Below are 115,343 nucleotides of genomic sequence, written 5' to 3' on the forward strand. Positions count from 1 at the left end.
AGCAACGGGAGTTGCTGGATTGACGGGTACAACTGGAGTCACTGGAGTTACAGGTGCCACTGGAGTAACTGGTGTAAGAGGAGCAACGGGGGCGACTGGATTCACAGGAGTCACTGGTGCAACAGGCGTAACAGGTATTGCGGGAGCGAGTGCTATTATCCCATATTCTTCTGGTATCCCTACAGTTTTAACATCTATTGTGGGTGGACTCGTGGGTACAACTAGTTTAGTTGGATTCGGAAGCTCGATAGCAGGGGTTTCATTACTAGGTATAACAATTGATCTTACCGGAGCTGCGGGTACGTTACTGAACTTTGCATTCTCTGTCCCACGTGCGGGAACGATTACTTCTATAGCTGCTTACTTTAGTACAACGGCTTCACTATCTTTAATAGGTAGTAATGTAAGAATTCATGCACAGTTGTATAGTTCTACGACACCAAATAATATCTTTTCTCCGATTCCTGGTGCTATTGTGAACTTAACACCTAATTACAATGGAACTGTTGCAATTGGATCTATCTCCCGTGGTATTGCAACGGGATTAGCAATACCTATAACGCCTGAGACCCGTCTATTACTAGTATTCTCAACGACAGCTACCGGATTGTCTTTAATTCATACTGTTGCAGGATATGCAAGTGCGGGTATATCTATAAATTAATTAGCTAATGAATCAAGATGTAGTTAAAAGAGACGTAAGGCCATTAGTGAGTGTAAGACTCTGCTGGCTTTACGTGCTCATTAAACAAATGCTTACATACCGAAGAGGAATACCACTTTCTCAGTAAAAAATTGTGTTTTTCTTCATTAGACTTTTAGAATCGACAATTATTTTTCGGTTTTGTTGCAACGTATACCCATCTTCCGAATATGTTTATAACAACAATGGATTTGGCCATTGTCATCGACATTCTATTTCAAAGTAATACGTAAGAATGTCATTTTCAGTGAAATGACATAGCGTAGCATCATCTGATTGATCACCCCCAGGAGGGATGCCAATATGTTTAACAACAAAGAAGCGTTTAAACAACTCTTTCAGGAGAATTTAATGAATACGTTGGGAAAGTCAAAAAGGGAAGCTCACAAGGCCGATGTTTATAAAGTTCTAAGTAGTATGTTCCGTGATTATGCTCGTAAGCATTGGTTAGAGACGAATCAACAACATCAAGCCAAACAGGAGAAGCAAGTATACTATTTCTCAATGGAATTTCTCATAGGTCGACTTCTTGGTAATAATCTGCTTAATTTAGGCGTGCTTGACCTTGTTAGGGAGGGTCTCAAGGAATTGGGGTGGAATCTCGAAGATATTGAGGAAGAAGAATCAGACGCAGGTCTAGGAAATGGAGGGTTAGGTAGGTTAGCGGCTTGCTTCTTAGATTCTCTAGCCACTCTTCAATACGCGGGACACGGATGTGGTATTCGATATAAATATGGGTTATTTGAACAGAAAATTGTGGATGGCAATCAGGTGGAACTTCCGGATTATTGGCTTAAAGAGGGAAATGAGTGGGAAATACGACGGCCAGATAAAAAAATAGAGGTACGATTCAAAGGGAATGTTGAAATTAGTAATGAAAATGGCGAGTTGGTATTTGAAACCCATAACTATGAGGCTATTACTGCTATTCCTTATGATATGCCGATCTTTGGTTATGGAGGGAAGCAAGTTAATACGTTAAGGATTTGGAGTGATTGTTCGACTGATTCTATAACTGAGTTTCTGTATCCAGATGATTCGCACTACGAGGGAAAGTTACTCCGACTGAAGCAACAGTATTTCCTGTGTTCATCAGGTGTGCAAAGTATATTACGTACATTCGAGAAGCTTGGATTGTCCATTGACCATCTGCCTGATCGAGTTGCTATCCATATTAATGATACACACCCTACACTTGTCATCCCAGAATTAATGAGATTATTAATGGATGTGAAAGGTTTGGGGTGGGCTGAGGCATGGGATTTAACAACAAGAACAGTTTCATATACGAATCATACGACATTAAGTGAGGCGCTTGAAAAATGGCCTGTATCTATGGTAAAGGAACTACTCCCGCGTATTTACATGATTATAGAAGAGATCAACACACGATTCTGTGGCATGTTAATGAAGCATTATAAAGAGCAACCGGAGATCGTAGCACAGATGTCGATTATTGATGGTGAGCAATTGAAAATGGCCAATCTGGCTATTGTGGGAAGTTATAGTGTAAACGGTGTTGCAGCACTTCATACGGATATTCTAAAGAAACGTGAAATGAAGTTGTTCTATCATCTATTTCCGAACCGATTCAACAATAAGACGAACGGCATCACACATCGTCGGTGGTTGATGTATGCGAATCCAGCGCTTTCAAATCTGATTAGTGAGTCGATCGGAACAAGGTGGAAGGATTCACCGGAAGAAATGATTGGATTATTGAAATACAGTGAGAATCAGAGCTTCCAAGATCGAACTCGCATAATTAAACAACAGAACAAATTGGAACTTGCAGCTATTATTCAACAGAAACAAGGCGTTATTGTGGATCCTTATTCGATTTTCGATGTTCAAGTGAAGAGACTACATGGCTATAAACGCCAGCTAATGAATATATTGCACGTCATGTATTTATATAATCAATTCAAACATAATCCAACATTGGATAGAGTTCCGCGTACGTTCATCTTTGGTGCTAAGGCTGCCCCTAGTTACTGGTTAGCTAAAAGAATTATTAAATTAATCAATGTAGTAGCACATCAAGTGAATGGAGATAGGCAAGTGAATCAGAAATTGAAAGTGATCTTCTTAGAGAACTATTCGGTATCCCTAGCAGAGAAGATTATACCAGCCGCAGATGTGAGTGAACAGATTTCAACCGCTAGCAAAGAAGCTTCAGGTACAGGAAATATGAAATTTATGATGAATGGTGCTCTTACGATTGGTACAATGGATGGAGCTAATGTGGAGATGCATGAAATGGTTGGAGACACTAACATGTTTATTTTTGGTTTACAGTCTGATCAAGTACTTGAATTTTATCAAAATGGTGGCTACAATGTTCAGAATGTCTACCATAGTGACGTACGCATTCGTGAAGTGATGGATCAACTCATCTCCCCGGGATACTTTAGTCTAAATGGATATGAATTTGAAGATATATTTCATTCGATTATGAATAGTAATGATGAGTACTTTGTACTCAAGGATTTTGCAAGTTATATTGAAGCGCATCAACAGGTGGAACGTTCCTATCGCAGTCCGAAAAAGTGGCAACGCAAATCAATCATCAATATAGCCCATTCGGGTCAATTCTCAAGTGATTGTACGATTCGTAAATATGCTTCAGAAATTTGGGGATTATAATCCCTAAAGCATCATTCTTGCGTTAAATGAAGGAAGTATACGCCAGTTGAAGCAATAGGCGTATACTTCCTTTTCCTTGACAATAAAGTCGTCTGATTCTAAACTTGATAAACTTACCAACCATATCGAAAAGGAGAGCCAATTATGGAAACATCCAAGAGTAATGTCAAGTTAGTTGTAGCAGGGTTGTTATTAGCAATATTTATGTCAGCAATCGATAATACGATCGTAGCAACAGCGATGGGAACGATTGTATCGGAACTTGGTGGATTTGATAAGTTTGTATGGGTCACATCTGCTTATATGATTACAACCATGGCAGGAATGCCGATCTTTGGTAAATTATCTGATATGTATGGTCGGAAAAGATTTTTTATATTTGGAATTATCTTTTTTCTTCTGGGTTCAGTACTATGTGGTTTTGCACAAACGATTGAACAACTAAGCATATACCGTGCTATTCAGGGTATTGGAGGCGGTGCCTTAATGCCAATAGCCTTTACAATTATATTTGATATCTTTCCTCCTGAGAATCGTGGAAAAATGACTGGGCTACTTGGAGCGGTATTCGGGACTGCGAGTGTAATGGGACCTTTGCTTGGAGCTTATATTACCGATTATGTCGGATGGCAATGGATATTCTATATTAATGTTCCTATTGGGATCGTCTCGTATCTACTTATTGTTCGGTCTTATCATGAAACCAAGAATCGCGCGAAACAGAAGATTGACTGGTGGGGAGCGTCTACACTTGTTATTGCGGTAATAAGCTTAATGTTTGCTCTTGAACTTGGTGGAAAGAATTATGCATGGAATTCAATGATGATCGTATCATTATTTACAGTATTTACAGTATTCTTCATCGTGTTCTTCTTCGTAGAACTAAGAGCGGAAGAGCCGATATTACCATTTTGGTTATTTAAAGGAAGATTATTTGCTACATCGCAAATACTAGCCTTTTTATATGGAGGAACATTTATAATATTGACCGTATACATCCCTATTTTTGTACAAGCTGTGTATGGTGGAAGTGCAACCAATGCTGGATTAGTTCTAACTCCGATGATGTTAGGATCGGTTGCAGGTAGCTCAATAGGCGGTGTTCTATCTACAAAGACACCTTATCGTAATCTCATGTTAATCTCTGTGTTCTCTTTTATTGCGGGAATGTTCTTGCTTAGTACGTTATCGCCTGAGACAGCAAGATCGTCTTTAACCCTTTATATGATCTTGGTAGGATTTGGAGTAGGTTTCTCTTTCTCTCTACTACCTATATCAACCATTCATAATCTGGAACCTCGTTATCGGGGAACGGCCAACTCGACGAATCAATTTCTTCGATCACTTGGTATGACGTTAGGAATTACTATATTCGGTACCATCCAAGGTAATCTCTTTACAAGTAAGCTTGCTGAACAATTCAAAGGAATGGGAGACACCACAGCCAACTTATCGAATCTACCAGATCCAAGGGAAATATTTAATTCAGAAGTTAGAACAACGATTCCTCCAGAAGTGCTGGACAGAATCATCAACGCGATGTCTTCATCCATATCTCAAATATTCTTGTATGCTTTGCTTCCAATCAGTATAGCTGTAGTTACTGTATTCTTCATGGGTAAAGCACGAATTACGTTAGATAAACCTGCTGTAGAAGAGGAATGAATAGTGCGTAATTAGGATGAAATGAGAATGGGGGGATAACGTGATATATATTGCTCTCGTATTGGGTATCATACTTCTTATTGTATCTGGTGTAATAGCAAAGAAGAATTCACAGATTATTGCTACGAAGAATGAGCACCATGGACCAAGTCCATCCGCTGTGCAATATATCATTCATTTCGCAGAGCATGAGGAAGTCATGGAATTGTCGACCCTTATTGCGTTATTTCACACATCATCTATGGAGAAAGAAAAGACATCACATGCTTATCTCTGCCGTGTTGTTGATGAGCGTGGTGAGCTGACCCTAACTGAGGCTGAGCAGGTAATGCTTCATAATATACGTCATGCTAAGCAAAAAGAAACGTTATTATCAGGCTTAGCTAGGATGGATCTAACATTAAATGAAGATGAGAAGTTAGCATTAATCCGCTTAGAAAGAGAGTGTGCGAAGGATGGATATGAAGAGAATTGCAGCTGAACATGCTGTTCAATATATTATGGATGGCATGAAGGTTGGATTGGGCACCGGATCAACAGCATATTGGGCCATTCAGAAATTAGGACAAAGAGTACAAGAAGGACTATCCATACAGACCGTAGCCACCTCGTTAGCATCAGAGAAGCTTGCAATAGAACTTGGAATTCCAATTATTCCTTTTAGTGAACTGGATGGTCTGGATATAACGATTGATGGAGCCGATGAGATTAACACGGATCTTCACTTGATTAAAGGTGGTGGAGGTGCGCTTCTTAGGGAAAAGATTGTGGCATTTCATAGCGAAAGAGTAATTATTATTGCTGATGAGAGTAAATGGGTTCAAACCTTAGGTCAATTTCCTTTGCCGATTGAGGTTATTCCATTTGCCGTTGATTGGACTTTAAGAGCATTAGAGCGACTGGGTTGTCGTGTTCATTTACGGAAGATACATGAAGATTTATTTGTAACAGATAACGGGAATTATATCGCAGATTGTAACTTTGAATCTATTCCATCGCCTCATAACCTACAGAATGAAATTCTAGGGATTCCTGGTGTTGTGGATCATGGTTTATTCATTGGACAAGCTGACCTTGCTATTATAGGACATAAGGATGGTAGTGTAGAGGTATTTGAGCGCAAATAAGATTAGATGGCCGTGTGTTATGGTATATTACGACAACTATTCAGTTGTTACATAACCTTGGTTTAAGTGTGGAATATTACCTCTACTTGGTTTATGACCTTGAATATTGTATAGAGGTGGCATACTGTCAATGAAACGTTCTGTTAATCTTGTAATCGCATGCATGATCATGGTCTTTTGTTTCACACAATCTAGTGTACATGCTTCTGCAGATGGACGCGCTTACCATTTTGGATTTAAAAAGAGTAAAGATGGACAACTTCCATCCATTAACGAAGAAGGATTCAAACCTATTGTACAAAAACATGAAGCGATCTTTCTCGGAGACACACATCAACAAGAGATCTATTTAACATTTGATAACGGATATGAGAACGGTTATACGGCACAAATCTTAGATGTTCTGAAAGAAAAGAAAGTACCAGCGATCTTTTTTGTGACAGGACATTACGTGAAGAGTGAACCAGCATTAGTTCAGAGGATGGTTAATGAAGGTCATCTCGTAGGGAATCATTCATGGAGTCATCCCGATGTGACACGAATTTCCGCAACCCAATTAACAGATGAGCTAATTAAAGTGAAGGAAGCTGTAGCCAATATATCGACTCAAAAGGAAATGAAGTATCTCCGAACACCCCGTGGTATTTTTAATGAAGCGATGTTGTCTCAAAGTCGAAAGGAAGGCTATACGAATGTATTTTGGTCTGTAGCTTATAAAGATTGGGATACTCAGATGCAAAAAGGATCAGAGCATGCTTATAATCAAGTGATGAAGCAACTTCACCCAGGTGCAGTGATATTGCTCCATGCAGTCTCAAAGGATAATGCAGGCGCCATGGGACGGATTATTGATGATACTAGAAAGAAAGGCTATACTTTTAAAAGTCTTAATCAACTAGTGAAGAAGTCATACTAATATTGACAAGCTACCTTCAATACATTACCTTTGCAATAAGATAATGTGTTTGAAGGTAGTTGTTGTGACAAGGGAAGTGAATATAATAATGAATGGTCAACTAAGATCTACAATTACGGCAGGACTTGAAGTGGATATTGTATTGAAGCAAGATCAACCAACAGGCAAGTTAACTCGTGGAACCGTTAAGGATATATTAACTAATTCTCCAAAGCATCCGCACGGTATTAAAGTTAGGTTAACCAGTGGACAGGTTGGACGTGTACAGCATATTATTCAGAAATGAAGTCTGAATGTACACCAGATAAATGATGAGAACTATGTATTCATGAACAGGAGATATGCAATATGTTACTAAATGTGAAATCATATATTCATAAGCAAGAAGTGGCAGAATTATTATCGTATGCTGTTTTCCCAGATGATAAATCTTTGAAGTCTGCCATCGAGAAGTATGAAGAGAACGAGTCTATGCAGATTTATGGATTTGAAGACGAACAATTATTAGTAGGCTTAATAGGTTACGAAATGGATGACGAGCAAACACTTACAGTCCATCATCTGGCTGTGTTGCCTGAGAATCGACTAAAGGGATATGGTAGAGGTATATTCTTTGAGTTAATTAAAGATCGAAATCCATCTCGAATTATAGTTGAGACTGATGGAGAAGCAGTTGAATTTTATCGTAACATTGGGTTTATGATCTATAGCCAAGATGGGACATATCCAGCAGCAGAACGTTTCAGATGTGTCTACGAGGTTGAGGATGAGGACGTAGAATAACGAAATGATATACATTGAGTGAACCTGACGAAGCGACGTTCGTCAGGTTTTTGGTATGCGGCGCCACCTGATAACGAAAACGATCCCTTCAATGATTAGCCCAAGCACGAAGCCACCAACCATCATCATGATAAATGTCAGGAATCCGGCAAGATCCTCCCACCCAGACATATCTTTATTGGTGTAGAGATACATAAGAATAACCCCGATAAGGATGCCAATGGTTGTAATCGAAGATACATAATAGGCACCAAACCAACCGAAAGCGCTGATAATACCTGAGATACTTAATGCAAATAATCCGTAACGCATTAGAATGATCAGATCCAGGGGTTGATTTAGAAAGAAGAATCGATGCAGGCTAAGAATGAGCCATAGAATGAGTGCATATATAAACATCACAAGAAACCAGTGTTTACTTTTTAATGTAGATATCCTGTTCATTTCATAGTCCCCCCATTCCTTCTTCAATTCATTTTCTTTAAAATACTTTTAACCACCCACTTGCGCTCTTGTCTTTTCTTATATTTAGGTAAAGTACGATAAACTTCAATGGACTCTTTGAAAGATGCCAGTGCTTCTTGCTTGAGACCCATTTCCTTATACATCGCACCAAGTAGATAACTGGCTTCACATGAAGAAGAATGAACATCTTGGAACTGTCTCACGTATTTCTCAACTTTCTCGTGACTGGAGCTCTGATAAATAGATGCTAATCTAAGATAAGGCTGGCCATATTTCACTCGTGGATTGATTGTAAGTGCCTTAAGGATATGTGCTTCCCCCTCTTGAATGTGACCAAGTCTGAGATGAACTGTACCTAGATCATCCCAGTATTCTGCGGAATGGTCGAATTGAGATTGAATGGTAGAAAGTATATCCAATGCCTCTTGGTATTTCTTGCGTTCCATAAGTAGACAAGCTAACTCATGTTTGGAAGAAACATCGTTACGATTCATACTAATTTGTGAGCGGAGTTTGGAGATCCTTTTCATTCGTTTGAAAGGTTTCGTTAAGCTAGGAAATATGCCGACATACCGTCTATCCAACAAATAGACAACTACAAGAAGAATCAATATTGCAATGAACGGATTCCCAACTAACCTCCATAACAGCATAAAGCCAATAAATTTACCCATGTTAGCCTCCTTAATCCTGATGAAATCAATACCAACATCATGACGAAGGCAGATTTCTTATCATATCATTATAACGTTTGGTAATTGTATGGTCTATTATATTATAGAATAGCTTCTTGTATCCGAAAAATACACTGAGGTGATTATACTGGATACCTCAAAGTATGGTGAGAAATTCAAATTGCAAGGAGAGGCTCCGAATAGGAGTCTTTTTCTTTTTTGTACGAAATGGGCGGCAATCTGACTATAAATAGGGGAATGACTAGACCAATATATCCCCATCCGACATATCCTACAATATGTTAAAGGGAAGGGAGGAATTGGAATGAGCGAGGTTGGTTATGGAGTAGGCCCGAATCCTTTCACATCAACAGGTGCTATATTAGTACTTTTCATCTTGTTAGTTATCATTACACGTGCATTTATTCTGTAAGATAACTAATTTGACTTAGCGTATGATCTTGTTAAATGGATGTAAAATCTTAACTAGAGAGGAGGAAACGAAAATGGGTGGATGTGTTGGAGGCGTGGGCGCAGGTCCGAATCCTTGTACTTCTTCAGGAGCGATATTAGTACTCTTTATCTTATTGGTTATTATCACAATGGGTCTAGGTATGTGCTAATTATGAATAAATAAAAGTGACTTGGGAGCGTAATGCTTCCAAGTCACTTTGTTATTATCACAAAAATTGGACGCCCTTTGCAGAGCGTCCTCATGGGAGAGGAGAAACCGGACGAAGAGCTTATGGGGAAACGTAAGTAATCTCCGCGGTTGTCTACGACATACTTGTAATGTCGATAAACTAATCATTCCCTGGGTGGGATTATTTATACATATGGAATACATAATCAACGTGGTTAGGATGCCGTGTTTTTCAAAACGTCTAAGAATGTGGTACGATATCGACATAAAAATGTGTTGTTCAGCATTGATCCTAAGAAGCAGAGTAGGTGAAAAGATTCGATGAGAGTTGTATCAGGAAGTGCAAAAGGCAGAACCTTAAAAAGTGTCCCTGGCACAGGCACACGACCGACGACTGATAAAGTGAAAGAAGCAATATTTAGTATGATTGGTCCTTATTTTGAAGGTGGGATCGTATTGGATTTATTTGCGGGGACGGGCGCTTTAGGTATTGAGGCTTTAAGCCGGGGAATGAATCATGGTATCTTTATTGACTTGGAGCCTAAGAGTATAGAAACGATACGAATGAATCTGAAGACAACTCGATTAGAGGATCAGGCAGAAGTCTTTCGTAATGATGCGTTGCGGGCACTGAAGGTGTTAGAGAAACGGGACATACGTATAGATATTGTATTTCTTGATCCACCCTACATAATGAAGAATGCGGATGAGATACTGCTTCAAATGCATGATAGGTCACTACTTCAAGAAGGTGCAACAATTGTGATTGAACATGATTCTAAATATGTGTATGCTGATGAGTTGCTCCGATTTAGATGCATTCGTAAAGCGATATATGGTGAAGTGGCGATTACAATTTATGAATATTGCGCAGATGAAATGGTAACTAAGATAGATATGGTTGAGGAGGAACATCATGGAACAACAGATTAGAACACCACGTATTGGCGTATATCCGGGCAGTTTCGATCCCGTTACAATGGGGCATATGGATATCATTCAACGGGCCTCTAAACAGTTCGATCATCTCATCGTAGCTGTGTTAAACAATCTTAGTAAGAATGCCTTGTTTACAGTCGAGGAGCGTAAAGATTTGTTAAGCACGATGACAAAAGATATTCCGAATGTAGAAGTGGATAGTTTTCGCGATTTATTAGCTAATTATATGAGAAATAAAAATGCGCATGTGATCGTACGTGGTGTACGAACAATCACTGACTTTGAGTATGAATTACAAATGGCTTCAACGAATCATAAGTTAAATCCAGATGTTGAAACTGTTTTTATGATGACTAATCCTAAATATTCTTATTTAAGCTCTAGCCTTGTGAAGGAAGTTGCGCATTTCGATGGAGACTTAAGTGAATGGGTATCCCCGGAAGTTGGTCAAGCTTTACATCGCAAAATCAAGGAGAACGCCGTGAAGTAGTCTTTACGATACACCAAGAAAGTAGAACTAAAGCGATTAATATGAATCCTTGCCATCCAATAATCAGAAGAGTATGAGACCAGGATCTAGTGATTGGGGAAAGCGTCGTTTCGTAATATGGCCAATACATGAAAGCGGGTTGATCCTTGAAACCTACAAGCTGCATGGGCTTCCATATCACCATGGTTATGACAAATGCAAATACACCATGTAATAATCGCATCTTTAGAAAAGGTAACCATCGCACGCCAAATTTACGAAGTGGTGAGATGGATTGAAGTATGGCACAAAGACCACTCCAACCCATCATTGCAGAGATTAAGGCCCATTGTAGATTGGGTGTGATCGTGGTCGAAGAGCTTAGTGCCTTTGCTCCCAAGTGTAATTCGAATACACCATCTAAATAAGAATGTGGGACTTGGGGTAGAATATATGAGCTTACAAGATGAATCATAACAGCCATGATGATAATGTATCCACCAATAACCATAAGCAGCGAAACGGAATGACTGACAGATTCTCCAAGTAGCTTGCCTAAACTTCGCCCATCTTGCAGATGAGCATTGTTGGTAGCGGACCATACTCTTTTGAGTAAAGGGCTTCTCTGGTTAATGTGTTCTGGTGAGATCCTGTGTGTATCTTCTGCACGTTGGCTAATGAATGAAGTAGTCAGAAATGCTAAAAATCCAGCGATCCAATGAATGCCCAACAACCAGTAACCTGATGTAGGTTGACCTAATAATCCAATTCCAATGACTATGATGATGGTCATTGGATTACAGAAGTGAGATAACCATGTCATTCGTTCTGCCTCATATGGCGTGATATCCCCTTGTTGCACTAACTGTAGTGTGGACTGTGCCCCCCCAGGATAACCAACCGTCATACCCATTGTAAGTGCCCATCCACTTACACCAGGTAGACCGAATACTTTTCTCATGACAGGTTCTATGAATACACCAATCCCATGAATCCATCCATAAGCTGTTAGGATTTGTGATAAGACAAGAATAGGGAGTAGAGAAGGAAATACGATATTCCACCATAAAGACAATCCTTGCAAAGAGGATTGAAATGTCTGATCAGGAGAACGAACAATACCTATAACAAGTAAAAAAGATATTATACCCAATAACGCAGTAGTCATAAGTCCTAGGAATGGATGTCTACTCGAACTAAACATGAAATCACCTCATTAAGTAAACAAAGCTTGTATGCAATGCAATGAAACAAGCTATGTACTACTTAATTTATGCTATTGACGCAGACATAAGACCGACTTATGTGATAGAAGATTGAGGAGGACGAAATGAATATACCGAATAAATCACGAGGCAAACAAGGGATTAAGTACCTCTTGATAGTCTTTCTGCTATGTTACATTGTCGTATATATGCCAACGCCCTATATCATTTATCAGCCAGGAAGTGCAGAGAATGTTCAACCTATGATTACGGTGAAAGAAGCGGACATTGCAGGGAAAGGGACATTTATGATGACCACTGTATCTGCAAGCTATGCGAATATCGCACTTCTTGCCATGTCTTCTTTTAACCCCAATGCAGAAGTAGATAAGAAAGAAAAGCGGCTTGGTGATAAGAGTAAAAAAGAATACGCAACAGAACAATTATTTTATATGAGTAATTCACAATCATCTTCAGTTGAAGCAGCCTATAAACAAGCAAAGATAGCTTATGACATACGTTCACAATATCTTTTTGTCATATCGACATCAAAAGAAACAGGGAGCAGTCAATATTTCCGTGCAGGAGACAAAATACTGGAAGTAGAAAATAAAGAAATTATGGACAATGTCGAGTTAGCCTCTTTTTTAAAAGGGAAGAAGGTAGGCGATGTTGTTAAGGTGAAGCTTGAGAGAGAAACGCAAGTGGTGGAGGAGAACGTTTCTTTGGTGTCTATCCAAGATCGTCAGACTAATGATACTCGCGTAGGGTTTGGTATTATGATTGGTACGATGCAGAAAGTGACGGCGAAAGATCCAGCGAAGCAAGTTGAATTTGAGAATACAAAAGTTGGTGGACCATCGGCAGGCTTGATGTTCAGTATGGAGATATATAATCAACTAACGCCAGGGGATTTGACGAGAGGGTATCGCGTGGCAGGAACGGGAACCATTACGGTCGATGGAACGGTAGGTCCCATTGGAGGGGTTAAGCATAAAATTGTAGCTGCTGATCGTGAGAAAGCACAATTATTCTTCGTCCCAAAAGCAAATTATGAAGAAGCCAAAGCCAAAGCAGATGAGATTGGAACAACAATGAAGTTGATCTCTGTGTCTACTTTGGAAGAAGCTTTGAGGGATATGGGTCAGTTCCACACTGCCTCATGATGGGCGGCTCGTAATAGTCTGGATAGATATCATGTGTCTGTGGTTGACTATAACCATTAGCATAAGCGGCTGCGGCTTGTAAATCTCGTTCCATATGATGATGCGTAACAACAGAAGGTTTCACTACAATAGGTAATGTAGAAGTTTTTTTCATTTGTTTCAGCAGTTGTTGACCAGACTTGTTGAACCCAAGGACTCGTAAATAACCAGGGCCTTTTACAAGTTCAGCTGAGCACATTTCCTCTTTTGTATGATGAAGAAGAATATGTGTCAGCATACGTTGTAACTTCGTATGGGTGTAACGTTTTGTTTTAAGACTATGAAGTAAATCTTCTACGGTAAACTGGGTGAGGTTGGGAAGAAGCTTCTTGATGCGGTACTCTAGCCCTTCTGTAACTTCGCTTAGAGAAGATAGCTGTGATAATGTCTGTGTCATTAAGAGATGCATCAGAGGCTGTCTGAATGACTCCCAGTGAACAGGCCCTCTGCCTGCTGCGAATTCGCGTTGCATAATTTCTTGTGTGTAGACTGGAATATATGATGTAGTAGCGTCCATATGATCTTGCAGTACTAGCTTTCTGATGGCAGTAGCGCTAGCTATGGGTGAACTCGTTATTGAAGCATCATGATAGGCCGCGCCTTCTCTTGGAATTGTTAATGGAATAATGTTACTTCCCAGTCGTTCCAGAGCAATTAGATAATGTAGACCTAATGTATTATTTGGTTGTTGTAATAAATAGTTAACTTCCTCTTGTTCCGTATTGTTGGTATATGAGAACTCAGCTGCTGCACTGTAAGCTTTGGGATAACTCATACCTTGATCTAAGCATTGGACAAGCTTCTTCTTCATTTCATTATTCTCTGAAGCTAGTTGCTTGGCTAGAGGAGCCAACTGATGGAGAGAACCCTCTTCTGTACCAAAGCAGATGTAATCGACGATGCCAGTAGCCTCTAGAAGAGAGACAGCCCCGTATGCAAACCATTCAGCAGGCTGAACAGCATAGGACACAGGCAGCTCGATTACAAGGTCTACACCCATGGCTAGAGCCATTTCTGCTCGGGCGTGTTTACTGATTAGCGCGGGTTCGCCACGTTGTAAAAAAGGACCACTTATGACAGCTATACAATGTTTAGCACCCGAAAGTTCCTTCGCTCTGCTATAATGATGTATATGACCGTTATGTAGTGGATTATATTCAACAATGATACCTACGACTGTATTCAATTTTGAGTTCAACCTCCTAGAATGATCCTTTTAATCTTATTCAACAAAAGTGTTGTAATCTTTTCTTTAGAATATAACATAATTGTGATCGGTAAAAGAAATAATAATGGGATGTAATGTGATTCATGTTGACAAACCTACACATATCTCGGTATAATAATTTTTGTTTGTTTGGAGTGATTAAGGTGCAATTTGAATTTCGCAGAATTGTTAAGTTAGAAGGTCCTATGCGACTTCAAGAACAAGTGAATGTAGATCGTGTCGTTAAGGATCGCAAAGATATTATTACGGCTAAATCGGTTTCTGTCGATTTAGAAGCATCATATATCGGCGATGACACAGTAGAAGTTCAAGGTCAGCTTATGGGAGAAGTTGAGATGGTGTGTTCACGCTGTTTGACGGAAGTTCCAGAGCAATTGAACATCCCGTTTCACGAACGCTTCAAGTTAGTGAGACAGTCTGAGAAGGTTCAGGATGAAGATGATGATATCATTTACGTGGAGAATGATATGGTGGATCTAATCCCATTTGTGGAAGAAGCTTTTCTGCTGTATTTACCACAGATTCCGTTATGCAAGACATCCTGCAAAGGGTTATGTCAGAAATGCGGAACAGACTTGAATGTAAGCACATGCAACTGCGACACGAGAGTAGTCGACCCACGGCTTGCTGCGCTGAAAGATTTATTTGAATGATGATGTAACATTCATTCCGTTCATGGCGGGTTGATTGAAATAAGGAGGTGGGAACATGGCAGTACCTCAAAGAAGAACGTCCAAGACACGTCGTGACAAACGTCGTACGCACTTTAAACTGACAGTGCCAGGTATGGTGAAATGTGAACAATGCGGAGAATTGAAGCTTGCTCATCACGTATGTAAAGTGTGTGGAACGTATAAGTCAAGAGAGATTATCTCTCAATAATGTTGGGATGAGTAGTACTTCACCTATGGTGAGGTACTATTTTTTTTGACTACTTTCTTTTTGAAGCAGCATGACTTATACTACATATTAGTACCTGGTTCTAAAGAGTGAGAATACGATTTAGTACATAATAACCAAGTGGACTTCCTCTTGAATGATAATGCATTGATTCTTAAATTCTTATAAATATGAGTTATGAGTAATGTAAGGGGTGGTACCGTCATCGAACGTTTACCTAAGAAGATACGTCACCAGAATTTAACGGAGATTATCGAATCCAATCCATTTGTTACAGATAGCGAACTGACTAGACAGCTTAAGGTCAGTATTCAGACCATCCGTTTAGATCGAATGGAGTTAGGCATTCCGGAGCTTCGTGAACGAATGAAACAGATGGCAGAGCATTCACATGATCAAGTTCGCTCCCTGCCATTAAATGAAGTGGTGGGCGATATCGTTGATCTTCAATTGGACAAAAGTGGTATTTCTATATTTGAAATTCAAGATGAGCATGTATTCTCTCGAACACATATCGCACGAGGACATTATATATTTGGACAAGCGAACTCGTTAGCGGTTGCTGTCATCAATGATGAGATAGCATTGACGGCCTCATCAGATATTCGATTCTTACGTTCTGTCCACCTTGGAGAGAAATGCATAGCTAAAGCATACGTGAGATTAATGCCTGGACATAAAGGCAAAGCCAAAGTAGAAGTATTTACTTATGTAGGTGAAGAGATGGTCTTCCAAGGCAATTTCCTTATTTATAGATCGACTGGAGAAGAGATTGACGAGGGAGGAATACAACATGAGGATCGTCATTGATGCTATGGGTGGAGATCACGCACCACAATCTAACATTGACGGGGCATTAGCGGCAGCATTGGAATGGAAAGATGTAGAGATCATACTTGTGGGCGATCAGACCCAACTCGAACAATTATTAGGTGACCAATCTATTCCAACGAACTTAACGATTCAGCACGCAAGTGAAGTCATTACTTCTGAGGATGAACCTGTTAAGGCTGTGCGCCGTAAAAAGGATGCTTCTATGGTTGTAGCGGGTCGGATGTTGAGAGAAGGAAATGCGGATGCTATGATTTCTGCGGGTAATACAGGAGCACTTATGACGACTGGTTTACTTGTGGTAGGTCGTATGGAGGGGATTGAACGCCCAGCCTTGGCCCCAATGATCCCAACCTTAGATGACGTCGGCGTGCTTGCCCTCGATATTGGAGCTAACATGGATTCCAAACCTCAACATTTGGCACAATTCGGATTGATGGGTAGCTTATATCGTCAAAAAGTTCAGGGGATAGCCAATCCGCGAGTGGGACTGCTAAATGTTGGAATAGAAGCTGGTAAAGGAAATGAACTAACCAAAGAAGCATTTTCGCTACTTGAGGGGATGCCGATTAATTTCATTGGAAATGTAGAAGCGCGAGATGTCATGGCGAGTAACTGTGATGTGCTTGTGTGCGATGGCTTCTCTGGAAACATACTGCTGAAGTCCATTGAAGGAACGGCTGGTGCTATGTTTACATTATTGAAAGAACAGTTCAGCCAATCCTTGAAGAGTAAGATTGGTGCTGCTATATTAATGCCTCAGTTAAAAGGAATAAAGAAGAAATTGGATTATTCCGAAACAGGAGGCGCACCATTACTTGGCCTACGAAGTCTAGTAATGAAGAGTCACGGTTCTTCGAATGGCACCGCGATTATGAATGCAGTCAGACAAGCAAGAATTGCACTAAAAAACGATTTGGTATCGAGTATAGCTAAGGAAATCAGCGGGAAATGAGTGATAAGATGGATAATTTAAGACCAGTTGGCATTATTGGTACAGGCATGTATGTTCCAGAGAAGATTCTGACAAATAGTGATTTGGAAAAAATGGTAGAAACGAATGACGAGTGGATTGTTAGCCGTACAGGAATTAAAGAACGGCATATTGCTGCCCCAGATCAAGCGACATCTGACCTCGCCTATGAAGCGGCAATCAAAGCGTTAGAGTCAGCAGGTATGGCGGCAGACGAATTAGATTTAATCATCGTAGCTACGGTAACACCTGATACGATGTTCCCATCTACGGCTTGTATTCTTCAAGATAAATTAGGTGCGAAGAAAGCAGCTGCATTTGATCTTTCTGCGGCATGCTCGGGATTCGTCTACAGCTTGGCCACAGCAACGAATTTTATAAAGACAGGTATGTATAATAATGCCCTAATTATTGGTGCAGACACACTATCTAGAATTACGGATTATACAGACCGAAACACATGCGTATTGTTTGGAGATGGAGCAGGTGCAGTTATCATTGGTGAAGTGCCACACGGACGTGGATTCCAATCCTTTGATCTAGGTGCTGAAGGTGCAGGAGGTCATTTGCTTACGGTTGCTGCGGGTGGATCAAGACAGCCTGCTTCATGCGATACCGTGTCGGATAAGAAGCATTATATTCAAATGAGTGGTGCCGAAGTGTTTAAGTTTGCGGTACGCGTCATGGGTACTGCTACGGAGGAAGTGCTTCTCAAGGCTGGAAAGACAAAGGCAGATATCGATTTGTTCGTACCGCATCAAGCGAATATACGTATTATTCAGTCTGCCATGAATCGTTTAGACCTACCACCAGAGAAATGCGTAATTAACGTTGATAAATATGCGAATACTTCAGCAGCTTCCATCCCTCTAGCACTTGTAGAAGCAGCGGAGCAAGGAAGAATGAAAGAAGGCGACACCATTTTAATGGTTGGATTTGGTGGAGGATTGACTTGGGGTGCTTCAGTCCTTGTTTGGTAAATGAATTGAATAGGAGTTGTAACATGGGGAAAGTAGCATTTGTTTTTCCAGGTCAAGGGGCACAAACTGTTGGTATGGGCCAAGATGTGTATGATTCTTTACCGAAGTGTCGAGAAGTATTTGATACGACTAATGAAGTATTAGGTATGGATATGACTTCTTTAATATTTAATGGTCCAGATGAAGAGTTGAAGCGAACATTTAATACACAACCAGCATTATTAACAACAAGTATTGCCTACTTGAGAGCTTTAGAAGACAAAGGGATACAAGTTGATTTTGTTGCTGGACATAGTCTGGGTGAATATAGTGCGCTGGTTGCTTCGGGGGTGTTATCTCTCGAAGATGCTGTGGCGATTGTGAGGGCTCGTGGTCAATTCATGGAACAGGCTGTGCCTGATGGGCTAGGAGCGATGGCAGCCGTGTTAGGTGCTGAACGTGAAGCGTTGACTACATTATGTCTTGAAGTTACTGAAGGTGGGCATGTCGTTGAGTTAGCCAATATGAATTGTCCAGGACAAATTGTCATTTCGGGGTCTCGCTTAGGTGTAAGTGAAGTGAGTGATCGTGTAAAGGAAGCTGGGGGTAAAAGAGCCATACCTCTTGAGGTTAGTGGACCGTTTCATTCTTCCATGATGAGAGAAGCAGCCCTTAAGCTTGAACAAACCTTGAATACTGTAACATTTCATGAGCCACAAATACCATTAGTAGCTAATGTAACGGCACAATTGGTTACAGAAGGTAGTGCTATTCGTCAGCTGTTAGTGGAGCAAGTGTACTCCCCTGTACTCTGGGAAGATAGCGTGGCGTATCTGATTGCACAAGGCGTGGATACATTCATTGAGATTGGACCAAGTTCTGTATTAACGGGGCTGATTAAGAAGATCGATAAGACGGTGAAGCTAATGAATATAAATAGCCTTGCCAGCCTGGATCATCTTTGAGATTTACAACATGTATACTTGAGGAAAGGAGGAAATGAAGTTGTCTAAACCTTTAAGTGGACAGATCGCACTTGTTACAGGAGCTTCACGTGGTATAGGGCGTAGCATAGCTCTAACGTTGGCTGGATTAGGTGCTAATATTGTTGTTAATTATTCAGGCAATGAGACGGTAGCTGAAGAAGTTGTGGCGGAGATTAAAGCCATTGGAGTAGATGCAATTGCGCTCAAAGCAAATGTTGGAAATAAGGAACAAGCTGAACTCTTAATTAAAGAAACCATCACTACTTGGGGTCGTATCGATATACTGGTGAATAATGCTGGTATTACTAGAGACAATCTCATTATGCGAATGAAAGAGGAAGAATTCGATGCTGTGATTGAAACGAACCTCAAAGGTGTGTTTAACTGTTTACAGGCGGTAACTCGTCCTATGATGAAACAACGTTATGGACGAATTATTAATATTTCATCTGTTGTAGGTGTTCTAGGTAATGCGGGGCAAGCCAATTATGTTGCAGCAAAGGCTGGTGTCATCGGTCTTACCAAATCTGCTGCTCGTGAACTTGCTTCACGTGGCATTACGGTCAACTGTGTAGCCCCTGGTTTTATCGACACGGATATGACGAAGGAGTTACCAGAAGAATTACGGAATAAGCTTATTGCAGATGTTCCGCTAACCCGTCTCGGACAGCCTGAAGAAGTTGCCAAAGTAGTTGCATTCTTGGCTTCGGATAGTGCTTCATATATGACTGGACAGACGCTACATGTGGATGGCGGAATGGTAATGTAGCATTTTGAAAAAAATTCTCGTATAATACCAAAGAGGAGGAGGTGAACCGGATGTCCGATGTATTGGAACGCGTAAAACGCATCGTCGTCGATCGCTTAGGTGCTGACGAAGCCGAGGTTACATTAGAATCATCTTTCAAAGATGATCTTGGTGCTGATTCTCTAGACGTTGTTGAATTGGTAATGGAATTAGAAGATGAATTTGATATTGAAATTTCTGATGAAGATGCAGAAAAAATTACAAGTGTGGGAGAAGTAGTTAACTACATACAATCTCATACCTAAATGACACAATGGTAAGTCCCGATCCTGCAAGTAGACGGGACTTACCATATTTATTAATATCAACCTGACAGATAATGATCCACGCTTATAAATAATGAAAATGATAGCATATGCATTCTATATAGAGGTGAGAGCGCTTGAATCAAAGAGTAGTAATAACGGGTATGGGTGTCGTAACTTCCTTAGGAAATGAATTAGATACTTTGTGGGATAATTTGATCGCAGGGAATTCTGGTGTTTCTCAGATTGAGTCCTTTGATGTGAGTGAGTACAATACGCGAATAGCTGCTTCTGTGAAAGAGTTTGATCCTGAGGAGTACGTTGATCGCAAAGAAGTACGCAAGATGGATCGTTTTGTTCAATTTGCCGCAGTAGCTGGTATGAAGGCACTACAGCATAGCGGTCTGGATATTGAGAAAGATTCAAATCCTGAGCGTGTCGGTGTAATCATCGGTTCGGGTATCGGTGGACTAGGTACTTGGGAAGATCAACATAATATCTTGTTACAAAAAGGTCCTAAACGCATAAGTCCGTTCTTCATCCCAATGATGATTGCTAACATGGCTTCAGGACACTTATCTATTTTGTTGGGTGCAAAAGGTCCGAACTCAGCTTCTGTATCAGCATGTGCATCAGGTGCTCACGCCATTGGAGATGCATTCAGATGGATACAAAGTGGTGAAGCGGATGTTATGATCTGTGGCGGGGCAGAAGCAACTATACGTCCTACGGGCGTAGCCGGATTCTGTGCTATGCGTGCGATGAGTACTCGCAATGAAGAACCTGAGAAGGCAAGCCGTCCATTTGATAAGGACCGTGATGGCTTCGTCATGGGAGAAGGTGCTGGTGTTCTTATATTAGAATCATTAGAGCATGCACAGAAACGCGGTGCTAACATCGTAGCTGAAGTTATTGGTTATGGTCTAAGTGCAGACGCGCATCATATGACAGACCCTGATCCGGATGGCCCTGCTCGTTGTATGAAGATGGCGATTAGAACAGCAGGCATCGAACCAGAAGACATCGATTATATTAATGCACATGGAACATCAACAGGTGTAGGTGACAAATCAGAGACCAAAGCGATCAAGCTAGCGTTAGGTGATCATGCTTATAAGGTAGCTGTCAGTTCAACCAAGTCTATGACAGGACATCTTCTAGGTGCAGCGGGTGGTGTTGAAGCCATTATATGTGCTCTATCGTTGCAACATCAGACACTGGCACCAACCATTAATTTGGATGAAGCAGATCCAGAGTGTGATTTGGATTATGTTCCTAATGTTGCTAGACAAGCTGATCTAAATATCGTGATGTCCAACTCATTCGGATTTGGTGGACATAATGCATCCGTTATTTTGAAAAAATTCGATTAATGAAGGAGACGTTGTGATGAGTGGAGATCTGAAGCATATACAAAAACAACTTCAAATCCAATTTCACAATCAGCTTCTATTGAAGCAAGCCTTCACCCACGCTTCTTATGTCAATGAGCATCGTTTCAGTCAGCATCACGATAATGAACGTCTTGAATTTTTAGGTGATGCTGTACTTGAACTTACGGTCTCAGAATATTTATACAATCTGTTTCCTACACGTCCAGAAGGTGAACTAACCAAACTTCGTGCAGCTATTGTCTGCGAACCTTCTTTGGTGAAGTTCGCAGAATCTTTAGATTTTGGGCAGTATGTGTTACTTGGCAAAGGTGAAGAGCTAACAGGAGGACGCAGTCGTCCTGCTTTGCTTGCTGATGTGTTTGAAGCATTCATTGGTGCCCTATATTTGGATCAAGGGCTTGAGGCAGCACGTTCATTTCTAGATCGATTTGTATTTCCGCAAGTATCCGATAATGGAAAACTCCAAATCAGCGATTATAAAACGGAATTACAAGAGTTGACGCAACATCATAATATGGAGTTGTTAGAATATCGAATTGTGGAAGAGCGTGGCCCAGCACATGAACGTGAATTTGTTTCTGAAGTTTATATGGGCAGTCAATGTATCGGCAAAGGTAACGGTCGATCTAAGAAAGAAGCCGAGCAGCAAGCAGCATCGGTTGCATTAAGTCAGTTGAAACAGAGTATATGATAATGAATGTTAGAATCGTTCAATCATAATTCAAGAGCAAAAAGCAGTCTTGGACAAGCGACTTCATTATTAGTCATAGACTGCTTTTTGCTCTTTATTTATGTCTAATGAGAAATGTTGAAAGTGATGATCAATAAAGCATATTGGTACAACAGACAAATATGATATTATTAGCGCTAGAGGTGATTTGGGGACTATGTTCTTGAAACGGATTGAATTAGCTGGGTTTAAATCATTTGCAGACAAAACAGAGTTGGAATTCGTCAGAGGAATAACAGCTGTGGTAGGACCGAACGGAAGCGGTAAAAGTAATATCTCTGACGGTATACGTTGGGTTCTAGGAGAGCAAAGTGCCAAATCACTTCGTGGTGGCAAAATGGAAGATATCATATTTGCTGGAAGTGATACACGTAAAGCTGTGAATTTCAGTGAAGTTTCACTAACTTTGGACAATGAAGATCATATACTACCCCTGGATTATAATGAGGTGACAGTAACGCGTCGAGTTCATCGAAGCGGTGATAGTGAGTATCTGATTAATAAACAACCTTGTCGTCTTAAAGACATTACTGAACTATTCATGGATACGGGTATAGGAAAAGAAGCCTACTCAATCATTGGACAAGGCCGTATTGAGGAGATTCTCAGTACACGTTCAGAAGATCGACGAGGAATATTTGAAGAGGCTTCCGGTATTGTGAAGTATAAATCACGCAAAAAAGAAGCTATGCGTAAGCTTGATGATACAGAGACGAATCTGCTTCGCATTCATGACTTGGTCAGTGAGCTTGAAGTTCAGATTGTTCCGTTGAAGGAACAGTCTGATAAAGCTGTGTACTTCAAAGAACTTCGTGAACATTTAAAGAGTAAAGAGATTTCAATGTATGTCTATCAAATTGAACAAATTCATAGTCAATGGACGGATGCAACAGCGAAGCTCTCGGTGTTACAAGAACAGCAACTTAGACTGTCTACCATTGTATCCGCACATGATGCGAAGCTAGAGAGTGATCGTTCTACATTGCGCAAGCTCGAGCAAGAAGTAGAGTCGTTGCAGAATGAATTATTGCAATATAGTGAAGCTTATGAGAAAAGTGAAGGTTACGGCGAAGTGCTCCGGGAACGCAAAAGAAACCTTGAAAGTCATCGAGAGCAACTCGTAGAAACACTATCGACAGGCGATGAACGAGCGGAAGAGAAGAAGTTAGAATTGTCAACTACCAATAGCAAGCTAATGGCATTGCAAGAAGAACTTAAATCTTTACGTCAACTCCTTGGGGCTGAAGAAGCGAAGCTAATAGGTGTGACGGGTGGCATAAGCCAACAACAGGAAGAAACGTTGAAGAGTTCATTGCTTGAATTGATGAATGAAATGGCACAGGCACGTAATGAAATTCGTTACACAGATCAACAACAAGAGACCTTATCCCGTCGTATGAATCGTGTAGAGGAAGAGACGGAAAAGCTAGAAATGCAGAAAGAAGAGTTGTTGCAACGTAAAATAGAATTAGATCGTTTACTAGAAAAATTCACAAATGAACTTAAAGAACTCCGTGGGGGATATATTACGCAGAGTGAACGATATCAATCCACTCAGAAACAATTAGAAGAAAGCCAAGGAACGTTACGTAAATGGGAACAGAAGAGAGAAGCACAAATATCAAGGCGAGATACGATGAAGGAAATGCAAGATGACTTTGATGGATTTATGTTGGGGGTTAAAGAGGTTCTAAAGGCTTCACGCAAATCTGTACTTCAAGGTGTACATGGAGCCGTTGCTGAACTCATTGCCGTACCGGAAAAGCTAGAACAGGCCATGGAGACGGCTATGGGCGCTTCACTTCAACATATTGTCATGGAGAATGAATCTTTATCAAGACAAGCAATAACATTTCTGAAGCAACGTCAGTTAGGTCGAGCAACATTCTTACCACTCGATGTTATGAAGGCGAGAAATATATCAGTAACGGATCGTGCAATAATTGAAAGTGTTGGAGGGTTCGTCGGCATTGGGTCTGAATTAGTTCAGTTTGATGCCATGTTTGCACCAGTGATAGGTAGTCTCTTGGGCAATGTTGTCATTGCAGAAACGCTTGAATACGCCAACAAAATTGCTGCTAAGTGTCAATATAGATACAGAGTAGTTACCCTTGATGGTGATATCGTTAATGCAGGTGGTTCAATGACTGGTGGAAGTCAACATAAAAAGAACAATCATTTGCTGAGCCGCAAGCGTCAATTGGATGCTCTAGATCAAGAGATCGTAGATACGGAGAAACAGCTTGTTAAGCTTCAAGAAGTAATTCACCAGTTGAAGAATCAATTGAATCAGATTCAGACTAAACTAGATGAACTTCGTCAAGCTGGGGATGAGAAACGAATAGAAGAACAGCAAACTGCGGGGGATATGAAGCAACTCGAACATGAGCTAAGGCATGTCATGGAGCAAGTTGAAGTCTCTGGACATGAGCAAAGTGGATTTACGGAAGAAACGAAAGGTTTTGTTCATAACCGAGAACAAGCAATCCAAAAGTTAGCTGAGCTAGAACAACAAGAGTTGTCTGTTCATCAGGCTTTGGGAGCAGCTGAGTTCGCTCGTAAAGCGAATGAATCAGCTAAGGATGTGTTGCAGAACCAATTAACACAGCTCAAAGTGAAAGAAGGAAAGCTTGATCAAGAGTGTTTCTCGCTGGAAGAACATCTTCGACGTATCCAGACAGACTTCAATTCACGAGATAGAGATCTGAATCAGACGAAAAAGATGTTAGCTTCGATTGAAACAGACTTAGCGACAAACGTGAATGAATCCATAGGACAGATTGAGAGTCTGAATCAGTATAAATTGAAGAAAGATGCATCTTCCGAACAACTTGACTATCGAAGAGCTGCTAGGATGAAGCTCTCCCAAAAGTTAGAGTTAGAAGAGAACGAAACAAAAGAGCAACGCGTGGAACTACGTAAGATAGATGAACAACTTCGGCAGACGGAAATCGGAGTGAATCGGTTGGATGTGGAACTGGACAATATCTTAAAGAAACTGAGTGAGGATTACGAGCTTAGTTATGAATTAGCTAAAGAACGATATCCGATTCCTGAAGATGTGCCTTTCGTTCAGAATGAAGTGAAAGAATTGAAACGCAAGATATTATCACTTGGTGAAGTGAATCTCGGGGCGATTGAAGAATATCAAAGAGTAAATGAACGCTATCAATTCTTAAATGAACAGAAAGAAGACTTAATTGGTGCAAAGACGATATTGTACGAAGTGATCCGTGAAATGGATGATGAAATGTCCAAGCGCTTCAAAACGACCTTTGATGCCATTCGAACGGAGTTCCGAACCGTATTCGTCAAGCTCTTTGGTGGCGGTAGAGCAGATCTTGTTCTTATTGATCCAGAACATATGCTGGATACCGGTATTGATATCGTTGCACAACCACCTGGAAAGAAGCTGCAGAACTTACAACTTCTCTCTGGCGGGGAGCGTGCCCTTACCGCCATGGCACTTTTATTTGCTATACTTCAAGTGAAGCCGGTTCCTTTCTGTGTATTGGATGAAGTAGAAGCAGCTTTAGATGAAGCTAACGTTGTTCGATTCGCACAGTACTTACGTGAATTCTCTGAACAAACGCAGTTCATTGTGGTTACGCATCGTAAAGGTACGATGGAAGAAGCAGACGTGTTATACGGAGTTACCATGGAAGAGGGCGGCGTCTCCAAGTTAGTGTCAGTTAAGTTGGAGGACGAAGAAGCGGTCATGGTATAATGATAAAAGATGACTAGATAAATAGATGGAGGAATCATATGAGCTTCTTTAAAAAATTAAAAGATAGTATTTCAAGCAAAACAGATGTTGTAACCAAGCAATTTAAGGACGGTCTGGAAAAGACAAGGAAAGGGTTTGCCGAAAAGGTATCAGACCTTATGATACGTCGCAAGAAAATAGATGAGGAATTCTATGAAGAACTTGAAGAAATTCTTATTGGTGCGGATGTTGGTGTAAATACGGTAATGATGTTAATCGACGAATTGCGTGTGGAAGTGAAGAAACAAAAGATTGAGAATGCTTTAGAATTACAACCGATCTTATCTCAAAAGCTAATGGAACTGCTTCGTGGCGATGATGATAATGTACTTCATATGAACAAGGATGGCATTACGGTTATTCTTTTCGTAGGTGTAAATGGTGTCGGCAAGACGACAACCATTGGTAAATTAGCACATCGATTCAAACAAGAAGGTAAAAAGGTTCTTTTAGCAGCTGGAGATACCTTCCGTGCTGGAGCTATTGAGCAACTTGAGGTGTGGGGTGAACGAGCAGGTGTCGAAGTGATCAAACAACAGTCAGGTTCAGACCCAGCAGCCGTCATGTTCGATGCTATACAAGCAGCCAAACAACGACAAGTCGATGTATTAATCTGTGATACTGCGGGACGTTTACAGAGCAAATCGAACTTAATGGAAGAGTTGAATAAAATTTATCGGGTCATTCAACGTGAAGTGCCCAGCGCACCGCATGAAGTATTGATGGTGTTAGACGCGACCACAGGACAGAACGCTTTAAGTCAGGCCAAGCTCTTCGGTGAGAAGAGTGGAGTGACAGGTCTTGTGTTAACCAAGCTAGATGGCACAGCTAAAGGGGGAATCGTTGTTGCGATTCGTCAAGAAATGAATATACCAGTCAAATTAGTAGGATTGGGTGAGAAAATGGAAGATTTACAACCATTTGATTCTCAACAATTCGTTCATGCGTTGTTCGCTGGGTTAATACAAGATGAAGAAGAAAGTGATGAATTATCATCTCAAGGGGAGTAATGATCAATGGCGAATACACATACGTATAGTCGGCGTGAGGAATTAGTAAATGCGATTACACATGGTATTGGAGCAGTCTTAAGTATTGCGGCACTCGTCTTACTTATAGTGTACGCAAGCTTGGAAGGGACAGCATGGCATGTTGTTAGTTTTACCATTTATGGCGTGACCATGCTGGTATTATACTTGAACTCAACATTGGTACACAGTTTCAAAGAAGGAAAAGTAAAAGATTTATTCGAATTTTTTGATCATTCTTCTATTTATCTGTATATCGCGGGTTCCTATACACCATTTATGCTCGTTGCCATTCGAGGCCCTCTAGGATGGACTTTGTTCGGTATTGTCTGGGGGTTTGCTGTTCTGGGATGTCTTTTCAAAGTGTTCTTTGTGAAAAAATTCCTTTTCATGTCCACCGTTTTCTATATATTAATGGGCTGGCTTATTGTCATTGCGTGGACACCGTTAACAGAAGCTGTCCCTATGGGAGGCATGATTCTTCTTGCACTAGGTGGAGCAATGTATACGTTGGGAACCATATTCTATGTGTGGAGAGGATTTCCATATCATCATGCCGTTTGGCATTTGTTCGTATTAGCAGGAAGTATTCTACATTTCTTCTCCGTATTCTTATACTTATTACCAAGTTAATCGCTGTTGAATTTCAGAATCGAATAAGAATGATTTTCCAATGAAGATGACAAGGACTTTCGCTTGACATCTTCATTTGATTTAGGTATTATTAAATTCGTTGAGTGTAAAGTGTTTTTCCTTGACGAAGGGGGTGTCCTCAATGACTCAGGAAGATAAGCTTGAGAAGACCAACCGAATTAATCAACTATTTGATTTCTATGAACATTTATTAACAGATAAGCAACAAATGTTTTTGAAATATTATTTTCATGATGATTTTTCCCTTGGGGAAATTGCAGCGGAGTTCAATATTAGTCGCCAAGCGATCTATGAACATATTAAACGGGCCGAGCAAGTGCTGAATATTTACGAAGAGAAGCTGAGTCTACTGAAGAAGTATGAACAGCGTAGGGATGAATTAGAGAGATTACGCCAGTTGATGGAGACATCGAATGCTTCTACTGCAGATAAAGAAAAAATGATGCTTATGCTAGAACAATTGAAAAGCTATGAATAAAAGGCAAGGAGGTGGCGGCGAATGGCGTTTGAGGGATTAACAGGCAGGCTACAGAACGTGTTTAGTAAGCTACGTGGTAAAGGTAAAGTATCCGAAGAAGATGTAGGCGAAGCGATGCGGGAAGTGCGTCTTGCTCTATTGGAAGCGGACGTTAATTTCAAAGTAGTCAAAGAATTCGTTGCCAAAGTAAAAGAGAAGTCCATTGGTAAAGAAGTCATGGACAGCTTTACTCCAGGCATGGTTATTATTGATATTGTGAATAAGGAATTATCCGAACTGATGGGTGGAAGTCAAGCTAAGCTTGCGAAGGCTAATAAACCACCTACAGTTATTATGATGGTAGGACTCCAGGGTGCAGGTAAAACAACCACTTCTGCTAAATTAGCTAAATTGCTTCAAAAGCAGAACAGTCGTCCATTGCTTGTTGCAGGTGATATCTATCGTCCAGCGGCAATTAAGCAGTTGGAAGTGCTAGGAGAACAGATCAAAGTTCCTGTCTTTACGCTTGGTGATCAAGTGAGCCCTGTGGAAATTGCTAAGGCAGCTTTGCAACATGCAAAAGATAATGGGAATGACTATCTGATTATGGATACGGCAGGACGCTTGCATATTGATGAGACGCTCATGGAAGAATTGAGTCAGATCCATGCAGAAATTACACCTGATGAAGTATTGCTAGTCGTTGATTCAATGACAGGTCAAGATGCTGTTAACGTCGCTAGTAACTTCAATGATCAATTGGGATTAACAGGCGTTGTTCTAACGAAACTAGACGGTGATACGCGAGGTGGAGCAGCACTTTCTGTTAAAGCTGTAACAGGCTGTCCCATTAAATTCGTCGCTTTAGGTGAGAAGATTGATGCATTAGAGCCATTCCATCCAGAACGTATGGCATCTCGAATTCTTGGCATGGGCGATATGCTGTCTCTTATCGAGAAAGCACAATTAAACATCGATTCAGATAAGGCCAAAGAAATGGAACGTAAGATGCGTAATGCAGAATTTACGTTTGATGATTTCTTGGAACAGATGGATCAAGTCAAGAAAATGGGCCCTCTCGATCAAATCATGGATATGATTCCTGGGATGGGGAAGATGAAGCAAGCTAAAGACATCAAAGTGGATGATAAGCAAATGGGTCGCATTGAAGCCATCGTGTTCTCCATGACGAAGGAAGAGAAACAACGACCTGAGATTATTGATCACAAACGACGTAAGCGGATTGCATTGGGTAGTGGTACGAATATTGCTGAAGTGAACCGTCTTATTAAGCAATTCGATGAGATGCGGCGCATGATGAAGCAATTCTCGGATATGATGGGGCCTAAAGGACCTAAAGGAAAAGCCATGAAGCAATTAAAAGGTTTAGCAGGAAAAGGCGGCATGAAGTTTCCTTTTCGTTAAAATAAGTTGTTGATTCTATTGAAGGAGGTGAATTTTGTGTCAGTACGTATACGTCTTAAACGCATTGGTGCCCATAAGGCTCCTTTCTACCGTATCGTGGTTTCGGACTCTCGTTCCCCACGTGATGGTCGTTTTATCGAAGAAATTGGTTACTACAACCCGATCGTTGAACCGGCAGTAGTTAAGATTGATGAAGATAAAGCTTTGGCATGGCTTCAAAACGGTGCACAAGCATCCGATACAGTTCGTAACTTGCTTAGTAAAGCAGGAGTAATGAAGAAGTTCCATGATCTTAAGTTACAGAAATAATGACTGATGATAAGGAGTATCTATGGAAGAATTAGTTGGTGTTATTGCTAAGGCTTTGGTGGATCATCCTGAAGATGTGACCGTGAAAACGGTAGAGAAGGATCATCTTGTTGTCTATGAATTGTCTGTTCATCCTAGTGATGTAGGAAAAGTCATTGGCAAACAGGGTAGGATAGCTAAAGCGTTACGCACGGTTGTCACATCTGCAGCAGTCAAAATGGACAAACGTGTAACCGTGGATATTATATCTTAAAGATATACAAAAGGGGGTTAGGATGAATGTCCTAATCCCCTTTTGTACATGCTGAGAACATAAGTTGACATATATTTGTTTTATTTTGTGAAAAGAGCATATTTGTGTAGGAGGAGAACATGTCAGAACAATTATTGACTGTTGGTAAATTGGTGAACACGCATGGCATTAAAGGAGAAATTAAAGTTCTAGCGATTACTGATTTCCCTGAACAACGTTTCGCACCTGGGAAGCGTTTATTCTTGATTCCAGCTGATGGCACACCATCATTTTGGATTACGATTGTATCTTCGCGATTTCATAAGAATACGTATATTGTCAAATTAGAAGGATATACGAATATCAATGAAGTGGAGAAATACAAAGGAAGTATGCTTAAAGTATCGCAGGATGACCTTGTAGATTTACCGGACAATGAGTATTACTATCACGACATTATAGGATGTAGCGTATTTACAGATGAGAATGAAGATAAGCCACTGGGCGTTATCATTGAAATTATGAAACCGGGTGCTAATGATGTGTGGGTAGTGAAACCTGCAACGGGTGCAGATATTCTAATTCCAGTCATTGATGATGTTGTCTTGGACGTGGATGTGAATAGTAAGAAGGTTAAGATTCATCTCATGGAAGGATTGTTATAAATGATGAAGGTAGATGTTCTTACTCTATTTCCAGAGATGTTCACAGGTGTATTTGAGAGTAGTATTTTGGGAAAGGCGAACGACAAAGGGATTGTGTCATTAAATGCAATTAACTTTAGAGACTTCGCCTTGAATAAACATCATACAGTCGATGATACGCCTTATGGTGGTGGAGGGGGCATGGTACTTAAGCCTGAGCCTATATTTGCTGCGGTAGAACATGTACTGACATCTGTTTCAAATCCCCCACGTGTCATCTTGATGTGCCCACAAGGAGAAACATTTACACAAAGAAAAGCAGAAGAGTTATCCAAAGAAGAGCACCTTATTTTCATATGTGGGCATTATGAAGGGTATGATGAACGTATCCGTGAGCATCTCGTCACCGATGAATTGTCTGTGGGGGATTATGTGCTGACAGGTGGAGAAATACCTGCCATGACTGTGATTGATGCTGTCGTGAGATTGCTACCAGGTGTACTAGGAAATGAAATGTCTGCCGTTACTGATTCATTCAGTACAGGACTATTAGAATATCCTCATTACACTCGTCCAGCGGAGTTCCGTGGTTGGAAGGTACCAGATATGTTATTAAGTGGTCATCATGCTAACATTGAGGTGTGGCGAAGACAGCAAGCGTTGAAGCGTACCTTTACACGTCGACCTGAGCTTCTCGATAAGCTTACACTCACGGTTCAAGATAAGAAATATATAGAACAGTTAAGAAATAATATCAATTAAATGATGAGTTTGATCAGAGGAGGAACAGGATGAGTTATCCAAATTACTTTGAAGAACGCAAAGAACAACAGCTTACAGAATTAAAAGAATGGTTAGCTATTCCAAGTATATCCGCTTTATCTGAACACAAATCAGATGTATTGCGCGCAGCAGATTGGCTCGCTAATTCATTAACAGAAGCAGGTCTAGACAATGTGAAGATTCATAAGACGAATGGTCACCCCATTGTATATGCTGATTATTTGCATGCACCTGGTAAACCAACAGTGCTTGTATACGGCCACTATGATGTACAACCGGTTGATCCCCTTCATTTATGGGAGACACCGCCGTTTGAACCGACTATTCGAGATGGTAAGATTTATGCACGCGGAGCAACGGATGATAAAGGTCAAGTTTTCCTACATATTAAGGCTGTTGAGGCGATGTTGAAACTAGATAAGGAACTTCCAGTGAATATTAAGTTCTGTATCGAGGGGGAGGAAGAAGTATCTAGTCCTAACTTACCCTCATTTCTAGAGCAACATCGTGAGGAATTGTCAGCGGATGTTGTACTGATCTCTGATACTTCTCTTCTTGAAAAAGGAAAACCGGCGATTTGCGTAGGGCTACGTGGGTTATGTTCGTTAGATGTTCATGTCACGACAGCGAACACAGACTTACACTCAGGGTCCTATGGCGGTGGTGTGCCTAACGCACTACATGCGATGATCGAGCTATTGTCAACATTGCATGACAATCAAGGTCGAGTGGACGTGGATGGATTCTATGCCGATGTGCCTGAATTGACAGACGCGATGCGAGCTGAATTTGTCAAACAAAATATTGATGAGTTGAAGTTGCAAAACGCTCTTGAACTTGAGGCGCTGTATGGTGAAGAAGGATTCTCATTCGTTGAAAGAACTGGAGCTCGTCCAACCTTAGAATTAAATGGTGTATATGGCGGATTCCAAGGAGAAGGTTCGAAAACTGTAATCCCAAAAGAGGCACATGCTAAAATTACATGTCGACTCGTTGGATACCAGAATCCGCAAGATATTCTGGACAAAATTGAACTGCATATTCTTACCCATGTTCCACGAGGTGCTAAGGTCATTGTGACACAAGGCGAAAAAGGAAATCCATTTACGATTGATCCTGCAACACCGATGTTGCAGAAGGCCGCTGATGCATTTAAGAGTGTGTACGGTGTAGCTCCCGTATTCACCAAAGATGGAGGGTCCATTCCAATAGTTGAGACTTTCGGCAGATTATTATCTGTTCCGGTTGTGTTAATGGGGTTTGGTCTTCCAGATGAGAATCTTCATGCCCCGAACGAGCATTTCAATCTGGATAACTTCGATAAGGGACTATTAACGATTGTAGAATTTCTACAAAAAGTATAGTGATATAAATGTAAAAATTGTTGCACGATAATCAGAAACTATGTTATAATAAGTCCTGTTGTGTATGACTACGGTGGTCCTCTGTCCATAATGAAGGAGAAGAAGACTTCTCCAGAAGAAGCAAGAACACCTGTATGGAAGGAGGGAATTCTAATATGAATATCCTACAAGCGATTACTCAAGATCAAATTCGCACAGATTTGCCAAACTTTCGCCCTGGAGACACTTTGAAAGTACATGTAAAAGTTATCGAGGGATCACGTGAGCGTGTCCAATTGTTCGAAGGTGTTGTAATTCAGCGTCGTGGTGGTGGAATCGGAGAAACTTTTACAGTACGTAAAATTTCTTACGGTGTTGGTGTGGAAAGAACATTCCCACTTAACTCGCCTAAGCTCGAGAAGATTGAAGTGGCTCGTCGTGGTAAAGTTCGTCGTGCTAAATTGTTCTATCTTCGTGAACTACGCGGTAAAGCTGCAAGAATTAAAGAAAAGCGCCGTTAATTTACGGACAATGTTAAGGGGCTTGTTTGCAAGTCCCTTTTCTTTTAAATTAAATAGGGTATACGAATGTCGAATACCTACAATTATAATGATAAAAAGTATGAACTACGTCAAACTATCGCATTTCAGTTTCTACTTGTCAGGCTCATAAGCTCCGCTAAGGAGCTTATGTTTTTTTTGAAATACAATGAATGTTCATCAACCCCATTGTATATATATTTCATCCAATTAAATGCAAGAGAGGGCTGGCGAGTAATGCAACAGGACTTGGATATAGAAGGCAATACAGATGAATTCAAAGAACAAGATCGTAAACCATCGAAACAAGGGAATAATGAAGTGATGGAGTGGCTGAAGGCTATTGTTATTGCAGTGGTTCTGGTTTTTCTTATTCGTTGGCTTCTTTTCAAACCATTTATTGTTGATGGACCCTCTATGAAACCTAGTTTTCACACGGGTGAGCGTTTAATCGTTAATGAGATCCTTTATGACATTCGGGACCCCAAGCATGGGGAAGTTGTTGTGTTTCACGTTCCTTCTGAAGGGCGGGACTTTATTAAACGAGTGATTGGTGTTGCTGGTGACACGGTAAAAGTTGAAGGCGATACGGTGTATGTGAATGGGGAACCTATTGAAGAGCCCTACATAAAAGCTGAAGTTGATCTCAGACATGAGCAAAATTTAACTTATAATAATAAAGATTTCCCTAATGATTATTTTCCTGATGGCACAGTACCTGAGGGACATATTTTCGTCATGGGTGATAACCGTTCAGATAGTACAGATAGCCGAATGATAGGATATGTCCCACTTGGTGACATTGTTGGCCGAGCAGATGTGATCTTTTGGCCAATGAAAGATATAGAATGGATTAACCATTAAACCCATAAAACGTATGGAAAAACCGTTATGGTAAAGAAGATGAGGTGATGACCGTGACGATTCAGTGGTTCCCAGGTCATATGACCAGAGCGCGCCGCCAAATTCAAGAAAACTTAAAGTTAATCGATGCGGTAATTGAGTTGGTAGATGCACGTCTTCCACTCTCTAGCCGTAATCCGATGATTGATGAAATTCTTCAAGGTAAACCAAGACTCATTGTTTTGAACAAAGCAGATTTAGCAGATGGAGAAGTAACAAGAGAATGGTTGGATTTCTTCAAAAAACAAGGACATGTGGCATTTCCTTTGGATGCATCGACAGGAACTGGCATAAAGGAAATTCCGACACAGCTTAAATTATTGCTCAAAGCAAAAATTGATAAGCAGATTTCAAAAGGAATCAATCCAAGAGCAATTCGCGCCCTTATTGTGGGTATTCCCAACGTGGGTAAATCTACATTAATCAATCGACTTGCTGGACGGAGTGTTGCCTTGACGGGTGATCGTCCTGGCGTAACCAAAGGACAACAATGGATTAAAGTAGGCAAAGAAATGGAACTACTGGATACACCGGGAATTCTATGGCCTAAATTCGAAGACATGAATGTAGGATATCGATTGGCTGTGACTGGAGCAATTAAAGAAGAAACGCTCAATGTAGAGGACGTCGCATTTTTTGGCTTGAAATATATTGCTAAATATTATTGGGCACCTCTTAAAGATCGTTTTGAGCTTGAGAGCGATCAACCGACCGATTACGATGATCCGGATCAGATTGTTGCGATTATGGAGGAAGTTGGTCGTAAACGTGGCTGTATTGTCAGTGGCGGAAAAGTCGATTTAGAGAAATCTTGCCGGATCATATTACGTGAACTTCGTGCTGGTAAATTAGGTCGGATATCGATGGAAGCACCTTATTAATATGACACGTTAAGCCACCGATATTTCGGTGGTTTTTTGAATAGATGGAGGAATACGATGAATAAGTCGAATGAAACGGTCTTAGATCTGTTAAGATACGAGACCTATTACACAGAGCAATCTTATGAACATATTGCTGGGGTTGATGAAGTGGGACGTGGTTGCTTATTTGGAGATGTGATCGCAGCAGCAGTGATTCTTCCGCAAGGACTTCGTCTAGAGGGTGTTAATGATTCGAAGAAATTAAGTGCTAAGAAGCGCGACGTTCTATATGATCTCATCATGGAGAAAGCATTGGCGGTTGGTATGGGATATGTGGATTCCCAAACAATCGATCGTATAAATATTAAACAAGCATCCCGGCTTGCTATGAAGAAAGCACTCGAAGGATTATCCCTTATCCCTAATTTTGTGCTAGTAGATGCAGAAGAAATAGACACCGAGATTCCTCAACTTGCGATTGTCAAAGGGGATGCGAATAGTCTATCCATTGCTGCCGCATCTATCATTGCTAAGGTTACGCGGGATCGTCTATGTGAAGGAACTTGGGATGAGATGTACCCTGACTACGGGATAGCTATTCATAAGGGATATGCAACCAAATTACACAGAGCGCAAATTATAGACTTAGGTGCTACACCTATGCATCGTCGTAGCTTTCTTGGGAATATTGAAGCGCAGAGACGTACCTTACGATGAAAAGAAGTGCTCAACCGATAAGGGATATGTACCGATATAGATAGAAAGAGCGATTTGAAAACGGAGGAATCCATGTGAATATCGGATCATTAATTCGCGGTTTACTTGGTGAACAAAAGCCAGGGGAATTCAAACAACTAGATGTAAAAGAAGGACAGGTCGTACGTGGAGTTGTTCTAAGTGTCTCAGATAGCGGTAAGGAAGCTGAGATTCAAATTCAAGGTGTCAAAGTGCATGCTAAGCTTGAAACACCAGTGCAACAAGGACAAGCGACATTGTTACAGGTACAAGCACCGGATGAAGATGGTTTGATGGTTCTTAAGCCACTTGCTGAATCTCCCTATTCAAATATTTCTGCCAAGACAATGGCAGATGTATTAAAAACGGTTGGTCTGACGGATACGAATGCAAATCGTGAGATGCTCCAAACACTTCAAGCTAGTGGTGTTCCCTTAACGAAGGAGAATGTAGCCTTATTTAAGTCTATTCTGATGGAGAAGCCAGTAGGTGTATCCACAGAGAAGTGGCTTCAATCCGCTGCCATCGCATTTCAGCGGGGGCTACCGATGACAGGCGAGAGTGTCAGAGGGTTGCAACAAGCGGTATTCGGTCCACCCTTACATCAATTGTTATTGGGGTTGAGTGAACAGCTAACGTCGTTCACAACCAATGCTGGTGCTGGGGTTGCGTCACAGACGATGATTACTTCGCAAGCACAAGTAGCAACAGGCGCGCTCGCCATGCAAGCGAGTCCAGATGTAGCGAATGGCACAGGTATGCAAGCGACGCAAGGCAATCAAGCGCAGACGGGCAATCCGGCCGTCACGGTAGGAACGGCGTCATCTCAAGGTAATGCTACCGCATCGACAGCGACTGGTAATGGTGCGCCAGGAGCACCTACACAAGGTGGCGTTACACCTTCGGTCATCACGTCATCGCCCTTGCAACCGCTTATTGCGAAGTTGCAAGATATCCTGCAGCAGCTTCGCGGTACGCAGCTGCCTACAGCCCCTCCATCGGCGCCAAGCGCGATGGGGAGCGGACAACCCGTCACAGCTACGCTAAGTGACGGAATGACTGCCGGCGCGTCAATGCCGCCGGCAAGTGCGCAAGCTACATCCCGTGCGGATGTAGCCGGGGTATTGCCGCCGCTTACGCAGGCGGCAACGATGGGCGAAGCGCCCGCAGGGGCTTCGCTACGTCCTGCCCCTACCCAAGGCGAAGCCTCTTGGGTAGGGCAGATGTTGAAGTTGCTCGGTGCGGAGCACGAGCAACATGCTGTGCGCGGTGGCGCAACGCCACAAGCGGCGCAAGCGCAAGCTGGGAACGCCCAGCAAGCCAGTGCAACGGCACCCCCGACCCCGACATTGGCACAGCAGAATGTCGTTGCTAATCAGGGTGTGCCTGTAGCGGCTCAACAGTCTAATGCAGCAACGACAGTTGCGTCAGCTAATGTACCGGTTACAGCACAACAACAGGTGACACAAGAGACAAGTGTTCTTACAGGTACACAAGCGAATGGAACTAGTATTATACCAGAAGGTATAAGAAGTTCTGTCACACCTCAAATGAGTGTGGCTTCGAATTTGTTGAATCCAGAAGTGGGCGTGATGAGCCACGAATCTTTAAAAGGTACGCTTCTTCAAATGTTAGACATGAAGGACCTTCCTCCGGCATTGAAGGAAGCTGCACAGCAATTAGTTCAACATATGACCGGACAGCAGTTATTATTAAATACGGACCGTACTGCACCTTTTGCACAAGTGACAATGTTCATCCCATTGAACGGACAGGATGGAGAAGAGACCGCATCGGTTCATATCCAGTCTCGTCGGGGTAAAAAGGGCGAGTTGGATGCATCCAATTGCCGTCTATGGTTCGATCTGGACATGAAACATCTAGGGTCAACGCTTATAGATGTACAGGTAGTTGACAAGATTGTTAGCTTAAAAGTTCATAATGATCATGAATGGATGACGACACTCATCGAGGGTCGTCGCGATGAAATAGCTCAAGCCATACATGCGATAGGATATCAGTTATTCACTTTAAAAACAGAACCACTACCGCAACCAACAGTTGCAGCTGTATCTAGCAAACAAGGTAGTGTGACTTCAGAGTATGCACCTCCAATATACAAAGGGGTGGATATGTTTATATGAAAGAGCTGTCTAAAGAGGAACTTGAACTCTCTAAGAAGAAAGCTGTTGCCCTTAAATATTCTCCTGGTGAGAGTGAGGCTCCGATGGTCGTGGCGAAAGGCCGAGGACGACTTGCAGAGACAATTCTAGAGCGAGCGAAAGAACATGGTGTTCCCGTTCAAGAAGACGCTGCATTGGTTGAAGTACTATCTCAATTGGATCTGGATCAACAAATTCCAACCGAGTTGTATCAGCTTGTGGCGGAAGTGCTCTCCTATATTTATCGTACAGATGGCTTAGCTAGGGAAGGAAGATTCCCAAGATGAACTCAGAGCCTCTTAAGAAAGATACACGCAAGCAGAAGGGTGCAGCAGGTGAGGAACATGCTGCAATCTACCTAGAAGAGCAAGGGTATAAAATTGTGGATCGAAATTGGCGATGTCGAAGTGGTGAAATAGACATAGTGGCCCGCAAGGAGGATAGTTTAATTATTGTAGAGGTGCGAAGCCAAAGTGGACGCTCCAGATTTGGAATTCCAGCTGAATCAGTGAATACACGTAAGATAAATCAGGTACGTCAAACAACGGAAGTCTATTTGTTGTACAAAAAGATGAATATTGCATCGGTTAGGGTGAGATTTGACGTGATAGCGATCATTCTAAATGCTGACATGACATTATATAACCTGGAACATATTACGGACGCTTTTTAATGATTAGACCATCACAAGATTAATCTAAATGTAGGAGTGGTTTAGATGACAAACTTACCAAGGGTATTCTTATGGATATAAATAGGGGCTGTGTCGTACCTTTATCATAAGTCTTATAGGTGTGATAGGTTTTGCAATAATTGCTATTATGATAGGCAAACAAATGATTGTAAAGTTCGATAATGGCATAAGCACAGTTATTCAGGGATTCGAATCATCCGTGCTTACACTAATTATGGGGCTTTTTTCATTTATCGGAGCGTGGCTTCCGGTGGGCATTATCTCCCTTGCGACCATATTCGTTCTTTATAGCGTGTTGAAATTTCGTATGGAATTAGTGTTCTTTACTTTAGTTATGATGGGTTCATTGTGTTTGAATGTCTTGTTGAAGTTGGTATTTCAACGTGAACGCCCCAATTTACGTGTCATAGCTGAAGCTAGTGGGTATAGCTTTCCAAGTGGACATACCATGGCGGCATTTACTTTATATGGTCTAATATGCTTTTTACTCTGGAAACATACGACAAGTGCAAGAGGGCGAGTCATCTTGTTGCTATTTGTTTCTATGATGATCGCAGGTATTGGCATTAGTCGAATTTATTTGGGAGTCCATTACCCAAGCGATGTGCTAGGAGCACTTTTTGCAAGTGGCACTTGGTTAGCCATTTCCATTGGGATATATCAAAGGATTCTAGAGAAGCGTGCTCCCAAAGTTTGCTGAATCAAGTTAAGCGGTGGTTGTTGCTATGAATACGATAAATGACAAATAAAAGTCCAATGAACATCATTGTTATTGGACTTTTTTAATATTAACTTTTCAAAATACAATCGGTTTTAAAATCATGAAAATGAACAATATAATACCAAAGAATGAAGCGATATAAGATAGATTAGATGATTTTTTAAGTGATAAGATTTGTTCGTTATTCAGTTTTGTGTTCTGATCGTAAGCGGGATCAAAGACTAATACAGTCAGTTTGGCAGTAGCCGGTGCTAATAAAGCGATGGCGATAAACTGAATAATAAAGTAATCAATTAGTGAACCAAACTGCCAAAGTACCATGAAATCGCCATAAGTATCAGTAACAAGAATTAAAGTAATTCCGGATAGCAAGGCAATACTACCCCCTATTTTAGGGAAAAGATTGACGGCATTAATTACGCTCAAAGAAGCGCGAAGTTGAGAAAGGTTTTGATTTTTACGTAGTAAGTAGTGGCCGAAAAACGTCGGACCAACACCAATAATTGCAGAAAGCACATGTATAAGAACGAGTAAAGATAACCAAGACATGTAAGATATCCTCCTTTATAGAGATTTATATTTCCCAGAAATATGAAGGCATCTTCCGGAACATCATAGGAGAGGATATGTTAAATTGTATTGGAAGATGACAAATACCTGATTAGATCATCTTCTAGCACTGGTGCTTACTAAGTTCTATAGAATTGAATTCATAGATATATCATTTTACTTCCTCTGCATGATTCTGTTGCAGATCCAAATTCCGATATTGAATGGCTTCTGCGACATGCGAAGATTCGATGCTATCTTTGCCATCGAGATCTGCAATCGTCCTCGCTAATTTTAGAATCCTGTCATATGCTCGCATGCTGAGACCGAGAGCCTCCAACGTTTCTTGTAGCATCGTTGCCGTATCTGGCGAGAGCGCTACGAAGTTACGAAGATGTCTCCCCCCTAATTCACTATTGTAGGAGAAGGGTAAGTGGCTGTAGCGTCGTTGTTGGATACGATGTGCTAACATGACTCGTTCTCTCATTTCTTCCGAAGATAGACTAGAGGTCTCTTTGGTCCACTCTTTGGGCCGAGGAACATCGACTTGAAGGTCAATTCTATCTAATAACGGACCGGATATTTTGGTGCGATAGTGGGTGATACGTGTGCTACTGCAAGTACAACGATGCTCTGGATGATCGCTTCCGAGATAGCCGCACGGACAGGGATTCATGGAAGCGCATAACATGAAGTGTGCTGGAAAAGTATGTACTGCGCGAGCACGACTAATCGTTACTGCACGGTCTTCCAAAGGTTGGCGTAATACCTCTAATACATTACGAGAGAACTCAGGTAGTTCATCTAGAAATAAAATTCCGCGATGGGCAAGGCTAACTTCACCTGGTTTAGGGATAGTGCCGCCTCCAATAAGGCCACCTGCGGAAATAGTATGGTGTGGTGATCGGAAGGGGCGCTGTTTCAGCAAGCCTGTGGTTGGTTCTTTTAATTTACCAGCAGCACTGAATATTTTAGTCGTCTCTAGAGCTTCTTGTTCGGTTAAAGCAGGCAGAATGGTAGGTAAACGTTTGATAAGCATCGTTTTACCAGTACCAGGAGGACCAATAAGTATAATATTATGCATACCAGCCGCAGCAATGGTCAGTGCTCGCTTTACGTGTTGTTGTCCTAATACATCACTATAATCCTCATAACTAACAGCGCGAATAGAAGAAGCTGATAATATAGGTTTAGTGGGCAAAGATTTGTGGAGAAAGTCCAGTGAATGAAGAATGACCGGAGGATCGGATTCCTTTCTTGTACCCTTGGTTAGAATCCCATTAGGATACAACAATTCTCTAAGGTGTCCTAGACTAAAGACCTTCATATCTTTGATTAAATCTGCCTCGGCAGCATTCTCTTCGGGTAATAGAACCGCATTAAATCCCTCTTGTTTCGCTCGATCTACCATAGATAGAACACCGGACACCGGCCTCAAAGTCCCATCTAATGCAAGCTCACCGATCATCAGTAATCGGATTTCAGAAGGCAGAATAACTTGAGCGCTGGTTACTAGAATAGCTAGTGCAATAGCTAAATCGAATGCGGAACCTTCTTTGCGCAGGTCTGCGGGAGCTAAATTGATCGTAACCCGTTGCATTGGAAAGCGAAACCCACAATTTTTGATGGATGCACGAACGCGTTCCACCGCTTCTCGGATCGCCGAGTCTGGAAGCCCGATAATTGCAGTCTGAGGTAGCCCATTGGAGATATCCACTTCCACTTGAATGATGACACCATCAATTCCGAACAAACAGGCACTATGCGTTTTTCCATACATAAAAAAACCCCTCTTCTATTTAATAGATACAATGTAGAATGTATACCTATTTAGAAAAAAGGTGCTTCCTTTTTCTTGAACTTTTAATTATTTAAATCTTAATAGGAGTAGAAGATTTTGTCAAATTAAAGCCCCATAATGCTAATGTTTTCTAATCAATCACAAAAAGGGATGAAACCAATATCAAAAGAGTGTCTATTGAAATTGCTTTTATTAAGGAAAGCGTTTTAAAAACATGTTACAATGAGTTTGGTTTATAAATATTTCCAATAAAATATAGAAAGTAACTATTAAATAGGTACGTTTTTATATTTTATTAGAAATGGATGCGCTCTCTTTTATGAGATGTTTATCCATTATAATTGGAAATCACGACTTTTTTCAGCAATGTTGATAGGAGGATTTGTTAATGAATATCCATGAATATCAAGGAAAGCAAGTGTTGAAACAGTATGGTATCTCTGTTCCCAATGGGAAAGTGGCCTACTCCGTAGAAGAAGCTGTAGAAGCTGCAATTTCTTTAGGTAGCTCAGTAGTCGTCGTAAAGGCGCAGATTCATGCTGGAGGTCGTGGGAAAGCCGGCGGTGTTAAGGTTGCTAAGAACCTAGATGAAGTTCGTACATATGCGGAGGAGATCTTAGGTAAAGTATTAGTCACTCATCAGACTGGACCGTCTGGTAAAGAAGTGAAACGTCTTCTGATTGAAGAAGGCTGCGATATCCGTAAAGAATATTATGTGGGTGTTGTCGTCGATCGTGCTACGGGACGAGTGGTCATGATGGCATCAGAAGAAGGCGGCACAGAAATTGAAGAAGTCGCTGAGACCAACCCGGAGAAAATTTTTAAAGAAATTATTGATCCTGCTATAGGTTTACAAATGTTTCAAGCTCGCAAATTAGCATACGCTATTAACATTCCGAATGAGTTAGTAAATAAGGCTGCTAAATTTATGATGGGATTGTACAATGCCTTCATCGATAAAGATTGCTCCACAGCCGAGATCAATCCGTTAGTCATCACAGGTGATGGTGATGTTATTGCTCTAGATGCGAAGCTTAATTTCGATTCCAATGCATTATATCGTCATAAAGACATTCAAGAACTTCGTGATTTGGACGAAGAAGATTTGAAGGAGATTGAAGCATCTAAATACGATCTAAGCTATATTGCCTTGGATGGTAATATCGGTTGTATGGTAAATGGTGCTGGCCTTGCCATGGCGACGATGGATATTATTAAGTATTACGGTGGAGACCCTGCTAACTTCCTAGATGTAGGGGGCGGTGCGACAACGGAGAAAGTAACGGAAGCCTTCAAAATCATCATTTCTGATGAAAAAGTAAAAGGCATATTCATAAATATCTTTGGTGGAATTATGCGTTGCGACATCATTGCAAATGGTGTTGTAGAAGCAGCTAAACAACTGGAATTAACACGTCCTCTCGTTGTTCGTTTAGAAGGAACGAATGTTGATCTAGGAAAGAAAATTCTAGCTGAATCAGGTCTTAATATTGTAACAGCTGATTCGATGGCAGATGGTGCTCAAAAGATTGTCTCGCTCGTACAATAATCACTATTTAAATCGATAGGGGATGTGAAGTAACCGTGAGCATTTTAGTCGATAAACATACCAAAGTTATTACGCAAGGAATTACTGGTGCGACAGGATTGTTCCATGCGCAAGGCGCATTGGAATATGGTACACAAATGGTAGGTGGCGTGACGCCAGGCAAAGGTGGTACAAATGTAGATATTACATTGGAGAATGGAGAAACAATTCGTTTACCAGTCTACAATACCGTTGTTGAAGCGAAAAAGGCAACGGGTGCGACCGCAAGCGTGATTTATGTTCCACCAGCTTTCGCTGCAGACTCGATCCTTGAAGCGATTGATGCAGAGTTGGAACTGGTTATCTGTATTACAGAAGGTATTCCTGTATTAGATATGATCAAAGTCTCTCGCTATCTAGAAGGTAAAAAGACAGTGCTTATCGGACCTAACTGTCCGGGGGTCATTACACCGGGTGAATGTAAAATTGGGATTATGCCTGGTTATATACATCTACCTGGACACGTTGGTGTCGTATCTAGAAGTGGAACGTTAACCTATGAAGCTGTTCATCAATTGACAACACGTGATATCGGTCAATCATCAGCTGTAGGAATTGGCGGAGACCCTGTGAAGGGATCTGAATTCATTGATATTCTAACGCTGTTCAACAACGATCCAGATACGTATGCGGTTATCATGATAGGTGAAATCGGTGGAACGGCAGAAGAAGAAGCTGCAGAATGGATTCGTGAGAATATGACGAAACCTGTCGTTGGTTTCATCGGAGGTGTTACAGCTCCTCCAGGAAAAAGAATGGGACACGCAGGTGCAATTATCTCTGGTGGTAAGGGAACAGCAGAAGAAAAGATTGCTAAACTCGAAGAATGTGGAATTAGAGTCTCTCCTACACCGGCAGAGATGGGTTCTACACTTATAAGTGTATTGGAAGAACGCGGTATTCTGGATCAATGTAAATCACGTTAAGAGAATATACAATATCGAACCTTTACTAGGTAAGCAACCTTTTTATTCCTCTTCAGGAATGAGAAGGTTGCTTTTTTATGTTGAAATACGTCTATAGCCATCGCAGATTAATTATTCTTACTATTATAAGGAGGATTATATGAGAAACGAAGAAGAGCGTAACATGTTAATCGCTTTGCATGAACTGGGGGGCATTGGATGGAAGACGATAGATCGTGTGATGAAAATTAAAAGACTATCATATCAAATGATAGACTATAGTATACAAGATTGGGAGAAAGCTGGGTTGCCTACAGATAAGGCTAAAATGATTAATGTACAATTATCATACGAACGCATTGAGAAGCGCGATCATGATAGAAGTCTACGAGGAATTGAAGTCATCACGATTTTTGACGCGCAGTACCCACCGTTATTAAAGGAAGCTTATCAACCACCGTGGGTGTTATATTGTCTAGGTCAACATATCTTACTTCAAACACTAAGTGTGGCGATGGTAGGCACAAGAATTCCAACAGCATATGGACGTAGGGTGGGTGCTGTGCTCGCAGAAGAGCTCTGCAATGCAGGCATCACCGTTATTAGTGGTTTAGCCAAGGGCATAGACACGGTATGCCATGAAGCGTCACTGACATGTGGCGGAAAGACGATCGCAGTCATGGGGACAGGCATGGATATGATATATCCAGCAGAGAATAGATCGCTATTTGATCAGATTGTTAAAAAAGGATTGGTAGTGACAGAATATCCACTTGGTACACCATCGCATCCCGGATTATTTCCTCAGCGCAATCGGATCATTGCTGCATTAACTGTGGGAACGGTGGTAGTTGAAGCAGATATTCGAAGTGGATCATTAATTACAGCAGATGCCGCTATGAATGCTGGAAGGGATGTTTATGCTGTTCCGGGACCTGTAACGTCTCCTAAAAGTAAAGGCGCTCTTAATTTAATTAAGCAAGGTGCAAAGATGGTTACATGTGGACAGGATATAATTGAAGAATATGAATCTCAACTATTGAAACAGTCAAATGATGAGATGGAAATAAAGGGACTTCGAGAAATAAAAGTGTCGGGTTTTGCAAAAGATGATTTGACAACAGATGAGGTTGAACTATACCATATACTCGAGCAGGGTCCTTTCACAGTGGATGAATTGTTACTGCATAGTCATTGGGTTTTTGGACATTTGCATTCAGTTCTGTTATCTTTAATCATAAAAAAGCAGATTATTCAATTACCTGGTGCAATATATAAGATTATATAATGAAGCTAAATGAGAAGTAGAACGTGTAATTGTTGGAGAGGGGATGACCTAATGGCAGCTGATTCACTAGTTATCGTAGAGTCGCCAGCTAAGGCGAAAACGATAGGAAAATATTTAGGTAGTAAATATATCGTGAAGGCATCTATGGGACACGTGAGAGATTTACCCAAAAGCCAAATTGGTGTTGATGTTGAGGATAACTTCAATCCTAAATATATTACGATTAGAGGCAAAGGTTCTATATTAAAAGAATTAAAAGATGCTAGAAAAAAAGTTAAATATGTCTATCTAGCAGCTGACCCGGATCGTGAAGGGGAAGCTATAGCTTGGCATTTAGCCCAGGCACTTGATGTTGATCTTACGGGAGATTGTCGGGTTGTATTTAACGAGATTACCAAACAGGCTGTGAAAGATGCATTTAAAACACCACGTAAAATTAATATGGATTTAGTAAATGCACAACAAGCTCGTAGAATTCTTGATCGATTGGTTGGTTACAAAATCAGCCCCCTATTATGGAAGAAAGTCAAAAAGGGTCTATCAGCAGGTCGAGTACAATCCGTTGCAGTTAAGATTATTCTTGATCGTGAGAATGAGATTGATGCATTTACTCCAGAAGAATATTGGAGCATAACGGCACAACTAGCTAAAGGTGATACAATATTTGAAGCGAAATTCCATCGAATTCACGGTGAGAAGAAGGTATTATCATGTGAAGCGGACGTACAAGAAGTCATGAAGCAAATAAAAGGCGCCTCATACAAAGTTAGTGAAGTGAAAGAGAAAGAGCGTCAGCGGCATCCGTCAGCTCCTTTTACGACAAGTTCACTACAGCAAGAGGCTGCAAGAAAGCTTAATTTCCGAGCTGCAAAGACGATGTCTGTTGCGCAACAACTTTATGAAGGTGTTGAATTAGGGAAAGAAGGTACAGTCGGACTTATTACTTATATGCGTACAGACTCTACAAGAATTGCGGGTTCTGCAGCTGAAGAAATCAAAGAGTTAATCGGTAATAAATACGGAGCAGATTTCGTGCCAGAAACACCACGTCAATTCTCTAAAAAAGCTGCTAATGCGCAAGATGCACACGAAGCGGTTCGACCAACCTCTATTCTTAGAGAGCCAGAAAGTGTTAAGCCTTATTTAAGTCGTGACCAATTAAGACTGTATAAGTTGGTGTGGGAGCGGGCGATTGCAAGTCAGATGGCTTCAGCAATGCTAGATACACTGTCTATTGATATATCAGCAGGGGAAGCTACGTTCCGCGCAGTCGGTTCCAAGGTGAGATTCCCTGGGTTTATGAAGGTGTACGTGGAAGGCAATGACGATGGTACTACGGATGATGAGAAGTTTCTTCCGACTCTTGCAGTGGGTAACAAGCTGACTAAGAAAGAGGTTGAACCGAAGCAACATTTCACACAACCACCCCCACGTTATACGGAAGCACGTCTTGTGAAGACGCTGGAAGAGCTAGGTATAGGGCGTCCGAGTACATATGCCCCTACTTTGGAGACTATTCAAAAACGTGGTTACATCGCGATGGAAGAAAAGAAGTTTATGCCAACCGAGCTAGGTGAATTGGTGCTTGAGCAGATGGAACAGTTCTTCCCAGAAATTCTGGATGTAGAATTTACCGCACATATGGAAAATGATTTGGACCTTGTGGGTGAAGGCACAGAAGATTGGGTTAAAGTACTTGATCAATTCTACCAATCTTTTGAGAAAAGACTTATCGTAGCTGAAGAAGAAATGAAAGAAATTGAAATAGAAGATGAAGTGTCAGATGAGATATGCGAAAAGTGTGGTAAATTCCTCGTATATAAAATGGGTCGATTCGGTAAATTCTTGGCTTGCTCAGGATTTCCAGATTGTAGAACGACGAAACCAATCGTTAAGGATATCGGCATAAGCTGTCCTACATGTAAAGAAGGGCATGTCGTAGAAAGACGTAGTAAGAAAGGACGCATATTCTTCGGATGTGATAAATATCCAGAATGTGATTATGTGTCATGGGATCGACCTTCACTGAAGCCGTGCCCGAAATGTGATTCATTAATGATAGAGAAACGTAATAAACAAGGAAATAAACTTCAATGTACAGTGTGTGATCATGTGGAATTAGTTGAAGACAACGATGATGTTACAGATTGATAATTAGCAGGAGGTCGTGAAGTTGAAAGAACCACAAAGAGTAACGGTAATAGGTGCTGGACTAGCGGGAAGTGAAGCGGCTTGGCAAATAGCAAGTCGTGGTGTACCTGTTACGTTATATGAGATGCGCCCTGTTGTAAAAACGCCTGCACATCATACGAATCAGTTCGCAGAATTAGTGTGTAGTAATTCATTACGGTCAAATGGCTTAAGTAATGCGGTAGGTGTTCTAAAAGAAGAAATGAGAATGATGAATTCATTAGTGATCGGATCAGCAGATCGAAATGCTGTGCCTGCAGGCGGTGCGCTTGCAGTAGATCGTGATGGCTTCTCTGGTGAAATTACAAATACTCTTCATCAACATCCATTGATTGATGTCATTAATGAAGAAATTACACATATACCTGAAACGGAGATCACTGTCATTGCGACAGGTCCTCTTACTTCCCCAGCACTATCGAATGAGATTAGAAAGTTAATGGGAGAAGAGTATTTCTATTTCTATGATGCTGCTGCTCCAATTATAGAGAAAGACTCCATCGATATGAATAAAGTATATTTGGCCTCGCGTTATGATAAAGGAGAAGCTGCGTACTTAAACTGTCCTATGAATGAAGAAGAATTTAATGCGTTTTATGACGCATTAATTACTGCTGAAGTGGCTGAACTTAAAGAATTTGAGAAAGAGATATATTTCGATGGTTGTATGCCTATTGAAGTTATGATGAGCCGTGGTAGACAGACGGCGCTGTTTGGTCCAATGAAACCTGTAGGTTTGGTGAATCCACATACAGGAACTCTTCCATATGCGGTAGTTCAACTACGACAGGATAATGCTGCAGGTACATTATACAATTTGGTCGGATTCCAGACTCATCTTAAATGGGGCGAACAAAAGCGTGTGTTTAGCATGATTCCTGGCCTTGAAAATCTAGAGATTGTAAGATATGGCGTAATGCATCGTAATACATTTATTAATTCACCTAAGTTGCTTCAACCTACGTACCAGTTGAAGGATGATGCTAAGCTATTCTTTGCCGGTCAGATGACGGGTGTAGAAGGGTATGTTGAATCAGCTGCATCTGGACTTTTGGCAGGAATTAATGCAGCTAGAGTGGCCCTTGGTGAGGAATGTCTTATATTCCCTCCGACGAGCACACTAGGAAGCATGGCGCAGTATATTACGAATGCGGACACCAAACATTTTCAACCGATGAATGCTAATTTTGGGCTTCTACCTAGTCTAGAGAAGAAGATTCGTAACAAAAAGGAAAAGAACGAGGCTTTAGCTGAGCGAGCACTTGAAAGTATTCGTGTATTTAAGCAAGAGTCGGATGTAGATCAATAGGAGGTTATCGAATGGAACTATCCTTTCATGCGACAACGATTTGTGCAGTTCGACATGATGGTAAAGCGGCCATAGCTGGAGACGGCCAGGTCACCTTTGGCGAAAGTGTAATTATGAAGACAACAGCTAAAAAGGTTAGGCGCCTCTATCGTGGTCAAGTCATTGCAGGATTTGCTGGTTCTGTTGCTGATGCGATTACGCTATTCGAGAAATTCGAAGTAAAGCTTGAAGAACATCATGGTAATCTTCAAAGAGCAGCTGTTGAATTGGCAAAAGACTGGAGACAAGATCGTATTCTGCGTAAATTAGAGGCACTAATGATTGTCGTAGATAAAGAAGGCATGCTTCTTATTTCTGGCAACGGAGAAATCATTGAACCAGATGATGATGTGATTGCTATTGGTTCTGGTGGAAATTTTGCATTGGCAGCGGGTAGAGCGTTGAAGAAACATGCACCTCAACTTGAAGCTAAGGATATTGCAAGAGAAGCTTTGCAAATTGCATCTGAAATTTGTGTCTATACGAATGGGAATATTCTAGTGGAAGAATTGTAAACTAGATATGATATATAAATAAAAGGGTGGAGGAAACAATGATGATCAATGAATCTTTGACGCCCAGGCAAATTGTTAGTGAACTAGATAAGTATATTGTTGGACAAAAACAAGCTAAGAAATCTGTAGCTGTTGCACTACGCAATCGTTATAGACGTAATAAGCTGCCTGAACAAATACGAGATGAAATTGTTCCTAAGAATATTCTAATGATAGGTCCAACAGGAGTAGGTAAGACTGAAATTGCCAGACGACTTGCTAAGTTGGTAAATGCCCCCTTTGTAAAGATTGAAGCAACGAAGTTCACAGAAGTTGGATATGTTGGTCGTGATGTCGAATCCATGGTACGTGATTTAGTCGAAATCGCGATACGAATGGTCAAGTTAGAACGAACGGACAAGGTTCATGAGCAAGCAGTTGAGATGGCTAATGAGCGTATTATAGAGATTGTTGTTCCAACAACTAAGAGTAATAAGGGTCAGCGTAATCCTTTTGAAATGCTGTTTGGCGGAAATAACACCAATCAACAACCAGCGGCAGAAGAGAAAGAACCAGATCAAGACATTATAGAACGTAGAAGAAAAGTTAAATTCGATTTATTGTCTGGTAACCTAGAGAATGACTTGATTGAAGTGGATGTCGATGACACAAGTTCACCTATGATGGATCTATTTGCTGGTCAAGGTAACGAACAAATGGGAATGAATATGCAAGAAATGTTCGGTAGCATGCTCCCTAGAAAAACAAAGAAAAGAAAGCTTCGAATTAAAGAAGCTCGTGAAGTTCTGATTCAAGAGGAAGCAGCCAAGCTTATTGATATGGATGATGTGATTTCTGAATCTATACAGCGTGCAGAACAATCTGGCATCATCTTTATTGATGAAATTGATAAAGTGGCTAGTACGGGTAAAGGAAATGGACCAGATGTATCACGAGAAGGTGTTCAACGTGATATTCTTCCAATTGTTGAAGGTTCAACCATTATGACAAAGTATGGACCTGTAAAGACGGACTTTGTTCTGTTTATTGCTGCAGGTGCTTTTCATATGGCAAAGCCGTCAGATCTAATACCAGAACTACAAGGTCGTTTTCCTATACGTGTTGAATTAAACAGTTTAACACTGGAGGATTTTGTATGCATATTGACAGAGCCAGAGAATGCTTTGACGAAGCAATATGTACAGTTGTTAAAGACGGAAGATATCGAACTTCATTTCGAACCTGCGGCCATTCGTGTGATTGCTGAAATGGCTGCAACTGTGAATCAGAATACCGAGAATATCGGTGCTAGAAGGCTACATACGATTCTAGAAAAGCTGTTAGAGGATTTATCCTTTGAAGCTCCCGAATTAACGTTAGACAGCATGACAATTACTGCTGAGTATGTACGTGAAAAGTTATCTAATATAGCACAAGATCGTGATCTGAGTCAGTATATCTTATAAATGTAGAAGGGGGCTGTCCCATAAGTATATTTTCTACAAGCGAAGACCGGTTCTCTCCATTCTCAAAATAGTGTAAGTCAAAAAAGCAGCGATTCTCCCGTTATTGGAGGATCGCTGCTCTACGTTTTTGATCAATCGCAGCTTCCGAACGACTTTTTTTAGAGGTTTGTCTTTGGGTCTTTCTAATAGCTGAGCTTCAAGTTCCTGCGTTACTTGCTCGAGTATCTCATTGTTTATTTCGTTAGACTCGCCAAGTTCAGCGAGATCTTTACCTTGATGTTCGTGCTAATCTAGGTGTTCTCCGGCTTCGTTCGTGGCAAACAGAGTATGTACATTTTCTTGTAGTTTCATTTTATGATTGCTGACGGATTTAGCTCAAAAGAAAGTGTAGCGATTCGGATTGGCTTCGATCTTAGTGCCGTCCAAAAAGTAATGCTCGAGGGAAACGTATTTTTCTTCAGCTAGAAATTGAAGAACGGCAGTAAATACAGTTTTGAGAACATCCCGCATTCTTTCGGAACGGAAACGGTTGATGGTGCGAAAGTCTGGGCGTTGTCGCCCAGCCAACCAAATGAAGGGAATGTTCTCTCTAATCGACTTCGCAATTGGATGGGAGGAATAGATACGCTGAGTTAAAGATCGCATCGTCCAGCTGATTTACGGCTGCATTGACAAGTCGAAAGAGGTGATTCTCTGGAATGTCATCTTCTAAATTCATTGGCAGGCAAAGTTGGTCCATGGTATATTGAATGTATAAAGAAATCGCTCCTTTTGAAATGGTTGCTGGTACTTCCATTTTACCAAAAAGAGCGATTTTTTGTGTTGTTTTCGGTTGAAAAGTTGCAAAAGTCTGCTTAAAGTAGCGTAGAGGACGGAACGATTTCGTATAAGCGATAGCGGTCGCCTTGGTCTCCGAATTTCAACCGCTGAGCGGTTTTAATCCAAAAATTTGGAGATCACAGCGATTGGAGAAATGTTCCGTTCGCGGAGCGTCCTCTCAGACACCTTGTTTTCCTCTTACAAAAAACAAAAAGGGGTCCCTCCTAGCCATTTGCATGACTTATGGGACAGCCCCGTTTTATTTATGAAAATATTCAGAGTTTAGATAAATAAATTGTTCGATAATGATTTGATGTGGATACGTATAGAAATCAGTTTTTAAGTACATAGGCATTTAGAACTATTTATTATTACTCATTTTGAGAATGAAGTCTAATTCCCTCTTAATTTTATTGTGAAATATATCTAGTTAATGGTACTTATTTGTATAACTTCTAATTTAAACAGTGACAACAGCGCACATCTTTGACTATTATTCTAAAATAAAATATAAATTATAGAATAGTACCCCCATAAAAGAGAAAGATAGGGCTTTTATCTTATTGTAATAGTGTTAGATATTTAAGAAAATTAGCCTATACGACAAAAAGATCTAAAATAATACAAAGTGCTTAAAAAAAGCGACAATAGAATGAATTTTAAAGGAATCATGTCGAAATAAGAGGGTTTTTTACATTTGTGTAGAATAATATTATGTAAGTATATAGATTAAAATAAGAGTAGTAACCTAACGAAATGTACAAATCATATGATTTATATAAAGTATAACTTTTGAAAGAGGGGACAGGATTGAATCTGTTAAACGGTGTGACGTTCCAGAAGGTTCAGACAGCAATTGATGCTTCAAACACCAGACAGCAAGTGATTTCTAACAATATCGCTAATGCTGAGACACCTTATTTCAAACGATCTGAAGTGTCGTTTGAAAGCTTGTTGCAACAGAATATGAATGATGGCATGCCCAGATTAAAGGGGATTAGGACGGACATGCGCCATTTTGTGATTGGACCCGTATCAGGTGTTCCTTCACCAAAGGTTAGCCAAGATGAATCGACAGTCATGAACAATAATTTGAATAATGTCGATATTGAGCAAGAAATGTCTCTTTTGGCGGACAATCAACTTCGTTATAATTCTTACATAACACTGGTTAACCAACAAATCAAAATGATGCGTACAGCAGTGCAAGGGAGCTAGAGACAATGACCATAAGTAATAGTTTTGGAATAAGTGCATCTGCATTAACGGCCCAAAGACTTCGAATGGACATTATCTCTTCTAATATTGCCAATCAAGAAGCAACAAGAGCAAATGTTGTGAATGGTCAAGCAGTGCCTTATCGTCGAAAAATGGTAGTGTTTGCTCCAAATGAAACGAATTTTCCGAAAATGTTAGAAACACAAATGAACGGAAATTCTTCTAAAGGAATTGGTACTGGTGTTAGAGTGAAATCCATCGAGGAAGATCAAGCAGCCTTCAAACCTGTGTATAATCCAACACATGCTGATGCAAACGCAGAAGGATATGTTATGATGCCAAATGTTGATGTCGCTAAAGAAATGATCGATATGATAGCGGCTTCTCGTTCTTATGAAGCTAACATAACAGCGTTAAATGCTTCGAAATCCATGGTTATGAAAGCACTAGAGATCGGAAGATAACTCAAACATCTTAGCATGATCAAAAAGATTGGAGGGAAAACAATGATTACAAATACAATGTTTAATACCCAACAAGTTAAACCTCTTCAAATGATAAACAATAAAGTACAAGAGTCCACTACACCAATAGAATCTTTGAATAACTTCAGTGCGTTTTTAGAAAATGCCATACAAAGTGTTGCAGATCAAGAAACAAATGCTAATAGTATGGATGAAAAATTATTACTTGGACAAGTCAATGTAGATGAAGTCATGATTACAGCTGAACAAGCTTTATTAAGTCTGCAATTGACTGCACAGGTTCGTAACAAGGTGATTGAAGCGTATCAAGAAATTATGCGAATACAATTATAGAGAGTTATAGCTGAGCTTCGGGTGGGGTGACATTGTGAATGAGAAAATTAACGGGTATAAAGATAAAATTATCCAATTTTGGAATAATTTTAGTAAAAATCAAAAGATAATTTTTATTTCAACATTAGCATTAGTTATAGGATCGATCATTATTATTACGATGATGTTATCAAAAACGGAATATGAAGTAGCATTTAAAGATTTAAATGCATCAGATGCTGCGGGGATAATGACTCATTTAGAGGAAAGTAATATCGCTTATAAATTGAGTCCGGACGGAAAAAGTATTTCTGTACCAACTACACAGTCTGCACGTGCCAAAGTAGATGTTGGTTCCCAAGGAATTGTAGAGAATGGTTCTATTGGTTATAAAATCTTTGAACAAAGTTCTTCTACCATGGGGATGACGGATAGCGAATTTGACGTTAAATACAACAATGCATTGAATGGTGAAGTAGAACAATTATTGAAGAGAATGAGCGGAATTCAAGATGCAAAAGTGCTTATTAGCTTGCCAGAGTCAAGTGTCTTTGCAAGTACTGGTGATGAAGATAAAGCAACTGCTTCAGCAGTCCTACAGTTCAAGATGGGCTATCGGCCCAATCAAGAAGCAATTGATGGTTATTATAATTTAATGAAGACTGCCATTCCCAATCTTCCTGTTGAGAATATTACAATCTCAAATAATGAAGTTGAATTAGTATCAACAATCAAGGGTGGACAAGGTGTTGTAAACACAGCATTAGAAGCGAATTTTGCTCTTCAGAAGAGATTTGAGAATGAAGTGCGACAGAATGTGAAAAAATTCCTAACCCAATTTACAGGTGAAGGTAAGGTAGAAGTGCTCGTAGCATCTAAACTTAACTTCGACAAAATTGCTAGTAAAGAAAACATGGTTACACCTGTAAATGAAGAAGATATGAAAGGTATTGAAATAAGCGTTCAAAAGATATCTAAGAATTATTCTGGCAGCAATGAACAAGATAGTGGGGTGCCAGGAACCGGTCAAGAAGAAATTCCGGGATATCCAAGCAATAACGCTTCAGGCACTACAACGTCTGAAGAATTATCAGAGACAGTGAATTATGATGTTAATAGAATCACACGAGATATCATATCCAGTCCATATACTGTTAAAGACTTAACCATTAATGTAGCGGTTGAACCACCTACAGGAAAAAATAATTTAGATGATGTGACACAAGACGCGATTAAGAACGTTCTTGTCAATATTGTAAGAGCATCTGTAGCAGATTCTGGAATTATATATACAGACGCAGATCTAGATAAGAAAGTTTCGGTCTATTCGCAAAATTATAATGCCGTTGATGATGATGGCAAGGCAGGAATCAACCTTTCCGCTGGAATGTTATGGGGGATTGGTCTAGCAGTATTGGCACTATTGGCAGTAGGTGGGTACCTCATCTATCGCAGACGTAATCGGAATGAGGAATTTGAAGAAGATGTTCCATTACAAGTACCAACAGAGTTCCCTTCCATCAATATGGAAAGTATGACCAATGAAAGTCAAGTGCGTAAACAGCTCGAAACTCTGGCGAAAAAGAAACCAGACGAATTCGTCAACTTGCTGCGTACATGGCTGGCAGACGAATAGAGGTGGCTACATGTCAAAGTTAAATACGCAAGGGTTGAGTGGTCGTCAAAAAGCAGCGATTTTGCTTATTACCTTAGGACCAGAGGTTTCTGCACAAATATTCAAACATTTGCGCGATGAAGAAATTGAACAATTAACGCTTGAGATTGCTAACGTAAGAACCGTAGATAGTCTTGAAAAAGATACGATTATGTCGGAATTCCATCAGATATGTATTGCACAAGAATATATTTCCCAGGGTGGTATTAATTACGCTAAGGAAATATTAGAAAAGGCACTTGGATCTGCTAAAGCACTTGAGGTTATTGGCCGCTTAACAGCTACACTTCAAGTAAGACCTTTCGACTTCGCACGTAAGGCTGATCCAAGTCAAATATTGAACTTTATACAAAATGAAAATCCTCAAACTATAGCTTTGGTCTTATCATATTTACAATTCGAGCAAGCGGCAGCTATTCTTTCTTCACTACCTCAAGAGAAGCAAGCGGACGTAGCTAGAAGAATTGCTGTGATGGATAGCACATCTCCAGAAGTTCTTTATCAAGTGGAAAGAGTTCTAGAACAGAAGCTTTCCTCAACTGTTACACAAGACTTTACCAATGCAGGTGGTCTTGAATCTATCGTTCAAATACTGAATGGTGTTGATCGTGGTACTGAGCGTACGATACTCGATGCGCTAGAAATTCAAGATCCGGAATTAGCTGAAGATATTAAGAAACGTATGTTTGTGTTTGAAGATATCGTCAACATCGACAATAGATCGATTCAGCGAATCATTAGAGATATTGAGAATGCCGACTTACAGCTTGCACTCAAAGTTGCTAGTGAAGAAGTTAGAGATGTGGTATTCCGTAATATGTCTAAGCGTATGGCAGAATCTTTCAAAGAAGAGATGGAGTTTATGGGGCCTGTTAGGTTGCGAGACGTTGAGGAAGCCCAGACACGTATTGTTGGGACGATAAGAAGATTGGAAGAAGCCGGTGAGATTATTATTGCACGCGGTGGGGGAGATGACATCATTGTCTAATTTGATCAAGCATTCACAGTATATGCCAGTGGAAATGCTGAAGGAATTGGATTTGTCGAAACAATATAACAATGGTCTAAGCGAAGATATACAAGAAGAAACTCAAACTACGATCTCAGATCAAGTTCAAGAAGTGAAGTTGATCGATGAAGAGACAGAGATGCTAAGAGCAGAAATACTTCATGATGCGAAGGAATTTGCAGAGATGCAACTAAGAGAGTCATCTCTAGAAGCTGAACACTTGTTAGCAAACGCCAAAGAATCCATCGAACAGTGGTGGAACGAACGGCGTGAACAAGATGAAGATTTAATAGAAGCTGTTAAATCTGAAGCTTTTGACCAAGGGCATCAAGAAGGTAGATTGAAAGTGGAAGAAGAGCTTCAATCAAAAGTAGAAGAAATGATGGTTGAAGCACAGACTGTTCTCGAAGAAGCTTACCGCATCAAGAATCAGATTATTCAAGAAGCTGAGCCCTTTCTAGTAGAACTGAGCACTGCTATATCTGAGAAGGTTATCGAAAAACAGTTAACTATCGAGAGTGGATTCATGATTGATCTAATTCGAAAGAACCTAGCTAGAAAAAGAGAGCAAGGAATCATAACTTTATGTGTAGCCCCTGCTCATTATACTTTTGTACAAGCTGCTAGAGAAGAACTATCCCTAGTCATTGATTCACAAGCAGAACTTAAGATTTTGCCAGATGCTACTGTGCAAGATGGAGGGTGTGTCATTCGTTCATTATTGGGAAGTATTGATGCAAGGATCGACACTCAATTAGTTGAAATTAAGAAAGAGTTAATCCGTATTGCATTAGATCATGAAGAACGGAGAAATCAGGATGAATATGCTTGATAGTCAACGTTATTTAGATCACTTAAGTCAAATAGATCCTGTAAGAGTGAATGGTAAAGTAACACAAGTGATAGGACTGATGGTAGAGTCGGAAGGACCTGATGCAAATATCGGTGATGTCTGCTATATCTATCCAAGTCAAAGTGTTAAGCCTTTACAAGCTGAAGTAGTTGGGTTTCGAGATAATAGGGTGCTTCTAATGCCTCTTGGGGATCTTCAGTCCATCGGACCTGGTTGTGATGTGGTAGGTACAGGTAAGCCACTAAGTGTTCAAGTAGGATCAGAGTTATTAGGGAAAGTTTTGGATGGATTGGGTCAGCCATTAGATGGATCACTCATTCCAACAAGGATGGCGTTTTGTTCAACTTTTAGACCTCCTGCTAACCCATTAAATCGACCAAGAGTTCTTGAACCAATTAGTATTGGCGTCAGAGCGATTGATGGATTGTTGTCTATTGGTAAAGGACAGCGAGTAGGTATTTTTGCTGGATCAGGCGTAGGTAAAAGTACGTTGATGGGAATGATTGCTCGTAATACATCTGCTGATGTCAATGTGATTGCACTTATAGGTGAACGTGGCCGTGAAGTTCTGGATTTCATCGAGCGAGATTTGGGTCCTGAAGGTCTGAAACGCTCAGTGGTTATTGTAGCTACATCCGATCAACCTGCCTTAATTCGTATCAAGGGTGCTCTAATAGCTACAACAATTGCAGAGTATTTCCGAGATAGAGGAATGAATGTGATGCTCATGATGGATTCCGTTACCCGTTATGCCATGGCACAAAGAGAAGTAGGACTTGCGATAGGTGAACCCCCAGCGATGAGAGGTTACACACCATCAGTCTTCGCTAATCTTCCGAAACTATTGGAAAGGGCAGGTACGGGTCCTACAGGTTCAATTACGGCCTTTTATACTGTTCTTGTAGATGGAGATGACATGAATGAACCTATCGCCGATGCGGTTCGAGGTATTTTAGATGGACACATCGTTCTGAATAGAAATATCGCTAACAAAGGACATTTTCCAGCTATTGATATTCTTGCAAGCATCAGTAGAGTGATGAAGGACATCTCTTCAGATGATCATAACGATGCTGCTGAGAACTTGAAACGATTGCTTGCTATATATACCGAGTCAGAGGACTTGATCAATATTGGAGCGTATCAACGAGGATCCAACCAAAGCATCGATGAATCCATAGAATTCATTCAGAAGATTTGGGAATTCAGCAAGCAAAAAGTCGATGAAAAGGTAACGTTTCAGGAAGTGAAAGATCGCTTGATCACTGAATTTTCAAGGAGATGAATGGTTGAATTATGAGATTTGATTATGCATTTCAGAACATTGTGGATTTGAAAGGTAACCAGAAGACACAAGCTGAATGGATGTTATCTAATGCAATTGCAAAATTACGAGAAGAAGAGGATTCCTTGCGAGAACTAGAAAACCTTAGAATTAAAATGATGAATCAACTTCAACATGAATTTGCATATTCTGCTTCCGTTGTTAAAGTTCAAGCGATACATTCTTATGTTGAACACTTGGAACAAAACATGGTGAAAAAGCATGAAGATATTCGTAAGGCCGACGTGGTTGTACGTAACAGTCAAGGTCATTTAACAGAGAAGATGTTAGATGAAAAAGTGTGGATGAAATCACGCGAGAAAGCAAAAGGAAAATTTCAGCATGACATGCAACTTCGCGAACAAAACGAACTTGATGAAATAGCAACCGTAAGATTTGCTATGAATCATCGCTAGAAAATGAATCGTAAGCATGTACGAATGTCTTGTCCCTTAGGGAGGGAATTAACGTGGTTAGTAAATATAATGAATTTGAAGATGATAATGAGTCAACAGGGGGCATGGAACGATTCTTAGTGCTCATTATCCCCATTATTTTCACGATTGTTCTAGTGGGTGTTTTATTAATTCTATTCAATATGGATATGCGTAACGCCTTCTTAGGAGTTGCTAATAAAATTCCGATTGTACAGAAATGGGTGCCAGAACCGAACTTGAATCCAGAACAAACCAAGTTGCAACAAACGAAAGACGAAATGAAGAGCAACGAAGCTGAAGTGAAGAAATTAACCACACAGCTACAAGCTAAAGAGACGGAGTTAGTAGACGCTGTTGAGCTTAGGAATATACAAGAAATAGAATTGAAAAGTTTACAATCTCAGATTGACACCTTGAAGCAAGAAAAGGTTGAAGTAGTTACGGATGAGACGGTTGTAGATGAATATCAGAAACAGATTACTGACCTTGCCAAAATGTATTCTAATATGAGTCCAAGTAAAGCTGCACCCATATTACAGAATATGACCTTGGAAGAAACCGTTTTACTATTTAGTTCAATGAAGAATGAGAATAAAGTTGCCATACTTGAAAAGATGGATCCTAAAGTAGCTGCAGAAACCACAGCATTGATGAAGGATTTCAAACCAGCTCGTGATTTGCAGATTGCGGCATTACAATCTCGTCTTAAAAAGAATGATACGGCATCTGCTCCAACGCCGACGAACTTGAATAAGAACCAACTGAGTCAGACTTTTGCTAATATGACACCTAAAGCAGCTTCAGACCTTCTCTTTCAAATTTATAAGATTAGCCCAGAGAAGACATTGGAGATCCTTAGATCGGTTACGGATGCGACACGATCATCTATACTAGGTTACATGTCAACAAGTGATGCTAGTACAGCCGCTATTATACTTAATAAGTTAATGAGTAAATAAATAGATATAACTTGAAAGGAGGTGAAAAAATGACGCTAATATTTCAAAATATGTCTGCTAAAAGTGCTGGTTCTAGCAATGGAGTTGCAACTACTGGGAAGGTTTCCGGCGATGCTAACGTAAACTCAGGTGAAGGAATTCGATTTGTGGGTGAACAGACCTTCTCGCAACTCATGGGAAATGGAACAACAAGTCCCCATGTATCTATTCTTACCGATGTTTCTTCGTTGTTAAAGGGACTTCTTCAGAATACGCCTGTTCAAGGTGATACAACTTCGGATGAAGATGTTGTCGAAGGAATTCTAAATGGATTAACTGAGGAAATAAGTAAAATAGATGAGTTAATTGAGACAGATCCAAGCATCATGTTACTTCTAAGTAATTGGTTACAACAAGCGAATGCACTACTAAATACCAATACGGATGGGAATATGGAGATGGACCACAATGCTCAAATATCTAGTGTGTTGGCAGAACAACCTGAAACCATTAAATTCGCGGTGCTAGATGCGGTAAATCAATTAGTATCCATGATATCGAAGAACGAAATGATGAATACTACGATGGCTCAATCTATTCCATTGTTGGCTTCTATGCATCAGATATTGAATCAGATGGATCAAGAAGAATCACCGAACATTGCTGTTCCTGTAGAAAATATGGATAAAGAAACAGTGAAGGGTCTTGTTCTACTTAATAACAATAGTGCCAAGTCTACACAAGTTGATCAATCCGCGAGTGCCCAGAGAAATGGTAATGTCGTTCAATCAAATGCAACACAGGCATCAACAACATTGAAGTTAGATCAATTGATTCAATCATTACAAAACACAGTAGTTACAAACACCGAAGAGGAAAGTTCTGTCGTATCGGTGAAGAATACTTCATCCATAAATACTACGGAAATAACACCTGATCAAGGGATTTTAACAGCCGGTGAGCTATTGATGAGAGATGGGATTAAGAATCCTTTGAAAGCAGCACCAGTCCCTGTAGAAAAGTTCTCTGAAGAAGTAACCAAGCTTGTTGTAAGTAAATTAGATATCGTGAAGCTGAATGGTATGACAGAAGCTAAGATATCTTTATATCCAGAACATTTAGGTCAAGTGGATATTAAGATAACCGTTTCAAATGGTCAGTTAATTGCTAGCTTTATGACCGAGAATGCTGGGGCTAAAGGGTTACTTGAACAGCAAATGTCACAACTACGTACAGCACTTCAATCGCAAGGGTTGCATGTGGAAAGGCTGGAAGTTACACAGAATCAAAACCTTCAGTCACATATGTATAATGATGGTCGTCAACCAGGTACTGGTCAGCAACAATCGAATCGGAAATCCAAAGAAAGAGAAAGTCAATCGGATGATTCCATGGCCATTGCAGAAATGACAGAAGAATTAAATGATTGGTTATCAGAACAAGTTACTATTGAACAAGGAAATACATTTACAGCGAAAGCGTAAGAATAGGAGGTGAGCCTATGCCGGACATGATAGGGACGAACAATATTTGGCCGAATTATTCTGCAAGTAATGTTAAAGAAGCCAGTAAGAAAGACAGTACAATTATGGGGAAAGATCAATTCCTTAAAATCTTAATTACTCAGCTTCAGAATCAGGATCCCATGCAACCTTTACAAGATAAAGAATTTATTGCTCAAATGGCTCAGTTTACGTCCGTTGAACAGTTAATGAATATCTCTAGTCAGTTAACTACGTTGAATCAATCATTAGGAAGTGTATCTGGATTGATTGGTAAAGAAATTAGTTGGATTGATGAATCGGATAAGGGTAACTCTGATATTCTGAAAGGTATTGTAAGTTCAATTGTTGTTCGTGATGGTGTTCAGTATGCAACGGTTGGAAAAGTAGCAATTCCAGTTAATTTAATACTTGAAATTGGAAACCCGGAAAAGGTAGAACAACCAATTGAACCTGAACAGGACAAGAGTGAGACCGTTCCTGAACCGAATCCAGATAGCAGTGAGGATACCATATGAGTGATCGGTTGATGATTGGGCAGATATTTCCTACCCCTGTACATCCTACTTCTGCGAATGGAAATATACGTCATTCACAAGGGGCAGTAAATAGTACCTCATTTGATCAACTGTTGCAGCAAAATATGCTCAAATTCAGTAATCATGCTGTTAAACGATTAGAGCAAAGAGGTATTGATATCCCTAAAGAACAGCTAGAACGTATATCAGATGCAGTAGACCAAGCAGCTGCAAAAGGCAGTAAAGAATCACTTATATTATTGCAAGATATGGCTTTGATTGTGAATGTAAAGAACAGAGTAGTTGTAACGGCTATGGATGGAGTATCCATAAAGGATAATGTGTTTACGAATATTGATAGTGCTGTCATCATTTCTTGAACTGGCTGGCCCGAACCGGAAGCCAGTGGACTGCGGATTGAATGAAGGAGTCCATGTATATAATAAGGAGGAATAGTTGAATGTTAAGATCTATGTACTCAGGGGTTTCAGGTATGAAGGGGTTTCAAACGAAGTTAGACGTCATTGGTAACAACATCGCAAACGTGAATACGATAGGATTCAAATCTGGTCGTGTCATGTTTAAAGATATTATGAGCCAAACCATTTCAGGAGTAACGCCACCTACAGACGGTACTCAGGGTGGAGTGAACGCCAAACAAATAGGTCTAGGAGTATCCGTAGGTTCTATTGACACATTACATTTAGCAGGTAGTGCAATGACTACTAATAATCCTACAGATTTACGCCTTGATGGAGATGGATTCTTTTTAGTAAGTATGGGTGATGAGCAGGAAGTTCCTTTTCTAACACGTGCTGGTGACTTTCATATTGATGCAGCTCGCAATCTAGTTACTTCTGATGGACTTTTTGTTCTAGATTCAGGTGGTGGCATCATTAATATTGGTGAAGATGTTACTTCATTCTCAATTGCTCAAGATGGAACTATTATTCAGAAAATGGGTGACGGGACGACTGAACCAGGTGTTCAACTTGGTGTTGCGAGTGTTGTAAACCCAGAAGGTCTTGAGAAGATAGGTGGAAATTTATACAGAATAACATTAAATGCTACTCCAGATGGCGAATTTGAAATTGTTACTGCAAATAATGCAGAAGCAGGCACAGGAGCAATTATTTCCGGACAATTAGAAATGTCAAACGTCGATCTTACAAGTGAATTCACGGAGATGATTGTTGCACAACGTGGTTTCCAAGCGAACTCTCGTATTATTACTACTTCTGATGAAATTCTTCAAGAAGTTGTTAATTTGAAGCGCTAATGATCTAACGGGAGGAGAGGGGCTCTCTTCTCCCAAATTTTCATAGGAGGTTTAAAATGATCTCACTTACAAGAATCAATGGCTCTCAAATGTGGTTAAATGCGCTAATGATTGAAATGATTGAAGAAACACCTGATACTTACATCACATTAGTTACAGGAAAAAGAATGATTGTGCGTGAAAAGGCAGACGAAGTGATCTCACTTGTTAAACAATATAGCCATGAGATTGGTCTGAATAACGCAACTATTAAAGTAGTACATACGGAGGAATTACCATGAAAAAAATGTTGCCTTGGTTAATTACGATACTATTAGCTATAACATTGATTGTGTTAGCAGCATTTTTGTTATTCGACAAGTTATTTAGCGATGGTAATGATGCTGTTGGTAATGCTGTTAGTAATGTTGCAACAAAAGGTTTGTCTGCTGATCAAATGGTAGAAATGACTTCTGAAATAACAGGCATTAAGACAAACTTGGAAAATCTTGATTATATCGTATTGATGAATTTTGCGTTTCAATTGGATAGCAAGATTTCAAAAGAAGAGTTTGATAAAATTAAAGAAATCAAAATCAAGCCAATTATCCTTAAAACACTAGCGGATACGAATCCCGAAGAATTAAAAGGGGCAAATGGTAAGGATCAATTGAGCGCAAAATTGATCAATTTGATTAATAAGACCTTAACTAAAGGACAATTGACTCAAATAGAGGTCACAGAATTTTTATTAACAACGATATAATGAAATACAGGGAGTAAAATGTTAGGGGGTGAGATGATTGGTAGATGTATTATCACAAAATGAGATTGACGCCCTACTCGCTGCACTATCTTCTGGAGAAATGGATGCGGAAGAACTTAAGAAGGAAGAGTCTCAGAAAAAAATACGTTCATATGATTTCAAGAGAGCTGTACGATTCTCGAAAGATCATATTCGGAGCTTAACTCGTATACATGAGAATTTCGCAAGATATCTTACAACTTACTTTTCTGCCCAGTTAAGAACCTTTGTGCAAATAAGTGTTGTTCAGGTAGAACAACTTCCTTACGATGAATTTATTCGCTCTATACCCAAAATGACCATATTAAATATCTTTGAAGCAGAACCGCTCAAAGGTAGAATGGTAATGGAAGTACACCCGAATGTGGCGTACGCCATGTTAGATAGATTACTTGGTGGTATAGGGAATGCACCTTCCAAGATTAATTCACTCACAGAAATAGAAACAACGATTATGGAGCGCATATTTGGTAGAGCATTCGAGAGTTTACAAGAAGCTTGGAAGACAGTGTTAGATATTTCGCCTCGAATGGAAGCTATGGAGACGAACCCACAATTTATGCAAATTGTATCACCCAATGAAACAATTGCATTGATTTCTCTAAGCACCAAAATTGGAGATACGACGGGGATGATAAATATCTGTATCCCTCATGTCGTATTAGAACCGATCATGTCTAGATTGTCAGCACATCAATGGTTTGTATCTGAGAAGAAACAAAGTGAACCATTGCAAGTGAAAGCTTTGCAACAACATGTGAAGCATACTAAATTAGATATTGTCGCTGAACTTGGTGAATCTAAACTATCTGTATCTGAATTTTTGGGACTTGCTGTCGGAGACGTTATAAATCTAAATAAATCTGTGAATTTAGGACTTTCCATAAAAGTTGGTGATCTGCTCAAGTTTACAGGTACACCTGGAACGATAAAAGACCGAGTGGCAGTACAGATTGATGAAATTGTTAGTGAAGGAGTTGAAGAACATGACGAGTAAAGATTATTTAACCCAAGAGGAAATTGATGCGCTACTTCGGCAAGCAGATACTGATGAACCTTCAGTTGTAAGTTTAGGAACGACAGATGACTTTTTAACAGCTCTTGAGCAAGATGCATTGGGCGAGATTGGTAACATCACATTTGGTAGTGCGGCAACAGCTTTGTCTACATTATTAGGTAAAAAAGTCGATATTACGACGCCGACCGTTTCTATTATTACCCGATCTAGATTTGAAGAGGAATTTCCGAAACCTCATGTTGCTGTGCATGTAACATATGTGGACGGATTTGAAGGTATTAACTCGCTTGTAATTAAGAAGAGAGATGCACAAGTTATTGCAGATTTGATGCTGGGTGGCGAAGGTGAGCCACAAGATGAAGAATTGAATGAAATTCATATCAGTGCTGTTCAAGAAGCGATGAATCAGATGATGGGATCTTCTGCCACGTCAATGTCGACACTATTTAATCGCTTTGTTAATATTTCACCTCCAGGAATTGATATATTGAATATTCCAAATGGTGAAGGGGTTGATAATTTACCTCCTGATGAAACGTTGATTAAAATATCATTTCGATTAACGATTGGTGATCTGATAGATTCAACAATCATGCAATTGCTACCAGTTGATTTCGCTAAAGATATGGTAAGAATCCTTCTTAATGGTACAAATGAAACAGAAGAGGTTCAAAAAATAGAAGCTCCAGTTCCTGTCCAACAGGTAGCTGCGGCAACAATGCCTCCACAGCCACAACAAATGAATCACGGTCATCCACAGATGGGCGTAGGAGTTCCAGGAGGGCATGAACAACAACAAGGTATGCCATATCCAGGTAATGCAGGCGCTGTGCCTCCTGGGTACGATCCGAACCAACAGATGTATTATGCTCCACCACAACCGCAATATTATGGAGCACCTAACCGTAATATGAATGTCCAAGGTGTTCAGTTCGCTAATTTACAATCTGCACCTTATCAACAGGTCGATCACAATAATTTAGAATTATTGATGGACGTACCACTAAAGGTTACCGTAGAATTAGGTAGAACAAATAAACAAATAAAAGATATACTAGAATTGTCCCAAGGTTCTATCATTGAGCTTGATAAACTAGCAGGAGAGCCCGTCGATATTCTTGTTAATAATAAAATGGTAGCTAAAGGTGAAGTCGTCGTTATTGACGAGAACTTTGGTGTTAGAGTAATAGAGATTATCAGTCAATTAGATCGAATGCAGAAATTACAATAATGTGTGTTTAGGGAGGATTTTATTAAATGGCAAATCGTATTCTTATCGTGGATGATGCAGCTTTTATGAGAATGATGATTCGAGATATTTTAACAAAGAATGGTTTTGAAGTTGTAGGGGAAGCAGCGGATGGTGCACAAGCTATTGAGAAATTTAAAGAAGTGCAACCTGATTTGATTACAATGGACATTACAATGCCTGAGATGGATGGAATTGCAGCACTTAAAGAAATCAAGAAAATTGATCCTGCTGCTAAAGTTATTATGTGTTCTGCGATGGGTCAACAAGCTATGGTTATTGATGCCATTCAAGCTGGAGCAAAAGACTTTATCGTTAAACCATTCCAATCTGATCGTGTAGTTGAAGCGATTAATAAAACTTTAGGAATTTAGGTCAAGCTATGCCTAGTACCAATGTCCCTACAGGTCCTGCCGATACGGTAAACTACGGTTTGAATTTAGTATATGTTATCGTTATTCTAGCAGTTATTGTGACACTCATTATTCTACTGATCCGATTCCTTGGATCTAAGAATAAGTCCTGGTTCAGCAACCCCATGATCCGTATTCTAGGTGGAGTTGGGATTGGACCAAGTAAAACACTCCAAGTGATCGAAATTGGAAATAGTGTTTACTTAATCGGCGTAGGTGAAGATATTAGTCTGATTGACAAAATATCTGATCCTAATGAAGTAGCCACAATATTGGCAGCGTTGCAGGAAGAAGCAGATGGTAGAGGAAATCTACTGACACCTTATATAAGAAAGTTAGTGGGTAAATTTAGAAAAGATGAAAAGGTATCTGAAGAGATACTTGAAAATGACGTATCCTTTCATGAAGTATTCGACTCTAAGGTTCGTAGAATGTCTAATCGAAAAGAGAAAATGGAAGAGTTACTTCGTGAGGATAATAATACAGATCGGTTGAGGGATCTATGAGACAAAAAGTCATGTTACTTTGTTTGTTAATAGGGATGGTTAGTATCATATCCGTATCTACGGCATTTGCTGATCCTATTCCTAATCTTGATATCCAGATTGGTAATGCTGACGGGGCACCTAACACAAGCTCTTTGTCAGTATTGCTTCTCATTACTATTATTGGTATTGCTCCTGCAATAATGGTGTTAATGACTAGTTTTACCCGTATTGTAATTGTTCTTGGTTTTGTAAGAACATCACTGGGAACCCAACAGATGCCACCAAACCAAGTGCTTGTAGGTTTAGCACTATTCATGACATTGTTTGTCATGGCTCCTACATTCTCATCGATCAATGAAGTTGCACTTCAGCCTTATTTGAAAAGTGAGATCACACAGACTGAAGCACTACAGAAGGCGTCTGACCCAATGAAGAAGTTTATGTTTAAATATACACGTGAGAAAGACTTATTGTTGTTCATGGATTATTCCAAGATGGAAAAACCAGCTACATATAGTGATATACCTTTAACGGTATTGGTTCCTTCTTTTGCTATTAGTGAATTGAAGACAGCCTTTCAAATGGGATTTTTAGTTTTTATTCCTTTTCTGATAATAGATATCGTTGTAGCGAGTACATTGATGGCTATGGGTATGATGATGTTACCACCCGTCATGATTGCACTCCCTTTTAAGATTCTACTCTTTGTGTTAGTAGATGGTTGGTATTTAGTAGTGAAGTCACTACTCTTTAGTTTTAATTGATGTAAAATTACTAGATGCGTATAGTCTTTAAGGGAGGTCAGTCATGAGTACGAATTTTATAATTGGACTGGCTGGACAAGCGGTTTTTACCGCCTTAAAAGTGAGTGCACCCATGCTGTTGTTAGGACTGGGTGTTGGTCTGATTGTTAGTATATTTCAAGCCACCACTCAGATTCAAGAGCAGACCCTTGCTTTTGTTCCGAAAATCGTAGCCGTTTTGTTAGCACTATTGTTGTTCGGTCCCTGGATTTTAACAACCCTTGTGGACTTTACCTTTAATATATTAGACAATTTATACAAATATATCGGTTAGGCTGAATGTCAATGGAATTAATAACGCAGGGTTTCCCTATTTTTTTGCTTATCCTTTGTCGAATTACCTCTTTTTTTGTTGTTGCACCAGTGTTTTCTTCAAAGGGTGTTCCTAACACTTTTAAAATTGGATTGTCTTTTTTTATGAGTATATTGATTTACTTAACTTATGGTATAAATCAGACAATTGTTGAAGATATGACCTATGTATTGCTCATTGTCAGTGAAGTTATGGTCGGATTACTTCTTGGTTTTGTGGCATATTTAATGATTACGGTCATTCAAACAGCCGGTTCATTCATAGATATACAGATTGGTTTTGGTATTGCTAACGTGCTTGATCCCATGACAGGCACCTCGGTACCGATGCTTGGTAATTTCAAATATATGATTGCCATGCTTCTATTTCTGAGTATGAATGGTCATTTGCAATTGATTCAAGCTATAACCGAAAGTTACGAATGGATACCAATTACAAATGATTTATTTGTGGAAATTCATAGTGGTAGCATTTCAGAGTTTTTAATTAGAACATTTGCTCAATCATTTGTGTTAGCTTTTCAAATGGCAGCACCATTAGTTGTCGCTCTCTTTTTGACGGATGTGGGTCTTGGGTTCTTGGCAAGAACTGCACCTCAATTTAATATTTTTGTCATCGGTATTCCTATAAAAATATTTCTAGGGTTGGCCATGCTGTTGTTAATAGTCCCTAGTTTTTCATATGTTTTTGGAAATCTATTTGAGATTATGTTTGAATCCCTATACAACTTGATGGGTATTATTGGAGACAAACCAAATTGATAAGCTTGGGGGAAAGGAAATTGTCCTTTAGGTATCCCTTGGATTTGCAGTTATTTGCTGGTGAGAAGACAGAGAAGGCAACACCTAAAAAACGCCAAGATAGCCGAAAAAAAGGGCAAGTAGCCAAAAGTCAAGATGTTGCTGGTGCCGTAACCCTATTGTCTGCGTTTTTATGTCTAATGATGTTAAGTGGATATTTCAAGGATAATTTCGTGCATTTGTATAAAGATATATTTCTTAATAGGTTAAACACTGAGGTTACGATTAATAATGTCATGATGATATTTAGGCAATATGGTTTGCAGATATTAATACTGCTAGCCCCTTTGTTCATAACCGTATTCATCATGGCCCTTGTAGCTAATCTTATGCAGGTTGGTTTTTTATTGTCTGGTGATTCACTCAAAATGAAATTCAGTAATATTAATCCACTTAAAGGATTGAAAAACATATTCTCGATGAAGTCGGTTGTTGAATTTGCAAAGTCCATCCTGAAACTAACGATTATTGGATATCTAGTGTACAGCACTTTATGGAATAGTAGAGTTGAAATTGCTTCGCTCTCACAACGGAACATTGAGAACACTTTACTCTTTATGGCGGAATTAAGTATTAATCTAGGCATAAAGGTAGCAATTGCACTCTTTATTTTATCAGTTCTAGACTATATTTTCAAAAAATATGAACATGAGAAAAGTATAAAGATGTCTAAGCAAGATATTAAAGATGAATACAAGAACATAGAAGGAGATCCATTGATTAAAGGTAAAATTAGAGAACGTCAGCGCAGAATGGCCATGCAACGAATGATGCAGGAAATTCCAAAGGCAGATGTTGTGATAACGAACCCTACTCACTTTGCGATTGCATTGAAATATGATGCAAACAATATGGAGGCTCCTACGATCATTGCTAAAGGTCAGGACTATGTGGCTCTTAGAATCAAAGAAATTGCTAAGGAACATGCAATTATAACTATGGAAAATAAGCCTTTGGCTCGCGCGCTTTATCAAAGAGCGGAGATTGGAGATTCCATTCCAGCTGATTTGTTTCAGGCCGTGGCCGAAATACTGGCCTATGTATATAAATTAAAAGGTAATACTAAATAATTGTGGGATTGGAGGAATGAGACCGTTGAAAATTAGAGATATCGCTGTCCTATCAGGAGTGATCGGTATTGTCCTCATGATGATTCTTCCAATCCCGGCATGGCTACTAGATATTTTACTTGTCATTAACATCTCACTTGCACTGATGATCTTGTTGATCTCGATGAATACGAAAGAAGCGTTAGAATTCTCTATCTTCCCATCTATTCTACTGATTACAACATTATTCCGACTTGCATTAAACGTATCAACAACGAAGTTGATTCTTATGCACGGTGAGGCAGGTGAGGTAGTTGCGACATTCGGTAGTTGGATTGCAGGAGGACAGGTAGCTATTGGATTCATTGTCTTCTTAATCTTAGTGGTTGTTCAATTTATAGTTATCACTAAGGGATCTGAGCGTGTAGCAGAGGTTGGCGCTAGATTCACGCTAGATGCAATGCCCGGGAAGCAGATGAGCATTGATGCAGATCTGAATTCAGGATTAATCAATGAGAATCAAGCAAGAGAACGACGCAGTAAGGTAGAGCGTGAAGCAGATTTTTATGGTTCTATGGACGGAGCCAGTAAGTTTGTTAAAGGGGATGCAATTGCAAGTATTATCATATTAATCATCAACTTAGTTGGTGGATTTATTATTGGTATTTCGATTCATGGCATGTCCTTTGGTGAATCTATTTCTACATATTCTATACTTACTATAGGTGATGGCCTTGTAAGTCAGATTCCAGCACTACTTATTTCAACAGCTGCAGGTTTAATCGTAACAAGAGCTTCTTCAGATGGGAACTTGGCTGCAGACTTAACGAAACAATTGTTTGCATATCCTAAGTTGATATATATTGTCGCAGGAACCATTGCAATGCTTGGCTTCTTTACGCCAATTAATATCATTTCAACGTTACCCATAGCTCTTATATTAGCTTTAGCAGCTAGAAATATGGAGAAAAACGAAAGTAAAAAGTTATTATCTGATGAACAGATGGAAGAAGAACAACAGATTGAAGAAGTAAGAAGCCCAGAAAGTGTCATTAATCTTCTACAGGTAGATCCTATAGAATTTGAATTTGGATATGGACTCATTCCTTTAGCGGATACACAACAAGGTGGGGATTTACTGGATCGAATCATCATGATTCGACGGCAATGTGCACTTGAACTAGGACTTGTTGTCCCAGTTATCCGAATTCGCGACAATATTCAACTAAAACCGAATGAATACATCATAAAAATTAAAGGAAATACAGTTGGTGGCGGTGAATTATTACTAAATCACTATTTGGCTATGAGTCCAGGATATGATGATGAATCGATCTCTGGAATCGAGACCTTAGAACCTGCATTTGGGCTCCCAGCACTATGGATTGATGAAATTACGAAGGAACGTGCTGAACTAGCGGGTTATACCGTTGTGGATCCACCTTCTGTCGTAGCAACACATTTAACTGAATTAATTAAGAAACATGCGCATGAATTACTTGGTCGTCAAGAAACTCGTACATTAATAGACAATCTAAGGGAAAGTTACCCTGTACTTGTTGATGAACTTATTCCTTCCGTTCTGTCGGTGGGTGATATTCAAAAAGTGTTGGCTAAGTTACTGCGTGAAAAGATCTCTGTTCGTGATTTAGTGACTATTTTTGAAACATTAGCTGATTGTGGGACATACTCGAAAGATCCTGATGTTCTAACAGAGTATGTGAGGCAATCCTTGTCTCGACAAATCACACAACAATATTCACAAAAAGGTGAGACTCTCAAAGTAATCACCGTTGGACCTACGCTAGAGAAGAAGATTTCAGAAAGTGTACAACAATCAGAACAAGGTAGTTATCTAGCTCTGGATCCTGTATCTGCTCAAACAGTATATCAGAAGTTGAATGAGCAGATTAATCGATTGTTACAATCTGGACAACAACCTATTTTCTTAACATCGCCAACAATAAGAATGTATTTACGTCAGGTGATTGATCGAAGTATGCAAGACATACCGGTCCTTTCTTACAGTGAATTGGAACCAAATGTAGAAATACAAAGTGTTGGAGTGGTGAATCTATGAGAGTGAAACGCTACATTGTCGATCATATGCCAGAAGCCATGCAACGCATTCGTGTAGATTTAGGTAGTGATGCCGTCATTCTTAGCACGAAAGAATTAAAGGTTGGTGGATTTCTTGGGATGTTTCAAAAGAAAAAGATTGAAGTGATTGCTGCAGTAGAAAAGGACGCTCAAGCCCAGCCTACAAGTAAAGAAAGCTCGAATTCATTAATAAACAGACAAGATAGTCCAACATTGGCTAATAACAACGTAGATACGGCGGTTCACACAAGAGCACCGTCCTTAAGCATCCCGGTTAGAGCTGTTCCAGAGGCATATCAAAGAACAAATGATATTCTTAAAGCAACGATCAAGACTCCATCTGTTCCCGTGAAAGCAACTAGAACTTCAAATGGGGAACCCGTAGTATATGATGCAGTAAAGGTAAAGGATACACTTCCGATGATCTCATTAAAAGATGACGAGGAAGAGATTCTGTATCGCAAGTTGACTTCCGATGATCAACTTCTGAAAGAAATTAAAGAGATGAAATTATGGATGGCCAAGATATCAAAACAATCCATGGCCAAGCAACAATTACCCGAATCATTGGAGAAGCTACAAGACCATTTAATACAGCAAGAATTAGATCCTCAACTGATAGAAGAATGGATACATGATGCTTACCAATATTGGGATAACCATGGAAGAGAGTTAAGTGATGTTGAACTTAAGGATTTTATTCAAGACAAAGCAACATCGTTCCTAACGAATCGTTTGGGTGGTGGAATTGGTAAAGACACCAAAATTGTGTATATAGCTGGACCTACCGGTGTTGGAAAGACAACGACGATAGCCAAACTAGCTGCGGAACAATTGTTTAAACACCATCGCAAAGTGGGATTGATAACATCAGATACGTATCGAATTTCTGCGGTTGAGCAACTTAGAACCTATGCATCTATATTGAATATCCCGCTAGAGGTGGTTCAATCACCAGTTGATCTTAAACGTGCGATGGAGCGACTTGGTTATTGTGATCTTATACTCATGGACACTGCGGGCAGAAATTTTCGAAATGAATTATTAGTAGCCGAACTTCAGAGTTTATTCTCACTTGGAGCTAATAGCGAAACCTACCTTGTGCTAAGTCTAACCTCCAAAGCCCAAGATATGATTAAGATAACAGAACACTTCAGTGAATATGGATTGGATAAAGTGATCTTTACCAAGCTGGACGAAACAGGTAGCTATGGTTCCATTTTTAATTTGATCTACCATTTCCCGATCCACCTGTCCTATTTGACGAATGGACAGAATGTTCCAGATGATCTGATATTACCTAGTGAACAAAGGATAGTGAACCTATTGCTTGACGTACCTGGGGATAAGTTATGAAAGATCAAGCGGATGCCTTAAGAAATCTCATTTATAACCGAGAGAAAACACGAGATGATGAAAAGTTACTAAAAACGAATACACGAACGGCAAAAGTCATTACTGTTTCCAGTGGTAAAGGAGGGGTAGGAAAGTCAAACTTCACGTTGAATTTTGCACTTTCCTTACTATCTTTAGGTAAAAAAGTATTAATATTTGATGCAGATATAGGTATGGCAAATATCGATGTTTTAATGGGCACTTCTACGAAATACAATCTACATCATCTACTCAGTCGCGAAAAGAATATTCACGAGATTATTGCAGTAGGTCCACATAAATTGAAATATATCTCAGGTGGTTCTGGTATGGCTGATCTCGTATCGCTATCAGAACATGATATTCATTATTTCACGGCACAGATAGAAGAAGTGGCAAATGAAACGGACTATATTATTTTTGATACGGGTGCAGGGTTATCGACTGCTAATATTCAATTTATAACAGCTGCCGATGAATGTATTGTTGTCACCACACCTGAGCCCACTTCCATAACAGATGCTTATGCATTAATAAAAGTCGTTCATGGTATCAACGCAAATGTCTCCTATCAGATGGTCATTAATCGAGTAGACGATGAAGTGGAAGCTACATTTACAGCAAACAAAATTAAATTAGCAGCAAAAAAGTTTCTGGATATTGAAATTCCCATGTTAGGGTATATTCATGACGATTCACATGTTGTTCAAGCAGTGAAGAAACAAGTTCCTTATACCGTCGCATTTCCTAATAGCGCTGCCTCAAAAGATATTCAGCGTCTTACTAAATATTATACCCATACACCAAGCACAACCGGTGTAGATACATTGACAGGAATCAAGGGATTTATGCATAGGTGGCTTCAACGTACAAAATGATTCTCCTGTAAATAATGGAGGGAGGTATAACTATTATGCAATACAAGGTGCTTGTAGTGGATGATTCTCCTTTTATGAGAAAGATTATAACGGATTTAATCGAAAAAGATCTTTCATTTAAAGTGGTAGGAACGGCGAAGAACGGACTAGAAGCAATACAATTAGTCGAAGACTTAACACCAGACATTGTTACGATGGACGTAGAGATGCCTGAAATGAATGGATTAGAAGCATTAAGGATTATCATGAAAGATAATAATGTACCTATTATTATGGTATCGGGTATCAATGAAGAAGGTTTAAGAGAAACCATTCTAGCTTTAGAGTCTGGAGCATTTGACTTTATTCGAAAACCATCTGTGAATGCTTCAAATGATATTGTGCAGGTTGCAGAAGTATTGCTTGAGAAAATGAATGCGGCTATGCATGCCATCGCAAGAAGGGCTGTAAGACAAGCTGAGGAACTAGCTAGATTCGAGAAAAAGATAAAAATAAAATCAAATGAACAAATAAAAAAGATAGTTGTTTCACCTGAAAAGGACGAAGTTACTCATAAAAGCATATTATCTGAGAAGAAAGATATTCTACTAAAAACAGATAAGAAATATAAAGATTCGACACGAAATGCTATAATGAATGATAAGATTATAGAATCTAAATTGACACTTACATCTAAGCGTACTCATCAATCTCCCGCGAAACCAATTAGGCAATCAGAGGGGAGATCCCATAGTTTCGATCATTTGATCGCTATTGGTTGTTCAACGGGTGGTCCAAGGGCTTTGAAGAGTTTCTTGGAACGGATACCCGCTGATCTGCCAGCACCTATAGTTATTGTGCAACATATGCCACCAAAGTTCACCAAATCACTGGCACAAAGATTGAATACGTTTAGTGAACTTGAAGTCATGGAAGGTGAACATGGCATGGTGTTGAATAAAGGTTGTGCTTATATTGCACCTGGTGGTTATCAAATGAAGATTATGGATACAGGTGAAGGCCGTTACGAGATTGCTTTGACAGAAGAAGGAGCTCGAAATGGACATAGACCTTCTGTCGAAGTAATGTTTGACTCGTTGATTCCATTTGGATCATTACAACGTCATGTGGTTCTTCTGACAGGTATGGGAAGTGACGGTGCACAAGCAATGAAGCGTTTAACACAATCTGGAGTGATTGATACCTATGCTGAAAGTGAAGAAACGTGTGTTGTGTATGGTATGCCTCGATCTGCTGTTGAATTAAACTGCGTCAAACATATCTTGCCACTTCAAGAGATTCCATCGCAACTTATGCGAACACTGAAAACCAATGGATAGAATTTAAAAGGGAGGTGCATCACTATGGACATGAATCAATATCTATCGATGTTTATTGATGAGTCAAATGAACATTTACAATCGTTAAATGAAAAGATGCTTGAATTGGAGAGTAGTCCAAATGATTTAAGTATAGTCCAGGTTATTTTTAGATCAGCACATACACTTAAAGGCATGGCAGCAACGATGGGTTACGAGGATCTTGCATCACTGACACACCAAATGGAGAACGTTCTGGATTTGGTTCGTAATGAGAAACTTGCTATGAAAGATTTCATATTTGATACGCTATTTAAAAGTTTGGACGCTCTTGAATCGATGGTTGAAGATATCACAAACGGTGGCGAAGGGAAATCTGATGTAACCGATATAGTATCCGCATTACAAGCTATTGTTCGTGGAGAGGTACCTTCAAATCATGGGGATAGTAGTTCCGCCAATACACAAGAATCAACCCAAGTTATTAATCAGTCCATTCAATTGGATGAGTTTCAGTATTCTGTTCTACAACAATCTATAGCGGAAGGTCACCGTGTACTTTACATGGAAGTATTCATACGTGAAGATTGCCAACTTAAAGCTGTCAGAGCTTATATGGCTTTCAATTTGTTGGAGGGGTATGGAGAAGTTGTTAAATCACAACCATCTGTACAAGATATTGAACAAGAAAAATTCGAACGAAGCTTTTCACTTTATTACATAACACAAACAAGTCCCGAAGATATTGAACAAATGATAAAGAACTTGTCCGAAATTGATAAGACCGTTGTCGTTGAATTGGATATAGAGTCTTTAAAAGTCATTGGAGAAGGGAATCAGGCGACGAAGGAGATGGCAGCAACTACTGAAGTTGAAGCACTCTCTGTAATAAATGAAGTATCAACAAATACGCCGAAATTATCTAATGCACCTGTGGCCAATGCTAAAGATAATGTGAAGACGAGCCATGCTAATCCCTCACGTACGATACGTGTAGATATAGAGCGTCTTGATGTTCTTATGAATTTATTCAGTGAATTACTTATTGACCGTGTTCGTTTAGAGCAGCTGGCAAGTGAAGTGCGTAGCCATGATTTAACAGAAACGGTAGAACATATTTCTCGTGTGAGTTCTGATCTTCAGAATATTGTGTTAAAACTTAGAATGGTGCCTGTAGACACAGTGTTCAACCGTTTTCCAAGGATGGTTCGTGATCTAGCTAAATCGTTAAACAAGAAAATTGATCTTGTTATTACGGGTGCTGATACGGAACTTGATCGTACGGTAATTGATGAGATTGGTGATCCTCTTGTCCATTTAATTCGAAATGCAGTAGATCATGGTATTGAATCTGTAACTGACCGATTAGCTGCTGGCAAACCGGAAGTTGGAATAGTTAACTTACGTGCTTTTCATAGTGGTAACCATGTATTTATAGAGATTGAAGAAGACGGAAAAGGTATCTACCGTGAGAATGTTCTTAAATCGGCTATAAAGAAAGGTGTCGTAACCGAAGAACAGGGTTCTGCTATGTCAGATGAAGAAGTATATCAACTTCTCTTTGCAGCTGGATTTAGTACAGCCGAAGTGATCTCTGATGTATCCGGTCGCGGTGTTGGTCTAGATGTTGTGAAATCTAAGATTAATTCTTTGGGTGGAAATGTCATGATATATTCTACTCCCGGAAAAGGTACGAACTTCTCTGTCCAATTGCCATTAACGTTATCTATCATCTCTGCAATGTTGGTACAAATAGGTTCAGAGAAATATGCTATTCCACTTACGTCAATTGTAGAGACCGGCATTATTAAGAAAGCTCAGATTCGTACCGTACACGGCAGCAAAATGATTGAATTCCGTGGAAGTCATATTCCGTTAGTATCGCTTAGTCAATTATTTGATATCACCGATTTTGATGAGACAATGGAAGAAGAAACAGAGATCATCGTGATACGAAAAGGCGATCGTATGGCTGCATTAACCATTCAAGAGTTTATTGGGCAAAATGAAATTGTATTAAAGAGTCTTGGGAAATACTTGCCTCAAGTAAATGGCGTTTCAGGTGCGACTATTCTTGGCGATGGACAGGTTGCATTAATTATAGATCCAAATGCCTTTATCAAATAACGAAAGCTGTATGAATTTACTTGTTAAATGTTATAGGAATCTATTAGGAGGTTATGGTTATGGGAGAAGATATTAAAGTTATCGTATTTAAATTAGGAACTGAAGAGTATGGTATAGAAGTTGAGAAGGTTCAGACGATTGAACGAATGTTGCCGATTACACGTGTTCCCAAAACATTTTCTTTTGTAAAAGGTGTCATTAACTTGCGTGGTGTGATTATTCCAATAATTGATCTTCGTGGAAGATTCAATCTACCGCTTGCAGAATACACAGAAAACACGCGTATTATTATCGTTGCTGTGAATGACATGGAAGTAGGTTTTGTCGTAGACTCAGCAAATGATGTTATTGATTTAAATAAGGATCAAATTGAGAACCCACCAGAAGTGGTCGGTGGAATTAAAGCTAAATATCTTGAGGGAGTAGCCAAAATTAATGATGACCGTCTTTTGATCATGCTTAATCTTCCTGAAGTATTAAATAAAAGTGAAATCATTCAGTTGGAAAGTATAGAGGAATAAAGATGAATGCCTTTAAGGATTTTAAAGAATTCAAAATGGATATTCTGAAGGAGATTGGTAACATAGGTGCTGGGAATGCGGCTACTGCACTTTCATGTTTGCTAAATAAACCAATTGATATGGCTGTTCCTAAAGTGAAAGTTCTGGGGTTTGATGAGGTAGCGAATGTTGTGGGTGGAGCTGAGCAAATCGTTGTTGCAATCTACTTTAGGGTTGAAGGCGATGCTCCGGGTAATCTATTCTTTATTTTATCTGTTGACTCTGCGAAAGGTTTGTTAAGAAGCCTAGCAGGAATTGAAGTGGTTGATGATCAGATTTTTAATGAGATGGAAATGTCTGCTCTGAATGAGATTGGTAATATATTAACCGGTTCTTATCTATCATCCCTTGCTGATTTCACCAAATTATCAATGTATCCAACAGTGCCTTCGTTGGCTATTGATATGGCCGGTGCTATATTGAGTTATGGATTGTTACAGTATGGGGAAATGGGTGATGATGCACTCCTAATAGATACAAAGTTTGTGGAGAATAACAAGGAATTAGATGGTCAATTCTTCCTTATACCAGATCCTACGTCGTTTTCAAAAATATTCAAATCATTAGGAGTGCCTCACGAGAATGATTGATCAAAACATTGTCAAGGTTTCTATGGCTGATTTAAACGTTATTCAACAATCAGGACTAATCCGCACTTCTGGTTTAGGTTCCTGTGTAGGGCTTACGATGTATGATCCTGTACTTCATATTGCTGGAATGGCCCACGTTATGTTGCCTACATCTTCTATTGCTCGTGAAGGTGAAATCAACGTTGCTAAGTATGCAGATACAGCTTTACCCTCATTATTAGAGGAATTGCAAAAACTGGGTTCACGTAAGTCTAATCTTGTTGCCAAAATGGCTGGTGGTTCACAAATGTTTGCTTTTACAGGGAATTCAGATTCGATGAGAATTGGTCCTAGAAACGCTGAATCATGCAAAGCAAAATTGGAGGAACTAGGCATACCCTTAATTGGGGAAGATACTGGTGGTAACTACGGTAGAACAATTGAACTTGATTGCAGTACAGGTATATTATATATCCGTAGTGTACAAATGGGTGTAAAGGAATTGTAGCGATGATATTAAAATTACGATTTGAGTTGTTTCTTGGTGCGTTGGGTTTTGTTATCACATTTGTAACGTCATCTATTCATAATGTTTTTATGACAAGTCTTATTAGAGCATCTATAGCTTTCGTGATTTGGTTCGTAATTGCTACTATTTGCAAGCGGGTTCTGTCCATTATGACGACACAACCTGTTGATATAGACATATCGGAAGAGGCTGAACCTCACGAGGATCAGAAAGGGACACGTTTTGATCTAACACTACCCAATGACACAGAAGATTTAAATGAACTATTAAAGCCGAAAGCAGATTCATCTAATGCGGACGAACTAGGATTTGCTCCACTAAATCCACCGAAATTGATTTCTGGGCAAGATCCTGAGCAATTGGCTAAGGCCGTCCGCCACCTGACAGAAAAATAAGGGGAGGTGAAATCACTTGAATGAGCAGAAAAGTTCTAGATTAAAACACATAGAGTTATGGGAGTTATGGAAAGAGAAAGGCGACATCGAAGCAAAAAAGAAGCTTATCGAAAAACATTTACACATCGTGGATTATGTTTCTAGCCGGCTGGCTATTGGTCTTCCTAAAAGTGTTTCTAAAGATGACCTCGCTAGCAATGGTGTTATGGGTCTGATAGACGCAATTGACAAATTTGACTATAAGCGTGGACTTCAATTTGAAACCTATGGTTCATGGCGAGTTCGTGGTGCGATCCTAGATTCATTACGTCAAGGGGATTGGGTGCCACGATCCGTTAGAGAAAAGGCAAAGAAAATTGAAGAAGCCTTTCAATATTTAGAACAAAGTAATCTTCGATCTGTTGGTGATTTGGAGATGAGTAAGCATTTAGGTGTAACAGAAAAAGAATATCAAACGATGCTACAGGAAGTAGCCGTTATGTCTTTATGTTCTCTTGAAGATCCAATAAGGGAAGAAGAATCAGAGACTCGTCTAAGCATGTTAGTGGACGAGAATGCAAAGAATCCTGAGAATCAGGTGAATGAGCATTATCTAAAGGAAGCATTAGCTAAAGGTATTGATAAACTCACTGAAAAAGAACGTACAGTGGTCTCGCTTCTATATTTTGAGGATCTTTCTTTAAGTGAAATAGCTGAAGTTATGTCACTTTCGCCATCTCGAATATCTCAACTTCACTCCAAAGCAATCCTCAGACTTAGAGGCACCTTGGAGAAGAATAGAGAACTACTTATGGGTAGTAACTAAATTATTCATGATTCATACTTATGGCCGGTACAATAAAAGGAGGAGTTAAAGTTGATGGATCATATTTCGTTAGGTTCTTATTTGTCGGTTATTATTTCTGACGATAAAACTATCGCATACCTAGAGTTCTCAAAACATGATGACCAATTTAACTGTACCGTAGAAAGTCTCGAAAAGTTTATTCAACAACAACGGGTTAAGTATGGTATTGACCGTAATACATTGCAACAAATTGTAGAAAGTCCGGAACGGTATCAGGCACTTAGAACTCCGATTGCGTATGGAAAGAAACCATTACATGGAGTAGATGGCCAAATTGAAGTTCTAATGCAGATATCTGATCCTAAGGACAAAAAGAAGACAGAACCGATTGAAGGAAATGTGGATCATAAAGAGGTGAAGAATCTTAATAATGTTCGTAAAGGTCAGATTATTGCTAAAAGAAACCCTCCAGAACCTGGTGTGAATGGCGTAACCGTAACAGATGAAGTTATTTCATTTAATGTAGGTAAAGATGTTAAGTTCAAATCGGGCAAAAATGTGATTGTTAATGCAGAACAAACGGCATTATATGCCGCAATTGATGGCATGATCACGATCACAGATAAGCAGAAAATTAATGTATTTCCAATCTATGAAGTGAATGGTGATGTGGATTATAGTGTTGGGAATATTGATTTTGTTGGTAGCGTTATCATCCGGGGGAATGTATTAAGTGGCTTTAGAGTAAAAGCTGCTGGTGATATTCGAGTCATTGGTGGCGTGGAAGGTGCGGAACTTGATGCTGAAGGATCGATTGATATCTCCGGAGGAATTATTGGTTACAACAAAGGATATGTTAAGGCTGGACATCAGGTAAAAAGTTCTTTTATTCAAGATGGATTGGTGAGTGCAGGGGAAGATGTGATCGTGTCTCAAAGTATCATGCATTCCGATATAAGAGCTGGTAAGAATGTGGTTTGTAACGGTACAAAAGGTTTAATCGTCGGGGGAAATATACAAGCAGGCGAAAGAGTTATCGTTCGAACTGTCGGTAATTCTATGTCTACTGTCACGAGTATAGAAGTAGGCGTCGTGCCAACACTAAGAAATGAATTGACTGATCTGCGGAAACAAATCAAAGAACAGATGGAAAGCATTGAGAAGACAGAAAAAGTACTTCATCTTTTAAATCACCTTGCATCAGCAGGAGAATTAACACCAGAAAAAGTTGCGATGCGTGTAAAGTTGAATCTTACCCAGAGATCACAGAGCACTTCACTTCTCGAAGCTAAAGATAGAGTTCTTGAGATTGAGAAATCCTTAGAAGATACCAACAGAGCCAGAGTCGATGTGATTAGAACCATTTATGGAGGTTCTAAGATTGTTATTGGTAGATATACACGCTATGTAAAAGACTCTTGTGAACGTGTAACTTTCTATTATACAGATGGAGATATCTCCATGATTCCATACATATAGTGCTTTTCTATTACAAAATGAAATAATGGTCTTCTAATATATATAATGAGGTGGATATCGTGAGTATGAAATCGGTGGAATTACAAATTGCTGTGCCGAGAACCCATGAAGCTGGGAGAGTACAAAACGAATTACAACAGAGATCCACTCAAGAACAAGCTCTTTTAATAAATCAGCAAATCAAAGATAGTCGCGCATTGCAACAACGAAGTAAAAGTGTTGATCAAACGGATAATTCCATAATACGAGATGGTGGAGATCAGCAACAGTCGGGGTCACAAGAACAATCGAAAGAGTCTAATCAACAAGAATTACAAACTGAACATCAACCAGCAGAGCACCCTTATAAGGGACATCATATCGATCTGTCTCTCTGATTATTATCATAAACAGATCATAAGGAGACTAAAGTTTTGGAACCATGGATTATTATTATAATGTTAGGAATCGCTGCATTGATCTACGCACTCATGCTTCCCACCAAAAAAACGGATAATATTTCTTCTGATACATTGATAAAGAATGTTGAGACAACATTAGAACAATATATGTCAGATATTGAATCGGAGAATGATTCGATTGTTGAATTGGTGGGTCAAATGAAAAAGGAGACCACTTCTAAACAAATAGTGCTAGAAGATAATCTAGCATTGTTGAATCAAAGATTATTAGAAGTAGAGAAACAGACGTTGGAATATGATTCGCGTATCGCTGAATCGATACTTTCCCATAAGAACAGTGGTGAAGGTATATCATCTAAGGCTAGTCCTACTGAAGATTTGATGGTGGTGGCTGAGAGCGAGGATGTTAATGTTCATGCTGCACAAGAGGATACAATCAAACGTCGTTATGCAGAAGTGTTTGATTTGCATGAACAAGGCAAATCAATGGATGTCATTGGGAAGATAACTGGCCTACATCGCGGTGAAGTTCAACTTATACTTCAACTGGCTAAGCAGGAGGGATCGCTATGATGAGAAGTCGTTCATTTATGAGCGGACTAGGGGTAGGATTAATCATAGGGGCAGCCCTGTTACAGCTTATGTTAGTGGGTGAAAGACAGGCTAATGTAATCGATACGCCATCTGAGGTGACGCTGACAAGAGAACAACTGGAAGAGCAAGCCAAAGAGCTTGATCTGGAAGTCGTTGATTCCTCGGATCAATTAATGACAGAAGAACAGTGGAAACAGCTCAAACTTCAAGAAGGAGCTGAACCTACAGGCAAAAGTACTGAAGCACCGAATGCACCTTCTTCACCTACCAAACCGAAAGAAAATGATGATGAGCTAGCAACAACCAATATACAATCACCAAAGGATCCCGTTGTAGAACCCAAGAACAAAGTAGTCGTGAATTATAAAATAGATAAAGGTAGAAACCTCACAGAAGTGGCAAAAGGATTGGAGCAGGTTGGCGTAATCACGGATACCAATCAATTTATTAAAGAAGCTTCAAGACAGAAGGTTAATACCAAGATTAGAGAAGGCAATTATTCGTTTGCCAAAGGGGAAAGTTATCAGTCTATTATATCTAAGATAAGAATAGAATCGTCTCGTTAAGTAAAATGTATTGCGAACGAATCTTTCAAATATAAAGGATGTTGCATTGAATTAATATTCATGATATATTAATTGATGGTGTTAAAAACACACGCTAAGTGATTCCTATGAGGGTGCTTTCTTACATGTTTAGAAAGTCTTAAAGGGAAATGATCGTTAGCGGAGGATAAAAAAACCAATAATAGGAGGTGCGTGAAGATGGGAGTAATATCCATGAAGCAACTTTTGGAAGCTGGTGTGCATTTTGGTCACCAAACTCGCCGCTGGAACCCAAAGATGGATCGTTATATCTTCACAGAAAGAAACGGAATTTACATTATTGACTTGCAAAAGACAGTGAAAAAGGTGGAAGAAGCTTATAACTTCGTTAAAAGCATCGGCGATGAGAATGGAACTATTCTTTTCGTAGGAACGAAAAAACAAGCTCAAGATTCCGTGAAAGAAGAAGCTGAACGTTGTGGAATGTACTACATTAATCAACGTTGGTTGGGCGGAACGCTAACTAACTTCGAAACTATTCAAAAACGTATTAATCGTTTGAAGGAGCTTGAGAAGTGGGAAGAAGATGGTACATTTGATGTTCTTCCTAAGAAAGAAGTTATCCTTCTTCGTAAAGAGAAAGATCGTCTTGATAAATTCCTAGGTGGAATCAAGAATATGAAAGGCCTTCCTAGTGCCCTATTCATTATCGATCCTCGTAAAGAACGTATTGCGGTTGCAGAAGCTCGCAAATTGGGTATTCCAATCGTAGGTATCGTAGATACTAACTGTGATCCAGACGAAATTGACTATGTCATTCCTGGTAATGATGATGCGATTCGTGCTGTTAAACTCTTGACTGGTAAAATGGCAGATGCCATTATGGAAGCTAATCAAGGCGAAGAAGCAACAGTCTAATTTACAATTAGGCAATTCATAATAAATGAATTAAAATAAAAGGGTGGTTGGCAGGTGGATAACCTCTCACTGCCCTTTTTTTGAAAAAATAATGAATATAATAAGTACGAAATAATAACAATAGTATATTGGAGGGTATAATCAATGGCAGTTAATGCTAGCGCAGTGAAAGAACTTCGTGAAAGAACAGGGTCGGGAATTTTGGATTGTAAAAAAGCTTTGGATGAGACAAACGGTGATGTTACAAAAGCAATCGAATTTCTTCGTGAAAAAGGATTAGCAGCTAGTGCTAACAAAGCAGGACGTATTGCTACTGAAGGTACTGTAGAAGCTTACATCCATGCTGGTGGTAAAATTGGAGTGCTTGTTGAAATTAACTGTGAAACAGATTTCGTTGGTAAAACGGATCAGTTCAAAGAATTTGCACGTGATATCGCAATGCAAATAGCTGCGACGAATCCACGTTATGTGCGTCGTGAAGAAGTACCACAAGAAGATGTTGACAAGGAAAAGGAAATCCTTAAAGCACAAGCATTAAATGAAGGTAAGCCTGAAAAAATCGTTGATAAAATGGTTGAAGGTCGCATCAGCAAGTATTATGAAGAATTCTGCTTGATGGAGCAATCTTATATTAAAGATCCGGACAAGACGATTGCAGCTGTTTTGAATGAAAAAATCAATACAATTGGTGAAAACATCTCAATCCGTCGTTTTTCTCGTTTTGAGCTTGGTGAAGGTCTTGAGAAGAAAGTGGATAACTTTGTAGAAGAAGTTATGGCACAAGTAAACCAATAATATTATATTTTTCATGTTACAATAATAATCATTACTAAGAATGGAACACTATGTGTTCCTTCTTTTTTAATAATAGAATTGCAGTGTGGCGTCGACGAAGTCGCGCTTTCTCAAAGAGGGAGGTTAACATTGGAAAAGCCAGTATTTAAAAGGGTAGTCCTTAAAGTCAGTGGAGAGTCTCTCGCAGGTCCCAATGGTTTCGGTATTGATGCTGTTACCATTGTGTCTATAGCAGAACAGATCAAAGAAGTTATTGAACTTGGTGTTGAAGTGGCGGTTGTATGTGGTGGTGGTAACATCTGGCGCGGTATCGCAGGTAGCGCTAATGGTATCGATCGTGCTACGGCTGATTACATGGGGATGCTAGCAACGGTAATGAATTCTTTAGCTCTTCAAGATGCATTAGAGCAAATTAATGTACCTACAAGAGTCCAAACTTCCATTTCCATGCAACAAATTGCAGAACCATATATTCGACGTAGAGCAATACGACACTTAGAAAAAGGTCGTGTTGTTATTTTTGCCGCAGGCACAGGAAATCCGTTCTTCTCTACAGATACAACAGCAGCCTTACGTGCTGCCGAAATTGAAGCGGAAGTCATCTTAATGGCTAAGAATAAGGTAGATGGCGTATATTCAGCAGATCCTTTTTTAGACGATACAGCTGAGAAGTTTGAACAGTTAACATATATGGAAGTGCTGAACAAGAACTTAGGCGTAATGGACTCTACCGCATCATCGTTATGTATGGACAATAATATTCCACTTATCGTATTTTCTATTACGGAGCTAGGAAACATAAAACGTGTCGTATTAGGTGAGAAAATAGGAACCATTGTTAAAGGGAGTGTAGACTAATGCCACAAACGATTAAACAAAACGCAGATGATCGAATGGATAAAGCAATTGGTGCACTAAAACGTGATCTTGGTTCGCTACGTGCAGGGCGTGCTACTCCCGCTTTGCTTGATCGTATTCAAGTTGAATACTATGGTTCGCCAACACCGCTTAGTCAGTTAGCAAACATCAGCACACCAGATACCCGTACTTTGATGATTCAACCTTGGGATAAGACCTCATTGTCTGACATTGAAAGAGCGATATCCAAGTCAGATCTAGGCATAACACCATCAAATGATGGGTCTATGATTCGCTTATCTATTCCTGTTCTTACAGAAGAACGCCGTGTAGATTTGGTTAAGCAAACGAAGAAGTTTGGCGAAGAAGCCAAAGTGGCTGTTCGCAATATTCGTCGTGACGCAAATGATGACGTTAAGAAGATGGAAAAGACCGAAATTTCAGAAGATGAATCTCGTAGACACCAAGAAGATATTCAAAAGATGACGGATAAATATATTGCCGAAGTCGACAAGGTTCTCTTAGCTAAAGAAAAAGAGATCATGGATGTATAATTGACTTGTGGCCCCTCCTATTATGGTGGGGTTTGTCTATTTTTGAAATCCATCTTAATGAGATAGATCGATCAACAGTGGTGAAAATAATGTCTTCAACTTGCAGATAGTGGCTTGGAGGAAATGGAATGATCAAACGAATTCGATCATGGTGGAGGCAAAATGAGAAGCACAACACTGTGGAAATTACTTCGGATAATATTCCCCAGCATGTCGCAATCATTATGGATGGGAATGGACGTTGGGCAAAACGTCTCGGTCTTCCAAGAATTGTTGGACACCAAAGTGGAATGAAAGCTGTTAAACGTGCAACAATAGCTGCAGACGAGCTTGGCATTAAGTTTTTAACGATGTATGCATTTTCAACTGAGAATTGGAAAAGACCTAAAGATGAAGTTGATTTTCTGATGAGACTTCCCCAAGAGTTTTTAGCCATTGAATTAGATGAATTAATTCAAAAGAATGTTCAAATTCGAATGATGGGCGATATAGAAGGTTTGCCTAAACATACATTAGAAGCTATGGAGCAGGCCATACAACTAACTGCTATGAACGATGGTCTTGTTCTTAACTTTGCATTGAATTATGGTGGTCGTAAAGAATTAACCAACTGTATGAGCATGATAGGACAAGAAATTGAAGCAGGTAGATTAAGAGCAGAAGATATTAATACACAATGGGTGGAAGATCATTTGCAATCTAAAGGGTTGCCTGATCCCGATCTATTAATCCGAACTAGCGGTGAGATGCGAGTTAGTAACTTCATGTTGTGGCAGTTGGCATACAGCGAATTATGGTTCACTGATATTTACTGGCCAGAATTCGATAAGAATCATTTACACGATGCAGTGGCTGAATATCAGCGTAGAACACGGCGGTATGGTGGACTGTCATAATATAAGTAGAGGATGAAGACTTTTGAAACAACGACTGATTACCGGAATTATTGCTGGAGTTATCTTCCTAGGGATTTGTATAGTTGGAAATATACCATTTCATCTACTGCTACTTTGTATGTCTTTAATAGGGTATTATGAATTTGTAAAAATGATCAAAGTACCTCCTTTCAGTGCGGTAGCAACACTGGGATTCTTGAGTGTTTCTATCATTATGTTTCCATGGAAGCTATTAGAAATAGCTTATACTCCTCAGTGGGAATTAATCTGGATACTCCTATTATTACTTATGATTATGACCGTATTATCTAAAAATCGTATTGATATTAATCAAATATCTGTACTTCTATTGGGTGTCTTATATATTGGAAGTGGTTTTTACTTCATTGCAGATTCACGTAATGCAGCTGATAACCATGGGTTATTCTGGACCTTTCTACTGCTATTCACGGTATGGGCAAGCGATGCAGGTGCATATTTTGTAGGTAGAAAAATGGGGCGACGTAAACTTTGGCCTTCGATTAGCCCTAACAAGACGGTGGAGGGTGCGCTTGGTGGAATTGTTATTGCAATCTTGGTTGCCATAGGATTCGCGGTTGCATCTGGAGGGATATTAGGTTATGGCAGAGCCATACTTATTGGTCTTACCTGTGCTGTGATCGGACAATTGGGCGATCTTATTCAATCCGCATACAAACGAATATACAATATAAAAGATTCAGGTAAATTATTACCAGGTCATGGTGGAATATTGGATCGCTGTGACAGTTGGATAATTGTGTTCCCTTTCGTACATATCGTGATGCTATTACCTTATTAAGATGAGAGATGGTGCATTATGAAAAAAATTAGTATTTTGGGCTCAACGGGATCCATTGGCACACAAACATTGGACGTTGTATCCGCCCACAGTGATGAATTTCAAGTAGAAGGCCTTGCGGCTGGAACTAATATTGATTTACTAGTTACTCAGGTGCTTCAATACAAACCACGTAAAGTATCTGTTGCGACGAAAGAGCTAGCCGATAGAATTAAGCCACTTATACCTTCGTCCATACAGATTTATTATGGAGAGAGTGGATTGATTGAGGTTGCGGCAGGAACAGATGCAGATACTGTCGTTACAGCTGTAATGGGAAGTGTTGGTCTTCGATCGACGATGGCTGCTATTGAAGCTGGTAAACATATTGGGCTGGCGAATAAAGAGTCATTGGTTACAGCCGGTCATCTTGTTACATCGCTTGCGAGAGAAAAGAATGTGAAAATACTACCTATCGACAGCGAACATTCAGCTATTTTTCAATGTATGAATGGGGAACGCAGAATGGACGTTGCTGGAATAACGATCACTGCCTCTGGAGGTTCCTTTCGTGATTTAACTAGGGAGCAATTGGTGAACGTTACGGTAGAAGATGCCTTGAAACACCCCAATTGGACAATGGGTTCAAAGATTACGATTGATTCTGCGACTATGGTGAATAAAGGTTTGGAAGTGATCGAAGCGCATTGGCTTTTTGATCTGCCTTATGAACAAATTAACGTGCTTCTTCATCCTGAGAGTATTATTCACTCCTACGTTGAATTCTGTGATAGTAGTATAATCGCTCAGTTGGGTAATCCGGATATGCGTGTTCCTATCCAATATGCTTTAACTTATCCTGAACGTTGGACCTCACCAACAGGTCGATTGTCGCTTGCAGAGACAGGTACCCTTCATTTTAAAGAAATGGATTATGTACGATTTCCATGCTTGCGTCTAGCATTTGAATGTGGAAAGATGGGTGGAACAGCAACAACTGCTTTTAATGCAGCGAATGAAATCGCAGTGGCTCGATTCTTAAATCGAGAGATTTCTTTTCTACATATAGAGAAAATCATTGAAAAAGTATTAGAGCAACATCATAATTCAATGAATCCTGATATAGGTTCCATTGAAGAATGTGATCTTCGTTCACGAGAATTAGCATCTGAAATTTAATCCAACGATAACAACATCTGATTATTTATTTGTAAATAATTACTTCGAAAGTGATTCTCTTGTGTTCAGTCTGAGAATAATGATAATCTATAGGGACAAACTTCGATCTTAGACGATATAGGGGGATGAGGCACTTGGAAATGGTTCAGGTTGTTTTTTTGACGGTATTAATGTTTTTTATGATTGTAACAGTACATGAATGGGGTCATTATTATTTCGCCAAACGTGCTGGCATCTTGGTCCGTGAATTTGCTATCGGTTTTGGACCAAAGCTATTTTCTTATAAACGTAATGAAACGCAATTTACGCTTCGTTTGCTACCCTTTGGTGGCTATGCTCGTATGGCTGGAGAAGATCCTGAGCTTGTAGAGATTAAAGTAGGCCAGACGATCGGTGTTCGGACTATGAATAATGAAGTGACAAAGATCTATTTGGATCAATTGGATAATCGGAAGAATATTGTGCGTGGCGAGGTACTATCTATTGATTTAGATGAAGCACTCACATTACAGCTAGATGTGGATGGGGATATTCAGCATTATCAAATACATCCACAGACGATGATGGTGAAAAAGGGACAAGAGATTCAGATTGCTCCTAAAAACCGCCGTTTTGGTAGTAAAACAGTGGGCCAACGTGCATTATCGATTTTCGCTGGACCAGTAATGAACTTTATCCTTGCGTTCATATTATTTGCTATTCATCTCCAAATGGCTGGTATCCCCTTGGACAATCCGACGTACGTTGAAATCGGAAATGTCACTGAAGGTATGCCCGCATCAGAAGCAAATCTGAAAAAGGGGGATATCATTGACTCCATTGATGGTGTAGCTATTGGAGCAGACTATCAGAAGATGATTGACTTAACTGCATCATCTGAAGGTAAATCGATGGAGTGGAGTATACGCCGTGGTGAAGAAACATTTGTTGTATCACTTATTCCTCGTAAAATGGAAGGTCAAGAAGGCGGGAAAATTGGGATCACTCCAATGCTGCCTACGCGATCAGCGTCAATCGGTGAGACGATTACCCACTCAGGAAAAACGATGGTTAGTACGACTGGAATCATCTTTGAAGGGTTCAGTCAATTGATTGCGAAGTTCTCCATGGATGATATTGGTGGGCCTGTGCGTACATTTGAAGTGACAGGACAAATTGCCAAACAAGGAATTGTGCAATTAACGTATTGGGCAGCGATATTAAGTCTATACTTAGGAATCTTTAATCTATTCCCAATTCCAGCACTCGACGGTAGTCGTCTGATATTTCTAGGTGTGGAATGGATTCGTGGTAAACCTATTGATCCGAATCGAGAGGGCATGGTTCATTTCGTAGGATTCGCTATGTTATTTTTACTCATGATCGCTGTTACTTATAATGATATATTAAGGTTGATTAATGGGTGATAAGTATCGCTCATAAACTTGGGTTATGCTTTCGAAGTGAGTTTATTCGAAGTATATCATGAAGTATCGCTCATAAACTTTTAGGAGGATTTTATTTCTTATGTCAAAAGATAAGCAGTTTGTGACTGAAATTACACCACAAGGAGAAGATTTCTCCCGTTGGTATATAGATGTAATTAAAAAAGCAGAATTAATGGATTATTCACCTGTTCGGGGCTGTATTGTATTTCGTCCTGATGGATATGAAATTTGGGAGCATATTCAAGCGGAATTGGATCGAAGATTTAAGGAAACGGGACATCGTAATGCTTATTTTCCACTTTTAATTCCTGAAAGCTTCTTTCAAAAGGAAAAAGATCATATTGAAGGATTTAATCCAGAGTTGCCATGGGTAACTGAAGTGGCTGGTGAAAAGCTGGAAGAGCGTCTTGCAATTCGCCCAACATCTGAAACGATGTTTGGTCATATGTATTCCAAATGGATTCAGTCTTACCGTGACTTGCCTGTGTTGATTAATCAATGGGCAAACGTGGTTCGTTGGGAGAAACGGACATTACCATTTATTAGAACAAGTGAATTTCTATGGCAAGAAGGCCATACTGCCCATGAAACAGAAGTAGAGGCACGCGAAGAAACGATGAGAATGTTAGAAGTGTATCGCTCTTTCCTTGAGGAGTATCTTGCTATCCCAGTTATTACAGGACAGAAGACGCCTTCGGAGCGTTTCGCTGGCGCAGTGGATACTTTCTCTATTGAAGCGATGATGAAGGACGGGAAGGCTGTGCAGGCTGGAACATCTCATTATTTAGGAACGAAATTTGCTGAAGCATTCGAGATACAGTACTTAAGTCGTGAGAATACACAAGAATATGTACACACGACATCTTGGGGAACGACAACTAGATTGATTGGTTGCTTGATAATGGTACATGGAGACGATCGTGGACTTGCCTTACCACCAAAAGTAGCTCCAACGCAAGTGATCATGATTCCAATTGGTCCTGCAAAGACTCGTGATGCCGTTGTTGGACGTACAGACGAATTGTTTGCCGAACTGAAGAAAGCAGGCGTCCGAGTTAAGGTTGATGACCGCAGCGATGTAACTCCTGGCTGGAAGTTCAATGAATATGAAATGCGTGGAGTACCGGTTCGCTTAGAACTTGGTCCTCGAGACATGGAGAATGGGGTTTGCGTACTCGTGTCACGTATAACTGGCGAAAAGAAAATTGTTCGTCAGGATCAATTGGTCGAAGAAGTGCAGTTGATGCTTGAACAAGTACATCAAGAGATGCTGGATAAAGCGAAACAATTCATGGCAGATCATTTCTATTCCGTTGATAGTCTAGACGAAATGAAGATGAGAATGGAAGAGTCGCGTGGCTTCACATTAGCTGGATGGTGCGGTTCTGAACAGTGTGAGAGTCAGGTGAAGGAAGAGACGGGAGCTACAAGCCGTAATATTCCGTTTGATCCTGCTGAGAACAAAGAAACATGTATCGCTTGTGGGAAAGCCGCCAAACATACTGTTGTTTTTGCTAGAGCCTATTAATAGAGAAATAAAAATATATTAACTTAGATGTTAAGTTATCATGCATGAAGAGCTTCTGGCAGGAATGAGTCGATGAGTATAAGGTCGAGTACATTTTTGTAAACAGAGGCTCTTCGTCTATATCGTGTCAAGGATTGGTGGTCAAGGGGGAAGAAACAATGAGTAATGTGGATGAAAAAAGAATGCGGTTTGAGCTACTAATGAAACAAGGTGGAGTCCCAGTCAGTATGCAGGATCCTTATTTCTTGGATGGCTATATAGACAAAGTAGAAATTAAACGCACTCATCAAGAGTGGGTCATTCATATTGTGAAGGATACACTAGTTCCTGGGGAAGTATATCGCACTTTCTGCTTAAAGATCCAAGAAAAGATGCAACATATCGCTAAGATATCATTTGTTTTTAAATATACAGATACCGTTGCTGTTGAAGATATTGTCAATACGTACTGGGGCTTGTTCGTTGAGTGGGTTCACAAAGAGATCCCATCTGTAAATGGCTGGTTAAATCGAGCGGTACATGATATGCATGAAGACCAATTACAATTAACAATGTCTGATGCCACTTCACTAGAACTGGCTAAGAAGAAGCAGATGGATCAAGCGATTACACGCTTCTTTACGACTTATTTCGAAATGCCGCTACGAGTGAAATTAGCGGTTGGAGATACGGGTAAAGAAGCGATTGAAGAGTTTGAACTGAAGAAGATGCAAGAAGAACGTGAAGTTGTACAGCATATGATGAACAGTATTGAAGCGGAGAGCCGTAGCTTTGATGAAAATTCTGATGAAGTTCGTCTTCATATGGGATACGATATTAAAGATCACCCTATTCCTATACAAGATATACAAGACGAAGAAAAGAAAGTGACGATCCAAGGAGCGGTCTTTGGACTAGATAGTAAAGAATTACGTAATGGTATGACGTTGTTCACGTTTAATGTGACAGATTTCGGGGACTCCATGCAATTAAAGATGTTCGCCAAAAATAAAGAGGATGTCAAAGTGTTAAATCAGTTGGAAAATGGGAAATGGGTTAAGGTGCGTGGGCGTATTGAGTTCGATCGATTCATGCCTATTCCTGAATTGATTATGATGCCTTCAGATTTGAATGAAGTACAAGCACCACCCGAACGGAAGGATAACGCTAACTTGAAGCGTGTTGAATTTCATCTACACACAACGATGAGTACGATGGACGCCATCACACCTATCGATAAATATATTAAAACAGCAGCCAAATGGGGACATACCGCGATTGCCATAACAGACCATGGTGGTGTTCAAAGTTATCCTGAAGCTTCTAAATCAGCCAAGAAACATGGTCTGAAGATGATTTATGGAATAGAAGCCAATGTGTTAAATGATGCTATTCCAGTTGTATTAAATGCCCAACCAATAGAGCTTAAAACAGCTACGTATATTGTCTTTGACATCGAGACAACAGGGCTTTCAATTACCCACAGTAACATTACGGAAATTGCTGCTGTCAAAATAAGAGACGGTAAAGAAATAGATCGATATGCGACCTTTGTCAATCCACACGAGAAAATTCCATTTCATATTCAACAACTTACGAATATTACAGATGAAATGGTCAAAGATGCACCAGATCTCGAACCTGTGTTGCAGAAGTTCGTGGAATTCGCGGAAGATGGGATTCTAGTAGCACATAATGCTAGATTTGATATGGGGTTCATCCAAGCTTCTCTCAAAGAATACGGTCAACCTATCATGTCTAATCCTGTACTAGATACATTGGAGTTAGCACGATTGATTTATCCAGCCATGAAGAATCACCGGCTCAATACCATGGCAGATAAATATAAAGTGTTATTGGAGAGTCACCACAGAGCCATCGACGATACAATCGCTTTAGCTGGAATTCTCAATGGGCTTCTTGTGGACACGGAGAAGATGAAGGGAATCACGATGCTAGATCGTCTTAATGATAATGTAGGGAAAGATCTCTCAAATACCCGACCTTTCCATTGTGGGATATATGCGTTGAATATGGTAGGTAAGAAGAATCTTTTCAAATTAGTATCGTTATCCCACACTGAATATTATAAAAAGGTGGCATGTATCCCCAGATCAAAGTTAGAGGAACTACGCGAAGGATTGCTTATTATTTCGGGTTGCGAGAAAGGCGAGTTTTTTGAAGCTGTATTAAATAAGTCTTTAGAAGAAGCAGAAGAGATTGCACAGTTCTACGATATTCTAGAAATTCAACCATTGACCATGTACATGCATTTAGTGGATAAGGGGTTTGTGGCAAGTATCCTTGAGATCAAATCTGCATTAAAGACCGTGTGCGATATTGGAGAGAAGTTGAATAAGCCTGTTATCGCAACGGGTAATGTGCATTATCTGGAACCTAAAGAAAAGCTATTCCGTGATATTGCCATTAATGGAATAACGGGGTTCAGCCCATTAAAAGGCATGAAAAAACCAGATGCTCACTTACGTACAACAGATGAGATGCTTGAGGAATTCGATTTTTTAGGAAAAGGTAAAGCTAATGAAGTGGTTGTTACAAACACCATAGAACTGGCAGAACGATTTGAAAATATAGAATTATTCCCATCGAAACTATTCACACCTATTATGGAAGGTGCTGATGAGGAAATTCGCCAGACTTGTTATGATACAGCGAAGAGTATATATGGCGATGACCTTCCTGATGTTGTAATCAAAAGATTAGAGAAAGAATTAGAGCCTATCATCAAATACGGGTTCTCAGCGAACTATCTAATCTCTGAACGTCTTGTGAAGAAATCCAATAAAGATGGCTATTTGGTGGGATCACGGGGATCTGTTGGTTCATCCGTTGTAGCCACATTTTTAGGAATATCAGAGGTTAATCCTTTACCAGCACATTATGTGTGTAAGAATTCTGACTGTAAGTATAATGAATGGTTCCTGGATGGTAGTATTCCAAGTGGATTCGATCTCCCTGAGAAAGATTGTCCTGATTGTGGGGGGATGTTGAAGGGTGAAGGGCAGGATATCCCGTTTGAGACGTTTCTTGGATTTAAAGGAGACAAAGTACCGGATATAGATCTTAACTTCTCTGGAGAGTACCAAGCCATTGCGCATAACTATACAAAGGAACTATTTGGAGCAGAGAATGTATTTCGTGCGGGGACGATAGGAACCATTGCGGAAAAGACTGCATTTGGTTACACCAAAAAGTATGAAGAAGAGAATCAGAAGAAGTGGCGAGGTGCTGAAATCAGTCGGCTCGCAGCTGGGTTTACTGGTGTGAAAAGGGGAACAGGTCAGCATCCAGGTGGTATTGTGGTCGTTCCAGATTACATGGATGTGGAAGATGTAACACCTATTCAATATCCTGCAGATGATACGAAGGCAGAATGGAAAACAACACATTTCGACTATCATGCATTCGAATCCAACTTATTAAAGCTGGATATACTGGGTCACGATGACCCGACGATGATGCGCATGTTGCAAGATCTAACGGGTGTAGATCCAACAAGTATACCGATGAATGATCCCAAAGTAATGAGTTTATTTCATTCTACAGAAGCGATAGAAGTGACACCGCAGAAGATTCGAACACCTGTAGCGACATATGGCATACCCGAGATGGGAACGAAATTTGTCCGTCAAATGTTGATAGAATCCTTACCGACCTCTTTTGCCGACCTATTGCAAATATCAGGATTATCACATGGAACAGGTGTATGGCTAGGTAACGCACAAGATTTAATTAAGAATGGAACGTGTAACATCAAGACAGTGATTGGTTGTCGTGACGATATCATGCTGTATTTGATCTATAAAGCGGGTATGGATGCCGGATTAGCTTTCACCATTACCGAAAGTGTGCGTAAAGGGAAGGGGCTGTCTCCAGAGTGGATAGAAGAGATGAAGAAGTGTAAAGTGCCCATGTGGTACATCGATTCCTGTCTCAAAATACAATACATGTTCCCGAAGGCACACGCAGCTGCATATGTTATTTCTGCTGTACGTACTGCCTTTTTCAAACTGTATTATCCCATTGCCTTCTATGCAACATACTTTACGGTGAGGGCTGAAGACTTCGATATTGAACTCTGTTGCCAAGGTTATGATGCGATTTACCGTCAGATTGAGGAAATTGAACAAAAAGGATTCCAAGCTACGACAAAAGAAAAAAGTATGTTGGCCATTTATGAGATGGCATTAGAAATGACAGCTCGTGGGTTTACTTTTCAAAGCATTGATATCTATCGTTCTGAAGCAACCAAGTTTATCGTTGACGGTGATTCACTAATTCCACCTTTCTCTGCTCTACCAGGGATCGGAGATAATGCTGCTCGTAATATTGTGTCTGCGCGTGATGGGGTAGAATATTTGTCTATTGAAGATTTCCAACAAAAGTCCAAAGCAAGTAAAACGGCGATTGAGCTTTTAACGCAAATGGGATGTTTCAGAGGATTGCCAGAAAGTAATCAATTGTCGCTATTCTAGTTGTATAAAGGCATCGTGTACCCACTTTAATCAACTGGCAGTCAAGGGCAGATACTTGTCAGTGCTGACAGACTATGTTATAATTTCTAGTAGCAATCATGGAGATAAAACCGTTGTGTAAAGAGTGGGGCAACCCACTCTTTACTCTTTGGTATATAGGATTATGAAAGTCTTGGAGGTTATAGTCTTTGAGCACACCTAAGATAAAAAGTATCGTAGAAGAAATGATCCAACCTATCATGGAAGAACATAACTTCGAACTTGTTGATGTGGAATACGTTAAAGAAGGAAAGAACTGGTTTCTACGTATTTATGTTGACAAAGAAGGCGGTATTGATATTGACGACTGCGGCTTAGTGAGTGAATATCTGAGTATGCAGTTAGATCGCAATGATCCAATTACTGATGTTTATTTCCTGGAAGTATCGTCTCCTGGAGCGGAACGGCCGTTAAAGAAAAGTGCTGATGTTATGAAAGCCGTAGGTAAAGATGTATTTGTTACTGTATACGAAGCACTGGACGGTCTCAAGGAATTTGAAGGCCGCCTTCTTTCGTTTGAGAGCGATGTACTTGTCATTGAAGTAGGTAAAAAGAAACACGAAATTTCGTATGAAAAGGTAGCTAGTGCTAGATTGGCTATTATTTTTTAAAAGTAAGGTTGAGAAAGGGGGAACTAAATCCCAATGAGTATGGATTTTATTGAAGCAATGAACGAACTAGAAAGAGAAAAAGGGATTAGTAAAGACATATTATTCGAGGCAATTGAGGCTGCTTTAATTTCGAGTTATAAGCGTAATTTCAACACAGCTCAGAATGTGCGAGTGGATATGAATCGTAATACGGGAGTTATTAAAGTATATGCTCGGAAGCTTATCGTTGAAGAAGTGTTAGATCCTCGTACAGAGATCTCTCTTCCAGCAGCACGCGAGATTAATCCCCATTTTCAATTGGAGGATATTTCAGAGATTGAAGTTACACCGCGCGACTTCGGACGTATCGCTGCACAAACAGCTAAGCAGGTAGTAACTCAACGTATTCGTGAAGCTGAGCGTGGCTTGATCTATAACGCGTTTGTTGATAAAGAGGAAGATATCGTTACTGGGACGGTTCAACGTCAAGATCCACGAAATGTGTATATTGATCTAGGTAAAGTTGAAGCGCTACTTCCTTTGAATGAACTCATGCCTAACGAAAAGTTCAAGCATGGTGAACGGGTTAAATCATACATTACAAAGGTTGAGAATACGACAAAAGGTCCACAGATCATGTTGTCAAGAACTCATCCTGGTCTACTGAAGAGATTATTTGAATTAGAAGTTCCAGAAATTTTTGACGGTGTTGTAGAGATTCGCTCGGTTGCACGTGAGGCCGGATTCCGTTCAAAGATTGCTGTATATTCTCGTAATGAAGAAGTGGATCCAGTGGGTTCATGTGTTGGACCTAAAGGAATTCGTGTTCAGATGATTGTTGGCGAACTGCGTGGAGAAAAGATTGATATCGTTCGTTATTCCGACAATGTAGAAGAGTATGTTGCAAATGCACTTAGTCCTTCCAAGGTGGTTGAAGTAGAAGTATTTGAAGCAGAGAAGATGGCGCGCGTCATTGTACCAGATTATCAACTATCTCTCGCCATTGGAATCAAGGGCCAGAACGCAAGATTAGCAGCTAAGTTAACCGGATGGAAAATTGACATTAAGAGTGAGACTCAAGCGGAGCAAGAATTCGGGAGAGCGAAGACGTATACGGAAGATATGCCTGAAGATTCTGTCTCCGTCGAATAATTTCCTATAAATAGGACGGAGGGACAATTTGAAGTCAAGAAAAATACCTTTGCGTAAATGCGTCGCCTGTCAGGAAATGATGGGAAAGAAACAACTCATTCGTATTGTGAAAACACCAGAAGATGAAGTGCTTATTGATCTGTCAGGTAAGAAGTCGGGTCGTGGTGCTTATCTTTGCGGTAAGGCTTCGTGTTTTAAGTTGGCACAAAAGAATAAATCCCTAGATCGAGCATTGAAACATCATGTGAAACCTGAGATTTATGAGCAGTTGGCAGATGACTTTGTCAATGTTGAAGAAGAGTTTTTAGGGATGAAGGAGATTTCCAATGATGGATAATACGCTTTCTCGTCTGGGCCTTGCAATGCGTGCAGGCAAGGTGGTCACAGGTGATGAAATCGTGCTCAAAACTATTCGTTCTTCAGAAGCTAAGCTGGTCATCTTAGCTAAAGATGCATCACCAAACACACAAAAAAAGTTCCGTGATAAATGTGGAACATACAAAATCCCTCTGGTGATCGGATATGACCGGGATAGTCTGGGCACAAGTATTGGGAAACCAGAACGTGTTGTGCTGGCAATTACGGATCAAGGATTCGCGAAAATGATCTCTAAATCAATGGAGACTATGACGGAGGTGGAGTATATTGACTAAACAAGAGAATAAGATTGAAAAATTACGTGTATATGAATATGCTAAATCGCTAAACATGAGCAGTAAAGAGATTATTACAATTTTGAAGCGTCTAGAAATCCCTGTCAATAACCATATGAGCGTGATGGAGGGTGAAACTGTCTCGAAGGTAGAGCAGTTTTTTAATAATATTAAGACCAATGCAGCCGTGAAAAGAGAAGGCGGAGACAACCATGCAATGGCAGCAACGTCATCTGTCAAGAAGGATAACGTTGTAGAAAAACCAACCGTAGCTGTAGAAGCTCCTAAAGAGAAAATCGCAGTTGTGGAACCAAGTGACAACAAAAAACAACAGGAAAAGCAGGTAGGTATGAATAATAATACGAAAAACACTAATTCTACTGTAACTTCAAGGCCGCAAAGTAATACATCGACTCCAAGAACTCAAGGCACTTCTAACAGTGCTCCAAGAACACAAGGTACAGCGGCTCCATCAAGACCAGCAACACAACAAAGTGGCCAGGCTGGCAATCGTTCCAATAGTAATAATACTCAAGGTGCTAACAAGAATAGACCAGGCAATAATGGTGCTAAACGCTTTGACGATAATAAAGGTGGCAATTTCCGTAACAATCGTGGTGGCAAGAATAACGGTAGAGGAAAATTCCAACAACCGCCTCGTGAGAAAATTGACAACACACCTAAAAAGATTATTGTTCGTGGTGCAATGACCGTTGGTGAAGCGGCTAAATTGCTTCATAAGGACGCATCCGAAGTCATTAAGAAATTGATCTCTATGGGTGTCATGGCTACAATTAATCAAGAGTTAGATATTGAGACTGTACTTCTACTAGCTGCTGAGTTCGGTGTAGAGGTTGAAGTGAAAATTACAGTTGAAGATGATCGTTTTGAGACTGTTGAAGAAGTGGATGAAGACGCAGATTTGAAGAGCCGTCCTCCTGTAGTGACAATCATGGGACACGTTGACCATGGTAAGACAACATTGTTAGATGCCATTCGTTCTGCGAATGTATCCAGTGGTGAAGCAGGCGGAATTACGCAACATATTGGTGCATATCAAGTTGAGATTAATAAGAAGAAGATTACATTCCTAGATACGCCAGGTCACGAAGCGTTTACCGCTATGCGTGCTCGTGGATCACAAATCACGGATATTGCAATTATTGTTGTTGCTGCCGATGATGGTGTTATGCCACAAACGGTTGAGGCAATTAATCATGCCAAAGCAGCAGAACTTCCTATTATTGTAGCTGTCAACAAAATTGATAAGCCTGGATCTGATCCTGAAAAGGTGAAGCAAGAATTGACTGAGTATGGTCTGGTTCCAGAAGAATGGGGCGGAGATACAATCTTTGCTAATGTATCTGCCAAGCAAAAGCTAGGTCTTGAAGAGTTGCTTGAAATGATTCTTCTCGTTGCAGAAATGAATGAATATAAAGCTAACCCAAATAAACGTGCTCGTGCAGTTGTTATTGAAGCTGAGCTAGACAAAGGCCGTGGCCCAGTAGCACGAGTATTAGTGCAACATGGAACACTTCGAGTTGGAGATGCCTTCGTAGCAGGTAACTGCTTCGGTCGTATTCGTGCAATGGTGAATGATAAAGGTCGCCGTGTAAAAGAAGCGGGTCCATCAACACCAATTGAAATCACTGGATTAACTGAAGTTCCTAGAGCTGGTGATCCATTCATGGTGTTTGAAGATGAGCGTAAAGCACGTTCAATCGCTGATAAGCGTTTCATTACTCAACGTCAAAGTGAAATGAGTAGCAACGTACGTGTCACTTTGGATGATTTGTTCCAGCATATTAAAGATGGTGAGATCAAAGGTCTTAATGTCATCATCAAAGGTGATGTTCAGGGTACGGTTGAAGCGCTGAAGAGTTCACTTGAGAAGATTGAAGTAGAGGGTGTTCGAGTTAAGATTATTCATAGTGGTGCAGGTGCCATTACTGAATCAGATATTATTCTAGCAGCAGCGTCAAGTGCTATAGTCATTGGATATAATGTGCGTCCAGACAATCAAGCAGCTGCAAGAGCTGAAGAAGAAAAGGTTGATATTCGATTGCATCGCGTCATCTACAAAGTGATCGAAGAGATTGAGCAAGCGATGAAGGGAATGCTTGATCCGATATTCAAAGAAAAAGTTATCGGTCATGCTGAAATACGTAACGTATTCTCCATCGGTAAAGTTGGTACGATCGCGGGTAGTATGGTGACATCAGGTAAAATGGTTCGTAATGCGGAGATACGTCTCATTCGTAATAGTATTGTGATTCATGAAGGTAAGCTTGATACCTTGAAGAGATTTAAAGACGATGCCAAAGAAGTAGCACAAGGGTATGAATGTGGGATTACTTTGGAAGGCTATAGTGATGTCAAAGAAGGCGACATCATCGAAGCATTCGTTATGGAATCGGTGGAGCGCAAGTAGAGAGGTGATTACACATGGCTAAAATTCGTGTTGGACGTGTTGGAGAGCAAATCAAGAAAGAATTGAGTGTGCTGATCCAAAGGGAGCTCAAGGATCCTCGGATTGGATTCGTTACCGTCACAGGTGTCGATGTTCCGAATGACCTTGCACAAGCAAAGGTATACCTAAGTGTTCTTGGGGATGAAGAACAAAAGAAGAATACGCTACTTGCTCTTGATAAGGCAAATGGATTCCTTCGTTCAGAATTAGGAAAAAGGATTCGTCTACGGCATACGCCGGAACTTATATTTAAGTTTGATGAGTCTATTGCATATGGAAGTCATATAGAGAAGTTGTTAGGCGAACTTGATAAGAACCAATAAACCTAATAGAGGTTTAGAAGGAGACGACAATGCAGACCTATGAACAATCGCTTGATAGTGCAAAAGAGTATTTGCTCAAGCATGATGATTATCTTGTAGTGTCGCATGTTCAGCCAGACGGAGATGCAGTCAGTTCCACGGTCGTTGTGGGCTGGCTTCTCTCATGTTTAGGGAAGAAATTCACGTTGGTGAATGAGGGATCTATTCCACATCGCATGGAGTTTCTCATGTTAAGTGATACTATACTTGATATGGGTATTAACCCTCCTAGCAGAGTATTTCAGCATGTCATTTGTGTGGACTGTGCTGATTTTATGCGTGTTGGATTAACCAAACAGTTCTTTGCTGAGGATGCATTAATTCTAAATATAGATCATCATCCAACCAATGACGGTTACGGAGCTGTGAATCTTATCAAATCGGATGCAGCCGCCACAGCAGAAATACTCTATGATTTAGTAGGGAAGTTCTCCATTGAGTGGACAGAAGCAGCTGCTACAGCTGTATATACAGGCTTACTAACAGACACGGGAGGATTTAGGTATTCCAATACGACTCCCAAGGTAATGCGTGTTGTTTCTGAACTACTTACTTACGGTGTTGATGGCCCATGGTTGTCTGAGAAGCTATTAGAAGAAATGACACCTTCTCAGATGAGAATATTGATCAAAGCATTAAGTACGTTAGAAATGTCTTCTGATGGTCTAATAAGTTGGGTTCACATTACATCTGAATCAATGAAGGAATGTGGAGCAATTAATGAGGATTTGGAAGGGATTGTGAACTTTCCTCGGAATATACAAGGTGTAGAAGTGGGGATTCTATTTAAAGTAATTGATGACACTGCCGTGAAAGTAAGCCTACGTTCTTCCGGTAAAGTCGATGTTGCAGCATTGGCACAACAATTCGGTGGTGGAGGACATATGCGAGCAGCAGGTTGTCGAATAGAAGGAACGCTAGATGAGATTGTTCCTAATGTGCTAGAACAGGTGAGGCAATTATTATGAGCGATTTAGAAGGAATACTTGCGGTCTATAAACCAGCAGGATTCACATCACATGATGTTGTTGCAAAAGTCCGTGGCATTCTTCGGATGAAACGGATTGGACATACAGGAACTCTTGATCCACAGGTTACGGGCGTACTGCCATTGTGCTTGGGCCGTGCTACGCGAGTAGTTGAATATATGCAAGAACTACCGAAGGAGTACTATGCTACAATGCGTCTGGGAGTTGCAACGGACACGGAAGACTTGAGCGGAGAAATTATAGAGCAAGTGGATTGTGTCCATGTTACTGAGGAAGAAATTCAGAGTGTACTGAATACTTTTCAAGGTGTAATCTCACAAATACCACCTATGTACTCTGCTGTTAAGGTGGATGGTAAACGTTTATATGAATTAGCAAGGGCAGGTAAAATAGTCGAGCGGAAAAGTCGTGAAGTCACCATTTATGAGATAGAAATGGTGGGGATTACTTGGAATGAATCTTATCCTGAAATCACCTTTCGGGCTTTGTGTTCAAAAGGAACTTATATCCGTACACTATGCGTTGATATTGGACGAGCATTAGGAGTTCCATCTGTTATGGCGAAGCTTGAGCGGACCAAATCAGCTGGAATTGAAGCACAACATTGCTTGAGCTTTGCTGATATTGAGCGTTATAGAGACGAAGGAACATTAGAATCGTATTTGATTCCTGTAGATGAGTCGATACCTCATATATCTGCACATACGGTATCTGAGGACAAAACCGTTGCTGCGATCCAAGGTCAAAGGCTTTCTTATAAATCAGTAAGTCCTGAAGTAACTAACGATGAACCTATACGACTATACGATTCAGAGAAACGCTTTATAGGAATATTCCAACGCCAAAAAGAAACAGGGGCCATTGCGCCCATAAAAGTATTCTTGCAACAATAATGATTCTGATGATGTATTACAGAGAATCAAGTTATCTAAAGGAATTGCAGGTGAGCATACAATGAAGACGGTTATGTTATCTTATCCCCTGACACCTGAAATGCTTAGTGATAGTCAACCTCCTCAAGTTATAGCTATAGGTCAATTTGATGGGATTCACTTGGGGCATGTCAGTGTGATTTCTTCCGCGATCGATATTGCGAAAGAAAAAAGAATCCCATCGGCTGTAGTTACCTTTAATCCCCATCCGAAAGACGTAATGGGTAAAGGCAACTATGATGGGTATTTAACTCCACTTCAAGATAAACAGGCATTGCTTGAGGAACTAGGAATTGACACGCTTTATGTTGCTCAATTTAATGAAGAATTTTCTAGAGTTAGCCCTCAGGATTTCTTCTCTGGTGTATTACTCCCCTTAAATATCGATACCGTGGTGGTTGGGTTTGATTTCCGCTTTGGTTATCAAGGAGCAGGGGATGTTGAGATGCTTCGTGAAATGGGACAAGGTGTGATCAATGTTGAGATTACGCCACCTTTTCTATTAGATGGTCAAAAGGTTAGTAGCTCTATCATCCGAAAGGCGCTTCAGATAGGTGACTTAGCCTTAGCGAACAAATCATTTGGACATCCTTATCAGTTGAAAGGTATTGTGGTAGATGGTGAGAAGCGGGGGCGTACCATTGGCTTCCCTACGGCAAATCTCAAACTAGATGATCGATATGTTGTTCCTGCTAAAGGTGTATATGCTATTCGTACATTTTATGATGGGAAATGGATACCAGGAGTTATGAATATAGGTGTGAAACCAACATTCCAAGACGGAATAGTAGCCCCAAGTTATGAAGCACATCTATTTCATTTCAATCAAAATATATATGGTGAACATTTAACGATAGAGCTTGTACATTTCTTGCGAGAAGAGCGACGTTTCGCATCCATTGAGCAATTGATTGCTCAGATTGGGACAGATGCTCAGTTAGCAGAGGAGCTATTGAAGTCATAGGACAAGTTCGTCTTAGAATATTTACATTCTATATATAACTATGTTATACTGAGAAACGTCATTGGAGACAAAGACAAGATAACCTTAGCTTGGTTATTCGATCTCACCAACGGTAACGAGGCTAATGGCGATTATAATTGAAGGAGGTGAATAGGATGGCATTAACACAAGAGCGTAAGCACGAATTGATCGCTGAACACAAAACACATGATTCTGATACTGGATCACCAGAGGTACAGATCGCTATCCTTACGGAGAACATTACGAATCTGATTAGCCATTTCCAAACACACAAGAAGGATCATCATTCTCGTCGTGGATTGTTGAAGATGGTTGGACAACGTCGTAAGTTGTTGAAATACTTGAAGAACAAAGATGTTAGACGTTATAGTACGTTGATTGAGAGACTCGGATTGCGTCGTTAATAATCCAATAGCTTTAACAAATGCAGCCTGGTTGTCCACCGTATGTCCTTTTAGGAGTGACAGCGTGGGGCAATTGGGTTTCTTTTTACAATAAAGTAATATTAAAAGGAGGGATTTCATGGAAAAACGCGTTGAAATGCAATTGGGTGGAAGAACCCTTATTTTAGAAACTGGTCGTTTCGCTAAGCAAGCGAATGCCGCAGTCATGGTTCATTATGGAGATACAGTTGTTCTATGTACAGTAACTGCATCTAACGGACCCAAAGATTTAGACTTTTTTCCACTCACAGTAAACTATGAGGAAAGAATGTATGCAGCAGGTAAAATCCCTGGTGGATTTATTAAGCGTGAAGGTAGACCGAGCGAAAAAGCAATTCTTTCTAGCCGTCTAACGGACCGACCTATTCGTCCATTATTCCCAGAGGGATTCCGAAACGATGTTCAAGTAGCAAATATTGTAATGAGCGTAGACAATGATTGCGCACCTGACATTGCTGCGATGATTGGTACTTCTGCGGCATTAAGTATTTCTGATGTTCCATTTAGCGGTCCTATTGGTGCTGTAGCTGTGGGTCGTAAGGATGGACAGTTCATCATCAATCCGAACATGGAAGATCAAGAGACAAGTGATCTTTACCTGGTAGTTGCTGGAACCAAAGATGCCATTATGATGGTTGAAGCAGAAGGTAATGAAATGCCAGAAGAGATTATGCTTGAAGCCATCATGTTTGGACATGATGAGATCAAGAACATTGTAGCAACCATTGAAGAATTGGTATCCCAAGTTGGCAAACCTAAGATGGCTGTTAAACTTCATGAAGTGGATGCTAACGTGAACGTTGCTGTTCGTGAATTTGCAGAAGTCCAATTGAAGGACGCTGTGAAAGTTTCGGAGAAGCACGCACGTCAAGATGCAATTGATCTTATTAATGAGTCGACGGTAACTTTGTTCGAACAAAAGTACATAGAGACTCCTGAACTTATGAAAGATGTTAAGGAAGTATTACATGATATAGTGAAAGAAGAAGTAAGACGCTTGATTACACATGACAAAGTTCGCCCAGATGGACGAAAGTTGGACGAGATTCGTCCAATAGAATGTGATACTGGTATCTTACCTCGAACACATGGTACGGGCTTATTCACACGTGGACAGACACAAGCATTAAGTGTATGTACTTTAGGTGCACTAGGTGACGTCCAGATTCTTGATGGTATTGATCCAACAGATTCGAAACGCTTCATGCATCATTATAATTTCCCACCATTCAGCGTAGGTGAGGCACGTCCATTACGTCCGCCAGGTCGTCGTGAAATCGGACATGGAGCACTTGGAGAAAGAGCAATGGCTAAGGTACTTCCTTCTGAGGTTGACTTCCCTTATGCAATTCGTCTTGTATCTGAAGTGTTAGAATCCAATGGATCATCTTCACAAGCTAGTATCTGTGCAGGAATTCTTGCTATGATGGATGCGGGAGTACCGATAAAGGCTCCAGTAGCAGGTGTAGCTATGGGACTTATTAAAGACGGAGAACATGTGTCGATCTTGACAGATATTCAAGGTATGGAAGATCATCTTGGAGATATGGACTTTAAAGTTGCGGGAACAGCTGCAGGTATTACGGCGATACAGATGGATATTAAGATCGATGGAATTAGTCGTAAGATTCTACAGGATGCTTTAGCTCAAGCTAAAGAAGGACGAATGTTCATCTTAGGCAAAATGAACGAAGCTATTTCTTCCCCTAGAGCATCATTATCAGCATATGCACCTAAGATTATGACGCTAAATATTAATCCTGATCGTATTCGCGATGTGATTGGTGCGGGTGGTAAAGTCATCAACAAGATTATTGAAGATACAGGGGTTAAGATTGATATCGAACAAGATGAACGTGTATTCATTGCTTCAACAAATGAAGAAATGAACCAGAAGGCACGTGCTATTATTGAAGGTATCGTTCGTGTAGTTGAAGTGGGCGAGATCTTTGTAGGTACTGTGAAGCGCATTGAGAAATTTGGTGCCTTTGTAGAGATTCTTCCGAATAAAGATGGTTTGGTTCATATTTCACAGCTATCCAATGATAGAGTTGCCAAAGTAGAAGATGTGATCGCTATTGGAGATTCAATCACCGTGAAAGTAACAGAGATTGACCAACAAGGACGTATTAATTTATCTCGAAAAGCTACTTTGAGCGTATAATATAGAGGCGTTTGTTCAAGAAATGAATAATGCTTCATTGGAAAAGAGACAGAATGCTTTAATTTCTGGCTCTTTTTTTAATGACATCCAGTTCATCTCCTTATTCATATTCCATATATAGATCACATATGATGGGACAAAGGTAATAAGGAGATGAAATAATTCATGAATACGAGAAAGTTTGCTGTTTTACTCGCATGTTTTACGGTCGTGTTGGGTATCGGTCAATCCAGTAGCATAAAGGAGTTTATTGGAGTGGGTCAAAACAAACCCTTCTCGTCAGAAGTATTACTAGGGGTAGATAAGATCCCTGATCAGGATCTCTTATATAAGGAGATAAAGGACGAGGCTGTTAAGACTAGAATTGAACCGATAGATGCCAAGATTGATCGGATATGGAAGGCAATCCCAGGTTACAATGGGTTAGAAATCAATATAGATGAAACATATAAACAAGCTAAATCACAAGGAAAATTAAAATCAATTACATATATATATCGCCAATTACCCCCTAAGGTAGATCTGTCAGATCTTGGGCTTCAACCCATCTATCGTGGTAACCCCAACAAACCGTTGGTTTCTTTTATGATCAACGTCGCTTGGGGTAATGAATACGTTACGTCGATGCTTAATACATTAGATCAAGAAAAGGTTAAGGCTACTTTCTTTTTTGATGGTAAGTGGCTGAACAGCAACATGGAGATGGCTAAAGAGATCCAAAAGAGGGGTCACGAATTATCCAATCATGCGTACTCGCATCTTAATATGAGTGAGTTAAGAGAAGAGAAGGCTAGAAGTGAAATAAGTAGAACACAGACTCTACTGAAAGAGCGATTGGGTGTGGAACCTAAATGGTTTGCGCCACCATCGGGCGACTTCGATAGTGATACTGTTAGAATTGCAAAAGAAGAAGGAATGCATACGGTACTATGGACATTAGATACGGTGGATTGGAAGCATCCATCTGCGGAGTCTATCATAAATAAAATAGCTACTAAAGTTGAACCTGGATTTCTTATATTGATGCACCCCACTTCATCTTCTTCTGATGCGCTAAAAGGGATGATTCATGCGATCAGAGCGAAGGGCTTAGATCTAGGTACGGTAAGTGAGACCTTATCTACAACGCATATTATTCCAACGAAAGTTGAGTGAAGTTGATTTCTTTGGTAGGATAAGGAATGGATTATATTGTTGTGATTTCAGTGTTACATAATAGGGGGCCATTGTATGGAAAAAATAATGCTAAGTAACGGCCTAAGAGTAGTTATGGAAAAGATTCCAACTTGCCGTTCTGTTTCTTTCGGGATTTGGGTGAAAACGGGTTCGAGGTATGAGAATGTCCAAAATAATGGAGTTTCTCACTTCATTGAGCATATGCTTTTTAAGGGTACAGAACGTTTCGATGCCAAAGATATCGCTGAACAATTCGATGCCATTGGAGGCAATCTGAATGCGTTCACGTCGAAAGAATATACATGTTATTATGCTAAGGTGCTGGATGAGCATCTACCTATTGCAGTTGATGTGTTAGCAGATATGTTCTTTAGATCAAATATGGATGATGGTGAATTATCGAAGGAGAAGAATGTTATTCTCGAAGAAATCTCGATGTATGAGGATACACCAGATGATATCGTCCATGATTTAATGGCAAAAGCGGTTTATGGTGATCATCCACTAGCCTATCCGATCTTGGGTACACAAGTGCAATTGGAAGAAATGAAGGCGAAAGACCTCAAGGCATATATGTCAGAACACTATACAGTCGAGAATACGGTTATAAGTGTTGTTGGTAATCTTGATGATCACTTAGTAGAATTATTGGAAAAACATTTCGGTGAGTTTAACAATCATGGAAGTGAAAGTAATATCACAGTACCTAAGTTTCATAGTGAGGTCCTATTCCATAAGAAGAAGACAGAACAAAATCATATATGCTTATCTTTTCCAGGTTGTTCGATTGAGGACCCAAGACAATATGCTATGGTGTTGCTAAACAATGCTATTGGTGGTGGGATGAGTTCCCGCCTATTTCAAGAAATTCGTGAAAATCGTGGATTAGCCTACGCTGTATATTCGTACCATAGTTCTCATGCAGATAATGGTTTGTTTACTATATATGCGGGTACTGCGCCTAAACAAACCAATGAAGTCATGGAGATCACGAAGGAAATGCTATTTGAACTTGCCACGAAGGGATTATCTGCGGATGAATTGCGAAAAGGTAAAGAGCAATTGAAAGGCAGTCTGATACTCAGTCTAGAAGGGACTGGCAGCCAAATGAATCGTTTAGGTAAAAATGAATTGATGCTAGGTAGACACTATTCATTAGATGAAATGATCACAAATATAGATAATATCTCTATGGATGATGTGGATTCTGTTCTTGATCTGATGTTTAGCGAGGCATTCTCAACCGCTATGGTCGGGACTTCGAATAAAAGTATATTGGGAATAAGGGGTGATGATTTTGTTACATTACGTTCAAATTAATAGGTTATCAGGAAATGAAGATATCAAGCTTCCAGAGAAGATGTCCCGTCTTGCTTCTGGATATGATTTATACGCAGCCGTTGTGGAAGAGATTATTCTGCAACCTGGCGAACGAAAGCTAATTCCAACGGGATATGCCATTGCTATGCCGGAAGGATTAGAAGCGCAAATACGTCCTCGTAGTGGGCTTGCATTTAAACACGGAATAACGTGTCTTAACACACCCGGAACGATTGATGCAGACTATCGAGGGGAAGTTAAAGTTCTGTTGATTAATCTGGGTTCTGAGCCATTTACGATCGTGAGGAATGAAAGGATTGCTCAAATAGTATTCCAAATCGTGCCTGAAGTGGAATGGGAAATCGTGAATGAGCTTTCTGAGACTGTGCGTGGTGCTGGTGGCTTTGGTCATACAGGTAAATAATCTTGATGGGGTTTATGAATGCCGGAATAGGGCATTCATAAACTCTTTTTTTTGTTCAACATCCTTCACCCCTGTTTAGGCTGTCGCATATCATGCGATATAGTACTTGGAATTGTGAAAGGAGATACATTCTGATGCTAACTGGCGTAAGAATTGTGTTCATAGGTGGGGATGCTAGACAGATCGAAGTGATTCGGGCATGTTCTCATAAAGATGCAATCGTCACTATGGTTGGGTTCGATGAGCTTACAGATCAGTTAGGTGACATGACTAGAGTAGAGCTTACAACTGGGTTATTAGAACAAGCGGATATATTAGTATTACCTGTCATTGGCTGTAACAACGAAGGTGAAATTGCAACGGTATTCTCCTCACAACCATTACAACTACTAGAGGAACATTTCGAAGCGTTACCACAACATTGCATGGTATTTACAGGAATTGCGAAGTCCTATTTAAGAGAAATGTGCGCTACACATGAACTCCGGCTTGTTGAGCTACTGGAGCGGGATGATGTAGCAATCTATAATTCAATACCTACAGCAGAAGGCGCCATAATGATGGCTATACAGCAGACAGATTTCACGATACATGGTTCGAAATGTATGGTCTTAGGCATGGGTAGAACTGGGTTTACATTAGCCAAAAGCTTGCAAGGATTGGGAGCGAAGATAACGATGGGCGTACGATCTGAAGTGCACTTTGCTAGGGCGATCGAAATGGGCTGGGAGCCTTTTGTGACAAGGGATTTGGGCCTTAAAGTATCTGATATCAACTTGCTTTTTAATACGATACCGACTATGATGGTCACAGCACAAATCCTGTCCCAAATACCCCCAAATGCAGTTATTATTGACCTTGCTTCAGCCCCGGGTGGCTGTGATTTCCGGTTTGCGGAAAAGCGAGGCATTAAGGCACTGCTTGCTCCTGGTCTACCAGGCATCGTTGCTCCTAAGACGGCTGGCAATATCATTGCAAATGCATTGATACAGTTGATCTCAGATGAGATCAAGATTCGGGGGGATGAGAAATGAAGTGGCAGGGTAAGACGGTAGGGTATGCGATAACGGGCTCTCATTGTACGTTAGAAGAAGTAATGCCACAAGTATTGCGCTTTGTTCAAGAAGGTGCAAATGTGGTGCCAATTGTCTCAAACACGGTGCAAAATACGGATACGCGTTTTGGATCCTCACAAAATTGGTTGAAACAGTTGAAAGATATTACAGGGAATGATATTATTTCTACAATTGTTGGAGCTGAGCCTCTGGGTCCATCTAAATTATTAGATGTACTCGTTATTGGGCCTTGTACTGGAACCACAACAAGTAAATTAGCGAATGCGATGACGGATACGCCAGTCTTAATGGCAGCGAAAGCCCAGATGCGCAACGGGCGTCCATTAGTGATTGCTATTTCGACAAATGACGGATTAGGTCTGAACGCAGCAAATATTGCGAAGCTGATGGTAACGAAGAATATTTATTTTGTACCGTATGGTCAGGATAATCCTCAGCAGAAGCCTAACTCTCTCGTTGCCAAGATGGAACTTATTCCAGAGACGTGTTACGCGGCACTTAGTGGGACACAGATACAGCCCATGATCATTGAACGGTTTCATTCAGCGTAGGAACTTATATTTATATTAGATATGTTATAATTAGTTAAGGGGAGATACAGCAAATGAGCAATCAGAAATTTAATGTCGCTGTTCTAGGAGCTACAGGAGCAGTTGGTGAACAAATCATCGCATTATTGGAGAAACGTGATTTTCCAATATCTAAGTTGAAACTATTGTCTTCTGCACGTTCTGCAGGTACCGTCATTAAGTTTAAGGGTCAAGATGTAATAGTAGAAGAAGCTACTCCTGACAGTTTTGAAGGCATAAATATTGCTTTGTTTAGTGCTGGTGGAGATATCAGTAAGCAGTTCGCTCCACACGCTATTCGTCATGGTGCTATATGTATTGATAATACAAATGCCTATAGAATGGATCCAAGCACGCCACTTGTTGTTCCTGAAGTGAATGCAGAGAAGATCAATGAGCATAATGGTCTTATAGCGAATCCGAATTGTTCTACCATCCAAATGGTTGCTGCATTGAAGCCATTACAAGATACTTATGGTATCTCACGTGTCATTGTTTCAACGTATCAGGCAGTTTCTGGTGCAGGAAGCAAAGCTATTGATGAGCTGCTTCGTCAAAGTAAGGAAGTGCTTGATGGTCACCAAGTAGAGCCAGAGATCCTTCCTGTAGGCTCCCTTCCAATTAAACATCAGATTGCATTCAATGTAATCCCTCAGATTGATAAATTTGAAGAGAATGGATTTACCCTTGAAGAAATGAAAATGATGAATGAAACAAAAAAAATAATGGGTGATGAATCGATCTCGGTAACAGCAACTTGTGTTCGAGTTCCTGTAATTTATGGTCATTCTGAATCTGTATATGTAGAATTGAAAAAAGACTACAATCTAGATGAAGTAAGAACATTGCTTGAAAACGCTCCAGGGATTACAGTGATTGACGATCCATCTACGCAAGCTTATCCGCTAGCTACGGATTCAACGGGCAAACCTGATATCTTTGTTGGGCGTCTGCGTAGAGACTTTGGGCATGAGCGTGGATTAAATCTATGGATTGTTTCTGATAACCTCATTAAAGGCGCAGCTTGGAATGCAGTACAAATTGCTGAGATAGTTGCATCTAATCTTTCCGAGCACGAATAGGGTTATATTATTTGGAGGAATAGAAATGCGGACTTTAGTACAGAAATTCGGTGGTACTTCATTATCCTCTCAACAAGCTAGGGATCATGTTATTGCACATATTAGACGGGAATTGGATGCGAATTATAATATCGTAGTTGTTGTTTCCGCTATGGGTCGGCGTGGCGAACCCTATGCTACCGATACATTACTTGAATGGATTGCTCAGAATGGTAATGCGTTACCCGCCCGTGAAAAAGATATGATATTATCTTGTGGTGAAATCATATCTGCAACGACCTTATGTAGCTTATTAGAGAGTAATGGTATTGCATCTACAGTTCTTACAGGAGCTCAAGCAGGGTTCGAAACGGATGATCACTTTGGTGACGCACGTATTCTAAAAGTAGAACCTATACGAATCATAGAGGAATTGAAGAAGAATAAAGTTGTGATTGTAACTGGATTTCAAGGTCAGACCGATGCTGGAGATATCACTACCCTAGGAAGAGGTGGTAGTGATACTACAGCGACAGCATTGGGTGTCGCCCTTCGAGCTGAAATGGTTGATATATACACCGATGTGAATGGTGTGTTGACTGCAGACCCAAGAATAGTAGAAGATGCTAGACCTATATCACATGTGAGTTATAATGAAATATGTAATATGGCACATCAAGGTGCGAAGGTCATTCATCCTCGTGCGGTAGAAATTGCTATGCAAGCACAAATCCCAATACGCATACGCTCCACCTTCTCTGAGGACGAAGGGACATTAGTTACGAATCCGGAAGGATTCAGAGATGTCCAAGCAGGCGTTGTAGATCGTTTCGTCACTGGTATTGCTTACGTTAGTAATGTTACCCAGATCACTGTAGATTGCTGTGATGAATCTAGCAACCTACAGTTAAAGGTATTTAAAGCAATGGCAGAGAATTCAATAAGCGTTGATTTCATCAACGTTACAACCACTGGGGCAGTATATACTGTGTTCGATCAGCAATCTGAAAAGGCACTTTCAATCCTACAACAATTGGGAATGAAACCAAAGAGCATTGCAGGATGCGCAAAGGTATCTATCATCGGTGGTGGTATTAATGGCGTACCTGGTATAATGGCGCGAATCGTTGAATCATTAAGCGAACAACATATACAAATTCTGCAATCAGCGGATTCGAATACGACCATTTGGGTACTCGTTAAAAA

The 115,343-nt window shown here is 40.1% G+C and carries 118 protein-coding genes and 1 pseudogene (1 of these 119 running past the window's edge); 112 read left to right on the forward strand and 7 right to left on the reverse strand.

What is annotated here, in order from left to right; translation table 11 throughout:
* The 8 genes from ACH8E3_RS03360 to ACH8E3_RS03395 form a co-directional block, all read left to right on the forward strand.
* Positions 1–664 (forward strand): exosporium glycoprotein BclB-related protein (locus ACH8E3_RS03360; RefSeq protein ID WP_458631194.1); only part of this gene is annotated, 664 nt, incomplete at its 5' end.
* Between the two features lie 342 nt (positions 665–1,006).
* A complete protein-coding gene (locus tag ACH8E3_RS03365) occupies positions 1,007–3,349 on the forward strand; it encodes a glycogen/starch/alpha-glucan phosphorylase (RefSeq protein WP_458631195.1) in 2,343 nt (780 codons plus the stop codon).
* A gap of 144 nt (positions 3,350–3,493) precedes the next feature.
* Complete coding sequence (locus ACH8E3_RS03370) at positions 3,494–5,014, forward strand: MDR family MFS transporter (RefSeq protein ID WP_458631196.1); 1,521 nt, start codon at positions 3,494–3,496, stop codon at positions 5,012–5,014.
* Positions 5,015–5,054: 40 nt separating this feature from the next.
* Complete coding sequence (locus ACH8E3_RS03375) at positions 5,055–5,495, forward strand: hypothetical protein (RefSeq protein ID WP_458631197.1); 441 nt, start codon at positions 5,055–5,057, stop codon at positions 5,493–5,495.
* Positions 5,470–6,141: a ribose-5-phosphate isomerase RpiA gene (gene rpiA / locus ACH8E3_RS03380; RefSeq protein WP_458631198.1), complete on the forward strand. Its 672-nt coding sequence runs from the start codon at positions 5,470–5,472 to the stop codon at positions 6,139–6,141. Before ACH8E3_RS03375 ends, rpiA begins: the two co-directional genes overlap by 26 nt.
* A gap of 130 nt (positions 6,142–6,271) precedes the next feature.
* Positions 6,272–7,057 (forward strand): delta-lactam-biosynthetic de-N-acetylase, encoded by a 786-nt coding sequence (gene pdaA, locus ACH8E3_RS03385; RefSeq protein WP_458631199.1) that lies wholly within the window; start codon positions 6,272–6,274, stop codon positions 7,055–7,057.
* An 88-nt stretch (positions 7,058–7,145) separates the two neighbouring features.
* On the forward strand, positions 7,146–7,343 hold the full coding sequence (locus tag ACH8E3_RS03390) for a YwbE family protein (RefSeq protein ID WP_458631200.1): 198 nt from the start codon (positions 7,146–7,148) through the stop codon (positions 7,341–7,343).
* Positions 7,344–7,405: 62 nt separating this feature from the next.
* The gene (locus ACH8E3_RS03395) at positions 7,406–7,840 is read left to right on the forward strand and encodes a GNAT family N-acetyltransferase (protein WP_458631201.1); all 435 of its coding nucleotides are present in this window, start codon (positions 7,406–7,408) and stop codon (positions 7,838–7,840) included.
* A 42-nt stretch (positions 7,841–7,882) separates the two neighbouring features.
* Here ACH8E3_RS03395 and ACH8E3_RS03400 read toward each other — a convergent pair whose 3' ends face one another.
* Entirely contained in the window at positions 7,883–8,284 is a 402-nt protein-coding gene (locus ACH8E3_RS03400) for a hypothetical protein (RefSeq protein WP_458631202.1), read from the reverse strand.
* A 23-nt stretch (positions 8,285–8,307) separates the two neighbouring features.
* Positions 8,308–8,979, reverse strand: a complete 672-nt coding sequence (locus ACH8E3_RS03405; RefSeq protein ID WP_458631203.1) for a tetratricopeptide repeat protein — start codon at positions 8,977–8,979, stop codon at positions 8,308–8,310.
* Positions 8,980–9,304: 325 nt separating this feature from the next.
* On the opposite strand from ACH8E3_RS03405, the gene ACH8E3_RS03410 reads away from it, so the two are divergent.
* From ACH8E3_RS03410 to coaD, 3 genes are all read left to right on the forward strand, one after another.
* Positions 9,305–9,412 (forward strand): YjcZ family sporulation protein, encoded by a 108-nt coding sequence (locus ACH8E3_RS03410; RefSeq protein WP_458631204.1) that lies wholly within the window; start codon positions 9,305–9,307, stop codon positions 9,410–9,412.
* A 531-nt stretch (positions 9,413–9,943) separates the two neighbouring features.
* Entirely contained in the window at positions 9,944–10,555 is a 612-nt protein-coding gene (gene rsmD / locus ACH8E3_RS03415; protein ID WP_458631205.1) for a 16S rRNA (guanine(966)-N(2))-methyltransferase RsmD, read from the forward strand.
* Positions 10,539–11,051, forward strand: a complete 513-nt coding sequence (coaD, locus tag ACH8E3_RS03420; RefSeq protein WP_458631206.1) for a pantetheine-phosphate adenylyltransferase — start codon at positions 10,539–10,541, stop codon at positions 11,049–11,051. The genes rsmD and coaD overlap by 17 nt, the downstream gene beginning before the upstream one ends.
* Here the strand turns inward: coaD and ACH8E3_RS03425 are convergent.
* Entirely contained in the window at positions 11,029–12,234 is a 1,206-nt protein-coding gene (locus ACH8E3_RS03425) for a nucleoside recognition domain-containing protein (RefSeq protein ID WP_458631207.1), read from the reverse strand. The two genes, coaD and ACH8E3_RS03425, sit on opposite strands and share 23 nt — an antisense overlap.
* Before the next feature lie 126 nt (positions 12,235–12,360).
* Between ACH8E3_RS03425 and ACH8E3_RS03430 the strand changes: the two genes are divergently transcribed.
* The gene (locus ACH8E3_RS03430) at positions 12,361–13,401 is read left to right on the forward strand and encodes a YlbL family protein (RefSeq protein ID WP_458631208.1); all 1,041 of its coding nucleotides are present in this window, start codon (positions 12,361–12,363) and stop codon (positions 13,399–13,401) included.
* Here the strand turns inward: ACH8E3_RS03430 and ACH8E3_RS03435 are convergent.
* Positions 13,349–14,626, reverse strand: coding sequence for a nucleotidyltransferase (locus ACH8E3_RS03435; RefSeq protein ID WP_458631209.1), 1,278 nt, complete (start codon positions 14,624–14,626; stop codon positions 13,349–13,351). The genes ACH8E3_RS03430 and ACH8E3_RS03435 overlap by 53 nt on opposite strands.
* Positions 14,627–14,811: 185 nt before the next feature.
* Here ACH8E3_RS03435 and ACH8E3_RS03440 point away from each other — a divergent pair, with 185 nt between their 5' ends.
* From ACH8E3_RS03440 to ACH8E3_RS03575, 28 genes are all read left to right on the forward strand, one after another.
* A complete protein-coding gene (locus ACH8E3_RS03440) occupies positions 14,812–15,321 on the forward strand; it encodes a YceD family protein (RefSeq protein WP_458631210.1) in 510 nt (169 codons plus the stop codon).
* Positions 15,322–15,376: 55 nt separating this feature from the next.
* Positions 15,377–15,550 carry a 50S ribosomal protein L32 gene (gene rpmF / locus ACH8E3_RS03445; RefSeq protein WP_068531780.1) on the forward strand — a complete coding sequence of 58 codons (174 nt, stop codon included), beginning with the start codon at positions 15,377–15,379 and terminating at the stop codon, positions 15,548–15,550.
* 195 nt (positions 15,551–15,745) lie between these two features.
* Entirely contained in the window at positions 15,746–16,378 is a 633-nt protein-coding gene (gene fapR / locus ACH8E3_RS03450; protein ID WP_458631211.1) for a transcription factor FapR, read from the forward strand.
* Positions 16,362–17,354 carry a phosphate acyltransferase PlsX gene (plsX, locus tag ACH8E3_RS03455; RefSeq protein WP_458631212.1) on the forward strand — a complete coding sequence of 331 codons (993 nt, stop codon included), beginning with the start codon at positions 16,362–16,364 and terminating at the stop codon, positions 17,352–17,354. The genes fapR and plsX overlap by 17 nt, the downstream gene beginning before the upstream one ends.
* An 8-nt stretch (positions 17,355–17,362) precedes the next feature.
* Positions 17,363–18,352, forward strand: a complete 990-nt coding sequence (locus ACH8E3_RS03460) for a beta-ketoacyl-ACP synthase III (protein ID WP_458631418.1) — start codon at positions 17,363–17,365, stop codon at positions 18,350–18,352.
* Positions 18,353–18,375: 23 nt separating this feature from the next.
* On the forward strand, positions 18,376–19,296 hold the full coding sequence (gene fabD / locus ACH8E3_RS03465) for an ACP S-malonyltransferase (RefSeq protein WP_458631213.1): 921 nt from the start codon (positions 18,376–18,378) through the stop codon (positions 19,294–19,296).
* A gap of 40 nt (positions 19,297–19,336) precedes the next feature.
* Positions 19,337–20,086, forward strand: a complete 750-nt coding sequence (gene fabG, locus ACH8E3_RS03470) for a 3-oxoacyl-[acyl-carrier-protein] reductase (RefSeq protein WP_458631214.1) — start codon at positions 19,337–19,339, stop codon at positions 20,084–20,086.
* A gap of 50 nt (positions 20,087–20,136) precedes the next feature.
* On the forward strand, positions 20,137–20,370 hold the full coding sequence (acpP, locus tag ACH8E3_RS03475) for an acyl carrier protein (RefSeq protein WP_044877691.1): 234 nt from the start codon (positions 20,137–20,139) through the stop codon (positions 20,368–20,370).
* Positions 20,371–20,507: 137 nt separating this feature from the next.
* A complete protein-coding gene (fabF, locus tag ACH8E3_RS03480; protein ID WP_458631215.1) occupies positions 20,508–21,743 on the forward strand; it encodes a beta-ketoacyl-ACP synthase II in 1,236 nt (411 codons plus the stop codon).
* A gap of 16 nt (positions 21,744–21,759) precedes the next feature.
* A complete protein-coding gene (gene rnc / locus ACH8E3_RS03485) occupies positions 21,760–22,455 on the forward strand; it encodes a ribonuclease III (protein WP_458631216.1) in 696 nt (231 codons plus the stop codon).
* Between the two features lie 196 nt (positions 22,456–22,651).
* On the forward strand, positions 22,652–26,221 hold the full coding sequence (gene smc, locus ACH8E3_RS03490; protein WP_458631217.1) for a chromosome segregation protein SMC: 3,570 nt from the start codon (positions 22,652–22,654) through the stop codon (positions 26,219–26,221).
* 38 nt (positions 26,222–26,259) lie between these two features.
* Positions 26,260–27,270, forward strand: coding sequence for a signal recognition particle-docking protein FtsY (gene ftsY / locus ACH8E3_RS03495; RefSeq protein WP_458631218.1), 1,011 nt, complete (start codon positions 26,260–26,262; stop codon positions 27,268–27,270).
* A 6-nt stretch (positions 27,271–27,276) separates the two neighbouring features.
* Entirely contained in the window at positions 27,277–27,921 is a 645-nt protein-coding gene (gene trhA / locus ACH8E3_RS03500) for a PAQR family membrane homeostasis protein TrhA (RefSeq protein ID WP_458631219.1), read from the forward strand.
* A 142-nt stretch (positions 27,922–28,063) separates the two neighbouring features.
* On the forward strand, positions 28,064–28,420 hold the full coding sequence (locus ACH8E3_RS03505) for a putative DNA-binding protein (RefSeq protein ID WP_458631220.1): 357 nt from the start codon (positions 28,064–28,066) through the stop codon (positions 28,418–28,420).
* 21 nt (positions 28,421–28,441) lie between these two features.
* Entirely contained in the window at positions 28,442–29,824 is a 1,383-nt protein-coding gene (gene ffh / locus ACH8E3_RS03510; RefSeq protein ID WP_458631221.1) for a signal recognition particle protein, read from the forward strand.
* Positions 29,825–29,860: 36 nt separating this feature from the next.
* Positions 29,861–30,133, forward strand: a complete 273-nt coding sequence (gene rpsP, locus ACH8E3_RS03515) for a 30S ribosomal protein S16 (protein ID WP_458631222.1) — start codon at positions 29,861–29,863, stop codon at positions 30,131–30,133.
* Between the two features lie 22 nt (positions 30,134–30,155).
* Positions 30,156–30,386 carry a KH domain-containing protein gene (locus ACH8E3_RS03520; protein ID WP_458631223.1) on the forward strand — a complete coding sequence of 77 codons (231 nt, stop codon included), beginning with the start codon at positions 30,156–30,158 and terminating at the stop codon, positions 30,384–30,386.
* A 119-nt stretch (positions 30,387–30,505) separates the two neighbouring features.
* Entirely contained in the window at positions 30,506–31,030 is a 525-nt protein-coding gene (rimM, locus tag ACH8E3_RS03525) for a ribosome maturation factor RimM (protein WP_458631224.1), read from the forward strand.
* 3 nt (positions 31,031–31,033) lie between these two features.
* On the forward strand, positions 31,034–31,771 hold the full coding sequence (gene trmD, locus ACH8E3_RS03530) for a tRNA (guanosine(37)-N1)-methyltransferase TrmD (protein ID WP_458631419.1): 738 nt from the start codon (positions 31,034–31,036) through the stop codon (positions 31,769–31,771).
* 29 nt (positions 31,772–31,800) lie between these two features.
* Positions 31,801–33,156 carry a dipeptidase gene (locus ACH8E3_RS03535; RefSeq protein ID WP_458631225.1) on the forward strand — a complete coding sequence of 452 codons (1,356 nt, stop codon included), beginning with the start codon at positions 31,801–31,803 and terminating at the stop codon, positions 33,154–33,156.
* Between the two features lie 155 nt (positions 33,157–33,311).
* Positions 33,312–33,656 carry a 50S ribosomal protein L19 gene (rplS, locus tag ACH8E3_RS03540; RefSeq protein WP_458631226.1) on the forward strand — a complete coding sequence of 115 codons (345 nt, stop codon included), beginning with the start codon at positions 33,312–33,314 and terminating at the stop codon, positions 33,654–33,656.
* Between the two features lie 342 nt (positions 33,657–33,998).
* On the forward strand, positions 33,999–34,538 hold the full coding sequence (gene lepB, locus ACH8E3_RS03545; RefSeq protein WP_458631420.1) for a signal peptidase I: 540 nt from the start codon (positions 33,999–34,001) through the stop codon (positions 34,536–34,538).
* 53 nt (positions 34,539–34,591) lie between these two features.
* A complete protein-coding gene (gene ylqF / locus ACH8E3_RS03550) occupies positions 34,592–35,458 on the forward strand; it encodes a ribosome biogenesis GTPase YlqF (RefSeq protein ID WP_458631227.1) in 867 nt (288 codons plus the stop codon).
* 57 nt (positions 35,459–35,515) lie between these two features.
* Positions 35,516–36,157, forward strand: a complete 642-nt coding sequence (locus tag ACH8E3_RS03555; protein ID WP_458631228.1) for a ribonuclease HII — start codon at positions 35,516–35,518, stop codon at positions 36,155–36,157.
* A gap of 74 nt (positions 36,158–36,231) precedes the next feature.
* Complete coding sequence (locus ACH8E3_RS03560; protein ID WP_458631229.1) at positions 36,232–38,319, forward strand: hypothetical protein; 2,088 nt, start codon at positions 36,232–36,234, stop codon at positions 38,317–38,319.
* Positions 38,316–38,624: an EscU/YscU/HrcU family type III secretion system export apparatus switch protein gene (locus tag ACH8E3_RS03565; RefSeq protein WP_458631230.1), complete on the forward strand. Its 309-nt coding sequence runs from the start codon at positions 38,316–38,318 to the stop codon at positions 38,622–38,624. Before ACH8E3_RS03560 ends, ACH8E3_RS03565 begins: the two co-directional genes overlap by 4 nt.
* Entirely contained in the window at positions 38,621–39,010 is a 390-nt protein-coding gene (locus tag ACH8E3_RS03570; RefSeq protein ID WP_458631231.1) for a YraN family protein, read from the forward strand. Before ACH8E3_RS03565 ends, ACH8E3_RS03570 begins: the two co-directional genes overlap by 4 nt.
* A 163-nt stretch (positions 39,011–39,173) precedes the next feature.
* Positions 39,174–39,731: a phosphatase PAP2 family protein gene (locus tag ACH8E3_RS03575; protein ID WP_458631232.1), complete on the forward strand. Its 558-nt coding sequence runs from the start codon at positions 39,174–39,176 to the stop codon at positions 39,729–39,731.
* A 96-nt stretch (positions 39,732–39,827) separates the two neighbouring features.
* Here ACH8E3_RS03575 and ACH8E3_RS03580 read toward each other — a convergent pair whose 3' ends face one another.
* Both ACH8E3_RS03580 and ACH8E3_RS03585 read right to left on the reverse strand, forming a co-directional pair.
* Entirely contained in the window at positions 39,828–40,301 is a 474-nt protein-coding gene (locus ACH8E3_RS03580) for a DUF2269 family protein (protein ID WP_458631233.1), read from the reverse strand.
* A 172-nt stretch (positions 40,302–40,473) separates the two neighbouring features.
* Positions 40,474–42,081 (reverse strand): YifB family Mg chelatase-like AAA ATPase, encoded by a 1,608-nt coding sequence (locus tag ACH8E3_RS03585; protein ID WP_458631234.1) that lies wholly within the window; start codon positions 42,079–42,081, stop codon positions 40,474–40,476.
* A 409-nt stretch (positions 42,082–42,490) separates the two neighbouring features.
* Here ACH8E3_RS03585 and sucC point away from each other — a divergent pair, with 409 nt between their 5' ends.
* From sucC to hslU, 7 genes are all read left to right on the forward strand, one after another.
* Complete coding sequence (sucC, locus tag ACH8E3_RS03590; RefSeq protein WP_458631235.1) at positions 42,491–43,651, forward strand: ADP-forming succinate--CoA ligase subunit beta; 1,161 nt, start codon at positions 42,491–42,493, stop codon at positions 43,649–43,651.
* 35 nt (positions 43,652–43,686) lie between these two features.
* Positions 43,687–44,616 (forward strand): succinate--CoA ligase subunit alpha, encoded by a 930-nt coding sequence (sucD, locus tag ACH8E3_RS03595; RefSeq protein ID WP_458631236.1) that lies wholly within the window; start codon positions 43,687–43,689, stop codon positions 44,614–44,616.
* A gap of 139 nt (positions 44,617–44,755) precedes the next feature.
* Positions 44,756–45,883, forward strand: a complete 1,128-nt coding sequence (gene dprA, locus ACH8E3_RS03600) for a DNA-processing protein DprA (protein ID WP_458631237.1) — start codon at positions 44,756–44,758, stop codon at positions 45,881–45,883.
* Positions 45,884–45,934: 51 nt separating this feature from the next.
* Entirely contained in the window at positions 45,935–48,034 is a 2,100-nt protein-coding gene (topA, locus tag ACH8E3_RS03605; RefSeq protein WP_458631238.1) for a type I DNA topoisomerase, read from the forward strand.
* A 22-nt stretch (positions 48,035–48,056) separates the two neighbouring features.
* Positions 48,057–49,382: an FADH(2)-oxidizing methylenetetrahydrofolate--tRNA-(uracil(54)-C(5))-methyltransferase TrmFO gene (gene trmFO, locus ACH8E3_RS03610; protein WP_458631239.1), complete on the forward strand. Its 1,326-nt coding sequence runs from the start codon at positions 48,057–48,059 to the stop codon at positions 49,380–49,382.
* An 11-nt stretch (positions 49,383–49,393) separates the two neighbouring features.
* Positions 49,394–49,936 carry an ATP-dependent protease subunit HslV gene (hslV, locus tag ACH8E3_RS03615; RefSeq protein ID WP_458631240.1) on the forward strand — a complete coding sequence of 181 codons (543 nt, stop codon included), beginning with the start codon at positions 49,394–49,396 and terminating at the stop codon, positions 49,934–49,936.
* Positions 49,937–49,977: 41 nt separating this feature from the next.
* On the forward strand, positions 49,978–51,381 hold the full coding sequence (gene hslU / locus ACH8E3_RS03620; protein ID WP_458631421.1) for an ATP-dependent protease ATPase subunit HslU: 1,404 nt from the start codon (positions 49,978–49,980) through the stop codon (positions 51,379–51,381).
* Positions 51,382–51,516: 135 nt separating this feature from the next.
* Here the strand turns inward: hslU and ACH8E3_RS03625 are convergent.
* Positions 51,517–52,177 (reverse strand): annotated as a pseudogene (locus ACH8E3_RS03625) (transposase); the annotation flags it as partial.
* Positions 52,178–53,010: 833 nt separating this feature from the next.
* Here ACH8E3_RS03625 and flgB point away from each other — a divergent pair.
* The 65 genes from flgB to dapG all read left to right on the forward strand — a co-directional run.
* A complete protein-coding gene (flgB, locus tag ACH8E3_RS03630) occupies positions 53,011–53,418 on the forward strand; it encodes a flagellar basal body rod protein FlgB (RefSeq protein WP_458631241.1) in 408 nt (135 codons plus the stop codon).
* 5 nt (positions 53,419–53,423) lie between these two features.
* On the forward strand, positions 53,424–53,882 hold the full coding sequence (gene flgC / locus ACH8E3_RS03635) for a flagellar basal body rod protein FlgC (protein ID WP_458631242.1): 459 nt from the start codon (positions 53,424–53,426) through the stop codon (positions 53,880–53,882).
* Positions 53,883–53,924: 42 nt separating this feature from the next.
* Complete coding sequence (gene fliE, locus ACH8E3_RS03640) at positions 53,925–54,236, forward strand: flagellar hook-basal body complex protein FliE (RefSeq protein ID WP_458631243.1); 312 nt, start codon at positions 53,925–53,927, stop codon at positions 54,234–54,236.
* A 34-nt stretch (positions 54,237–54,270) separates the two neighbouring features.
* On the forward strand, positions 54,271–55,851 hold the full coding sequence (fliF, locus tag ACH8E3_RS03645; protein WP_458631244.1) for a flagellar basal-body MS-ring/collar protein FliF: 1,581 nt from the start codon (positions 54,271–54,273) through the stop codon (positions 55,849–55,851).
* A 10-nt stretch (positions 55,852–55,861) separates the two neighbouring features.
* The gene (gene fliG, locus ACH8E3_RS03650) at positions 55,862–56,878 is read left to right on the forward strand and encodes a flagellar motor switch protein FliG (protein ID WP_458631245.1); all 1,017 of its coding nucleotides are present in this window, start codon (positions 55,862–55,864) and stop codon (positions 56,876–56,878) included.
* Positions 56,871–57,731 carry a FliH/SctL family protein gene (locus tag ACH8E3_RS03655; RefSeq protein WP_458631246.1) on the forward strand — a complete coding sequence of 287 codons (861 nt, stop codon included), beginning with the start codon at positions 56,871–56,873 and terminating at the stop codon, positions 57,729–57,731. Before fliG ends, ACH8E3_RS03655 begins: the two co-directional genes overlap by 8 nt.
* Positions 57,718–59,037 (forward strand): flagellar protein export ATPase FliI, encoded by a 1,320-nt coding sequence (gene fliI, locus ACH8E3_RS03660; RefSeq protein WP_458631247.1) that lies wholly within the window; start codon positions 57,718–57,720, stop codon positions 59,035–59,037. The genes ACH8E3_RS03655 and fliI overlap by 14 nt, the downstream gene beginning before the upstream one ends.
* Positions 59,038–59,048: 11 nt before the next feature.
* Complete coding sequence (gene fliJ, locus ACH8E3_RS03665) at positions 59,049–59,492, forward strand: flagellar export protein FliJ (protein WP_458631248.1); 444 nt, start codon at positions 59,049–59,051, stop codon at positions 59,490–59,492.
* A 53-nt stretch (positions 59,493–59,545) separates the two neighbouring features.
* Positions 59,546–60,472 (forward strand): MotE family protein, encoded by a 927-nt coding sequence (locus ACH8E3_RS03670; protein ID WP_458631249.1) that lies wholly within the window; start codon positions 59,546–59,548, stop codon positions 60,470–60,472.
* Between the two features lie 29 nt (positions 60,473–60,501).
* Positions 60,502–61,935 (forward strand): flagellar hook-length control protein FliK, encoded by a 1,434-nt coding sequence (locus ACH8E3_RS03675; RefSeq protein WP_458631250.1) that lies wholly within the window; start codon positions 60,502–60,504, stop codon positions 61,933–61,935.
* A 17-nt stretch (positions 61,936–61,952) separates the two neighbouring features.
* Complete coding sequence (locus tag ACH8E3_RS03680) at positions 61,953–62,471, forward strand: flagellar hook capping FlgD N-terminal domain-containing protein (protein ID WP_458631251.1); 519 nt, start codon at positions 61,953–61,955, stop codon at positions 62,469–62,471.
* Entirely contained in the window at positions 62,468–62,851 is a 384-nt protein-coding gene (locus ACH8E3_RS03685) for a TIGR02530 family flagellar biosynthesis protein (protein ID WP_458631252.1), read from the forward strand. Before ACH8E3_RS03680 ends, ACH8E3_RS03685 begins: the two co-directional genes overlap by 4 nt.
* Positions 62,852–62,931: 80 nt before the next feature.
* The gene (gene flgG / locus ACH8E3_RS03690) at positions 62,932–63,750 is read left to right on the forward strand and encodes a flagellar basal body rod protein FlgG (protein WP_458631253.1); all 819 of its coding nucleotides are present in this window, start codon (positions 62,932–62,934) and stop codon (positions 63,748–63,750) included.
* 56 nt (positions 63,751–63,806) lie between these two features.
* Entirely contained in the window at positions 63,807–64,031 is a 225-nt protein-coding gene (locus tag ACH8E3_RS03695; RefSeq protein WP_458631254.1) for a flagellar FlbD family protein, read from the forward strand.
* Entirely contained in the window at positions 64,028–64,495 is a 468-nt protein-coding gene (locus tag ACH8E3_RS03700) for a flagellar basal body-associated FliL family protein (RefSeq protein WP_458631255.1), read from the forward strand. Before ACH8E3_RS03695 ends, ACH8E3_RS03700 begins: the two co-directional genes overlap by 4 nt.
* Before the next feature lie 37 nt (positions 64,496–64,532).
* Positions 64,533–65,531 (forward strand): flagellar motor switch protein FliM, encoded by a 999-nt coding sequence (gene fliM / locus ACH8E3_RS03705; protein WP_458631256.1) that lies wholly within the window; start codon positions 64,533–64,535, stop codon positions 65,529–65,531.
* Positions 65,521–66,783 carry a flagellar motor switch phosphatase FliY gene (gene fliY / locus ACH8E3_RS03710; RefSeq protein WP_458631257.1) on the forward strand — a complete coding sequence of 421 codons (1,263 nt, stop codon included), beginning with the start codon at positions 65,521–65,523 and terminating at the stop codon, positions 66,781–66,783. Before fliM ends, fliY begins: the two co-directional genes overlap by 11 nt.
* 26 nt (positions 66,784–66,809) lie before the next feature.
* Entirely contained in the window at positions 66,810–67,175 is a 366-nt protein-coding gene (locus ACH8E3_RS03715) for a response regulator (protein WP_458631258.1), read from the forward strand.
* A gap of 8 nt (positions 67,176–67,183) precedes the next feature.
* Complete coding sequence (locus ACH8E3_RS03720; RefSeq protein WP_458631259.1) at positions 67,184–67,720, forward strand: flagellar biosynthetic protein FliO; 537 nt, start codon at positions 67,184–67,186, stop codon at positions 67,718–67,720.
* Entirely contained in the window at positions 67,717–68,466 is a 750-nt protein-coding gene (gene fliP / locus ACH8E3_RS03725) for a flagellar type III secretion system pore protein FliP (protein WP_458631260.1), read from the forward strand. Before ACH8E3_RS03720 ends, fliP begins: the two co-directional genes overlap by 4 nt.
* A gap of 43 nt (positions 68,467–68,509) precedes the next feature.
* The gene (fliQ, locus tag ACH8E3_RS03730) at positions 68,510–68,779 is read left to right on the forward strand and encodes a flagellar biosynthesis protein FliQ (protein ID WP_458631261.1); all 270 of its coding nucleotides are present in this window, start codon (positions 68,510–68,512) and stop codon (positions 68,777–68,779) included.
* An 11-nt stretch (positions 68,780–68,790) separates the two neighbouring features.
* A complete protein-coding gene (gene fliR, locus ACH8E3_RS03735; RefSeq protein WP_458631262.1) occupies positions 68,791–69,579 on the forward strand; it encodes a flagellar biosynthetic protein FliR in 789 nt (262 codons plus the stop codon).
* Between the two features lie 20 nt (positions 69,580–69,599).
* Positions 69,600–70,688: a flagellar biosynthesis protein FlhB gene (gene flhB / locus ACH8E3_RS03740; RefSeq protein WP_458631263.1), complete on the forward strand. Its 1,089-nt coding sequence runs from the start codon at positions 69,600–69,602 to the stop codon at positions 70,686–70,688.
* Positions 70,689–70,713: 25 nt separating this feature from the next.
* On the forward strand, positions 70,714–72,747 hold the full coding sequence (gene flhA, locus ACH8E3_RS03745) for a flagellar biosynthesis protein FlhA (RefSeq protein WP_458631422.1): 2,034 nt from the start codon (positions 70,714–70,716) through the stop codon (positions 72,745–72,747).
* Complete coding sequence (gene flhF, locus ACH8E3_RS03750; RefSeq protein ID WP_458631264.1) at positions 72,744–74,123, forward strand: flagellar biosynthesis protein FlhF; 1,380 nt, start codon at positions 72,744–72,746, stop codon at positions 74,121–74,123. Before flhA ends, flhF begins: the two co-directional genes overlap by 4 nt.
* Positions 74,120–75,019, forward strand: coding sequence for a MinD/ParA family protein (locus ACH8E3_RS03755; protein ID WP_458631265.1), 900 nt, complete (start codon positions 74,120–74,122; stop codon positions 75,017–75,019). Before flhF ends, ACH8E3_RS03755 begins: the two co-directional genes overlap by 4 nt.
* A 35-nt stretch (positions 75,020–75,054) precedes the next feature.
* Positions 75,055–76,338 (forward strand): protein-glutamate methylesterase/protein-glutamine glutaminase, encoded by a 1,284-nt coding sequence (locus tag ACH8E3_RS03760; protein ID WP_458631266.1) that lies wholly within the window; start codon positions 75,055–75,057, stop codon positions 76,336–76,338.
* A gap of 24 nt (positions 76,339–76,362) precedes the next feature.
* Entirely contained in the window at positions 76,363–78,444 is a 2,082-nt protein-coding gene (locus ACH8E3_RS03765; RefSeq protein WP_458631267.1) for a chemotaxis protein CheW, read from the forward strand.
* Positions 78,445–78,503: 59 nt separating this feature from the next.
* Positions 78,504–78,965 carry a chemotaxis protein CheW gene (locus ACH8E3_RS03770; protein WP_458631268.1) on the forward strand — a complete coding sequence of 154 codons (462 nt, stop codon included), beginning with the start codon at positions 78,504–78,506 and terminating at the stop codon, positions 78,963–78,965.
* A gap of 2 nt (positions 78,966–78,967) precedes the next feature.
* The gene (locus tag ACH8E3_RS03775; RefSeq protein WP_458631269.1) at positions 78,968–79,594 is read left to right on the forward strand and encodes a chemotaxis protein CheC; all 627 of its coding nucleotides are present in this window, start codon (positions 78,968–78,970) and stop codon (positions 79,592–79,594) included.
* Complete coding sequence (locus tag ACH8E3_RS03780; RefSeq protein WP_458631270.1) at positions 79,587–80,081, forward strand: chemotaxis protein CheD; 495 nt, start codon at positions 79,587–79,589, stop codon at positions 80,079–80,081. The genes ACH8E3_RS03775 and ACH8E3_RS03780 overlap by 8 nt, the downstream gene beginning before the upstream one ends.
* 2 nt (positions 80,082–80,083) lie before the next feature.
* On the forward strand, positions 80,084–80,497 hold the full coding sequence (locus ACH8E3_RS03785) for a hypothetical protein (RefSeq protein WP_458631271.1): 414 nt from the start codon (positions 80,084–80,086) through the stop codon (positions 80,495–80,497).
* A gap of 16 nt (positions 80,498–80,513) precedes the next feature.
* The gene (locus tag ACH8E3_RS03790; RefSeq protein ID WP_458631272.1) at positions 80,514–81,302 is read left to right on the forward strand and encodes a FliA/WhiG family RNA polymerase sigma factor; all 789 of its coding nucleotides are present in this window, start codon (positions 80,514–80,516) and stop codon (positions 81,300–81,302) included.
* A gap of 54 nt (positions 81,303–81,356) precedes the next feature.
* Positions 81,357–82,763: a DUF342 domain-containing protein gene (locus tag ACH8E3_RS03795; protein WP_458631423.1), complete on the forward strand. Its 1,407-nt coding sequence runs from the start codon at positions 81,357–81,359 to the stop codon at positions 82,761–82,763.
* 65 nt (positions 82,764–82,828) lie between these two features.
* Positions 82,829–83,140, forward strand: coding sequence for a hypothetical protein (locus tag ACH8E3_RS03800; protein ID WP_458631424.1), 312 nt, complete (start codon positions 82,829–82,831; stop codon positions 83,138–83,140).
* Positions 83,141–83,176: 36 nt separating this feature from the next.
* Positions 83,177–83,737, forward strand: a complete 561-nt coding sequence (locus tag ACH8E3_RS03805) for a hypothetical protein (RefSeq protein WP_458631273.1) — start codon at positions 83,177–83,179, stop codon at positions 83,735–83,737.
* Positions 83,734–84,324 carry a hypothetical protein gene (locus ACH8E3_RS03810; protein WP_458631274.1) on the forward strand — a complete coding sequence of 197 codons (591 nt, stop codon included), beginning with the start codon at positions 83,734–83,736 and terminating at the stop codon, positions 84,322–84,324. Before ACH8E3_RS03805 ends, ACH8E3_RS03810 begins: the two co-directional genes overlap by 4 nt.
* A 198-nt stretch (positions 84,325–84,522) precedes the next feature.
* Positions 84,523–85,221 carry a 30S ribosomal protein S2 gene (gene rpsB / locus ACH8E3_RS03815; RefSeq protein ID WP_458631275.1) on the forward strand — a complete coding sequence of 233 codons (699 nt, stop codon included), beginning with the start codon at positions 84,523–84,525 and terminating at the stop codon, positions 85,219–85,221.
* A gap of 144 nt (positions 85,222–85,365) precedes the next feature.
* The gene (tsf, locus tag ACH8E3_RS03820; protein WP_458631276.1) at positions 85,366–86,016 is read left to right on the forward strand and encodes a translation elongation factor Ts; all 651 of its coding nucleotides are present in this window, start codon (positions 85,366–85,368) and stop codon (positions 86,014–86,016) included.
* 129 nt (positions 86,017–86,145) lie between these two features.
* Complete coding sequence (gene pyrH / locus ACH8E3_RS03825; RefSeq protein ID WP_458631277.1) at positions 86,146–86,874, forward strand: UMP kinase; 729 nt, start codon at positions 86,146–86,148, stop codon at positions 86,872–86,874.
* Positions 86,874–87,428, forward strand: a complete 555-nt coding sequence (frr, locus tag ACH8E3_RS03830) for a ribosome recycling factor (protein WP_458631278.1) — start codon at positions 86,874–86,876, stop codon at positions 87,426–87,428. The genes pyrH and frr overlap by 1 nt, the downstream gene beginning before the upstream one ends.
* A gap of 128 nt (positions 87,429–87,556) precedes the next feature.
* Positions 87,557–88,324 carry an isoprenyl transferase gene (locus tag ACH8E3_RS03835; RefSeq protein ID WP_458631279.1) on the forward strand — a complete coding sequence of 256 codons (768 nt, stop codon included), beginning with the start codon at positions 87,557–87,559 and terminating at the stop codon, positions 88,322–88,324.
* A 22-nt stretch (positions 88,325–88,346) separates the two neighbouring features.
* Entirely contained in the window at positions 88,347–89,144 is a 798-nt protein-coding gene (locus tag ACH8E3_RS03840) for a phosphatidate cytidylyltransferase (RefSeq protein ID WP_458631280.1), read from the forward strand.
* An 18-nt stretch (positions 89,145–89,162) separates the two neighbouring features.
* Positions 89,163–90,302, forward strand: a complete 1,140-nt coding sequence (locus ACH8E3_RS03845) for a 1-deoxy-D-xylulose-5-phosphate reductoisomerase (protein ID WP_458631281.1) — start codon at positions 89,163–89,165, stop codon at positions 90,300–90,302.
* 134 nt (positions 90,303–90,436) lie between these two features.
* The gene (gene rseP / locus ACH8E3_RS03850) at positions 90,437–91,708 is read left to right on the forward strand and encodes an RIP metalloprotease RseP (protein ID WP_458631282.1); all 1,272 of its coding nucleotides are present in this window, start codon (positions 90,437–90,439) and stop codon (positions 91,706–91,708) included.
* A 100-nt stretch (positions 91,709–91,808) separates the two neighbouring features.
* Complete coding sequence (proS, locus tag ACH8E3_RS03855) at positions 91,809–93,257, forward strand: proline--tRNA ligase (RefSeq protein ID WP_458631283.1); 1,449 nt, start codon at positions 91,809–91,811, stop codon at positions 93,255–93,257.
* Positions 93,258–93,415: 158 nt separating this feature from the next.
* On the forward strand, positions 93,416–97,732 hold the full coding sequence (locus ACH8E3_RS03860) for a PolC-type DNA polymerase III (RefSeq protein WP_458631284.1): 4,317 nt from the start codon (positions 93,416–93,418) through the stop codon (positions 97,730–97,732).
* A gap of 188 nt (positions 97,733–97,920) precedes the next feature.
* Positions 97,921–98,382 (forward strand): ribosome maturation factor RimP, encoded by a 462-nt coding sequence (gene rimP, locus ACH8E3_RS03865; RefSeq protein ID WP_458631285.1) that lies wholly within the window; start codon positions 97,921–97,923, stop codon positions 98,380–98,382.
* Between the two features lie 33 nt (positions 98,383–98,415).
* Complete coding sequence (gene nusA / locus ACH8E3_RS03870) at positions 98,416–99,513, forward strand: transcription termination factor NusA (protein ID WP_458631286.1); 1,098 nt, start codon at positions 98,416–98,418, stop codon at positions 99,511–99,513.
* A gap of 28 nt (positions 99,514–99,541) precedes the next feature.
* Entirely contained in the window at positions 99,542–99,850 is a 309-nt protein-coding gene (rnpM, locus tag ACH8E3_RS03875) for an RNase P modulator RnpM (protein ID WP_458631287.1), read from the forward strand.
* Positions 99,843–100,166 carry a YlxQ family RNA-binding protein gene (locus ACH8E3_RS03880; protein ID WP_458631288.1) on the forward strand — a complete coding sequence of 108 codons (324 nt, stop codon included), beginning with the start codon at positions 99,843–99,845 and terminating at the stop codon, positions 100,164–100,166. The genes rnpM and ACH8E3_RS03880 overlap by 8 nt, the downstream gene beginning before the upstream one ends.
* Complete coding sequence (infB, locus tag ACH8E3_RS03885) at positions 100,159–102,597, forward strand: translation initiation factor IF-2 (protein ID WP_458631289.1); 2,439 nt, start codon at positions 100,159–100,161, stop codon at positions 102,595–102,597. Before ACH8E3_RS03880 ends, infB begins: the two co-directional genes overlap by 8 nt.
* Positions 102,598–102,611: 14 nt before the next feature.
* A complete protein-coding gene (rbfA, locus tag ACH8E3_RS03890) occupies positions 102,612–102,959 on the forward strand; it encodes a 30S ribosome-binding factor RbfA (RefSeq protein WP_458631290.1) in 348 nt (115 codons plus the stop codon).
* A 29-nt stretch (positions 102,960–102,988) separates the two neighbouring features.
* On the forward strand, positions 102,989–103,966 hold the full coding sequence (locus ACH8E3_RS03895; RefSeq protein WP_458631291.1) for a DHH family phosphoesterase: 978 nt from the start codon (positions 102,989–102,991) through the stop codon (positions 103,964–103,966).
* Positions 103,963–104,880 carry a tRNA pseudouridine(55) synthase TruB gene (gene truB / locus ACH8E3_RS03900; RefSeq protein ID WP_458631292.1) on the forward strand — a complete coding sequence of 306 codons (918 nt, stop codon included), beginning with the start codon at positions 103,963–103,965 and terminating at the stop codon, positions 104,878–104,880. The genes ACH8E3_RS03895 and truB overlap by 4 nt, the downstream gene beginning before the upstream one ends.
* A 61-nt stretch (positions 104,881–104,941) precedes the next feature.
* Positions 104,942–105,883 carry a riboflavin biosynthesis protein RibF gene (gene ribF, locus ACH8E3_RS03905; protein WP_458631293.1) on the forward strand — a complete coding sequence of 314 codons (942 nt, stop codon included), beginning with the start codon at positions 104,942–104,944 and terminating at the stop codon, positions 105,881–105,883.
* A 155-nt stretch (positions 105,884–106,038) separates the two neighbouring features.
* Positions 106,039–106,308 (forward strand): 30S ribosomal protein S15, encoded by a 270-nt coding sequence (rpsO, locus tag ACH8E3_RS03910; protein ID WP_458631294.1) that lies wholly within the window; start codon positions 106,039–106,041, stop codon positions 106,306–106,308.
* Between the two features lie 118 nt (positions 106,309–106,426).
* On the forward strand, positions 106,427–108,511 hold the full coding sequence (gene pnp, locus ACH8E3_RS03915) for a polyribonucleotide nucleotidyltransferase (RefSeq protein WP_458631295.1): 2,085 nt from the start codon (positions 106,427–106,429) through the stop codon (positions 108,509–108,511).
* Between the two features lie 165 nt (positions 108,512–108,676).
* Positions 108,677–109,666, forward strand: a complete 990-nt coding sequence (locus tag ACH8E3_RS03920) for a polysaccharide deacetylase family protein (protein WP_458631296.1) — start codon at positions 108,677–108,679, stop codon at positions 109,664–109,666.
* 75 nt (positions 109,667–109,741) lie between these two features.
* Positions 109,742–111,007: a M16 family metallopeptidase gene (locus ACH8E3_RS03925; RefSeq protein WP_458631297.1), complete on the forward strand. Its 1,266-nt coding sequence runs from the start codon at positions 109,742–109,744 to the stop codon at positions 111,005–111,007.
* On the forward strand, positions 110,985–111,431 hold the full coding sequence (gene dut, locus ACH8E3_RS03930; RefSeq protein ID WP_458631298.1) for a dUTP diphosphatase: 447 nt from the start codon (positions 110,985–110,987) through the stop codon (positions 111,429–111,431). Before ACH8E3_RS03925 ends, dut begins: the two co-directional genes overlap by 23 nt.
* 134 nt (positions 111,432–111,565) lie before the next feature.
* Positions 111,566–112,465, forward strand: a complete 900-nt coding sequence (gene dpsA / locus ACH8E3_RS03935; RefSeq protein WP_458631299.1) for a dipicolinate synthase subunit DpsA — start codon at positions 111,566–111,568, stop codon at positions 112,463–112,465.
* Positions 112,462–113,058 (forward strand): dipicolinate synthase subunit B, encoded by a 597-nt coding sequence (locus ACH8E3_RS03940; RefSeq protein WP_458631300.1) that lies wholly within the window; start codon positions 112,462–112,464, stop codon positions 113,056–113,058. Before dpsA ends, ACH8E3_RS03940 begins: the two co-directional genes overlap by 4 nt.
* Positions 113,059–113,111: 53 nt before the next feature.
* Positions 113,112–114,158, forward strand: a complete 1,047-nt coding sequence (locus tag ACH8E3_RS03945; RefSeq protein ID WP_458631301.1) for an aspartate-semialdehyde dehydrogenase — start codon at positions 113,112–113,114, stop codon at positions 114,156–114,158.
* A gap of 25 nt (positions 114,159–114,183) precedes the next feature.
* Positions 114,184–115,343, forward strand: partial view of an aspartate kinase gene (dapG, locus tag ACH8E3_RS03950; RefSeq protein WP_458631302.1) — the 5' portion only. Its footprint extends 58 nt past the window's final position; only the first 1,160 of its 1,218 coding nucleotides appear in the window; its start codon is at positions 114,184–114,186; the stop codon falls past the right edge of the window.

It is taken from the genome of Paenibacillus sp. CMAA1364 (genome assembly GCF_054373195.1).

Bases quoted from the DNA above. Each gene is read 5' to 3' on its own strand.
- ACH8E3_RS03460 (WP_458631418.1), top strand. From the start codon at position 17,363: ATGGATAATTTAAGACCAGTTGGCATTATTGGTACAGGCATGTATGTT.
- ACH8E3_RS03695 (WP_458631254.1), top strand. From the start codon at position 63,807: ATGATCTCACTTACAAGAATCAATGGCTCTCAAATGTGGTTAAATGCG.
- ACH8E3_RS03785 (WP_458631271.1), top strand. From the start codon at position 80,084: ATGATATTAAAATTACGATTTGAGTTGTTTCTTGGTGCGTTGGGTTTT.
- rimM (WP_458631224.1), top strand. From the start codon at position 30,506: ATGTCAGAACAATTATTGACTGTTGGTAAATTGGTGAACACGCATGGC.
- ACH8E3_RS03575 (WP_458631232.1), top strand. From the start codon at position 39,174: ATGATTGTAAAGTTCGATAATGGCATAAGCACAGTTATTCAGGGATTC.
- ribF (WP_458631293.1), top strand. From the start codon at position 104,942: ATGAAGACGGTTATGTTATCTTATCCCCTGACACCTGAAATGCTTAGT.
- ACH8E3_RS03410 (WP_458631204.1), top strand. From the start codon at position 9,305: ATGAGCGAGGTTGGTTATGGAGTAGGCCCGAATCCTTTCACATCAACA.
- ACH8E3_RS03800 (WP_458631424.1), top strand. From the start codon at position 82,829: ATGAAATCGGTGGAATTACAAATTGCTGTGCCGAGAACCCATGAAGCT.
- fliQ (WP_458631261.1), top strand. From the start codon at position 68,510: ATGAGTACGAATTTTATAATTGGACTGGCTGGACAAGCGGTTTTTACC.
- ACH8E3_RS03715 (WP_458631258.1), top strand. From the start codon at position 66,810: ATGGCAAATCGTATTCTTATCGTGGATGATGCAGCTTTTATGAGAATG.
- fliI (WP_458631247.1), top strand. From the start codon at position 57,718: ATGAATATGCTTGATAGTCAACGTTATTTAGATCACTTAAGTCAAATA.
- nusA (WP_458631286.1), top strand. From the start codon at position 98,416: ATGAGTATGGATTTTATTGAAGCAATGAACGAACTAGAAAGAGAAAAA.
- dprA (WP_458631237.1), top strand. From the start codon at position 44,756: ATGAGAAACGAAGAAGAGCGTAACATGTTAATCGCTTTGCATGAACTG.
- ACH8E3_RS03430 (WP_458631208.1), top strand. From the start codon at position 12,361: ATGAATATACCGAATAAATCACGAGGCAAACAAGGGATTAAGTACCTC.
- fabD (WP_458631213.1), top strand. From the start codon at position 18,376: ATGGGGAAAGTAGCATTTGTTTTTCCAGGTCAAGGGGCACAAACTGTT.
- fliY (WP_458631257.1), top strand. From the start codon at position 65,521: ATGACGAGTAAAGATTATTTAACCCAAGAGGAAATTGATGCGCTACTT.
- ACH8E3_RS03945 (WP_458631301.1), top strand. From the start codon at position 113,112: ATGAGCAATCAGAAATTTAATGTCGCTGTTCTAGGAGCTACAGGAGCA.
- ACH8E3_RS03770 (WP_458631268.1), top strand. From the start codon at position 78,504: ATGGGAGAAGATATTAAAGTTATCGTATTTAAATTAGGAACTGAAGAG.
- rplS (WP_458631226.1), top strand. From the start codon at position 33,312: ATGAATATCCTACAAGCGATTACTCAAGATCAAATTCGCACAGATTTG.
- ACH8E3_RS03810 (WP_458631274.1), top strand. From the start codon at position 83,734: ATGATGAGAAGTCGTTCATTTATGAGCGGACTAGGGGTAGGATTAATC.
- lepB (WP_458631420.1), top strand. From the start codon at position 33,999: ATGGAGTGGCTGAAGGCTATTGTTATTGCAGTGGTTCTGGTTTTTCTT.
- ACH8E3_RS03920 (WP_458631296.1), top strand. From the start codon at position 108,677: ATGAATACGAGAAAGTTTGCTGTTTTACTCGCATGTTTTACGGTCGTG.
- rsmD (WP_458631205.1), top strand. From the start codon at position 9,944: ATGAGAGTTGTATCAGGAAGTGCAAAAGGCAGAACCTTAAAAAGTGTC.
- fliG (WP_458631245.1), top strand. From the start codon at position 55,862: ATGTCAAAGTTAAATACGCAAGGGTTGAGTGGTCGTCAAAAAGCAGCG.
- frr (WP_458631278.1), top strand. From the start codon at position 86,874: ATGCCACAAACGATTAAACAAAACGCAGATGATCGAATGGATAAAGCA.
- ACH8E3_RS03925 (WP_458631297.1), top strand. From the start codon at position 109,742: ATGGAAAAAATAATGCTAAGTAACGGCCTAAGAGTAGTTATGGAAAAG.
- ACH8E3_RS03365 (WP_458631195.1), top strand. From the start codon at position 1,007: ATGTTTAACAACAAAGAAGCGTTTAAACAACTCTTTCAGGAGAATTTA.
- ACH8E3_RS03835 (WP_458631279.1), top strand. From the start codon at position 87,557: ATGATCAAACGAATTCGATCATGGTGGAGGCAAAATGAGAAGCACAAC.
- rbfA (WP_458631290.1), top strand. From the start codon at position 102,612: ATGGCTAAAATTCGTGTTGGACGTGTTGGAGAGCAAATCAAGAAAGAA.
- rpiA (WP_458631198.1), top strand. From the start codon at position 5,470: ATGGATATGAAGAGAATTGCAGCTGAACATGCTGTTCAATATATTATG.
- hslU (WP_458631421.1), top strand. From the start codon at position 49,978: ATGATCAATGAATCTTTGACGCCCAGGCAAATTGTTAGTGAACTAGAT.
- flgG (WP_458631253.1), top strand. From the start codon at position 62,932: ATGTTAAGATCTATGTACTCAGGGGTTTCAGGTATGAAGGGGTTTCAA.
- flgC (WP_458631242.1), top strand. From the start codon at position 53,424: ATGACCATAAGTAATAGTTTTGGAATAAGTGCATCTGCATTAACGGCC.
- ACH8E3_RS03570 (WP_458631231.1), top strand. From the start codon at position 38,621: ATGAACTCAGAGCCTCTTAAGAAAGATACACGCAAGCAGAAGGGTGCA.
- ACH8E3_RS03425 (WP_458631207.1), bottom strand. From the start codon at position 12,234: ATGTTTAGTTCGAGTAGACATCCATTCCTAGGACTTATGACTACTGCG.
- acpP (WP_044877691.1), top strand. From the start codon at position 20,137: ATGTCCGATGTATTGGAACGCGTAAAACGCATCGTCGTCGATCGCTTA.
- ACH8E3_RS03535 (WP_458631225.1), top strand. From the start codon at position 31,801: ATGAGTTATCCAAATTACTTTGAAGAACGCAAAGAACAACAGCTTACA.
- pdaA (WP_458631199.1), top strand. From the start codon at position 6,272: ATGAAACGTTCTGTTAATCTTGTAATCGCATGCATGATCATGGTCTTT.
- ACH8E3_RS03680 (WP_458631251.1), top strand. From the start codon at position 61,953: ATGCCGGACATGATAGGGACGAACAATATTTGGCCGAATTATTCTGCA.
- ACH8E3_RS03675 (WP_458631250.1), top strand. From the start codon at position 60,502: ATGACGCTAATATTTCAAAATATGTCTGCTAAAAGTGCTGGTTCTAGC.
- ACH8E3_RS03860 (WP_458631284.1), top strand. From the start codon at position 93,416: ATGAGTAATGTGGATGAAAAAAGAATGCGGTTTGAGCTACTAATGAAA.
- rnc (WP_458631216.1), top strand. From the start codon at position 21,760: ATGAGTGGAGATCTGAAGCATATACAAAAACAACTTCAAATCCAATTT.
- fapR (WP_458631211.1), top strand. From the start codon at position 15,746: ATGAGTAATGTAAGGGGTGGTACCGTCATCGAACGTTTACCTAAGAAG.
- ACH8E3_RS03565 (WP_458631230.1), top strand. From the start codon at position 38,316: ATGAAAGAGCTGTCTAAAGAGGAACTTGAACTCTCTAAGAAGAAAGCT.
- ACH8E3_RS03895 (WP_458631291.1), top strand. From the start codon at position 102,989: ATGCAGACCTATGAACAATCGCTTGATAGTGCAAAAGAGTATTTGCTC.
- proS (WP_458631283.1), top strand. From the start codon at position 91,809: ATGTCAAAAGATAAGCAGTTTGTGACTGAAATTACACCACAAGGAGAA.
- truB (WP_458631292.1), top strand. From the start codon at position 103,963: ATGAGCGATTTAGAAGGAATACTTGCGGTCTATAAACCAGCAGGATTC.
- tsf (WP_458631276.1), top strand. From the start codon at position 85,366: ATGGCAGTTAATGCTAGCGCAGTGAAAGAACTTCGTGAAAGAACAGGG.
- ACH8E3_RS03390 (WP_458631200.1), top strand. From the start codon at position 7,146: ATGAATGGTCAACTAAGATCTACAATTACGGCAGGACTTGAAGTGGAT.
- ACH8E3_RS03370 (WP_458631196.1), top strand. From the start codon at position 3,494: ATGGAAACATCCAAGAGTAATGTCAAGTTAGTTGTAGCAGGGTTGTTA.
- ACH8E3_RS03505 (WP_458631220.1), top strand. From the start codon at position 28,064: ATGACTCAGGAAGATAAGCTTGAGAAGACCAACCGAATTAATCAACTA.
- topA (WP_458631238.1), top strand. From the start codon at position 45,935: ATGGCAGCTGATTCACTAGTTATCGTAGAGTCGCCAGCTAAGGCGAAA.
- hslV (WP_458631240.1), top strand. From the start codon at position 49,394: ATGGAACTATCCTTTCATGCGACAACGATTTGTGCAGTTCGACATGAT.
- ACH8E3_RS03405 (WP_458631203.1), bottom strand. From the start codon at position 8,979: ATGGGTAAATTTATTGGCTTTATGCTGTTATGGAGGTTAGTTGGGAAT.
- ACH8E3_RS03940 (WP_458631300.1), top strand. From the start codon at position 112,462: ATGAAGTGGCAGGGTAAGACGGTAGGGTATGCGATAACGGGCTCTCAT.
- ffh (WP_458631221.1), top strand. From the start codon at position 28,442: ATGGCGTTTGAGGGATTAACAGGCAGGCTACAGAACGTGTTTAGTAAG.
- ACH8E3_RS03780 (WP_458631270.1), top strand. From the start codon at position 79,587: ATGATTGATCAAAACATTGTCAAGGTTTCTATGGCTGATTTAAACGTT.
- trmD (WP_458631419.1), top strand. From the start codon at position 31,034: ATGAAGGTAGATGTTCTTACTCTATTTCCAGAGATGTTCACAGGTGTA.
- ACH8E3_RS03845 (WP_458631281.1), top strand. From the start codon at position 89,163: ATGAAAAAAATTAGTATTTTGGGCTCAACGGGATCCATTGGCACACAA.
- sucC (WP_458631235.1), top strand. From the start codon at position 42,491: ATGAATATCCATGAATATCAAGGAAAGCAAGTGTTGAAACAGTATGGT.
- ACH8E3_RS03765 (WP_458631267.1), top strand. From the start codon at position 76,363: ATGGACATGAATCAATATCTATCGATGTTTATTGATGAGTCAAATGAA.
- fliP (WP_458631260.1), top strand. From the start codon at position 67,717: ATGAGACAAAAAGTCATGTTACTTTGTTTGTTAATAGGGATGGTTAGT.
- rpsB (WP_458631275.1), top strand. From the start codon at position 84,523: ATGGGAGTAATATCCATGAAGCAACTTTTGGAAGCTGGTGTGCATTTT.
- rpsO (WP_458631294.1), top strand. From the start codon at position 106,039: ATGGCATTAACACAAGAGCGTAAGCACGAATTGATCGCTGAACACAAA.
- rpmF (WP_068531780.1), top strand. From the start codon at position 15,377: ATGGCAGTACCTCAAAGAAGAACGTCCAAGACACGTCGTGACAAACGT.
- ACH8E3_RS03795 (WP_458631423.1), top strand. From the start codon at position 81,357: ATGGATCATATTTCGTTAGGTTCTTATTTGTCGGTTATTATTTCTGAC.
- ACH8E3_RS03685 (WP_458631252.1), top strand. From the start codon at position 62,468: ATGAGTGATCGGTTGATGATTGGGCAGATATTTCCTACCCCTGTACAT.
- ftsY (WP_458631218.1), top strand. From the start codon at position 26,260: ATGAGCTTCTTTAAAAAATTAAAAGATAGTATTTCAAGCAAAACAGAT.
- fliJ (WP_458631248.1), top strand. From the start codon at position 59,049: ATGAGATTTGATTATGCATTTCAGAACATTGTGGATTTGAAAGGTAAC.
- ACH8E3_RS03395 (WP_458631201.1), top strand. From the start codon at position 7,406: ATGTTACTAAATGTGAAATCATATATTCATAAGCAAGAAGTGGCAGAA.
- smc (WP_458631217.1), top strand. From the start codon at position 22,652: ATGTTCTTGAAACGGATTGAATTAGCTGGGTTTAAATCATTTGCAGAC.
- ACH8E3_RS03580 (WP_458631233.1), bottom strand. From the start codon at position 40,301: ATGTCTTGGTTATCTTTACTCGTTCTTATACATGTGCTTTCTGCAATT.
- ACH8E3_RS03400 (WP_458631202.1), bottom strand. From the start codon at position 8,284: ATGAACAGGATATCTACATTAAAAAGTAAACACTGGTTTCTTGTGATG.
- trhA (WP_458631219.1), top strand. From the start codon at position 27,277: ATGGCGAATACACATACGTATAGTCGGCGTGAGGAATTAGTAAATGCG.
- ACH8E3_RS03520 (WP_458631223.1), top strand. From the start codon at position 30,156: ATGGAAGAATTAGTTGGTGTTATTGCTAAGGCTTTGGTGGATCATCCT.
- ACH8E3_RS03775 (WP_458631269.1), top strand. From the start codon at position 78,968: ATGAATGCCTTTAAGGATTTTAAAGAATTCAAAATGGATATTCTGAAG.
- ACH8E3_RS03720 (WP_458631259.1), top strand. From the start codon at position 67,184: ATGCCTAGTACCAATGTCCCTACAGGTCCTGCCGATACGGTAAACTAC.
- ACH8E3_RS03555 (WP_458631228.1), top strand. From the start codon at position 35,516: ATGAATAAGTCGAATGAAACGGTCTTAGATCTGTTAAGATACGAGACC.
- ACH8E3_RS03880 (WP_458631288.1), top strand. From the start codon at position 99,843: ATGGATAATACGCTTTCTCGTCTGGGCCTTGCAATGCGTGCAGGCAAG.
- plsX (WP_458631212.1), top strand. From the start codon at position 16,362: ATGAGGATCGTCATTGATGCTATGGGTGGAGATCACGCACCACAATCT.
- coaD (WP_458631206.1), top strand. From the start codon at position 10,539: ATGGAACAACAGATTAGAACACCACGTATTGGCGTATATCCGGGCAGT.
- pnp (WP_458631295.1), top strand. From the start codon at position 106,427: ATGGAAAAACGCGTTGAAATGCAATTGGGTGGAAGAACCCTTATTTTA.
- ACH8E3_RS03585 (WP_458631234.1), bottom strand. From the start codon at position 42,081: ATGTATGGAAAAACGCATAGTGCCTGTTTGTTCGGAATTGATGGTGTC.
- fliE (WP_458631243.1), top strand. From the start codon at position 53,925: ATGATTACAAATACAATGTTTAATACCCAACAAGTTAAACCTCTTCAA.
- fliR (WP_458631262.1), top strand. From the start codon at position 68,791: ATGGAATTAATAACGCAGGGTTTCCCTATTTTTTTGCTTATCCTTTGT.
- ACH8E3_RS03700 (WP_458631255.1), top strand. From the start codon at position 64,028: ATGAAAAAAATGTTGCCTTGGTTAATTACGATACTATTAGCTATAACA.
- flhF (WP_458631264.1), top strand. From the start codon at position 72,744: ATGAGAGTGAAACGCTACATTGTCGATCATATGCCAGAAGCCATGCAA.
- ACH8E3_RS03760 (WP_458631266.1), top strand. From the start codon at position 75,055: ATGCAATACAAGGTGCTTGTAGTGGATGATTCTCCTTTTATGAGAAAG.
- dpsA (WP_458631299.1), top strand. From the start codon at position 111,566: ATGCTAACTGGCGTAAGAATTGTGTTCATAGGTGGGGATGCTAGACAG.
- ACH8E3_RS03755 (WP_458631265.1), top strand. From the start codon at position 74,120: ATGAAAGATCAAGCGGATGCCTTAAGAAATCTCATTTATAACCGAGAG.